The sequence below is a fragment of the Shinella sp. R2-11 genome (assembly GCF_055330205.1).
Genome location: NZ_JBVAPC010000002.1, coordinates 657,666 through 770,642 on the forward strand (window position 1 = coordinate 657,666; position 112,977 = coordinate 770,642).

General features: G+C 65.9%; 101 protein-coding genes and 2 other RNA genes (2 of these 103 running past the window's edge). 34 read left to right on the forward strand and 69 right to left on the reverse strand.

The genetic code is table 11. The features are described from left to right. Positions 1-104 carry the 3' portion of a cold-shock protein gene (locus tag ACZ1A1_RS07835; RefSeq protein WP_313192831.1) on the forward strand. It extends 106 nt beyond the left edge of the window, so the window shows 104 of its 210 coding nt (coding positions 107-210); its start codon lies off the left edge, out of view; it ends in the stop codon at positions 102-104. Between the two features lie 59 nt (positions 105-163). On the opposite strand, the gene ACZ1A1_RS07840 is transcribed toward ACZ1A1_RS07835, so the two are convergent. Both ACZ1A1_RS07840 and ACZ1A1_RS07845 read right to left on the reverse strand, forming a co-directional pair. Beyond that, positions 164-1,402: an FAD-dependent oxidoreductase gene (locus tag ACZ1A1_RS07840; protein WP_463619429.1), complete on the reverse strand. Its 1,239-nt coding sequence runs from the start codon at positions 1,400-1,402 to the stop codon at positions 164-166. A gap of 34 nt (positions 1,403-1,436) precedes the next feature. Then, complete coding sequence (locus ACZ1A1_RS07845; RefSeq protein WP_313192829.1) at positions 1,437-1,844, reverse strand: winged helix-turn-helix transcriptional regulator; 408 nt, start codon at positions 1,842-1,844, stop codon at positions 1,437-1,439. 146 nt (positions 1,845-1,990) lie between these two features. Between ACZ1A1_RS07845 and ACZ1A1_RS07850 the strand changes: the two genes are divergently transcribed. Then, positions 1,991-2,878 carry an SDR family oxidoreductase gene (locus ACZ1A1_RS07850; protein WP_463619430.1) on the forward strand — a complete coding sequence of 296 codons (888 nt, stop codon included), beginning with the start codon at positions 1,991-1,993 and terminating at the stop codon, positions 2,876-2,878. Positions 2,879-2,915: 37 nt separating this feature from the next. On the opposite strand, the gene ACZ1A1_RS07855 is transcribed toward ACZ1A1_RS07850, so the two are convergent. After that, positions 2,916-3,668: a pyridoxine 5'-phosphate synthase gene (locus tag ACZ1A1_RS07855; protein WP_415213534.1), complete on the reverse strand. Its 753-nt coding sequence runs from the start codon at positions 3,666-3,668 to the stop codon at positions 2,916-2,918. A 237-nt stretch (positions 3,669-3,905) separates the two neighbouring features. Between ACZ1A1_RS07855 and ACZ1A1_RS07860 the strand changes: the two genes are divergently transcribed. Both ACZ1A1_RS07860 and ACZ1A1_RS07865 read left to right on the forward strand, forming a co-directional pair. Beyond that, positions 3,906-4,976 carry a hypothetical protein gene (locus ACZ1A1_RS07860; protein WP_313192826.1) on the forward strand — a complete coding sequence of 357 codons (1,071 nt, stop codon included), beginning with the start codon at positions 3,906-3,908 and terminating at the stop codon, positions 4,974-4,976. Between the two features lie 327 nt (positions 4,977-5,303). Next, positions 5,304-5,981 (forward strand): MerR family transcriptional regulator, encoded by a 678-nt coding sequence (locus ACZ1A1_RS07865; RefSeq protein WP_409529989.1) that lies wholly within the window; start codon positions 5,304-5,306, stop codon positions 5,979-5,981. Between the two features lie 76 nt (positions 5,982-6,057). Here ACZ1A1_RS07865 and ACZ1A1_RS07870 read toward each other — a convergent pair whose 3' ends face one another. Then, positions 6,058-7,185 carry an ATP-dependent DNA helicase gene (locus ACZ1A1_RS07870; RefSeq protein WP_463619431.1) on the reverse strand — a complete coding sequence of 376 codons (1,128 nt, stop codon included), beginning with the start codon at positions 7,183-7,185 and terminating at the stop codon, positions 6,058-6,060. A gap of 143 nt (positions 7,186-7,328) precedes the next feature. Here ACZ1A1_RS07870 and ACZ1A1_RS07875 point away from each other — a divergent pair, with 143 nt between their 5' ends. Next, positions 7,329-8,420: an AbrB family transcriptional regulator gene (locus ACZ1A1_RS07875; RefSeq protein ID WP_463619432.1), complete on the forward strand. Its 1,092-nt coding sequence runs from the start codon at positions 7,329-7,331 to the stop codon at positions 8,418-8,420. On the opposite strand, the gene ACZ1A1_RS07880 is transcribed toward ACZ1A1_RS07875, so the two are convergent. The 4 genes from ACZ1A1_RS07880 to ACZ1A1_RS07895 all read right to left on the reverse strand — a co-directional run bounded on the left by ACZ1A1_RS07880 (position 8,417) and on the right by ACZ1A1_RS07895 (position 10,680). Next, positions 8,417-8,776 carry a nitrile hydratase accessory protein gene (locus ACZ1A1_RS07880; protein WP_463619433.1) on the reverse strand — a complete coding sequence of 120 codons (360 nt, stop codon included), beginning with the start codon at positions 8,774-8,776 and terminating at the stop codon, positions 8,417-8,419. The two genes, ACZ1A1_RS07875 and ACZ1A1_RS07880, sit on opposite strands and share 4 nt — an antisense overlap. Further along, positions 8,763-9,422 (reverse strand): nitrile hydratase subunit beta, encoded by a 660-nt coding sequence (gene nthB / locus ACZ1A1_RS07885; protein WP_463619434.1) that lies wholly within the window; start codon positions 9,420-9,422, stop codon positions 8,763-8,765. Before nthB ends, ACZ1A1_RS07880 begins: the two co-directional genes overlap by 14 nt. After that, positions 9,419-9,994 (reverse strand): nitrile hydratase subunit alpha, encoded by a 576-nt coding sequence (gene nthA / locus ACZ1A1_RS07890; protein WP_463619543.1) that lies wholly within the window; start codon positions 9,992-9,994, stop codon positions 9,419-9,421. Before nthA ends, nthB begins: the two co-directional genes overlap by 4 nt. Positions 9,995-10,086: 92 nt before the next feature. Further along, the gene (locus tag ACZ1A1_RS07895; RefSeq protein ID WP_313192820.1) at positions 10,087-10,680 is read right to left on the reverse strand and encodes a LysE family translocator; all 594 of its coding nucleotides are present in this window, start codon (positions 10,678-10,680) and stop codon (positions 10,087-10,089) included. 120 nt (positions 10,681-10,800) lie between these two features. Here ACZ1A1_RS07895 and ACZ1A1_RS07900 point away from each other — a divergent pair, with 120 nt between their 5' ends. Next, on the forward strand, positions 10,801-11,646 hold the full coding sequence (locus tag ACZ1A1_RS07900) for an aldo/keto reductase (RefSeq protein WP_463619435.1): 846 nt from the start codon (positions 10,801-10,803) through the stop codon (positions 11,644-11,646). A 74-nt stretch (positions 11,647-11,720) separates the two neighbouring features. Here ACZ1A1_RS07900 and ilvN read toward each other — a convergent pair whose 3' ends face one another. Both ilvN and ACZ1A1_RS07910 read right to left on the reverse strand, forming a co-directional pair. Next, complete coding sequence (gene ilvN, locus ACZ1A1_RS07905; protein WP_119256055.1) at positions 11,721-12,293, reverse strand: acetolactate synthase small subunit; 573 nt, start codon at positions 12,291-12,293, stop codon at positions 11,721-11,723. 17 nt (positions 12,294-12,310) lie between these two features. Further along, positions 12,311-14,089: an acetolactate synthase 3 large subunit gene (locus ACZ1A1_RS07910; protein WP_463619436.1), complete on the reverse strand. Its 1,779-nt coding sequence runs from the start codon at positions 14,087-14,089 to the stop codon at positions 12,311-12,313. A 343-nt stretch (positions 14,090-14,432) separates the two neighbouring features. Between ACZ1A1_RS07910 and ACZ1A1_RS07915 the strand changes: the two genes are divergently transcribed. Continuing rightward, positions 14,433-16,487: an ATP-binding protein gene (locus tag ACZ1A1_RS07915; RefSeq protein ID WP_463619437.1), complete on the forward strand. Its 2,055-nt coding sequence runs from the start codon at positions 14,433-14,435 to the stop codon at positions 16,485-16,487. Here the strand turns inward: ACZ1A1_RS07915 and miaA are convergent. After that, the gene (gene miaA / locus ACZ1A1_RS07920) at positions 16,465-17,379 is read right to left on the reverse strand and encodes a tRNA (adenosine(37)-N6)-dimethylallyltransferase MiaA (RefSeq protein ID WP_463619438.1); all 915 of its coding nucleotides are present in this window, start codon (positions 17,377-17,379) and stop codon (positions 16,465-16,467) included. The two genes, ACZ1A1_RS07915 and miaA, sit on opposite strands and share 23 nt — an antisense overlap. Here miaA and serB point away from each other — a divergent pair. After that, complete coding sequence (gene serB, locus ACZ1A1_RS07925; protein ID WP_463619439.1) at positions 17,378-18,271, forward strand: phosphoserine phosphatase SerB; 894 nt, start codon at positions 17,378-17,380, stop codon at positions 18,269-18,271. The genes miaA and serB overlap by 2 nt on opposite strands. A gap of 233 nt (positions 18,272-18,504) precedes the next feature. On the opposite strand, the gene ACZ1A1_RS07930 is transcribed toward serB, so the two are convergent. From ACZ1A1_RS07930 to ACZ1A1_RS07960, 7 genes are all read right to left on the reverse strand, one after another. Then, positions 18,505-20,025, reverse strand: coding sequence for a DegQ family serine endoprotease (locus ACZ1A1_RS07930; RefSeq protein ID WP_463619440.1), 1,521 nt, complete (start codon positions 20,023-20,025; stop codon positions 18,505-18,507). A gap of 127 nt (positions 20,026-20,152) precedes the next feature. Next, positions 20,153-20,341, reverse strand: coding sequence for a DUF2065 domain-containing protein (locus ACZ1A1_RS07935; protein WP_313192813.1), 189 nt, complete (start codon positions 20,339-20,341; stop codon positions 20,153-20,155). An 8-nt stretch (positions 20,342-20,349) separates the two neighbouring features. Continuing rightward, positions 20,350-21,291: a protease modulator HflC gene (gene hflC, locus ACZ1A1_RS07940; RefSeq protein WP_463619441.1), complete on the reverse strand. Its 942-nt coding sequence runs from the start codon at positions 21,289-21,291 to the stop codon at positions 20,350-20,352. Then, the gene (gene hflK, locus ACZ1A1_RS07945) at positions 21,291-22,412 is read right to left on the reverse strand and encodes an FtsH protease activity modulator HflK (RefSeq protein WP_463619442.1); all 1,122 of its coding nucleotides are present in this window, start codon (positions 22,410-22,412) and stop codon (positions 21,291-21,293) included. The genes hflC and hflK overlap by 1 nt, the downstream gene beginning before the upstream one ends. A gap of 222 nt (positions 22,413-22,634) precedes the next feature. Continuing rightward, entirely contained in the window at positions 22,635-23,297 is a 663-nt protein-coding gene (locus tag ACZ1A1_RS07950; RefSeq protein ID WP_463619443.1) for a dihydrofolate reductase, read from the reverse strand. 187 nt (positions 23,298-23,484) lie between these two features. Beyond that, positions 23,485-24,279 (reverse strand): thymidylate synthase, encoded by a 795-nt coding sequence (locus ACZ1A1_RS07955; RefSeq protein WP_463619444.1) that lies wholly within the window; start codon positions 24,277-24,279, stop codon positions 23,485-23,487. An 87-nt stretch (positions 24,280-24,366) separates the two neighbouring features. After that, positions 24,367-24,678: a DUF2853 family protein gene (locus ACZ1A1_RS07960; RefSeq protein WP_119256044.1), complete on the reverse strand. Its 312-nt coding sequence runs from the start codon at positions 24,676-24,678 to the stop codon at positions 24,367-24,369. A gap of 133 nt (positions 24,679-24,811) precedes the next feature. On the opposite strand from ACZ1A1_RS07960, the gene ssrA reads away from it, so the two are divergent. The 4 genes from ssrA to ACZ1A1_RS07980 all read left to right on the forward strand — a co-directional run bounded on the left by ssrA (position 24,812) and on the right by ACZ1A1_RS07980 (position 26,321). After that, positions 24,812-25,172, forward strand: a transfer-messenger RNA (tmRNA) gene (gene ssrA / locus ACZ1A1_RS07965). A 111-nt stretch (positions 25,173-25,283) separates the two neighbouring features. After that, positions 25,284-25,802 (forward strand): SspB family protein, encoded by a 519-nt coding sequence (locus tag ACZ1A1_RS07970; RefSeq protein ID WP_463619445.1) that lies wholly within the window; start codon positions 25,284-25,286, stop codon positions 25,800-25,802. 9 nt (positions 25,803-25,811) lie between these two features. Continuing rightward, on the forward strand, positions 25,812-26,021 hold the full coding sequence (locus ACZ1A1_RS07975; protein ID WP_463619446.1) for a DUF4169 family protein: 210 nt from the start codon (positions 25,812-25,814) through the stop codon (positions 26,019-26,021). A gap of 69 nt (positions 26,022-26,090) precedes the next feature. Further along, entirely contained in the window at positions 26,091-26,321 is a 231-nt protein-coding gene (locus ACZ1A1_RS07980) for a ribbon-helix-helix domain-containing protein (protein WP_463619447.1), read from the forward strand. On the opposite strand, the gene ACZ1A1_RS07985 is transcribed toward ACZ1A1_RS07980, so the two are convergent. The 4 genes from ACZ1A1_RS07985 to ACZ1A1_RS08000 form a co-directional block, all read right to left on the reverse strand. Continuing rightward, the gene (locus ACZ1A1_RS07985) at positions 26,314-30,102 is read right to left on the reverse strand and encodes an AsmA family protein (RefSeq protein ID WP_463619448.1); all 3,789 of its coding nucleotides are present in this window, start codon (positions 30,100-30,102) and stop codon (positions 26,314-26,316) included. The genes ACZ1A1_RS07980 and ACZ1A1_RS07985 overlap by 8 nt on opposite strands. A gap of 42 nt (positions 30,103-30,144) precedes the next feature. Then, positions 30,145-31,566, reverse strand: coding sequence for an FAD-binding oxidoreductase (locus tag ACZ1A1_RS07990; RefSeq protein ID WP_463619449.1), 1,422 nt, complete (start codon positions 31,564-31,566; stop codon positions 30,145-30,147). Between the two features lie 95 nt (positions 31,567-31,661). Beyond that, positions 31,662-34,820, reverse strand: coding sequence for an efflux RND transporter permease subunit (locus ACZ1A1_RS07995; protein ID WP_463619450.1), 3,159 nt, complete (start codon positions 34,818-34,820; stop codon positions 31,662-31,664). Further along, positions 34,820-35,980 carry an efflux RND transporter periplasmic adaptor subunit gene (locus tag ACZ1A1_RS08000; protein WP_463619451.1) on the reverse strand — a complete coding sequence of 387 codons (1,161 nt, stop codon included), beginning with the start codon at positions 35,978-35,980 and terminating at the stop codon, positions 34,820-34,822. The genes ACZ1A1_RS07995 and ACZ1A1_RS08000 overlap by 1 nt, the downstream gene beginning before the upstream one ends. A 332-nt stretch (positions 35,981-36,312) precedes the next feature. Here ACZ1A1_RS08000 and ACZ1A1_RS08005 point away from each other — a divergent pair, with 332 nt between their 5' ends. Next, the gene (locus ACZ1A1_RS08005; protein ID WP_463619452.1) at positions 36,313-38,775 is read left to right on the forward strand and encodes an ATP-dependent helicase; all 2,463 of its coding nucleotides are present in this window, start codon (positions 36,313-36,315) and stop codon (positions 38,773-38,775) included. 131 nt (positions 38,776-38,906) lie between these two features. On the opposite strand, the gene ACZ1A1_RS08010 is transcribed toward ACZ1A1_RS08005, so the two are convergent. The 3 genes from ACZ1A1_RS08010 to ACZ1A1_RS08020 all read right to left on the reverse strand — a co-directional run bounded on the left by ACZ1A1_RS08010 (position 38,907) and on the right by ACZ1A1_RS08020 (position 42,959). Next, positions 38,907-40,055, reverse strand: coding sequence for a DUF2778 domain-containing protein (locus tag ACZ1A1_RS08010; protein WP_463619453.1), 1,149 nt, complete (start codon positions 40,053-40,055; stop codon positions 38,907-38,909). A gap of 314 nt (positions 40,056-40,369) precedes the next feature. Continuing rightward, positions 40,370-41,788, reverse strand: a complete 1,419-nt coding sequence (locus ACZ1A1_RS08015; RefSeq protein ID WP_463619454.1) for an amidase — start codon at positions 41,786-41,788, stop codon at positions 40,370-40,372. Positions 41,789-41,855: 67 nt separating this feature from the next. Next, positions 41,856-42,959, reverse strand: coding sequence for a hypothetical protein (locus tag ACZ1A1_RS08020; RefSeq protein WP_463619455.1), 1,104 nt, complete (start codon positions 42,957-42,959; stop codon positions 41,856-41,858). Positions 42,960-43,235: 276 nt separating this feature from the next. On the opposite strand from ACZ1A1_RS08020, the gene ACZ1A1_RS08025 reads away from it, so the two are divergent. Then, the gene (locus ACZ1A1_RS08025; RefSeq protein ID WP_463619456.1) at positions 43,236-43,469 is read left to right on the forward strand and encodes a hypothetical protein; all 234 of its coding nucleotides are present in this window, start codon (positions 43,236-43,238) and stop codon (positions 43,467-43,469) included. A gap of 75 nt (positions 43,470-43,544) precedes the next feature. Here ACZ1A1_RS08025 and ACZ1A1_RS08030 read toward each other — a convergent pair whose 3' ends face one another. The 10 genes from ACZ1A1_RS08030 to ACZ1A1_RS08075 form a co-directional block, all read right to left on the reverse strand. Then, positions 43,545-44,210 (reverse strand): TetR family transcriptional regulator C-terminal domain-containing protein, encoded by a 666-nt coding sequence (locus ACZ1A1_RS08030; RefSeq protein WP_463619544.1) that lies wholly within the window; start codon positions 44,208-44,210, stop codon positions 43,545-43,547. A gap of 95 nt (positions 44,211-44,305) precedes the next feature. Then, complete coding sequence (locus tag ACZ1A1_RS08035; protein WP_313192796.1) at positions 44,306-44,929, reverse strand: TetR family transcriptional regulator; 624 nt, start codon at positions 44,927-44,929, stop codon at positions 44,306-44,308. Positions 44,930-44,935: 6 nt separating this feature from the next. Further along, the gene (locus ACZ1A1_RS08040) at positions 44,936-48,070 is read right to left on the reverse strand and encodes an efflux RND transporter permease subunit (RefSeq protein WP_313192795.1); all 3,135 of its coding nucleotides are present in this window, start codon (positions 48,068-48,070) and stop codon (positions 44,936-44,938) included. Positions 48,071-48,081: 11 nt separating this feature from the next. After that, positions 48,082-49,398: an efflux RND transporter periplasmic adaptor subunit gene (locus ACZ1A1_RS08045; protein WP_463619457.1), complete on the reverse strand. Its 1,317-nt coding sequence runs from the start codon at positions 49,396-49,398 to the stop codon at positions 48,082-48,084. Between the two features lie 189 nt (positions 49,399-49,587). Then, positions 49,588-50,589 carry an ABC transporter ATP-binding protein gene (locus tag ACZ1A1_RS08050; protein ID WP_463619458.1) on the reverse strand — a complete coding sequence of 334 codons (1,002 nt, stop codon included), beginning with the start codon at positions 50,587-50,589 and terminating at the stop codon, positions 49,588-49,590. A 12-nt stretch (positions 50,590-50,601) separates the two neighbouring features. Then, positions 50,602-51,654: a Gfo/Idh/MocA family protein gene (locus ACZ1A1_RS08055; protein WP_463619459.1), complete on the reverse strand. Its 1,053-nt coding sequence runs from the start codon at positions 51,652-51,654 to the stop codon at positions 50,602-50,604. Positions 51,655-51,662: 8 nt separating this feature from the next. Further along, positions 51,663-52,505, reverse strand: a complete 843-nt coding sequence (locus ACZ1A1_RS08060) for a carbohydrate ABC transporter permease (protein WP_463619460.1) — start codon at positions 52,503-52,505, stop codon at positions 51,663-51,665. A gap of 13 nt (positions 52,506-52,518) precedes the next feature. Next, on the reverse strand, positions 52,519-53,469 hold the full coding sequence (locus tag ACZ1A1_RS08065; protein WP_313192790.1) for a carbohydrate ABC transporter permease: 951 nt from the start codon (positions 53,467-53,469) through the stop codon (positions 52,519-52,521). Between the two features lie 288 nt (positions 53,470-53,757). Continuing rightward, the gene (locus tag ACZ1A1_RS08070; protein ID WP_415215875.1) at positions 53,758-55,017 is read right to left on the reverse strand and encodes an ABC transporter substrate-binding protein; all 1,260 of its coding nucleotides are present in this window, start codon (positions 55,015-55,017) and stop codon (positions 53,758-53,760) included. A gap of 44 nt (positions 55,018-55,061) precedes the next feature. Further along, positions 55,062-55,955 carry an N-acetylmuramic acid 6-phosphate etherase gene (locus ACZ1A1_RS08075; protein WP_463619461.1) on the reverse strand — a complete coding sequence of 298 codons (894 nt, stop codon included), beginning with the start codon at positions 55,953-55,955 and terminating at the stop codon, positions 55,062-55,064. Between the two features lie 196 nt (positions 55,956-56,151). On the opposite strand from ACZ1A1_RS08075, the gene ACZ1A1_RS08080 reads away from it, so the two are divergent. The 7 genes from ACZ1A1_RS08080 to ACZ1A1_RS08110 all read left to right on the forward strand — a co-directional run bounded on the left by ACZ1A1_RS08080 (position 56,152) and on the right by ACZ1A1_RS08110 (position 62,503). Continuing rightward, entirely contained in the window at positions 56,152-57,039 is an 888-nt protein-coding gene (locus ACZ1A1_RS08080) for a glucosamine kinase nucleotide-binding domain-containing protein (RefSeq protein ID WP_463619462.1), read from the forward strand. Then, positions 57,036-57,800, forward strand: coding sequence for a GntR family transcriptional regulator (locus tag ACZ1A1_RS08085; RefSeq protein ID WP_119256016.1), 765 nt, complete (start codon positions 57,036-57,038; stop codon positions 57,798-57,800). The genes ACZ1A1_RS08080 and ACZ1A1_RS08085 overlap by 4 nt, the downstream gene beginning before the upstream one ends. Before the next feature lie 24 nt (positions 57,801-57,824). Next, the gene (locus tag ACZ1A1_RS08090) at positions 57,825-58,847 is read left to right on the forward strand and encodes an SIS domain-containing protein (protein ID WP_463619463.1); all 1,023 of its coding nucleotides are present in this window, start codon (positions 57,825-57,827) and stop codon (positions 58,845-58,847) included. After that, a complete protein-coding gene (nagA, locus tag ACZ1A1_RS08095) occupies positions 58,844-60,004 on the forward strand; it encodes an N-acetylglucosamine-6-phosphate deacetylase (RefSeq protein WP_463619464.1) in 1,161 nt (386 codons plus the stop codon). Before ACZ1A1_RS08090 ends, nagA begins: the two co-directional genes overlap by 4 nt. A gap of 90 nt (positions 60,005-60,094) precedes the next feature. Beyond that, a complete protein-coding gene (locus ACZ1A1_RS08100) occupies positions 60,095-61,150 on the forward strand; it encodes a dipeptidase (RefSeq protein ID WP_463619465.1) in 1,056 nt (351 codons plus the stop codon). A 21-nt stretch (positions 61,151-61,171) separates the two neighbouring features. After that, the gene (locus tag ACZ1A1_RS08105) at positions 61,172-61,918 is read left to right on the forward strand and encodes a copper homeostasis protein CutC (protein ID WP_463619466.1); all 747 of its coding nucleotides are present in this window, start codon (positions 61,172-61,174) and stop codon (positions 61,916-61,918) included. A gap of 87 nt (positions 61,919-62,005) precedes the next feature. Then, a complete protein-coding gene (locus ACZ1A1_RS08110; RefSeq protein WP_463619545.1) occupies positions 62,006-62,503 on the forward strand; it encodes a CreA family protein in 498 nt (165 codons plus the stop codon). Between the two features lie 55 nt (positions 62,504-62,558). Here the strand turns inward: ACZ1A1_RS08110 and ACZ1A1_RS08115 are convergent, their stop codons facing one another. Together ACZ1A1_RS08115 and ACZ1A1_RS08120 are read right to left on the reverse strand one after the other, a co-directional pair. After that, positions 62,559-62,912 carry a hypothetical protein gene (locus ACZ1A1_RS08115; RefSeq protein ID WP_313192781.1) on the reverse strand — a complete coding sequence of 118 codons (354 nt, stop codon included), beginning with the start codon at positions 62,910-62,912 and terminating at the stop codon, positions 62,559-62,561. Between the two features lie 163 nt (positions 62,913-63,075). Then, entirely contained in the window at positions 63,076-63,540 is a 465-nt protein-coding gene (locus ACZ1A1_RS08120) for a chemotaxis protein CheW (RefSeq protein ID WP_117366518.1), read from the reverse strand. Positions 63,541-63,751: 211 nt separating this feature from the next. Here ACZ1A1_RS08120 and ACZ1A1_RS08125 point away from each other — a divergent pair, with 211 nt between their 5' ends. The 4 genes from ACZ1A1_RS08125 (at position 63,752) to ACZ1A1_RS08140 (ending at position 67,993) form a co-directional block, all read left to right on the forward strand. Next, positions 63,752-63,910 carry a hypothetical protein gene (locus tag ACZ1A1_RS08125; protein ID WP_313192780.1) on the forward strand — a complete coding sequence of 53 codons (159 nt, stop codon included), beginning with the start codon at positions 63,752-63,754 and terminating at the stop codon, positions 63,908-63,910. Positions 63,911-64,138: 228 nt separating this feature from the next. Next, positions 64,139-64,738 (forward strand): SCO family protein, encoded by a 600-nt coding sequence (locus tag ACZ1A1_RS08130; RefSeq protein ID WP_463619467.1) that lies wholly within the window; start codon positions 64,139-64,141, stop codon positions 64,736-64,738. A 78-nt stretch (positions 64,739-64,816) separates the two neighbouring features. Then, a complete protein-coding gene (locus ACZ1A1_RS08135) occupies positions 64,817-65,698 on the forward strand; it encodes a 50S ribosomal protein L11 methyltransferase (RefSeq protein ID WP_463619468.1) in 882 nt (293 codons plus the stop codon). Between the two features lie 459 nt (positions 65,699-66,157). Continuing rightward, a complete protein-coding gene (locus ACZ1A1_RS08140; protein ID WP_463619469.1) occupies positions 66,158-67,993 on the forward strand; it encodes an aminopeptidase P family protein in 1,836 nt (611 codons plus the stop codon). Here ACZ1A1_RS08140 and ACZ1A1_RS08145 read toward each other — a convergent pair. The 4 genes from ACZ1A1_RS08145 to panC form a co-directional block, all read right to left on the reverse strand. After that, a complete protein-coding gene (locus ACZ1A1_RS08145) occupies positions 67,983-68,294 on the reverse strand; it encodes an AzlD family protein (protein WP_162911347.1) in 312 nt (103 codons plus the stop codon). The genes ACZ1A1_RS08140 and ACZ1A1_RS08145 overlap by 11 nt on opposite strands. A 2-nt stretch (positions 68,295-68,296) precedes the next feature. Beyond that, a complete protein-coding gene (locus ACZ1A1_RS08150; protein ID WP_463619470.1) occupies positions 68,297-69,031 on the reverse strand; it encodes an AzlC family ABC transporter permease in 735 nt (244 codons plus the stop codon). A gap of 394 nt (positions 69,032-69,425) precedes the next feature. Further along, on the reverse strand, positions 69,426-70,250 hold the full coding sequence (gene panB, locus ACZ1A1_RS08155; protein ID WP_203319307.1) for a 3-methyl-2-oxobutanoate hydroxymethyltransferase: 825 nt from the start codon (positions 70,248-70,250) through the stop codon (positions 69,426-69,428). Position 70,251: 1 nt separating this feature from the next. After that, positions 70,252-71,121 (reverse strand): pantoate--beta-alanine ligase, encoded by an 870-nt coding sequence (gene panC / locus ACZ1A1_RS08160; RefSeq protein ID WP_463619472.1) that lies wholly within the window; start codon positions 71,119-71,121, stop codon positions 70,252-70,254. Positions 71,122-71,402: 281 nt separating this feature from the next. Here panC and ACZ1A1_RS08165 point away from each other — a divergent pair, with 281 nt between their 5' ends. The 4 genes from ACZ1A1_RS08165 to ACZ1A1_RS08180 all read left to right on the forward strand — a co-directional run bounded on the left by ACZ1A1_RS08165 (position 71,403) and on the right by ACZ1A1_RS08180 (position 75,819). Then, a complete protein-coding gene (locus tag ACZ1A1_RS08165; RefSeq protein WP_463619473.1) occupies positions 71,403-73,457 on the forward strand; it encodes a DEAD/DEAH box helicase in 2,055 nt (684 codons plus the stop codon). A 69-nt stretch (positions 73,458-73,526) separates the two neighbouring features. After that, positions 73,527-74,354: a TIGR02587 family membrane protein gene (locus tag ACZ1A1_RS08170; RefSeq protein WP_463619474.1), complete on the forward strand. Its 828-nt coding sequence runs from the start codon at positions 73,527-73,529 to the stop codon at positions 74,352-74,354. Between the two features lie 7 nt (positions 74,355-74,361). Then, positions 74,362-74,772 (forward strand): TIGR02588 family protein, encoded by a 411-nt coding sequence (locus tag ACZ1A1_RS08175; RefSeq protein ID WP_463619475.1) that lies wholly within the window; start codon positions 74,362-74,364, stop codon positions 74,770-74,772. Positions 74,773-74,901: 129 nt separating this feature from the next. Continuing rightward, entirely contained in the window at positions 74,902-75,819 is a 918-nt protein-coding gene (locus ACZ1A1_RS08180; RefSeq protein WP_463619476.1) for a M23 family metallopeptidase, read from the forward strand. On the opposite strand, the gene ligA is transcribed toward ACZ1A1_RS08180, so the two are convergent. The 8 genes from ligA to ACZ1A1_RS08220 all read right to left on the reverse strand — a co-directional run bounded on the left by ligA (position 75,806) and on the right by ACZ1A1_RS08220 (position 87,333). Continuing rightward, positions 75,806-77,968, reverse strand: a complete 2,163-nt coding sequence (ligA, locus tag ACZ1A1_RS08185) for an NAD-dependent DNA ligase LigA (RefSeq protein ID WP_463619477.1) — start codon at positions 77,966-77,968, stop codon at positions 75,806-75,808. The genes ACZ1A1_RS08180 and ligA overlap by 14 nt on opposite strands. 344 nt (positions 77,969-78,312) lie before the next feature. Then, on the reverse strand, positions 78,313-79,983 hold the full coding sequence (recN, locus tag ACZ1A1_RS08190) for a DNA repair protein RecN (RefSeq protein WP_463619478.1): 1,671 nt from the start codon (positions 79,981-79,983) through the stop codon (positions 78,313-78,315). Positions 79,984-80,002: 19 nt separating this feature from the next. Then, the gene (locus tag ACZ1A1_RS08195) at positions 80,003-80,869 is read right to left on the reverse strand and encodes an outer membrane protein assembly factor BamD (protein ID WP_313192768.1); all 867 of its coding nucleotides are present in this window, start codon (positions 80,867-80,869) and stop codon (positions 80,003-80,005) included. 154 nt (positions 80,870-81,023) lie between these two features. Further along, the gene (lpxC, locus tag ACZ1A1_RS08200) at positions 81,024-81,983 is read right to left on the reverse strand and encodes a UDP-3-O-acyl-N-acetylglucosamine deacetylase (protein ID WP_463619479.1); all 960 of its coding nucleotides are present in this window, start codon (positions 81,981-81,983) and stop codon (positions 81,024-81,026) included. Between the two features lie 333 nt (positions 81,984-82,316). After that, positions 82,317-84,074, reverse strand: a complete 1,758-nt coding sequence (gene ftsZ, locus ACZ1A1_RS08205; RefSeq protein ID WP_463619480.1) for a cell division protein FtsZ — start codon at positions 84,072-84,074, stop codon at positions 82,317-82,319. A gap of 96 nt (positions 84,075-84,170) precedes the next feature. Continuing rightward, the gene (ftsA, locus tag ACZ1A1_RS08210; RefSeq protein WP_463619481.1) at positions 84,171-85,502 is read right to left on the reverse strand and encodes a cell division protein FtsA; all 1,332 of its coding nucleotides are present in this window, start codon (positions 85,500-85,502) and stop codon (positions 84,171-84,173) included. Beyond that, a complete protein-coding gene (locus ACZ1A1_RS08215) occupies positions 85,499-86,419 on the reverse strand; it encodes a cell division protein FtsQ/DivIB (RefSeq protein ID WP_463619482.1) in 921 nt (306 codons plus the stop codon). The genes ftsA and ACZ1A1_RS08215 overlap by 4 nt, the downstream gene beginning before the upstream one ends. Beyond that, a complete protein-coding gene (locus ACZ1A1_RS08220) occupies positions 86,407-87,333 on the reverse strand; it encodes a D-alanine--D-alanine ligase (RefSeq protein ID WP_463619483.1) in 927 nt (308 codons plus the stop codon). The genes ACZ1A1_RS08215 and ACZ1A1_RS08220 overlap by 13 nt, the downstream gene beginning before the upstream one ends. Positions 87,334-87,762: 429 nt before the next feature. Between ACZ1A1_RS08220 and ACZ1A1_RS08225 the strand changes: the two genes are divergently transcribed. Next, on the forward strand, positions 87,763-89,067 hold the full coding sequence (locus tag ACZ1A1_RS08225; protein ID WP_463619484.1) for an MFS transporter: 1,305 nt from the start codon (positions 87,763-87,765) through the stop codon (positions 89,065-89,067). A 70-nt stretch (positions 89,068-89,137) separates the two neighbouring features. On the opposite strand, the gene aqpZ is transcribed toward ACZ1A1_RS08225, so the two are convergent. From aqpZ to ACZ1A1_RS08315, 18 genes are all read right to left on the reverse strand, one after another. Beyond that, positions 89,138-89,824, reverse strand: coding sequence for an aquaporin Z (aqpZ, locus tag ACZ1A1_RS08230; protein ID WP_463619485.1), 687 nt, complete (start codon positions 89,822-89,824; stop codon positions 89,138-89,140). Positions 89,825-89,981: 157 nt separating this feature from the next. Next, entirely contained in the window at positions 89,982-90,956 is a 975-nt protein-coding gene (gene murB, locus ACZ1A1_RS08235; protein ID WP_463619486.1) for a UDP-N-acetylmuramate dehydrogenase, read from the reverse strand. Next, the gene (gene murC / locus ACZ1A1_RS08240; protein WP_313192761.1) at positions 90,953-92,368 is read right to left on the reverse strand and encodes a UDP-N-acetylmuramate--L-alanine ligase; all 1,416 of its coding nucleotides are present in this window, start codon (positions 92,366-92,368) and stop codon (positions 90,953-90,955) included. The genes murB and murC overlap by 4 nt, the downstream gene beginning before the upstream one ends. Then, positions 92,365-93,486 (reverse strand): undecaprenyldiphospho-muramoylpentapeptide beta-N-acetylglucosaminyltransferase, encoded by a 1,122-nt coding sequence (gene murG, locus ACZ1A1_RS08245; RefSeq protein WP_463619487.1) that lies wholly within the window; start codon positions 93,484-93,486, stop codon positions 92,365-92,367. The genes murC and murG overlap by 4 nt, the downstream gene beginning before the upstream one ends. Positions 93,487-93,495: 9 nt before the next feature. Beyond that, a complete protein-coding gene (gene ftsW, locus ACZ1A1_RS08250; RefSeq protein ID WP_313192759.1) occupies positions 93,496-94,650 on the reverse strand; it encodes a putative lipid II flippase FtsW in 1,155 nt (384 codons plus the stop codon). A 57-nt stretch (positions 94,651-94,707) separates the two neighbouring features. Beyond that, positions 94,708-96,105 carry a UDP-N-acetylmuramoyl-L-alanine--D-glutamate ligase gene (gene murD, locus ACZ1A1_RS08255; RefSeq protein WP_463619488.1) on the reverse strand — a complete coding sequence of 466 codons (1,398 nt, stop codon included), beginning with the start codon at positions 96,103-96,105 and terminating at the stop codon, positions 94,708-94,710. Between the two features lie 6 nt (positions 96,106-96,111). Beyond that, positions 96,112-97,212, reverse strand: coding sequence for a phospho-N-acetylmuramoyl-pentapeptide-transferase (gene mraY / locus ACZ1A1_RS08260; RefSeq protein ID WP_119255985.1), 1,101 nt, complete (start codon positions 97,210-97,212; stop codon positions 96,112-96,114). Between the two features lie 120 nt (positions 97,213-97,332). Next, positions 97,333-98,760: a UDP-N-acetylmuramoylalanyl-D-glutamyl-2,6-diaminopimelate--D-alanyl-D-alanine ligase gene (locus ACZ1A1_RS08265; protein ID WP_463619489.1), complete on the reverse strand. Its 1,428-nt coding sequence runs from the start codon at positions 98,758-98,760 to the stop codon at positions 97,333-97,335. Then, positions 98,757-100,208 carry a UDP-N-acetylmuramoyl-L-alanyl-D-glutamate--2,6-diaminopimelate ligase gene (locus ACZ1A1_RS08270; RefSeq protein ID WP_463619490.1) on the reverse strand — a complete coding sequence of 484 codons (1,452 nt, stop codon included), beginning with the start codon at positions 100,206-100,208 and terminating at the stop codon, positions 98,757-98,759. The genes ACZ1A1_RS08265 and ACZ1A1_RS08270 overlap by 4 nt, the downstream gene beginning before the upstream one ends. A 65-nt stretch (positions 100,209-100,273) precedes the next feature. Next, positions 100,274-102,016 carry a peptidoglycan D,D-transpeptidase FtsI family protein gene (locus ACZ1A1_RS08275; RefSeq protein ID WP_313192755.1) on the reverse strand — a complete coding sequence of 581 codons (1,743 nt, stop codon included), beginning with the start codon at positions 102,014-102,016 and terminating at the stop codon, positions 100,274-100,276. Further along, entirely contained in the window at positions 102,016-102,396 is a 381-nt protein-coding gene (ftsL, locus tag ACZ1A1_RS08280) for a cell division protein FtsL (protein ID WP_415215906.1), read from the reverse strand. Before ftsL ends, ACZ1A1_RS08275 begins: the two co-directional genes overlap by 1 nt. A gap of 3 nt (positions 102,397-102,399) precedes the next feature. Next, entirely contained in the window at positions 102,400-103,425 is a 1,026-nt protein-coding gene (gene rsmH / locus ACZ1A1_RS08285) for a 16S rRNA (cytosine(1402)-N(4))-methyltransferase RsmH (protein WP_463619491.1), read from the reverse strand. Positions 103,426-103,439: 14 nt separating this feature from the next. Further along, positions 103,440-103,880, reverse strand: a complete 441-nt coding sequence (mraZ, locus tag ACZ1A1_RS08290; protein WP_415215908.1) for a division/cell wall cluster transcriptional repressor MraZ — start codon at positions 103,878-103,880, stop codon at positions 103,440-103,442. Positions 103,881-104,299: 419 nt separating this feature from the next. Beyond that, positions 104,300-104,695: RNase P RNA component class A (gene rnpB / locus ACZ1A1_RS08295), an RNA gene on the reverse strand. 41 nt (positions 104,696-104,736) lie between these two features. After that, entirely contained in the window at positions 104,737-105,918 is a 1,182-nt protein-coding gene (locus tag ACZ1A1_RS08300; RefSeq protein ID WP_463619492.1) for an NAD(P)/FAD-dependent oxidoreductase, read from the reverse strand. A 73-nt stretch (positions 105,919-105,991) separates the two neighbouring features. Beyond that, positions 105,992-106,642: a lytic transglycosylase domain-containing protein gene (locus tag ACZ1A1_RS08305; RefSeq protein WP_463619493.1), complete on the reverse strand. Its 651-nt coding sequence runs from the start codon at positions 106,640-106,642 to the stop codon at positions 105,992-105,994. 224 nt (positions 106,643-106,866) lie between these two features. Continuing rightward, on the reverse strand, positions 106,867-107,631 hold the full coding sequence (locus ACZ1A1_RS08310; protein WP_463619494.1) for an N-acetylmuramoyl-L-alanine amidase: 765 nt from the start codon (positions 107,629-107,631) through the stop codon (positions 106,867-106,869). Beyond that, entirely contained in the window at positions 107,628-108,368 is a 741-nt protein-coding gene (locus ACZ1A1_RS08315; protein WP_318909384.1) for a DnaJ family molecular chaperone, read from the reverse strand. Before ACZ1A1_RS08315 ends, ACZ1A1_RS08310 begins: the two co-directional genes overlap by 4 nt. A 239-nt stretch (positions 108,369-108,607) precedes the next feature. On the opposite strand from ACZ1A1_RS08315, the gene ACZ1A1_RS08320 reads away from it, so the two are divergent. The 3 genes from ACZ1A1_RS08320 to ACZ1A1_RS08330 all read left to right on the forward strand — a co-directional run bounded on the left by ACZ1A1_RS08320 (position 108,608) and on the right by ACZ1A1_RS08330 (position 111,607). After that, the gene (locus ACZ1A1_RS08320) at positions 108,608-109,822 is read left to right on the forward strand and encodes a pyrophosphate--fructose-6-phosphate 1-phosphotransferase (protein WP_119255975.1); all 1,215 of its coding nucleotides are present in this window, start codon (positions 108,608-108,610) and stop codon (positions 109,820-109,822) included. Between the two features lie 72 nt (positions 109,823-109,894). Then, positions 109,895-110,524 carry a LysE family translocator gene (locus tag ACZ1A1_RS08325; RefSeq protein ID WP_463619495.1) on the forward strand — a complete coding sequence of 210 codons (630 nt, stop codon included), beginning with the start codon at positions 109,895-109,897 and terminating at the stop codon, positions 110,522-110,524. Between the two features lie 132 nt (positions 110,525-110,656). Then, on the forward strand, positions 110,657-111,607 hold the full coding sequence (locus ACZ1A1_RS08330; protein ID WP_463619496.1) for a transglycosylase SLT domain-containing protein: 951 nt from the start codon (positions 110,657-110,659) through the stop codon (positions 111,605-111,607). A gap of 184 nt (positions 111,608-111,791) precedes the next feature. On the opposite strand, the gene ACZ1A1_RS08335 is transcribed toward ACZ1A1_RS08330, so the two are convergent. After that, entirely contained in the window at positions 111,792-112,379 is a 588-nt protein-coding gene (locus tag ACZ1A1_RS08335) for a GNAT family N-acetyltransferase (RefSeq protein WP_463619497.1), read from the reverse strand. 82 nt (positions 112,380-112,461) lie between these two features. Between ACZ1A1_RS08335 and ACZ1A1_RS08340 the strand changes: the two genes are divergently transcribed. Further along, positions 112,462-112,863 (forward strand): ketosteroid isomerase-related protein, encoded by a 402-nt coding sequence (locus ACZ1A1_RS08340; RefSeq protein WP_463619498.1) that lies wholly within the window; start codon positions 112,462-112,464, stop codon positions 112,861-112,863. Here ACZ1A1_RS08340 and ACZ1A1_RS08345 read toward each other — a convergent pair. Then, a protein-coding gene (locus ACZ1A1_RS08345) for a serine hydrolase domain-containing protein (protein ID WP_463619499.1) crosses the window boundary here: on the reverse strand, positions 112,848-112,977 show its 3' portion. 1,277 nt of this gene lie beyond the right edge of the window; 130 of the gene's 1,407 nt are visible here — the last part of the coding sequence; its start codon lies off the right edge, out of view; its stop codon occupies positions 112,848-112,850. The genes ACZ1A1_RS08340 and ACZ1A1_RS08345 overlap by 16 nt on opposite strands.

Sequence of the window (112,977 nt, forward strand, 5' to 3'; positions counted from 1 at the left end):
GCGCAGGCCTCGCAGGCCTCAACGAAGGTCAGAAGGTCAGCTTCGAGCTGGTTCGCGACCGCAAGTCCGGCAAGATGTCGGCCGATCAGCTGTCCGCAGCCTGATCTTCGCGAAATCCGCATTCGGAAAGGGCCGGTTTCACCGGCCCTTTTTGTTTTTGCCGTCAGGCGAGCCGAAGCTCGGGCCAGCGGCATTCCTGAAGGCCGGCCCGCGTGAACGGATCGGCCAGCGTGCCGGAAACGATGGCTGCCAGGATCTGCGGCGCCGGCGGCATCCGCGCGACCGTCGCCACCAGCCGGTCGCGCAGCCAGGCGATCGAACGCGAATCGGACTGGTAGAATGGCGTGAACACATAGGAGAGAAGCTGGAACAGCCGCACATGGCCGCGCCGCGCATCGGCATAGGCGGCAAGCGCCTCGTCCAGCGATGCCGCCGACGAGAGGGCATGAGCCAGCGTCGCCGCGTCGAGCAGCGCCATGTTCGCCCCCTGCCCGAGCTGCGGGCTGGTCGAATGGGCGCTGTCGCCGATGAAGACGATACCGTCCGCATGGGGCGGCAGCATCGTGCGGTGCGCGTAGCGCGCCAGCGTCAACTGGTCCCAGTCCGAGATCTGGTCGAGGAACGGCATGGCCTCGGGCCAGTAATCGGCGATCGCGGCCTTCCACCGGTCGAGCCCCGCCTGCTTCACCGCATCGGCATTCGCCGTCTTCAGGCTCCAGAAGAAGGCGACCTTGTCGCCCTCGCCCGGATGCGCCCGGCCGACGGGCAGGACGCCGATCATCACCTTCGCCGCATCGTAGCGCTGGCTGAGCGCCCGCGGATCGTGTGCGATCCCTCCGCAATCGAGCGTCGCCCAGAAGGCGCCCCAGGGCAGTTCCCTCACGCGCGGCGCGGCGATGGAATCCGCCGCAAGCTGCGAGCGCGCGCCGGTCGCATCGATCACCAGGTCGTAGTCGCCGACGATCTCGCCCTCGCCATCGTGCAGCGCCGTGCGGGCGTGCCGCGTCTCGGCCTTTGCCAGCGTTATGCCGGTGCGGATGGGAATGCCCTCGGCGGCGACGGCATCGTGCAATGTCGAGAAGAGAGCGGCGCGATGGACGGCAAGGCCATAGCGCCCGCCGGCCAGCGCATCGTAGCGGACGTCGAGCACGGTGCGGCCGCTGCGCGCATCCGCGCCGTGCAGCCGGTCGATCCTGTTGCCGAGGGCATGGATCGCCGGCGAAAGGCCGAGCGCATCCAGCACGGTGAGGCCCGTCGGCTGCATCAACAGGCCGGAACCGACCGGCGACGGCCGCTCGAACCGTTCGATAAGCTCCACCCGATGGCCGCCCCGGGCGAGAAACAGCGCGGCCGCAAGCCCCGCGGGCCCCGCGCCGGCAATGCCGATATCCAGTGGCTTCATGCCCTTCCCCGCCAGGCTCCGGCTTACCGGAGCGTCATGCCTGTTCCGCGTCGTAGGCCGCCCGCGCGGCCCTTATCGCGGCATGGTTCTCGGTAGACCACTGCACGAGGGAGCGCAGGAGCGCAAGGAAGGAGTGCCCGAGCGGCGTCAATTGATATTCGACGCTCGGCGGCTGCGTCGGATAGACGGTGCGCGTGAGATAGCCGTCGCGCTGCAGGTCGCGCAGCGTCTGGGTCAGCATGCGCTGCGAAATGTCGGGAATGAAGCGGCGAAGTTGCGAGAAGCGGCGCGGCCCGTCGGCAAGGCCGATGATCATCAGCGAGGTCCACTTGCCGCCGACGCTGGCCAGCACATCGCGGACGGGACAATCGTCCATCGACATGGCGACGCCATCGATGAGGATGACGCGCTCGCCCCCGGTGCTGTCGACGATCCTGTTCATAGCCGGTTCCCTCCAGGTAACCACCGCAGAAAAAACTGCCTTCTTTACACGCTCTATCAGATTACCAGATAAGAGCAAGTCTCAATAAGAGACCAACTTGCAGCAGGATGAGGCCCTTTCGCCAGCCCTGCCAGAAAGGGAAAGACATGACCGACACGCTTCTCGTTACCGGCGCCTCCGGCCAGCTCGGCCGCCTCGTCCTCGACGACCTCCTCGCCTCCGGCAAGGTCGCCCCCGCCGGCATCGTCGCCACGACGCGCGATCCGGCGAAACTCGCAGATTATGCCGCAAGGGGCGTGACCGTTCGCGCGGCGGATTTCGACGATCCGGCTTCGCTCGACGCGGCCTTCGCCGGGGCCGGCAAGGTGCTGATCATCTCCACCGACGCGCTGATGGAACCCGGCAAGCGCCTTGTCCAGCACAAGGCCGCCGTCGCCGCGGCCAAGAAGGCCGGCGTGAAGCACATTCTCTATACGTCGATGCCGCAGCCGGAGGATTCGCTCGTCACCTTCGCCCCCGACCATCTCGGCACCGAAGAGGCGATCAAGGCGACCGGCATCCCCTATACGATCCTGCGTGACGGCTGGTATGCGGAAAACCTCTTCCAGTCGCTGCCGCATGCGCTCGCGACCGGCGCTTGGTACACCTCGACCGGCACCGGCCGGATCGCCCATATCACCCGCGCCGACACCGCCGCCGCCCTTGCCGGCGCGCTTCTGAAGGCTGGGAACGAAAGCCGGACCTATACGCTGACCGGCACGAAGAGCCGCACGGCGGAAGAGATCGCCGCGCTGGTTTCCGCGGCGACCGGAAAGCCGCTGAAGGTCGTGCAGGTCAGCGATGCGCAGCTTGCCGAGGGCCTGAAGGCCGCCGGCCTGCCGGAAGGCTTCATCCCGACCGTGGTCTCCTTCGATGCCAATACGCGCGAAGGCAAGATCGCCACGGTCACCTTGGATGCCGAGACGCTCTCCGGCCGCAAGACGACGTCGCTGGAAGACTTCATCGCCGCCAGCAAGGCGGCCTTCCTCGGATGACAGGCAAGGCGGCGTCCCTCGGGGCGCCGCCGTACACTCAGATATCCTGGCCGCAGGCGCGGCAGAAGCGCCGCACCGTTTCCGCCATGCCGTATTCCAGCGCATCGGCCGTCAGGCCATGGCCGATGGAAACCTCCGCAAGACGGGGAATACGCGCGACGAGCGCCGGCAGGTTGGCGACCGTGAGGTCATGGCCGGCATTGACGCCGAGCCCGAGCTCGAAGGCGATGTCCGCCGTCTCGCCGAGTTCTTCAACGATCCGGGCCGCTTCGGCCGGATTGTCGTGGCAACCGCCATAGGGGCCGGTGTAGAGCTCGATCCGGTCGGCCCCGACCTCTTTCGCGATCGTCAGCGCCTCGCGGTCCGGCGTGCCGTCGGCGAAGACGGACACGCGCAGGCCCAGCCTCTTCAGCCGGCCGACGATATCGCCGAGCAGGACGCGGTTTTTCCGGAAATCCCAGCCGTGGTCCGAGGTCGCCTGCGACGGATCGTCCGGCACCAGCGTCACCTGCTCGGGGCGATGCTCCTCGACGAGGCGCATGAAATTGTCTTCCGGAAAGCCCTCGATGTTGAATTCCGCCTCCGGAAACGCGCTGTCGATGAGCGTGCGAATCGGCGCGAGGTCGCTGAAGCGGATATGGCGCTGGTCCGGCCGGGGATGCACGGTCAGACCGCTCGCCCCTGCCGCAAGCGCGATGCGGCCGAGATCGATGACGCTCGGCCAGGGCAGGTCCCGGCGGTTGCGCAGCATGGCGATGGCGTTGAGATTGACCGACAGCTTGGCAGGCATGGGACGCGGGCTCCTCATTGAAGGATCAACGTCTAGCTTGTTGTTTCCGCAAGGGCAATCGCCGCAACGGCCTCGCAAACCGGCATTGCGGAAGAATCGCTTCGCCAGCCTGCGCTTGACCCTTGCCGTCGATCGAGAATCATCGATAAACTCGCCCCATCTAAGGAAGGGCGCGCATTGCGGCGCGGGGACGGAAGGATATCAGGCAGCGACGATGGTCTCCTCTGTGGCAACACGATGAGCACGACCGACAGGCCGGCATGCGAGCGCGTGCGGTCCGCCCTTGATGCTGTCCTGACCAGCGAGACCTTCGCCCGCTCCGAGCGGCTGCGCTCCTTCCTCGCCTACATCGTCCAGAACGAGCTTTCCGGCAAGGCGGCCCAGTTGAAGGGCTACAGCATCGGCATCGACGTCTTCGGCCGGACCTCCGGCTTCGATGCCGGAAACGATCCGCTGGTGCGCGTGCAGGCCGGCAAGCTGCGCAAGCTGCTGGACCAGTATTACGAGACAGAGGGCGCCTCGGATTGCCTGCGCATCCGCGTGCCGCTCGGCAGCTACGTGCCGGAATATCTGCTCCGCGAGAAGCGGGAGGTTTCGACGGCCCGCGCCGCCAGCCAGCCGCCGAAGCCGCGCCGGCCGTGGATTCCCGCGCCCGTCTCCTCGCCGCTGGCGCTCCTCTCGCTGCTGCCGCTGGTCTTCCTGGCGCCCTTCGCCTATCCCGACCAGACCGATGCGGCGATCGCGAAAGCGCAGTTCACGCTCGTCATGCAGTCGAAGCTGGCCGGCAGGACGCAGGACCTGCCGCATCTGCATATCCTGCAATGCTGGCCCGCCGGGGGCGATTGCAACACCCTCGCCCGCGCCGTGGCCGATGCCGCCGCCTACCACAAGACCGTGCGCCTGATCGAAACGCATGCGCCCGACGAATCCCACGCGCTCTCCTACGCCATCCGGATCGAGAACGGCCCGGATGGCCGCGGCGTCTATGCGCGGCTCATCCACGAGCAGTCCGGCGCGACGGTCTTCGCCCGCCATTTTTCCAGCGAGCAGTTGCGCAGCGAGGCGGGCGTCGCCTTCGAAGCCGTCGGCTTCGTGGCGCGCGCCCTTTCGGCGAGCGGGCCGCTCTATCGCCATGCGCTGCGCAGCGGCACCGCCAGCGACATCATGGAATGCCTCGCGCGCGAGGCGAAGGCGCCGCCGCAGGGCGTGCCCTATCCCGGCGCAAGCCCCGCCTGCCCGCTGCTGCCGCCGGAAGCGCTGGCCGACGCGACGGAAACGCCCGGGTCAGGAACCGCGCTGACGCGATAGGATCGGCGCTCTACAACCGCGCGAAAAAACACATCCCTAGATATAGCGATATGCATATCGGCACCGCAGACGTATTTTAGAACAATGGGCGGAATGGTAGTGTTTACCGCCCGGTTCGACGGTCCCGAATCCATTCGCTGCACAAACAGGGATCGGGAACCGGAGCAGATCGCATATGCTTGCCGGAGCGCACAGGCCGGCAAGGCGTAAGCGGTGAAGGATACTATCCGCCGTCTCGACATCCAGCCTTCACAGGGAAGCTGGCCTCGTGCCGGCGACCGGGGGTAAATACATGACCGATCTTCTTTTTCGTGGGCCGCTTTCATGATGACGAGTGAGTCGAAGAAAGCCGGCGCCCGATCGGGCGGGCGCAAGCCCATCCGCTTCCTGCCCGTCGCGCCCCTGCCGGAGAACCTGCCGGAAGGCCGGCTTGCCATTGCCGACATGGCCAATGCCTTCGGCGTCACCCATCGCACGCTGCATTTCTACGAGGAAAAGGGCCTGCTGACGGCAGCCCGCGTCGGGCCGATGCGGGTCTACGGCCCCGAGGAGATCCAGCAGATGGCCGTGGTCAACACCTGCCGCGAGACGGGAATGCCCGTCGCCGTGATCCAGGAACTCCTGGAGCGGCTGGCCGCCGCCGCAAGCCAGGAGGAAGCCGACGGCATCTTCCGCACCGCCATGATGGCGCGCAAGCGCGAGCTCGCCGCCCAGCAATCGACGATCCGCCGCCAGATGCAGCAGATCAACGAACTGCTCGATTTCACCGGCGCGCTGGAAGTCGAGACCAACGACAACATCCCGCGGGCACACCTGACGCCGGTGGAGCTGCGCTGTCTTGCCCTGATGGCGGAAGGCTATCCCACCAGCCGTATCGCCCGCGCGCTCGAAATCGAGCCCGGCGAGGTGCAGGTGATGGAAAAGAACATTATCGCCAAGTTCGGCAGCAACAACCGTTTCCAGGCCGTCGCCAAGGCGGTCATGCTGGGGATCGTCGGCCACTGAGGCCGGCGTAAGCGGCCGGACATGACGACCGGCCCTTCATCCGCTTCCTGAAAAGCGGTCCGTCGTGGGGTTCTGGCTACCGCACGACGGTGAGCGTTTCCGCGGCGCGCGTAATGGCAGTGTAGAGCCAGCGTTCGCGCGTGTCGCGGAAGGCAAAACTCTCGTCGAACAGCACGACATTGTTCCACTGCGAGCCCTGCGCCTTGTGCACGGTCAGCGCATAGCCGAAATCGAACTCGTCGTAGCGCTTGCGCGTCGACCAAGGGATCTCCTCGTCGAGATTCTCGAAGGCCGCCTTGAGTAGCTTGATCTTCGCCGCGCCGCGATCCATGTCGTCGTCTTCCGGCCGGATCATCAGGTTGATGCCGGGCTTCACCGTCTCCTTGGACGAGCTCATGACCTGCCACAGCGAGCCGTTGAGAAGTCCCTTGGCCGGGTCGTTGCGCAGGCACACCAGCTTGTCGCCGGACTGCGGATAGTCGGTGGTGAAGCCCTTGAGCTCGCGGAGCCGCTGGTTGTAGCGCCGCCGCGTGCGGTTGGTGCCGACGAGCACCTGGTCGGCGTCGAGCACCAGCGCCTGGTCGACCTCGCCCCGCCCGATGACGCGCGCCGCGCCATAGTCGCCATAGGCGATGTCCCTGCCCTCGCGCACCTGCATGGCGAGCTGGATGATCGGGTTGTCGCGCGCCTGCCGGTGGATTTCCGTCAGCAGGTAATCCGGTTCCTGGTTGGTGAAATAGCCGCCGCCGGAGACGGGCGGCAGCTGGCCGGGATCGCCGAGCACGAGGATCGGCGTGCCGAAGCTCATCAGGTCGCGCCCGAGCGCCTCGTCCACCATGGAGCACTCGTCGACGACCACGAGCGCGGCCTTGGCGACCGGGCTCTGGCGGTTGATCGAGAACATCGGCGAGATCGACGTCTTGCCGGTCTCCTCGTCGGAGACCTCCTCCTCGCCGCGCGGGCGGTAGATCAGCGAATGGATGGTCTTGGCGTTCGTCGCGCCCTTGGAGCGCAGCACCTGCGCCGCCTTGCCGGTGAAGGCGGCGAACAGCACCTCGCCGTCGACATTCTCGGCGAAATGCCGGGCAAGCGTGGTCTTCCCGGTGCCGGCATAGCCGAACAGCCGGAACAGCGACTCGCGCCCTTCCTTCAGCCACCGCGCGACGGCCTTCAGCGCTTCATCCTGTTGAGGTGCGAATTCCATGCCGGGACTTGGCAGGATTCGCGGCGGCGAGGCAAGAGGCAACGCCCCTCCGGGGACCGCGGAGAAATCGCATCCCCCTTTATTTGGCCCTGTTCGCCGGCCCGCCGACGCGATATTCAGGGCGCAACTTCCGGAGCGATGATTTGCCCCCCGCCTCCCGCACCCCGAACGACAGTCCCACTCCGCATCCCGGCTTCGGCCGGCTTCCTGCGGCCCTGCAATGGGGCCTTGTCGCCATCCTTTCGGTGGCGGCCACCGTGCCGCTCGAGGCGGCGGGCTTCCCGGCAGCGCTGCTGATGGGGCCGATGCTCGCCGGCATCGTCGTTGCGCTTTGCGGCGGCACGACCCGCCTGCCCCGCATCTTCTTCTTCGTCGTGCAGGTCGTGCTCGCGCTGATGATCGCGACCATGGTGTCCGAGGATTTCGTCGGCACCTTTGCGCAGAACTGGCCGCTCATGCTGCTGGTCGTCCTCTCCGTCATCGGCGTCAGCACGCTGTCGGGCTGGCTGATCGCCCGCACCGGCATCCTGCCCGGCACGACGGCGATCTGGGGCTCCTCCGCCGGCGCCGCCTCGACCATGATGGTGATGGCGGAAGCCTATGGGGCGGATATCCGCCTCGTCGCCTTCATGCAGTATCTACGCGTGGTCTTCGTCGCGAGCTTCGCGACCCTCGTCGCCCATTTCGGCGGCCATGACGGCGCGGCGGGGCCGCCCCATGCCTGGTTCGAGCCCGTGCCCCTGCTGCCGCTCGCCGCCATGCTGGTCATCGGCGTTCTCGCGGGCGTCATCGGCCAGCGGCTGCGCATCCCGGCCGGCGCCTTCCTCGTTCCCTTCGCCCTCGCCTCGGTGCTGAATTCGGCGGGCACGGTGACGATCGTCCTGCCGCAATGGCTGCTCGTCGCCGCCTTCACGCTGCTCGGCTGGAACATCGGCCTCGGCTTCACCCGGGCGATCCTGCTGCACGCCCGCCGCGCGCTGCTGCCGACGGTCGTCTCGATCATCGCGCTGATCAGCTTTTCCGGCCTGCTTGCCGGCCTCCTGATCCTCGTCCTCGGCGTCGATCCGCTGACCGCCTATCTTGCGACCAGCCCGGGCGGCCTCGATTCCATCGCCGTCATCGCCGCTTCGAGCAAGGTCGACATAGCCTTCGTCATGACCTTGCAGACGGCGCGGCTGATCCTCGTGACGCTGATCGGCCCGTGGCTCGCCCGCTTCGTCGCGGATCGCGCTTAAGCTGGCGCGTTTTCGAGCAGGATGGGCTCGCCGTGCGACGTCGCCTCGGCCGCGCGGGCCCAGCGATCCGAAAGCGCGGCCTGTTCCCCCTCGCTCGCAACACCCCGCTCGGAAAGCAGCACGGACAGTGCCGCCACCCAGCAGTCGAAATAATCCGCGCCATCGGCGGCGCGGCCCGGGCGATGCACCTCGCGCGACAGCGCCTCCGCCCATTCCGCCCAAGTGAAGACACCCTGCTCGTGCAGGCGGACGGTCATCGCGAAGGCCTGCGCCTGCCACGGCTCGGCAAAGACCGGATCGCCCTCGGCCGAGCGCGGCAGGCCGGGCGAATCGATCGGCGTCTCACACCGGCTCAAGATAGCTCTCCCAGGCATCGATCGAGACCGTCAGGCCGGGCTCGGCCCCCTCGCCCCAGATTTCCGCGCCGTCGAAGACGACGGTATAGACCCACTGCGGATTCTCGCCCCTGCCGTGGGCGCTATCGTCCGGGAAGACGAAGGAGCCCTGCACGGCCTCCACCATGCCCACCTTGTCGCGGGCGTAGCGCGGCAGGCGGGTATGCGTCGGCGGATTGAGGTTGCGGGTGCGCACGCGCGCGCCGGCGGCAAAGCGCGGCATAGTGTCGAGCGGGCGGTCGCAGGGCCCGCCCCTCGCAAGCACCGCCGGCACCATCTCCGCCTTGAGAACGCGCTTCGGCTCCGCTCCCTTATCCAGCATCCGCCCTTCAGCAAGCTCGGCGGCGCTGACGAAGCCGTGCCGCTCAAGGAGCGTTTCCAGCGCGCGGATCCAGATCTCGTAATAGCTTGCCGAAAGGTAGGTGGCCGGCGGGATGCTTTCCCGCGCATGGCGGCTCTCGTCGATGCTCCAGGCGCCGAAGGCGCCGCAGGAGAGCGTCACGCCGAGCGCCCGCTTTTCCCATTCGGCATGGAAACAGGGCTCGCCCGGTTCCGGCGCGACGGGGCCGAAGCCGTGCAGGCCGCCGAGATCGTGCGGCCCGTTCATGGCCGCGCCTCCGGCGGCAGCGCCAGCCCTGTGCCGATCATCGAATCGCGCGTGACGAGATCGGCCAGCGCCTCCTGGTCGAGCCCTTCTGTTCCCACCGGCCGCTCGGGCACGACGAGGTAGCGCAGCTCCGCGGTGGAATCCCAGACGCGGATTTTCCTGCCAGCCGGCAGCGCCACGCCGAATTCCTCCAGCACGCCGCGCGGGTCCATGACCGCGCGCGACCGGTAGGCCGGCGCCTTGTACCAGACGGGCGGCAGGCCGAGCACGGACCACGGATAGCAGGAGCAGAGCGTGCAGACGACGAGATTGTGCGTCTCGGCATCGTTGAACACCGCCCGCATATGCTCGCCCTGCCGGCCGGTATAGCCGAGGCTGGCGATGGCCGCCGTGGCGTCCCGCCTCAGCCACTCGGCAAAGTCGGGCTCCGCCCAGGCCCTGGCGACGACACGCGCGCCGTTGCGCGGACCGATCTTCGTCTCGTAGGTCTCGACGATGACGTCAATGGCCTTGGGATCGATCAGCCCCTTTTGCGTCAGGATGGTCTCCAGCGCGCGCACGCGCGCTTCCATCGGCGAAAAATGGTTGTCGTGATGGTGATGGTCGTCGTGATCGTGGTCGTGCGACACGAAAGTCCCTCCGGCTTTGCCCCGACCTTATGCCGTCAGCGCAGCATCGGCCAGAGGCTTGCGACGAGCAGGAGCGCCATCGTGACATTGAACCATTTCAGCCGCACGGGATCGGACAGCCACTGGCGCAGCGCCGAGCCGAAGCCGGCCCAGGTGGAAACGCTCGGGAAATTGACGATGGCGAAGGCAAGGCCGACGACGAGCACGCTCATCGTGTAGTTCGCGGCATTCGTATAGGTCGCCATGGCGGAGACGGCCATGACCCAGGCCTTGGGATTGACCCACTGGAAGGCGGCGGCCTCGAGGAAGCTCATCGGCCGGGTTGCGCCCGCGCTTTCGCCGAGGCTGCGCGAGGTGCCGATCTTCCAGGCGATCCAGACGAGATAGGCCCCGCCGGCGAATTTCAGGACCGTATAGACGAGCGGCACCGTCTCCAGCAGCGCGCCGAGGCCGAAGCCGACGGCCAGCAGCAGCACGAGGAAGCCGACGCCGATGCCGCACATATGCGGGATCGTCCGGACGAAGCCGAAGTTCACGCCCGAGGCGAAGAGCATCATGTTGTTGGGGCCGGGGGTGATGGAGGTCGTGAAGGCGAAGACGAGCAGCGCCAGAAAGATTTCGATCTGCATGGCAGACTCTTGTGATCCGGATTGTTTTTTCCGATTGATAGTCCATCTCTTGGTGACGGCCAGCCAATTCTTGTCATTGAGACAATTCCGGCTGGCGGCCCATTGTTCGCGGAGCGCAAGATGAAAGCGGAACTACCGGCAGTTACCCTCCCCGGCGGTCGGCAGGTGCCGGCGCTCGGCCTCGGCACCTGGCACATGGGGGAAGGCGAAGCCTCTCGCGCCGAGGAGGCCGCAAGCCTCAGGGCCGGCCTCGACCTCGGCATGACGGTGATCGACACGGCGGAAATGTATGCCGACGGCGGGGCCGAAGAGGTGGTCGGCGACGCGATCGGCGGCCGGCGCGACGAGGTCTTCCTCGTCAGCAAGGTGCTGCCCTACAATGCCAGCCGCGCCGGCACCGTCGCGGCCTGCGAGGCGAGCCTGAAGCGGCTCGGCACAGACCATATCGACCTTTATCTCCTTCACTGGCGCGGCCGCCATCCGCTGGCGGAGACGGTCGAGGCCTTCGAGGGGCTGAAGGCCGCGGGCAAGATCGGCGCCTGGGGCGTTTCCAATTTCGACGAGCCGGACATGAGGGAACTGCTCGGCGCCGCCGAGCCGGCCCGGCCCGCCGCCAACCAGATCCTCTACAATCTCGCCCGCCGCGGCATCGAATACGATCTCCTGCGCTGGAGCCAGGTGCAGGGCATCCCGCTCATGGCCTATTCGCCGCTCGACGAGGGCCGGCTGATCGGCCATCCCGCACTGGAGGAGATCGGCCGCATCCACAATGCGACCAGCGCCCAGGTCGCCCTCGCCTTCCTGCTGACGCGGGCGAATGTCATCGCCATCCCGAAGTCCGGCTCGCCGGACCGGGTGCGCGAGAATTTCAAGGCCTCCGAGATCCGCCTGACCTCGGAAGACCTCCGCCTCCTCGACGAAGCCTTCCCGCCCCCGACGCGCAAGCGGCCGCTGGAGATGATCTGAACAGAAAAGGGCTTTCCGCCAAGACGGAAAGCCCTTCGTATTTTCCAGTCACTTCTTTGCTGTCTTTCGACAGCTCACATCCCCTGCGGGCCGCGGTTCATCGCGGCGATGCCGGTGCGGCAGACTTCCACGAGGCCGAGGGGCTTCATGATCGCCACGAACTGGTCGATCTTGGAGGACTTGCCGGTGATCTCCAGGATGAAATGCTCCGTCGTCGCATCGACGACCTTGGCGTGGAAGGCGTCGGCGAGGCGCAGCGTCTCCTGCCGCATCTCGCCGGAACCGACGACCTTCACCAGCGCCACCTCGCGCTCGATGGGCCGTTCCTGGCCGAGCACCTTGGCGCGGACGGTAAGGTCGACCACGCGATGGACCGGCACGATGCGCTCGAGCTGCGACTTGATCTGCTCCAGCACGCCCGGCGTGCCGCGCGTGACGATGGTGATGCGCGAAAGATGCGCCTCGTGCTCGGTCTCGGAAACCGTCAGGCTCTCGATATTGTAGCCACGGCCGGAGAACAGGCCGATGACGCGGGCAAGGACGCCCGGCTCGTTGTCGACGAGCACCGAGAGCGTATGGCTCTCGGCGACCTGCGTTTCCTTGGCGATGAAATAGGCGGAGCCCGTGGGCTGAAGGTGTGCGTTCATGGGTTCTCTACCTTATATCAAACGAGCTGGCGGCCCTTGGCGTCGATCGCATTGGCGACCGCTTCGTCCGTGGCCTCGTCGGGTAGCAGCATTTCGTTATGCGCCTTGCCCGAGGGGATCATCGGGAAGCAGTTCGCGAGATTCGCAACGCGGCAGTCGAAGATGACGGGACGCTTGACGTCGATCATCTCCTGGATGGCCGCATCAAGATCGGCCGGCTTGTCGCAGGCGATGCCGACGCCGCCATAGGCTTCCGCCAGCTTGACGAAGTCGGGCATGGCTTCCGTATAGGAATTCGACAGGCGGTTGCCGTGCAGCAGCTGCTGCCACTGGCGCACCATGCCCATATACTGGTTGTTCAGGATGAAGATCTTGACCGGCAGGTTATACTGCACGGCACAGCTCATTTCCTGGATGCACATCTGGATCGAGGCGTCGCCGGCAATGTCGATGACGAGGCTGTCGCGATGCGCGACCTGCACGCCGATGGCCGCCGGGAAGCCGTAGCCCATCGTGCCGAGGCCGCCCGAGGTCATCCAGCGGTTCGGCTGCTCGAAGCCGTAGAACTGCGCCGCCCACATCTGGTGCTGGCCGACTTCCGTCGTGATGTAGGTGTCTCGGTCCTTGGTCAGCTCGTAGAGCCGCTGGATCGCATATTGCGGCATGATGACGTCGGGGCTCGGCGTATAGGCGAAGGAATTGCGCGCCCGCCATTTGGCGATGGACGTCCACCAGTCGGCCTGGACCGCCTTGTCGTAGTCCTTCGCGCTCGCCCGCCACTGGCGGACCATGTCTTCCAGGATATTGCCGACATCGCCGACGATCGGAACGTCGACGCGGACGTTCTTGTTGATCGAGGATGGGTCGATGTCGATATGGATCTTCTTCGAGTTCGGCGAGAAGGCGTTGAGGCGGCCGGTGATGCGGTCGTCGAAGCGCGCGCCGATGCAGACCATGACGTCGCAATCGTGCATCGCCATGTTGGCTTCATAGGAACCGTGCATGCCCAGCATGCCGAGCCAGTTCTTGCCGGAAGCCGGATAGGCGCCGAGGCCCATCAGCGTGGACGTGATCGGGAAGCCCGTGATCTCGACCAGCTCGCGCAAGAGGCGCGAGGCTTCCGGGCCGGAATTCACGACGCCGCCGCCGGAATAGATGATCGGCCGGCGGGCGGATTTCATCAGGCTGACGGCGGCCGCGATCTGGTTGGCATCACCCTGGACCTTCGGCTGGTAGCTCTTCTGGATGGGCGCGTCGGACGGCGGCGTATAGGTGCCGGTCGCGAACTGGACGTCCTTCGGGATATCGACGACGACGGGACCCGGGCGGCCGGACTGCGCGACGCGGAACGCCTCATGGATGGTGCGGGCCAGCTCGTTGACGTCCTTGACCAGCCAGTTGTGCTTGGTGCAGGGGCGCGTGATGCCGACCGTGTCGCATTCCTGGAAGGCATCCGAACCGATGAGCGTGGTCGGAACCTGGCCGGTGAGGCAGACGAGCGGGATGGAATCCATCAGGGCGTCCTGCAGCGGCGTGACGGCATTGGTCGCGCCGGGGCCTGAGGTGACGAGCATGACGCCGACCTTGCCGGTGGAGCGGGCATAGCCTTCGGCCATGTGGCCGGCGCCCTGCTCGTGGCGCACGAGGATGTGCTCGATGTCTTCCTGCTGGAAGATCTCGTCATAGATCGGCAGGACGGCGCCGCCCGGATAGCCGAAGATATGTTCAACGCCATTGTCTTTCAGGGCCTGCAAGACAATTTCGGCGCCCGTCATCTGGTTTTCTGTTCCGCTCATCGGATTTCCGTCCGTCTCTTTTCGCATTTCGGGGTGATTATCGAATTTCTGGGCATAAAAAAAGGCCCCTGGAGGAGCCTGCTTACCGCGCATGGGTGCTTTCGCCGGGTGGTTACACCACCCTGCCCATGCGCCTTCCCACCACAAGAATGATAGCCGTCAGATTTTTCATGGGGCGGATTGTTAGACACAAAGCAAAGGCGCGTCAACGCCTTTCGGTCCGTTTCGCTACGGCACACCTTCCATCCCGGCTGCAAAAGCCCCTCAAACGGCTGGTTCAACCCGAAACGTCTTATTAAGCGGCATTCGATAGGCTTGCGGTTGGTGGCAAGGAGCGCCGGGCGTGCTGAACAATGATTTCCAGACCTCTCTGACGGCCGGCGAGCAGGATCGCCGCGACGGGCTGTCGCCGGGAAACCGCCTGCTCGGCCGCGTCGTCGCCTGCAACGGCTCGCGCGCGACGATCAGCGCCGTGGCCGAGAGTGGCGAGACGGCGCTGACGGAATTGTGGTCCGTCGGACGCCTCATCTCCATTTCCGTCGGACGCAATCGCGTCGTCGCCCTCGTCTATTCCATGGCCACCGACCAGCAGAGCTGGGTCGATGACCGCGACACGGTCTTCCGCATCGAGGTCGAGCTTCTGGGCGAGGTGAATGTCAGCGCGGACGGCCGCGAGGAATTCTCCGCCGGCATCAGCGACTATCCCTATCTCGGCGCCATCGCGCACCGCATCCGCGCCTCCGACCTCGCCAAGGTCTACGACACGGGCAAGAACGACGTGTGCGTCATCGGCAAGCTGACACAGGACGAGAGCCTCGACGCGACGATCCACGTGCCCTCCATGCTGGAGAAGCACTTCGCCATCGTCGGTACAACCGGCGTCGGCAAGTCCACCTCCGTGACGCTGCTCTTGCACAAGGCGATCCAGGCCGACCCGAGCCTGCGCGTGCTGATCCTCGATCCGCACAACGAATTCGCCTCCGCCTTCGGCGACCTTGCCGTCGTCATCGACACCGACACGCTGGACCTGCCCTTCTGGCTGTTCCGGCTCGAGGAGCTGGCCGAGGTCATCTTCCGCGGCCGCCCGCCGGTACCGGAGGAGATGGATATCCTGCGCGACCTCATTCCCGAGGCCAAGCGCGCCTTCCGCGGCTCGAACGAGAGCGGCGTGATGCGCCGCGCGAGCGAGAAGAGCTCGATCACCGCCGATACGCCGGTGCCCTTCCGCATCGCCGACCTGCTGGCGCTCGTCGACGAGCGCATCGGCCGTCTCGAAGGCCGGGCGGAGAAGCCGCACCTGCGCTCGCTCAAAGTCAAGATCATGTCGGCGATCAACGACCCGCGCTACCATTTCATGTTCTCCTCGAACACGATCACCGACACGATCCTCGACACCATCGCCCGCATCTTCCGCATTCCCGGCGAAGGCAAGCCGGTGACGACCTTCCAGCTTGCCGGCATCCCGTCGGAAGTCGTCAATTCCGTCGCCTCGGTGCTCTGCCGCATGGCCTTCGAGATCGGCCTGTGGAGCAATGGCGGCGTGCACATGCTGGTCGTCTGCGAGGAAGCGCACCGCTACGTGCCGGCCGACCCGAGGCTCGGCTTCGCCCCGACCCGCCAGGCCATCGCCCGCATCGCCAAGGAAGGCCGCAAATACGGCGTGTCGCTCGGCATCATCACCCAGCGCCCCGGCGAACTCGACCCGACCATCCTTTCCCAGTGCTCGACGATCTTCGCCATGCGCCTTGCCAACGAGCACGACCAGGAGATCATCCGCTCGGCGATTCCCAACACGTCGTCCTCGACGACGAGCTTCATTTCCTCCATCGGCAACGGCGAGGCCATCGCCTTCGGCGAGGCCGTGGCGGTGCCGATGCGCATGCGCTTTTCCCGCGTGGAATCGAACCGCCTGCCGAAGGCCGGCAGCTCCGGCGTGAAGACCAGCGAGGAGACCCCGCAAAGCGTCGACCTCCGGTCGATCGTCGCCCGCATGCGCGCGGTCTCCGGCCCGGACATATCCAACTTCCAGAATGCCTATCTCGCCTCGCAGGGCCAGGGCGCCACGCTGCCGACGGGCTACGAAGACGCACCCTACGAGGACGAGGAAGACTATATCGAGACGCTCCAGGCCGCGGCGCCCGCCCGCCCGGCCGCCGCGCCGCCGCCCGAGCCCTACCGGCCCGACATGCTCCCCGGCGCGGGCAGCGTCTACGAGCCCTCGCCGCAGGAGCGGTTCGACGCCATCCGCCGGGAACTGGCCGAGCCGCAGCGCCCCGCCGCCGATCCCTATCGCCAGCCGCAGCGCCCCGCCTTCGGCGAGCAGCAGGAGCCGCGCCGCGAGGGTTCCATCCGCGAACAGCTTCTCAAGAAGCCGCTCAGCAGCCTGATCCGGCGCTAGGATCGATCCGCCGCCAGCTCTCGTCGAGCTGGTTGCGGAACCAGGTCATCTGGCGCTTTGCATATTGCCGTGTCGCCGCCGCACCGCGCTCGATGACCTGCGCCTCGCTCATCCCGCCGGCCAGCATGGCCGCGATCTGCGGCACGCCGATCGCCTTCATCACCGGCATGGCGGGCGAAAGCTTAAGCGCCAGCAGCGCCTTCACCTCCTCCACCGCCCCCGTTTTCAGCATCTCGCCAAAACGCCGGTCGATGCGGGCGGCAAGCACCGCGCGGTCCGGCAGAACGACGATCTTCTCCGCCCGCGCGGCGTCGATCACCGCCGGCCCCGCCGCCGCCTGGAAATGGGCAATCGACCGGCCGGTCGTCTCCAGCACTTCGAGCGCCCGCAGGATGCGCTGTCCGTCCCCCGGCATGAGACGCCGGGCCGTTTCCCCGTCGCGCTCCGCCAATTCCTTGTGCAGCGCCTCGGCCCCTTCCGCCGCAAGCCGGGCGCGCAGGCGCTCGCGCACGTCATCGGAAATGACCGGCATGTCGGAAAGGCCGCCGGTCAGCGCGCGGAAATAAAGGCCCGTGCCGCCCACGAAGACGGGAAGCTTCCCCCGCTCCCGCAATTCGCCGACAAGGGCCGCCGCCTCGCGCAGCCAATCGCCGGTGGAATAGGCCGCGCCCGCCGGCACATGGCCGTAGAGCCGGTGCTCGATGCCGCCCATGTCGTCCGGCTGAGGGCGGGCCGTCAGCACATTCAGCGTGTCGTAGACCTGCATGCTGTCCGCATTGACCACGACGCCGCTGTGCTCGGCCGCAAGCCGCACGGCAAGCGCGGACTTGCCGCTCGCCGTCGGGCCCGTTATCAGGATCGCGTCCCGCATTCGATCAAGGTTTCTCATCATGGCTTTCGTTGCCACGCTTGTCGCCAATCCGTCAAATCCTGTTCTGACGCCCGCCATCGCCGAAAAGGCCGCCGACGCGGTCAAGGCGTCCGGCCTCTACTGGCTCGCCGACGGCATCGCCTGCGATATCGCGCTGCGCGACGGCAGCGACATCCACGCCGCCCGCGACACGATCCTCGCGGCCATCGCCGGCGCGCCCATCGACCTTGCCGTGCAGGAGGCCGAGACGCGGCGCAAGAAGCTGCTGATCGCCGACATGGATTCGACCATGATCGGCCAGGAATGCATCGACGAGCTGGCGGCGGAAGTCGGCCTGAAGGACAAGGTCGCCGCCATCACCGCCCGCGCCATGAACGGCGAGATCGCCTTCGAGCCCGCCCTTCGCGAGCGCGTCGCGCTGCTGAAGGGCCTGCCGGTCTCCGTCATCGGCGAGGTGATCGAGAAGCGCATCACGCTGACGCCCGGCGGGCGCGAGCTCATCGCGACCATGAAGGCGAAGGGCCATTACACCGCCCTCGTCTCCGGCGGCTTCACCGTCTTCACCAGCCGCATCGCCGAAACGCTCGGCTTCGACGAGAACCGCGCCAACATCCTGCTCGATGCCGACGGCAGGCTCACGGGCGAGGTCGCCGAGCCGATCCTCGGCAAGCAGGCCAAGGTGGATGCGCTGGTCGACATTTCCGAGCGCCTCGGCATTTCGCCCGAGGAGGCCATGGCCGTCGGCGACGGGGCCAACGACCTCGGCATGCTGCACCTTTCCGGCACCGGCGTCGCGCTGCACGCCAAGCCCGCCGTCGCGGCCGAAGCGAAGATCCGCATCGACCACGGCGACCTCACCGCGCTTCTCTATCTGCAGGGCTACCGCAAATCGGATTTCGTGACGGCGATCTAAAGGGAAAGCCCATCATCCCGCTGCCGCGACCTTCTCCCCGCAAGCGGGGAGAAGGAGAATGCCGCACCGTTTTCCAGAATGACGGACACCGATAGAGGCAAGGCCTCGCCACTATGCTCCTTCTCCCCGCTTGCGGGGAGAAGGTGGCCGGCAGGCCGGATGAGGGGCCGCCCCATACCTGAATCACACTCTTCACATCCACCGCCAAACCCCTGACGGGACTCGGCTTTCCGTCAGTCGATACGCACCGTGATATAGCGCAGCGCGCCGCTGCGGTTGGAGACCATCATCAGCACATTGCGGCGGTCTTCCGACTTCAGCTTGGCGACACGGCTCTTGACCTCTTCCGCCGTCGTGACGGTCTCCTGGCCGACCTCGACGATCACGTCGCCCGGCACGATGCCGCGCTCGGCGGCGGCCGAGCCCGGTGCGACCTCGGTGATCACCACGCCCTTGACGCTTTCGACGATGTTGAAGGTCTTGCGCGCATCCTCGTCGAGATCGCCGATGCCCATGCCGAGAACGGTCTCGATGTTCTTCGGCAGCGCCTGCTCCTCGGTATCGGGGGCCGTTCCCTCCTCGGTCGTGCCCTCGTCCGGCGTCGCCTCGTCGGCGGGATCCGCCTGCTTTTCCCCGTCTTCCAGGCGGCCGAGCGTGATCTTGACGGTCATCTCCTTGCCGCCGCGCAGAAGCACGACGTCGACCGCCTTGCCCACCGGGCTTTCGGCGACGACGCGCGGCAGGTCGCGCATCTCGTGCACGTCCTTGCCGTCGAAGCGGACGATGACGTCGCCCGTCATGATCGAGCCGTTGTCGACCGGCCCGCCCTTGATGACGCCGGCGACCAGCGCCCCCTTGGTCTCCGTCATGCCGAGGCTTCCGGCGATGTCGTCGGTGACCGGCTGGATGCGCACGCCGAGCCAGCCGCGGCGCGTCTCGCCATAGTCGCGAAGCTGCAGGAAGATGTTCTCGGCAAGTTCCGTCGGCACGGAGAAGCCGATGCCGATCGAGCCGCCCGACGGCGAGATGATCGCCGTGTTGATGCCGATGACCTCGCCCTTCATGTTGAACAGCGGACCGCCGGAATTGCCGCGGTTGATGGCGGCGTCCGTCTGGATGAAGTTGTCGTAGGGGCCGGCATTGATGTTGCGGCCGCGCGCGGAAATGATGCCGACGGTCACCGAGCCACCGAGGCCGAACGGATTGCCGATCGCCATCACCCAGTCACCGATGCGCATGGTGCGGGAATCGCCGAACGGCACGGCCTTCAGCGGCGCCTTCGGCTCCACCTTGAGGAGCGCAAGGTCGGTCTTCGGGTCCGTGCCGACCAGCTTGGCCTTCAGCTTGGAGCCGTTGGCGAAGTTCACCTCGATGTCGTCGGCGCCCTCGATGACGTGGTTGTTGGTGGCGATGAAGCCCTTGGGGTCGATCACGAAGCCGGACCCCAGCGAATTGACCGTCTGGGGCTGGTTCGAGCCGTCCTCGCCCTTGAAGAACTCGTCGAAGAAATCCTGGAAGGGCGAGCCTTCCGGCACCTGCGGCATGGGCGCCTTGTCGTCGCTCTTGACGTTCTGCGAGGTGGAGATGTTGACCACCGCGTCGAGCAGGCCCTCGGCGAGATCGGCGACGGATTCGGGGCCCGCGGGCTTTACCTCGGCCCTTGCCGGAACGGCGAGCGGCCCTGCGCCGAGCGAAAGGCTCACCGCGAGCGCGAGTGCCGCATGGGCTACGTTGGACCTGGTCTTCAAAGCCATGTTCGGCATCCTCTTTCGTCTGCTGGGTCGCGGCCAGTCTTTGCCCGCCATAAGGCGAAAATCAGTCGGCCGCGATGATTTGCCGTGAAGTCTTGCCTGCATTGGCCACGGGCCGCAAGGGCGGCTTTCACGCCCCGCGGATGAACCATACCATCACGACGCCGAGCGCGACGGCGACGAGCCCGGAGGTGCGAAGCTGGTTCTCCGGGATCTGCGGCAGCATTTGCGCCATGCGCCTCAAAACCGAAGGGGCCAGTGCGTACACCAGCCCCTCGATGATCAGGAAGAACGCGATCCCCGTCAGGAAATCGGACACGCGCGTTCTCAGTTCGCCGTCGACGGCGTCGTTGCCGTGCCGGTCGCAGCGCCGGTGCCCGAGGCAGGCTTGCTGCCGGCGGCATCCTCGAAGTAGCGGAAGAACTCCGACTGCGGCGACAGGACGAGCGTCGTGTCCGAAGAGCCCATCGAATCGCGGTAGGCGCTCATCGACCGGTAGAAGTCGAAGAAGACCGGATCCTGCGAGAAGGCCTGGCCGAAGACGCGGTTGCGCTCGCCTTCGCCCTCGCCTCGCAGGATTTCCGAATCGCGCTGTGCCGCGGCAACCAGTTCGACGACCTGGCGGTCGGCGATGGCGCGGCGGCGCTGGCCTTCCTCATTACCGCGGGCGCGGATGAGTTCGGCTTCCGCCAGGCGCTCGGCCTTCATGCGGTCGTAGGTCTGCTGCGAGACCTCCTGCGTGAGGTCGGTGCGGCGGATACGGACATCGGAGATGGTGAGGCCGAGGTTCGAAGCGTCGTTCGTCAGCTCGCCGCGGACTTCGCGCATCATCGAGGCGCGCTCTTCCGACAGCGCGGATTCGAAGCCGCGCAGACCGTAGACCCGGCGCAGGGCCGCGTCGAGACGGGTACGCAGGCGCGCTTCCGCTGATTCGCGATCACCCGAGACCGCTTCACGGAAGCGGCGGGCATCGGTGATCTTGTAGACCACGAAGGCATCGACCTCATAGAACTTGCCGCCCGAGACCTGGACGCGGATGTCGTCGAGGTCGAAGCGCAGCGCCTGGTCCTGGATGTACTGGACGCTGTCGGCATCCATGAAGCCGAAGGGCAGCTTGAAGTAGAGGCCGGGCTCTGTCTTGACGTCCTTGATCTGGCCGAAGCGCAGCACGATGGCCTGCTGGCGCTCGTTGACGACGAACACCGACGAATAGGCGATGAAGAGAAGAACGCCGATGGCGATCAGGATTGCCGGTACGCGGTTGCCCATCACTGCGTGCCTCCTACCTGCTGCTGGCCGGTCGCCCGGCCGAGTTCGTTGAGGGGAAGGAAGGGAACGACACCCTGTCCGCCCTGCTTCTCGTCGATGATGACCTTCTTGGAGTTCTTCATCACGCCTTCCATGGTTTCGAGGAAGAGACGCTTGCGCGTGACGTCGGGAGCGGCCTTGTACTGCTCGTAGACGGACAGGAAGCGTGCCGCCTCACCTTCCGCTTCCTTGACGACGCGGTCCTTGTAGGCGGCCGCCTCTTCGCGGATCTGCGCGGACTGACCGCGGGCAAGACCGAGCTTCTGGTTGGCGTACTGGTTGGCTTCCTCGACGAAACGGTCTTCGTCCTGCTCGGCGCGCTGCACCTCGTCGAACGCATCGGCCACTTCGCGCGGCGGAGCCGCATCCTCGATGGCAACGGTGTTGATCGAGATGCCGGCGCCATAGGCGTCCATGGTCGCCTGGATGGTGGACTTCACGCCCTCGGCGATCGCCTGGCGGTTGTCGCGGAAGATGTCCTGCGCCGGACGGCGGCCGACGACTTCACGCATGGCGCTTTCGGCGACCTGCTGCAGCGTCTCGGCCGGATATTCGAGGTTGAACAGATAGGCCTGCGGGTCGGTGACCGAATAGAGCACCGAGAACTGGACGTTGACGATGTTCTGGTCGCCCGTCAGCATCAGGCCGGACTTGTCGGAATTCGCCGAGGCCGCGCGGCGGCCGATATTCTGCTGCTGCTCGGTGATCTTGACGAGCTCGACGGTCTCGAAGGGCCAGAAATGGAAATGCAGACCCGGCATGGAGACTTCCTGCTTGGGCTTGCCGAAGCGCAGCTCGACGCCGCGCTCGTCCGGCTGGACGGTGTAGATGGCATTCATCAGCCAGAAGACGCCGACGAGCAGCAGCGCGATAACGACGATGCCGCCGTTGAAGCCGCCGGGCATGACGTTCTTAAGCTGGTCCTGGCCACGCCGGATGATCTCCTCGAGGTCCGGCGGGCCGCCATTACCGCCACCGCCGCCGCCGCGGGGGCGGTTCGGTCCCTGCCCCCATGGCCCCTGATTGTTTCCGCCGCCGCCGCCCCAAGGGCCGCCGCCGCCGTTCTGATTGCTCCAGGGCATCAATACCTCTTTCTTTGCATCCCCTTGGCGCGCTTCCGTGGATGCGAAAACGCGCCATCGCTTGTTCTGAGCATTTCGCGGATTGTTTCGCCGCGCAACGCTAGGTGAACCCGTTATAGGTATCCCTCGGGCACCTTTCAACAAATCCGCGGCGCGTTGCGCGCCCGTGCGGCAAAATAGTTCGTGATCGAGTGCTAATCGCGCCCTTACCGAGCGCACGGATTAGAGATTATCAATGAAACTGAGTTGCTCAGTTTCGAGCTCTCGCTCTCGTTCTGGGGACTGAAGGTATGGCAGCTTGTTCCAATTCCCCTCAAACAACGGATTACGAGCCATGAACTCAGTAATTACACGTTGGCGGTGCTCAGGCTTTCGCCGTACCAAGTACGATATACGAAATGAAAAATCGTCAACTGAAGATTTGGGAAACTCTCGTTCGTAGCGATAGTACCACTCTGACGCTCCGAAGTCGAAGTCAAATTTCGCATCTCCGTTAATTGGGCCGCTATTTACATCAGTAAGGAATATCTTATTGATATAAGTATCAAAAATTTGATAAATATTCTCGCCACCAATTATGAAAAACTGATTTTTTCCCATGCATATAGAATAAAAATCAGCAAGCAACAAAGCCGTTTCGGGGTCTCTAGCCCACTTAACCTTTTCGGTATCCTCTACCGGGGATCGCGACAGAACAATATTCACTCGATTCGGTAGAGGCCGCCCCAAAGACTCGAAAGTCTTGCGCCCCATGATAATGGCATGCCCTTGAGTGAGTGCTTTAAAATTCTTTAGGTCGGTACCAAGGTGCCAAGGCAACCTATTCTCGATGCCAATAATACGGTCGGGATAGCTGCGCGCCACAATTGAAACTGCGGATGGCATTTTAGCGCGATGCTTACTAGACACAAACTCGACCCATCAAGCTCTTGAGGCACATCAGGTGCAATGGGCGATCCTCATGACAGATAAGGCCCATTAGGACAACCTCTCCCCCAAATTCTGCCAGCCCCGCTAGACGTTCTCCACTATCGAACAAGTTTGGCGATGTCAGGCAAGGAGATGTGCTTAGTCAGACGGCGATGGGCGCCTTGATATTTGAATCGGCTTCGTAGCTGATCAGGGTGAAGTCCTCGAATTTGAAGGAGAAAAGGTCCTTCACATCGGGATTGATCTTCATGAAGGGCAAGGGCTTCGGCCGGCGCTTCATCTGCTCGCGCACCTGCTCGAAATGGTTGGAATAGATATGGGCGTCGCCCAGCGTGTGCACGAAGTCGCCCGGCTGCAGCCCGCTCACCTGCGCGACCATCATGGTCAGCAGCGCATAGGAGGCGATATTGAAGGGCACGCCGAGGAAAATGTCGGCGGAGCGCTGGTAGAGCTGGCAGGAGAGCTTGCCGTCCGCTACGTAGAACTGGAAGAGGCAATGGCAGGGCGGCAGCGCCATCTCGTCGACCAGCGCCGGGTTCCAGGCCGAGACGATGTGCCGTCGGGAATTCGGATTGTTGCGGATGCTGTCGAGGACGGCGACGATCTGGTCGAGATGCCGGCCGTCATGGGTCGGCCAGGAGCGCCACTGGTAGCCGTAGACCGGACCGAGGTCGCCGTTCCCGTCGGCCCATTCGTCCCAGATGGTGACGCCGTTCTCGCGCAGATAGGCGATGTTCGTGTCGCCCTTCAGGAACCACAGCAGCTCGTGGATGATGGAGCGCAGGTGCAGCTTCTTGGTGGTCAGCACCGGGAAACCTTCGGAAAGGTCGAAGCGCATCTGGTAGCCGAAGACGCCGCGCGTGCCGGTACCGGTCCGGTCACCCCGGTCGGTGCCGTTTTCCATCACATGGGCGAGAAGGTCGAGATACTGCTGCATGGTCGCCGCCGATTCGTTGTCCAGCGTTCGATACTAGAGCCGAAGCGGCGGCGGCCAAAGGGCGAAATGGGATTTTCCCGGCTTTCCTCAGGCGAGCGCGCCGAGCTTTCCGAGTTCCTTGGCGGTGAGATAGTAGAAGGTCACGCGCGACTTGGAGCGGTCGTCGGCCATCGCCTTGCAGACGGCCTCGACGGCCTTGTCGGCGGCGTCGCCCGTGATGCCGAGCTTCTTGCCGCACCACTTTTCCTTCACGCGGTTCAGTTCTTCCGGATCCGAGCAGGAGACGAGCGAGGAGTCGCGGTTGCGCAGGGCGATGCCCAGATGGCTCACGATCTTCTTGACGATGGCCTCGTCGGCACCGCTGTCATACTTGCGGACATCTGCGAGATAGTCGGTCATGGTGTCTCCTCTACGGTCGTTCGGCTGCCGCCGTCATGGGGTCCCGCCGCATGCCCATGTTTTTCAACGCATGGCGGCAAGTCAAGCGCTAATGAACGCCTGCCCGGCCCCGTGGCAAAATCCCATTCACAAAACCCTTTTCTTGCGCACCGGGAGCGCCTATATGTGAAGTGCTGCTTCGGCAGCTATGGCAATAAACGGGCGGTGTAATAAACCCATTGGACCCGGGGGCGGTACCCGGCGCCTCCACCAAAAACCGGTCGATTTCGACGGACCGGCTTTTGATGGGGGCGAAATAGGATCGACAAGGGCGTAAAGATCGACTTTTTGCTCGGCATTGTACCACCGTTATCGGGCTAAACTTGTAGTTGCAAACGACAACTATGCGGAAGCTCGTCTCGCTGCCTAATGGCGGTGTGACACTTCACTCAAAGTCCTGACGGGTCGCACCGGCAGGCGGGGTCCGAAGGCACCTGGCAACAGAAGCCTTCACCTTCTCCAATCCCTTGAAATGGTCTATAGCTGTCCCAGATGACTCGTGCCGCAGGGCATGAGATTGAACGAAGAATGCCTGAATACAAGGGCAGCAAGAAAGACAGGAACGGATGGCGCAAGACCACATTCGCTACGACATTCTCGCCCAGGACGCGCTGCGCAGCGTCATTCGCAAGGTTCTGTCCGAAGTTGCGGTCACGGGCCATTTGCCCGGTGAGCACCATTTCTTCATCACCTTCCTGACCAACGCCCCCGGCGTGCGCATCTCGCAGCACCTCAAGGCGAAATATGCCGAGCAGATGACCATCGTCATCCAGCACCAGTTCTGGGACCTCAAGGTCACCGAGAGCCTCTTCGAGATCGGCCTCTCCTTCTCCGATACGCCGGAAAAGCTCGTCATCCCCTTCAATGCCATCCGCGGCTTCTACGATCCGTCCGTCAGCTTCGAACTGGAATTCGACGTGCCGGCGGTCGAGGAGGAAGAGGATCATTCCGCCGAGGTGACGGCCTATCCCGCCGCGCCGGAAAAGGCCGAGGATGCCGCCGATGAGCCGGCGCCCCCGACCGGCGGCGGCGACAACAAGGGCGGCTCCGTCGTCTCGCTCGATTCCTTCCGCAAGAAGAACTGAGCCTTTCCGATGAGCGGCGACGTCGTCAATCTCCGCCGGTTCCGCAAGCAGAAGGCACGCTCCGACAAGGAGAAGCAGGCCGAGCAGAACCGCGTCGCCTTCGGCCGCACGAAGGCGGAGAAATCCCTGACGCGCGCGCTGAACGAAAAGGCGGAAAAGACGCTGGAGCAGGGCCGCATCGAGCGGCCCGGCGATGCTCAGGACGGCGAAAAAGGCTGATATCCCAGCACCTTGCCGGCATCCCCGGAATCGATCTGCCAACGGCCTGAATCATCCTGTGAGGACGGCATGATCCGCAAATATTCCACCACGCTGCATGGCCACCGCACGAGCTTCTCGCTCGAACCGGCATTCCATGACGAGCTGAAACGCATCGCGGACGCGCGCTCCATGCCGCTGGCCGCGCTTCTCAGGGAGATCGACGATGCGCGCGGCGTCGAGGGCAACCTGTCCTCGGCGCTGCGTCTCTTCGTCCTGCAATGGCTGAAGCAGCGGGCGGGCGACGCCCCGCTCAATTGACGCCGGGCAGCGCGTCGAAATTCAGGCTTTGCCCATTGCCGACGGGCGGCAACTCGCCGCCGCGCTCGACGCCTTCCTCCGGCGAGACCGGCAGGCGTCGGCGCGCGGCCTCCTCTTCGGCCTTGCGCGCTTCCTCGGCGGCCTTCTGTTCTGCAAGGCGTCTTGCCTGCTCCTGCGCTTCCGCCTCCCGGCGCGCATCCTCGGCAGCCTTGCGCTTTGCCTCTTCGGCAGCCTGCGCGGCGCGCTCCTGCTCGGCCCGCGCGCGCGCTTCGGCGCGCAGGCGCTCTTCCTCCTCCATCCGCAGCCGCGCCGCCTCGGCCTCCGCCGCGCGCGCCTCGGCGCGTGCGCGATAAAGCGCGGCCTCCCGGCGCAGGCGCTGCTTCTCCAGCACGTTGGCCTGCAGCGTCTCCACGCGCCGCCGCTCCGTCTCGAAACGGCGCAGCGACAGGTAATTGGCAAGCGGCTGGACATCGAGCTCGACGCCAGGCGCTTCCACAAGGCCGCGATAGCCGAGCGCCACTTCCGGCTCCGCCCCGGCGAGCGCCTCCTCGCCGGCCTTGTAGGTCACAGCGAGCCGGCCGGTCATGGTCTCGTCGGCAAGGTCGATATCCGCATCGCCGGAAAGCGCCGCCTTGCCGTCTTCCGCCGTCACGTTCTGGACGCGCAGCTTGCCGCTGGCGAGCGCGAAGGGAATGCGCACGGTCCCCAGCGCTGCCTCGCCTTTCAGCACGGCATCCGCGGCAAAGCCGGCGACCCGCTCGGGCGTGACATCGCCTTCGATCCGGTCCGCGGCCGAAAGCAGCGAGGGGAACGCCCCGGTATCGATGCCGCGCACCACGAAATCGGCCACCCGCGCCTCGCCCGAACCGCTCGCCCCTTCGGCCATGGCCCGCACGCTCTTGCCGGACGCGTCCACGGCAAGCGTCACATCCGCCTTGCCGCCCGCGACCGCGCTGTCGGGGCTCGCCCAGACGATCTTCGACAGATCGGCCCCGGAAAGCGCTGCCCGCGCCTCGAACAACCCGTTCTCCTCGGAATTCGCCACCTTGAGGCGGCCCGAAAGCTTGCCGCCCAGCCAGTCGCCGGCCATGTCCGTCAGCGTCAGCTCACCGCCCTTCCAGGCGAGATTGCCCTTGAAGCCCTCCACCGCGCCGTAGAGCCCCGGCCAGAACGCGCCGGCCTCGAGCGCCACGGCGAGGTCCGCATTCTCAAGCAGCGGCTGGCCGAGCGGCGCGGCATTGAGCCCGCCTTCCGCAGCATCGGTCACGGGCCCCGCCACGGCCTCGGCAAGGAAGGCGAAGTCGAGGGTATCGAATCGAAGGGCGCCGGTCCCGGCAAGCGTCGGCGCCGTCCGATCGAGCGTCAGCCCGCCGGAAAAGCCGTTGCGGTCGGCCTCGCCGGCGATATCCGTGATGGCGACGGCTTCAGCGCTGGTGTCGACCGATGCCTGCAAGGTCAGCGGCAGCCCCGCGCCGCCCTGCGGCAATGCGATGCCGTTCATCATCAGATAGGGCTCGATATCGTCGCTCTTCGCCGAAAGGGTGAGCGCCCCCGTCAGGAAATTCGCCGCAGAAAGCGCCGCCGTGCCCTTGGCCGAGATCGACGTCTTGCCGGCATTGAACGCCGCCGAGACCGTTGCCGCCCCCTCCTCCGGCTGGTCGACGCTGAAGGTGACGCTGCCGTCGGGATCGGCATCGAAGGGAAGCGGATCGAGGCCCATCTGCCCGGCCAGCACCACGGATTGCGGATTGAAGAGGCTGCCCTCCAGCTTGAAGCCGCGCCCTTCCAGAAGCTGCGCAAGACCGGACGCCGAGAGCTTGAGATCGACGCGCCCGTCATTGACCGGCCCCGCGAGCGTGAAGGTGGCGGGACCATCCTCCTCCCCGGAAACGGCGGCGCGCAGCGACAGGTTCGCATTGTCGTAGTAGCCGGCATTGGCGACGAAACGGGTGAGCAGCGGATGGGCCGGGAGGTGGCGCGCCAGGAGATCGGCGACGGGCTGCATGGCATCCGCCTTGAGCGTCACGTCGAGCCCGGCGCTCGGCTCGGTCAACGTGCCGCCGAGCGTGCCGTTCGCCGAAAGCGCAGCACCCGCGAGCGAGGCGACATCGAAGCGGCTGAGGGTGAAAATCCCGTCCTTGGCAGACAGCACGGCCTCGACCCCGTCGGCGCTCTCGCCGAAGGCGTGCAGACGATCCGCCTTGATGTCGAGTGCGATGGAATGGCCGAGCACGGCCGGCAGCGAGGCGTCGCCGGCAAAGAGCCCGGCAAGGGCCTGCAGCGAATCCAGCTCCACCTCGTCGCCGCGCAGTTGCAGCGAAAGCGTCGGGGCCGCGTCGGCGCGGGATTCGCGCTCCAGCCGGCCGGTGAGCGAGGCGCCGTCCACGGCGATTTCGAGGTTTTCGAAACGCTGCAAATCGTCGGTGAGGTTCACGTCGGCCGAAAAGCCCGCAGTCTTCAGCTTGCGGATTTCCGGATCGACGGAACCGGCCAGCCAGGCGGCAAGGCCGGACGGCTGGTTGGAGGCCACCAGCAGGTTGCCGACGAAGCCGCGATTGCTCCGGAGCGTCAGGCGGCCCTTGGCCTCCAGCGCGGTGCGGCCGGGCAATTGCGCATCCGCGCGGTCGATCCGCCAGCTGTTGCCGTCCGGCTTCACATCGAGGCGGATCTCGCGCACCGTCGTGTCCCCCACGACCACGGCGGGCAGGAACAGGCTTGCCCGCCCCGGCACCTGCGGAATGGGGATATCGGCGGCGATCGCCAGTAGCGCCTGGAGCCGCTGGCGGGCGGAGACCTGCGGGTTGCGGCCGGTCTTGCCGCCCTCTCCCTTGTTGCCGATGCGGCTGACATCGATCTGCTGGCCATCGGCGATCAGCAGGAATTCGGGCGCGCGGCCGGTATCGAGCGTCGCCTCGCCGGTCACCACATAGGGATCGTCCTGCGGCCCGGCCTCCAGCCGGTATTCGGGAACGCGGATGCGCTCGTTCGAAAGCTCGAACTTTCCGGCGACGCGGATCGGATCGGCCGTCGCCTCGCCCTTGGGACGCGGCTTTTCCGCGAGCGTGAAGCCGCCCTGGTATTGCGGGCGGAAGTCCACCACCTTCAGCACGCCGTCGAGATCGGCGCTGAAGGACAGCCGGTCCGGCACGATGCGGGCGCGCATCGAGAGCTCGCCGCTCTCCACCTGCCCGCTCGCGAGCTGGAATGCGCCGGTCTCGCCGTCGAGCGCCGCGCGCCCGTCGATGCGCCACGGCCCGCCGAGCGACTTGGCCGAAACCTGCGCATCGAGGCCGGTGACATGCCGCGTGCGACCGGTCTGCTCGTCGACGAATTCGATCTCGCCGCCGGTGATCGCGACGTTTTCGAGGATGACCGTCTTGGCGGGAATGTCGGATTTCAGGCCGCGCGCCCAGTCGAGCGTGCCGTCGGAAAACAGCTTGACGCGTGCCTTCGGCTCCTCGATGCGCATGTCGAAGATCAGCGCCTCGCCGGAAAGGAACGGCGCAAGCTCCGCATCCATGGAAAAGCGCGCCACCTCCACCAGCGGCTCGCCGTCCTCCGGCGCGCCGACGCGCACGTCGCTCAGCGTGACGGAGGGAAACGGCAGCAGCCGCGCATCGACGCTGCCATGCACGGTGACGGGACGGCCCATGATGCGGCTCGCCTCGCGCTCGAAATCCTGCCGGAAACTGGTCCAGTCGACGAAGAGCGGGGCAAGCAGCGCCGCGAACAGCGCCACGACCACCACGCCGCCGACAAAGAGCCCGATCCTAGAAAGCACGCCGCAAGCCTCGAATTCCGTTCAATCGCTTCACGATAGCGTCTAATTCTCCGGCAGGGTCGAAAAAATCTTGCCGGGGTTGAGAATGTTGTCGGGGTCGAGCGCCTGCTTGATCTGCCGCATCAGATGCACGGCGCCGCCGAGCTCGCCCGGCAGGAAGGCCTGCTTGCCCTGCCCGATGCCGTGTTCGCCCGTGCAGGTGCCGTCCATGGCGAGCGCGCGCGCATTGAGCCGGGTGACGAAGGCCTCGACCCCGGCGATCTGCGCCGCGTCCGTGTCGTCGAAGATCAGGCTGACATGGAAATTGCCGTCGCCGGCATGGCCGACGATGGGCGCCAGCAGGCCGTGCTCCTCGATGTCCCGTTCCGTCTCGGCCACGCAGTCGGCCAGCCGGGAGATCGGCACGCAGACATCCGTCGCGATGGCGGCATAGCCGGGATGCAGCGCCTTGGACGCCCAGTAGACATTGTGCCGTGCCTTCCAGAGCCTGGCGCGCTCCTCCGCGTCCGCCGTCCACTGGAACGTGCCGCCGCCGCATTCGGCCGCAATGGCGCCGAACTCCTCCGATTGCAGCCGGACATTTTCCTCATTGCCGTGGAATTCGAGGAAGAGCGTCGGCTGCTCCGGCAGGGTGAGACCCGAATAGGCGTTGCACGCCTTGATCTGCAGCGTGTTGAGCAGCTCGATGCGTGCGACGGGAATGCCGAGCTGAATCGTCATGATCACCGCATTGCAGGCGTCCTTCAGCGTCGGAAAACCACAGATGCCGCCGGCGATCACCGCGGGAATGCCCTGGAGGCGCAGCGTGACCGAGGTCAGGACACCGAGCGTGCCCTCCGCGCCGACGAAGAGGCGGGTGAGATCGTAGCCGGCCGAGGACTTCCTGGCACGGCGGGCGGTGCGGATCTCCTCGCCCGTCGCCGTCACGGCGGTCACGGCAAGCACGTTGTCCTTCATCGTGCCGTAGCGCACCGCATTGGTGCCGGAGGCACGCGTCGAGGCCATGCCGCCGATCGAGGCATTGGCGCCGGGATCGATGGGGAAGAAAAGGCCGGTGTCGCGCAGGTAGAGGTTCAGCTCCTCGCGGGTGATGCCGGGCTCGACCGTGCAATCGAGGTCCTCGGCATTGACCTCAAGCACGCGCTTCATGTTGCTGAAATCGATGGAAATGCCGCCCTCGGGCGCGTTCACCTGCCCCTCCAGCGAGGAGCCCGTGCCGAAGGGAACGACCGGCACCTTGAGTTCGGCGCAAAGGCCGACGACAGCCTTCACCTCCTCGGCATTCTCCACGAAGACGACCCCGTCGGGAAGCTGGGCGGGAATATAGGTGGTGGTATGCGCGTGCTGGGCACGCATCGCCTCGCCCGTCTGCAATCGCGGCCCGAAGCGCTCCGCAAGGCGCGCGAGCGCCTCGGCAATGCCAGCTTCGTTGCGCGCCCCGGTCCTGATATCCGCCAATGCCATCGTAACGTCCTCACATTCGTGGGGATTTACTCAGCAAATTGCCGCCCGGCTGTCCAGCCGCAATATCGGCTTGTCGCCACCTTTGCCGGCGACGATCACTCGGCCGCCAGCGGCAGGACCTCGGCCTCATCGCCCTTTGCGAGCATGCGCGCATGCTCCAGCTCGGCGGCAAGGCGCTTTTCCTCGTCGGCGTGGGGGCTGGTGAAGCGGGCGATCACGAGATAGGCGACCGGCGTCAGGTACAGCGTCACCACCGTCGCAAGGCCGAGGCCGCCGACGAGCACCCAGCCGAGCGAGATGCGGGCTTCCGCACCCGCCCCGCTTGCCAGCACCAGCGGCACCGCGCCGACGACGGTGGCGATCATCGTCATCAGCACGGGACGCAGGCGGATGTTCGAGGCGTTCTCGATGGCGCTGCGGATATCCTGCCCGCGGTCGCGGAGCTGGTTGGCGAATTCCACGATGAGGATGCCGTTCTTCGCCATGATGCCGACGAGCAGCACGAGGCCGATCTGGCTGTAGATGTTGAGCGTCGTCCCCGTCAGGATCATCGCGAACACGGCGCAGGCAAGGCCGAGCGGCACCGTCACCATGATGATGATGGAGCTGACGAAGCTTTCGAACTGCGCCGACAATACGAGGAAGATGATGGCGATGGCGAAGCCGAAGGTGACGATGAGGCCGCTCGAATTCTCCTGCAGCGTCGCCGCTTCCGCCATCGGCAGCAGGCGCGAGCCCTCCGGCAGCAGCGGCTCGGCCATGTCCTGCACCATCTTCAGCGCATCGCCGAGCGCCAGCCCGTCCTTGAGGCCGGCGGAAAGCGAGACAGCGCGAAGCTGCTGCTCGCGCGAGAGCTGCGGCGCCACGGCCTTTTCCTCGAGCGAGGCGATGGAGGACATCGGCACGATCTTGCCGTCGCCGGTCTTGAGGAAGATGTTCTCGAGGTCCATCGGATCGTTGATCGGCGTCGTCGTGGAGGAGAGCTTCACCGGATAGGCCTGCCCCTCGACATAGACGTCGACGACGCTGGTGCCCTCCAGCATCGCCTGCAGCGCGGCCGAAAGACCGGTGATGTCGATGCCGAGATCGGCGGCGCGCTCGCGGTCGATCGTCACCGAAAGCTGCGCCTGGTTGGCCTCGTAGTTGAGGCGCACGTTCTGGAAGCGGCCGCTGTCCTCGATCTTGCGCACGAGTTCGGCCGCCGCATTGCCGAGCTTGGTATAGTCGTTGCCGACGAGCGCCACCTGCAGGCCGTTGCCGGCGCCGCGGATGCCGAGGCTGTTCGGCTGCATGGTGAAGGCGCGCACGGAGGGCACCGTCGCCACGGCGGTATTGATGTCCTGCACGATCTGCTGCTGCGTGCGGTCGCGCTCGCTCCACGGCGCCAGCGTCAGCACCATGAAGCCGCTGTTCGTCGAGCCGCCCTGTCCCGAGATGGAGAAGATGTTGACGATCTCGCCGCCGTCGTAGAGCGGACGCAGCTTGTTCTCGATCAGCTTCATCTGGTCCTGCGCATAATCGAGCGACACACCCTGCGGCGCGTTCACGCGCAGCATGACCATCGACCGGTCCTCGCTCGGCGTCAGCTCTGACTTGATCGTGAAGAACGAGGTCGCCCCCGCCGCCGTGAAGAGCAGCGCCACGAGGAAGACGACGAAGGGCGCGCCGAGGCAGGCGCTCAGCGTCGAGCGGTAGAAGCGCGAGGCCGCCCCGCCGATGCGGGCGAGGATGCCGGTATGCTCGTGCTTGACCTCCTTGGTCAGCATGCGCGAGGCGAGCATCGGGCAGAGCGTCAGCGCCACGAAGGAGGAAAGCAGCACGGCGAAGGCCAGCACGAAACCGAATTCGCGGAAGAGACGCCCCGCCTGCCCCGGCAGGAACGAGAGCGGCACGAAGACGGCGGCGAGCGTCGCGGTCGTCGCGATGACGGCGAAGAACACTTCGAGCGTGCCATGGATCGCCGCCGCGCGCGGCTTCAACCCCTCGGCGCGCCGGCGCACGATGTTTTCCAGCACCACGATGGCGTCGTCCACCACGAGGCCCGTCGCCAGCACGATGGCGAGCAGCGTCAGGATGTTGACCGAGAAGCCGGCCATGTAGATGGCCGCGATCGTGCCGATCAGCGCGATGGGCATGCTGATCGTCGGAATGAGCGTCGCGCGCCAGTCGAGCAGGAAGAGATAGATGACGAGCGTCACGATCAGCACGGCGACGACGAGCGCGATCTCCACCTCGTGGATGGCGCCGTCGATGAAGACGGCGTCGTCGCTGGTGATCTTGAGCTGGGTGCCCTCGGGCAGAACGGTGCCGAGGCGCGACACCATCTGCTTCACGCCCTCGGAAATGTCGAGCGTGTTGGACTGCGCCTGGCGGATGATGCCGAGGCCGATGCCCTGGCGGCCGTTGGAACGCAGCGCCGTCGAGCCCTCGTCCGGCCCCAGCGTCACCATGGCGATGTCGCCGAGGCGAACGCGGTTCTTGAGGATCAGGTTCTCGAAGTCGGAGGGCTTGGCAAGGTCGGCCGTCGCACGCACCGTGATGTCCTGGCTGCGGCTCTTCAGCGAGCCGGCCGGCACGTCGAAGGCGGCGGTCGCCAGCGCATTGCGCAGGTCCGCCACCGTCAGGCCGCGCGCGGCAAGCTTCGACTGGTCGACGTCGACGCGGAAGATCTTCTCCTGGTCGCCATAGACGACGACATCCGCGACCCCTTCGACCGAGGCGAGACGGTCGGTGATCTCGTTCTCGGCGAGCAACGTCAGGTCTTCGAGCGACTGCGTGTCGGAGGTCAGCGCAAGCCGCATGATCGGCTGGCTGTCCGCGTCGGCCTTGACGACGCGCGGCTCCTCTGCGCCGTCGGGGAGCTGGTTCGTCACGCGGCCGAGCGCGTCGCGCACGTCGTTGGCGGCCTGGTTGACGTCCGTCGTATCCGAGAATTGCAGCGTCACGCGGCTGCGGGCGAAGGAGGAGACCGCGGAAATGTCCTTGATGCCCTGCACGCGGGAGACCGCGCCCTCGATGACGTCGGTCAGCTCGCGGTCCACCGTCTCGGGCGAAGCGCCGTCGAAGGTGGTCGACACGCTGATGACCGGCTGGTCGACGGAGGGAAGCTCGCGGATCTCCACGCCGTTGAAGGCGGCAAGGCCGGCGACGACGATCAGCGTGTTGAGGACGAGGGCGAAGATCGGCCGCCGGATGAAGAGAGCGGTAAAGCCAGCCTTGCCGGTATCGTTGAGCCCGCCTGCCTCCCCCGACATCACGAGCCCTCCGTCACGGCGGGGGTCTGCTCCTCGGCCGTGCGCACCGCGCCGCCCGGGCGCAGCGTCTGCACGCCTTCCGTGACGACGGCGTCGCCCTCGGCAAGCGCGGCCTTCACCAGCACCTTGTCGGGATTGCGCTGGACGATATGGACCGGCACGCGCTCGACCGTGTCGCCCTTGAGCTTCCAGATATAGGAGCCGTCGGCGCTCCACTGGATCGCGAGCGGATCGACGCTCGGATAGAAATCGCCCTCGAAACGCATGTTCACCTGGAAGGACATGCCGGCGCGCAGCACGTCCTCGGGATTGCTGATGCGCGCCCGCACCCGCAGCGTCCGGCTTTCCTGCTCGATGCGGTTGTCGACGGCCTGGATCTTGCCGGTGAAGGTCTCGCCCGGTCGCGCGACGGCCGTCGCCGTCAGGTCGCTGCCGACGCGCACGCTGGTGGCGAAGCGCTCCGGCACCCAGTAGTCGACGAGGATTTCCGAGCGGTCGTCGATGCGGGCGATCGCCGAGGCGGTGGTGACGTAATCGCCCGGATTGACCGAGATGATGCCGACCACGCCGCCATAGGGCGCGGTGATGTCGCGGCGGCGGAGCGTCAGTTCCGCATTCCTGAGGGCGAGCTCCGCCGCCTTCAGCGCGGTCTCGGCATCCTGCAGGTCGGCAAGGCTGGTGGAGGAGCGCAGGTTCTGGATGCGCTTGAGCTTCTGCTCCGCGCTGTCGCGCGCGACGCGCGCCTGATCGGCGGCGATCTTCTGCTCGTCGCTGTCGAGCCGGGCGATCACCTGCCCCTGCTCCACGCGCTCGCCGGATTCGACGAGGACTTCCGTCAGGTTTCCGGTCGAATAGGGCGTGACCGTCACGGTGCGGATCGCCTCGCCGTCGCCGATGGCGTTCAGCCGGTCGTTGACGACGGCCATGGCGACGGGCCTGGTGGCGACGAGCGTCGGGCCGCCGCCGAAACCGCGGCGTTCGCCGCCTTCCTTCTCGCCCTCGGCCTTGCCGTCACCGGCCGGCGCGATGGCGGCGACGAGCCCGCCGGGCAGGCCCGCGGCCTCCAGCATGCCGTTCGCTCCCGGAACGAAGCGCCCCCAAAGCAATACCCCGGCCGCGATCACGCCGAAGCTGATGAGGAGCTGTTTCCAAACCCGCATGCACACTCTCTCCGATGGAAGCGAAACGTCGCCTGTTGCGACGCGACATAGGGCAAGTATCCCGCTTTGGAAATGAACCGGCAATGAAAGAGTACGATCATTACGAAATTGTAAGATAGCCGGGCCGGTCTGTTACCGAAATGTAAGAAAAGGTGGAGAAATCCGCCATGCCCGACCTTCCCTCGCTCGATGGGGGCGACGTCTCCGCCGGCGGCCTCGCAAGGGCCCGGACGGCTACGGTTTCCACAATCTTTCGGCCCTCGTTCTTCCCCGCGGAATAAAAGCAGAACGGAAAACTGGCCTTTCGGAACCGAATCACTACATTGAGCCGCATGATCAGCGGTTACGACGACATTCCCTTCTTCGACGAGGACCCGCAGCCCGGCGGCAAGCCCGCGGCGCCGGCAAAGCCGGCCGGCGGCCTCGGCATCGCCGCACGCGCCATGGCGGCCCGCGATGCCAACCGGGCGCCGGATTATCTCTCCGGCCTCAATCCCGAGCAGCGCGAGGCGGTCGAGACGCTCGATGGCCCCGTTCTGGTGCTTGCCGGCGCCGGCACCGGCAAGACGCGGGTGCTCACCACCCGCATCGCCCATATCCTCGCCACCGGCCGCGCCTTCCCCAGCCAGCTCCTCGCCGTGACCTTCACCAACAAGGCGGCGCGCGAGATGAAGGAGCGCATCGGCCTCCTCGTCGGCGGCGCCGTCGAGGGCATGCCCTGGCTCGGTACCTTCCACTCCATCGGCGTCAAGCTGCTGCGCCGTCACGCCGAACTCGTCGGCCTCAGGTCGGATTTCTCGATCCTCGACACCGACGACGTGGTGCGCCTCATCAAGCAGATCCTCCAGGCCGAGGGCATCGACGACAAGCGGTGGCCGGCAAAGCAATTCGCCGGCATGATCGACACCTGGAAGAACAAGGGCCTCGACCCGGCGCAGATCCCGGAAGGCGACGCCCGCGCCTTCGCCAACGGCAAGGGCCGCGAACTCTACGTCGCCTACCAGAACCGCCTGAAGACGCTGAACGCCTGCGACTTCGGCGACCTGCTGTTGCACCCGATCCGCATGTTCCGCGCCAATCCCGACGTGCTGGCGGAATATCACCAGAAGTTCCGCTACATCCTCGTCGACGAGTACCAGGACACCAACACCGCGCAATATATGTGGCTGCGCCTCCTCGCCCAGCGCCCGAAGGGCACGCCGCAGAACGTCTGCTGCGTCGGCGACGACGACCAGTCGATCTACGGCTGGCGCGGCGCGGAGGTCGACAATATCCTGCGCTTCGAGAAGGATTTTCCGGGCGCCAGGGTCATCAAGCTGGAGCGCAACTACCGCTCCACCGCCCATATCCTCGGCGCCGCCGGCCACCTGATCGCGCACAACGAGGACCGGCTCGGCAAGACGCTCTTCACCGACCGGCACGATCCCGACGACGACAAGGTCGTGGTGCACGCCGCCTGGGATTCCGAGGAAGAAGCCCGCGCCGTCGGCGAGGAGATCGAGCAGCTCCAGCGCAGGGAGCACAAGCTGAACGACATGGCGATCCTCGTGCGCGCCTCCTTCCAGATGCGCGAGTTCGAAGACCGCTTCGTCACGCTCGGCCTCAACTACCGCGTCATCGGCGGCCCACGCTTCTACGAGCGGCTGGAAATTCGCGATGCGCTCGCCTATTTCCGCCTCGTCAGCCAGCCGGCCGACGACCTCGCCTTCGAACGCATCGTCAATACGCCCAAACGCGGCCTCGGCGACACGACGATCCGCAACCTGCACGACTATGCGCGGGCGCGCGACATCCCTATGCTCGCCGCCGCGGCCGACATCGTCGAGACGGACGAACTGAAGCCGAAGGCGCGCAAGGCGCTCTTCGACGTCGTCGCCGATTTCCGCCGCTGGCAATCCCTGCTGGAAACGATGCCGCATACCGAGCTTGCCGAGCAGATTCTCGACGAGAGCGGCTATACCGCCATGTGGCAGGCCGACAAGTCGGCCGAGGCGCCGGGGCGGCTGGAGAACCTGAAGGAACTCATCCGCTCGATGGAAGCCTTCGAGTCCATGCGCGGCTTCCTGGAGCACGTCTCGCTCGTCATGGACGCCGAGCAGAACGAGAACCTCGACGCCGTATCGATCATGACGCTGCATTCGGCCAAGGGCCTCGAATTCGAGACCGTCTTCCTGCCCGGCTGGGAGGAAGGCCTCTTCCCGCACCAGCGCGCGCTCGACGAGGGCGGCCGCTCGGGGCTGGAGGAGGAACGCCGCCTCGCCTATGTCGGCATTACGCGCGCCAAGCGCCGCTGCCACATCTGGTTCGTCTCGAACCGCCGGATCCATGGCCTCTGGCAATCCACCCTGCCCTCGCGCTTCCTCGACGAGTTGCCGGAAACGCATGTCGAAGTGGCCGAGGTGGAGCAATCCTATGGCGGTTACGGCCGCGGCGGCTACGGCCAGTCGCGCTTCGACAAGCAGGAGCCGTTCCAGAACGCCTATTCGACACCCGGCTGGCGGCGCGCGCAGGCGAACCGCACGGATGCGACGCGGGACAACTGGGGCTCACGCTCCGGCCACGCGGTCGAGCGCATCGGCTACGGCGAGAGTGGCCCGCGCGGCCGCACCATCGAGGGCGAGCTGGTCGCCAAGTCGACCACGAGCGAGCCGTCGAAATTTTCGATCGGCGACCGGGTCTTCCACCTGAAATTCGGCAATGGCAACGTGGCGGCGGTCGAGGGCAACAAGCTGACGATCGATTTCGACCGCGCCGGCCAGAAACGCGTGCTCGACGGCTTCGTCGAGCGGGTGTGACGCCGGTCACCCCTCTGCCTGCCGGCATTTCGCCCAGCGGGAGGCTTGCTCATCGTTCAAAATGGAATGCAGAGGGCGCGGCACGTTAAGTCCCTCCCCCTTGTGGGGAGGGATTTAGGGAGGGGTCTCCCTTACGCCCCCGCCTTGCGATAGAGCGCGGCGAGCTGCGTGCGGGAGGACGGCAGTTCCGGCACCACGACCATCATGGTGACATGGCCGCGCTTGAAGGCATTGAGGAACGGCTCGTAGTTCTGGAAGGCGACGCAGCCGTGCGAACCCTTCTGATTGCGGAGCAGGTTGGTATGCGTGAGCAGGCCCGTGCGGTTCTTCGGATCGCGCCCGTCGACGGACAGCATGCGGATCGCCTCGACGCCGTGGAAACGCTGCTCGCGCATCCTCAAGCGATAGATGCCCTTCGGCGTCGGGCCGCTCATCTTCACATGCTCGTAATTCGGGTTGTCGCGCATCTTGCCGATGCCGGAATGGGCGCGAAGCTTCGTGCCGTCGGGCATGTAGACGGTCGCGGCCGAGACGTCGTAGATCGCGACCCGCGTGCCCTTGCCCGGCCAGCCGGTGCTGCTCTTGCCCGAGAAGAGGCCGCCGAAGAGCGAGCGCTCCGGCTTGACGATGGCGGCGACATCCTTGTCGTCGTCCTTGTCCTTGCTTTCCTCGCGGGCGGTGCGGGTGGCGGGCTTTTCCTCCACCGGCTTGCGCTCGATGGTGACGGTCTCCAGCGCCGGGCGGGCTTCCGGCAGCGGGATTTCACCGAGGATCATGTCCTCCTCGGGCTTCTCCTCTTCCGGCTTCTTCATCACGAGGCCGAAGGGCTGGAGATCCTTGCGGGCGGAAACGTCACTGGGCAGCAGCGCCGTCACCAGCGCGGGCTGGCCGCTCACGGCCTTCTCCTGTTCCACCGAGCGCTCGGCGCGGGCGAAGGCGGCTTCCAGCATCAGGGCCTTGGCCTTCTCGCGCTTGACGGCGGAAGCCAGCTGCACGGAAATCTTGCGCTGGTGCGCGGCCTGGATCGCCTCGGCGGTAAGCTGCTTCTGGCGGATCTCGCTTTCGGAGGGCGGCGAAAGGCGCGAGAATTTCGCGACCTTGACCATGCGCGCCGCCTGGCCCTTCTCCATGCCGGCAGTGGCGGCGAGAAGGGAAGCGGCGACGGTCTTCTTTCCTTCCGAAACGGAGGAAGCGGCATCCCGCATCGCACCGAGCGTCGAAACGACGGCCCAGGCGGACCCGGCGATGACGCCGCAGGCAATCAATGCGCCGAGAAGCATACCCCCGGAGCGGCCCCCACGGGATTTCGACGCGGAACGCGCGGAATTGTACACAGACGCCATGATACTCGTTACCCGATACTCGTTACTCGACGCGGCCGCGGAAAAAACAGTCCGAAGGCCTTTACGCTGGCGGCAGTGGGGATCACGCGTCCCGGGTGTCTGCCGAACGAGCAAAGAATGACGAAATATGGTAAGCAATTCCTAAACGGCGCCTCATGTTTTTGAAGGAATGCGGCCGGGTGGTCCTCAACGCCCGGCAAGCGTGCCTTTCACGAAAATGCGGCGCTGGCGTGTCCGAAGGGCCGGACTCCCTAGAATTCGGGATATCGGGCCAGCCAGTCCGTCGCCCGCTCATAGGCGGCGGCTGCGGCGAGCACGTCCCGGTCGCCCCGCGCGCGGCCGATGATCTGGATACCGGCGGGCAGCCCGTTCGCGCCGAAGCCGGCCGGCATGGCCGCGACGGGAAGCCCGGCGAGCGTCGGACCGATCACCACCTCCATCCAGCGGTGATAGGTATCCATCGTCCGCCCGTCGATCGCCTTCGGCCAGTCCAGCTCCGCATCGAAGGGGAAGACCTGCGCGGCGGGCAGGATCAGGAAATCGTAGGTCTCGAAAAGCCCGGCGACATGGCGGTGCCAGTCGCTGCGGCCGAGCGAGGCGGCATAGATCTCCGCTCCCGTAAGGTCGTGGCCGTGCTCGATCTCCCAGATCATCTCCGGTTTCATGCGCGCCCGGCGCTCGGGGTCGGCATAGTCGGCGGCCTGCCCGCCGGAAACGAGGAAATGGCGAAGCGTGCGCCAGACCTGCCAGAGCCGCGCCATGTCGAAGCCCGGCGGAACATCCTCCACCGTGCAGCCGAGCCGGCGGAAGACGTCGAGCGAGGCACGGCAGAGCTCCAGCACGCCCGGCTCGAAGGGAAGGTACCCGCCGAAATCGCCGAGCCAGCCGATACGGGCGCCGGAAAGGTCGCGGCCTGCATCCAGCGACAGGTCCTCGTCGCGCAGCGAAAGCGGATCGCGCGGGTCGTGCCCGGCCTGGGTCGCAAGGAGCGCGGCCACATCGGCGACGCTGCGTCCCATCGGCCCGTTGACGGCAAGCTGGCCGAGGAAGAGCTCGCTGCCGAGCGAGGGAATCCGGCCGAAGGACGGACGGAAGCCGACGACATTGTTGAAGGCCGCAGGGTTGCGCAGCGATCCCATCATGTCGCTGCCGTCGGCGACCGAAAGGATCCGCGCCGCCAGCCCCGCCGCCGCACCGCCGGAAGAACCGCCCGCGCTCTTCGTCGTGTCATAGGGATTGCGGGTGACGCCGAAGACTGGATTGTAGCTGTGCGATCCGAGCCCCATCTCCGGCGCATTGGTCTTGCCGATGATGATGGCGCCGGCCGCGCGGATGCGCTCGACATGGATGTCGTCATAGTCCGGCACGAAATCCGCGTAGTTCGCAGAGCCGAAGGAGCAGAGGATGCCCCTTGCCTCGGAAAGGTCCTTCACCGCGAAGGGCATGCCGTGCAGCCAGCCGCGATAGTCCCCGGCCGCAAGCGCCCGGTCCGCCTCCTCCGCCTCGGCGAGCAGCGCCTCGGCCGGGCGAAGGCTGACGATGGCGTTGATGCGCGGATTGACCGCCTCGATGCGCGAAAGATAGGCGGCCATCACCGTGCGGCAATCGAGCCGGCGCTCGGCGATGGCGGCGGAAAGGGCAAGGGCTGAAAGATCGGTGATGTCCTGCAAGGTCGGCGCTCCGGCAATCGTCTGATGCTAGAGCTAGCAGGCAGAGGCAGGCAGCGCCAGCCCGTCCCTAGCGCCGCGCCGCGCGCCGTTCGTCCAGCACCTCGGCCGCCTCCAGCAAGGTGGCGAAAAGGTAGGAGATCTTGTCGCTGCGCGTCTCGCCGTACCAGATCTGCGGCACCATCACGCGGAAACGCGTTTCGAGGAGATCGGCCAGCGCCTCCGTGTCGCCCATCCATTCCAGCATGTCGGCATAGAGGTTCATCACGCTCGGCGCCGGAAAGCGCGCCAGAAGGTCCTCGAACCCCTGCCTGACGAGGGCGGGATCGCACAGCGTATCGGCAAGCTGGTGGTCGCCGACATCGGTATTCGTCTGGTGGATCAGCGCATAGAAGCCGAGGCCGAAGCGCTCGCCGGTCAGCTCCGCCGCGCGTCGGGCGAAATTCTCGAGGTCCTGCGCGTCGCGGCCCAGCCAGCGCGGCAGGATCATGCGGGCATGGGCGCGACAGAGGTCGATATTGTAGCGGTCGAGCAGCCATGCCCGCTCGAAGCGCGCCTTGAACGTCTCGAAACTGCCCGCGTTCGCCGAGCGGCGATAATCGCTCATGCACCAACTGAAATCCTTCGGATCGGCATGGCTGTCGAGAACCTCGTCCGCCTCCTTCAGCAGCGTTTCGAAGCCCTTCCACTGGTCGGCCGTCACCTCGTGCCCCCAGGCCGTGCCGCGCCGCATGAAGGCGGCGGTGCGCAGCGCATCGGCATAGGTCGCGGCGGAAAAGGCGGAGGGACTGCGCTCGAAGAACGCCCGGAAAGGCGCCAGCACGTCGCCCTGCGGCGGCGCGGTGTTCGCATCGTCCGGCAGGCCCGGAAAGGGCTCCAGGAACCAGTCCCTGACGAGCGCATAGAGCGGCTTGCCGTTCGCAGCGATGGTGCCGCTCGCCCGCGCCGTCTCGAATGCCTGACGATAGGCCTCGAAATCCCCCCGGCTCCATGCCGCGCGCATTGCATCGCGCTGCGGAACGAGGTCCGGCAGTTCATCGTGAAGCTCGACGAGATAGAGGTCGTAATCACGGACGAGGCTGCCTTCCAGCGACAGCGGCTCCAGCGCCCCGACGCCGGTCGGGCGGGAGGCATTCCGGTTGCGCCAAGCGCTGAAAATATCCTTGAAACCCATGTCGCACCGAGCCCTCGCCCCGGGAAACGATCCGCCAGTCCCGCAATCGGAGAGGCAGCAGGACAGACGTTCACAACCGGGCGGCTATTCGCTGCTATCACCGTTTTTTGAAGAACGCACGCTCTTTCCACGCATCATGCATGACACATTCCTTGTCCGACAGGGACGGACTGTGACGGCACGCGTGTTCCCGGCGGAACAACCCTGCGGCGTCCTGCCTGCGAGAATACCATCGGATGAATGGTTCATCCTTTGACTCGAAGAGAGGAGACTGAAATGCGCAAATTCATCCTGTCAGCCGTGGTCGCCGTCGCCGCAGCGCTGTCCTTCGCCGCCCCCTCGCAGGCCGCCGGTCCTTATGGCGGCGGCTATGGCCACGGCTGGGGCGGCCATCACCGCCATGCCTCGCATTATTACGGCCACCATCATCGCCACTGCCACTGGAAGAAGATCAAGCGCTACGACAAGTGGGGCCATGTCGTCATCAAGCGCGTGAGGGTCTGCCGCTAAGCGTCGGCCTCATCGAAGGAATCGCCCCGCCCCGGTTGCGCCGCGACCGGGGTTTTCGAAAGGCATGGACACGTCCTATTCCTGTCTCGGTCCCTGCGGGGCAATGTGGTTCGGAAAGGCAGTGGCGAGGAAGGCGACGGCCGCCTCCAGTGCCTTTTCCCGCGTAGTGCCGTCGCCCATCGTCAGGCGCAGCCACAGGCCTTCGAGCAGCGTGCAGAGGGCAAGCGCGACCGCTTCCGGCTGGAAGGCATAGCCGCCCTCCGCCTTGAGGCCGGCGCAGAGCGAAATCACCGTCTCCTGATACTTGACGTCGCGCGCCCCGCAGAGCGCCTGGTAGGTCGGCCGCGACTTCGCCTCGCCCCAGAAGGCGCACCAGGCCGCCAGCTTGCGCCGCGTGCAGATCCTTCGGTCGAAATCGGCATGGACGAGGGCCCAGAGGCGGGCCGCCGGGCTGGCCCCCGCCTTTTCCAGCGCCGCGTTCCAATGGTCCGAATATTCCTCGGACATGAACTGCAGCGTGGCGACGAGCAGGTTTTCCTTGCTCTCGAAATGGAAGTTCACGATGCCGCGGGAAAGGCCGGCGCCATCGGCGACGTCGGCAAGCGTCGTGTCGGAATAGCCGCGCTTGGCAAGCGAATCGATCGTCGCCTCGATGAGCTGTTGCCGGCGCGTCGCCTTTGGGGCCTTGCGTACCCGTTTCTCGCCTTCGCCCGAGCCCTGTTCAGCCCCGCCTGCCCGCATCTTCGCCGTCACCCTGCCTTGCTTGCGCGCAGAAGAGCGGGACAATGCTCCCCGCTGTCAAGAACCTTCTTCGCAAGCCGGGCGGCAGATACCGCTCAGCCGGACGGCGCGTGCGAGCCATAGGTGCGGAAAAGGCGGCGCAACGCCTCCGTCCCCTCGCCCGCGATATCGAACCGGCGGCCGAACAGCAGCCATTCCGAGCAGAGCCCCTTGATGACCCAGCGCAGCATGGACGCGGCCGAACGGGGCGTCCAGCAGGCGCAGAGCTGGCCCTGCCGCTCGGCCTTGGCGAAGGCCGCCTCCAGCGTCTGCATGTGCTCGTCGTCGATATCGTTCTGGCGCTCGGAGATGCGGGCGAATTCGCCGGTGGCGTCGCAGCGCAGGAGGATCGACAAGATGCGCTGGCGATGCTCGTCGGCGGCCAGCAGCTCCAGCCATTCCTTGCCGACCCGCTCCAGAACGGCGAGCACGTCGACATTCTCCGCCTCCAGCTCGCGGGCGATCAGGTCTTCCTGCGGCAGGGGAAGCGAATTGTAGAGTTCCAGCACGAGGTCCGCACGGTTGGCGAAGTGCCAGTAGATGGCGCCGCGGGTCACCCCCGCGGCGCGCGCCACATCCTCCATGGAGGCATGGGCGACGCCTTTCTCGTAGAAGACCCGTTCCGCCGCCAGCAGGATCTGCTGGCGGGTTTCATTGGCCTCTGCCTTGGTCCGGCGCATGGCGGTCTACTCCGCCGGGCTTGCGGCCGGAGCCGGCTCCTCCTTCTTCTTCCCGTAGCCGAACAGCTTCATCACGAAGACGAAGAAGACGGGCACGAAGAAGATGGCGAGCACCGTGGCGGTGATCATCCCGCCCATGACGCCGGTGCCGATGGCGCGCTGGCTGCCCGAGCTTGCGCCCGTCGCGATGGCGAGCGGCAGCACGCCGAGCGTGAAGGCGAGCGAGGTCATCAGGATCGGGCGGAAGCGCAGGTGGCAGGCCTCGATGGTCGCCTCGATCAGCGACCTGCCGTCCTGCATCAGCTCCTTGGCGAACTCGATGATCAGGATCGCGTTCTTGGCCGAAAGGCCGATGATCGCGATGAGGCCCACCTTGAAGTACACGTCATTCGACATGTCGCGGAGCGTCACCGCGATGACCGCGCCGATGACGCCGAGCGGCACGACGAGGATGACGGCGAGCGGGATCGACCAGCTTTCATAGAGCGCCGCAAGGCACAGGAACACCAGGAGGCACGACAGCGCGATGAGGATCGGCGCCTGCGAGCCGGACTGGATTTCCTGCAGCGACTGGCCCGTCCACTCGTAGCCGAAGCCCGGCGGCAGCTGGGCGGCAAGCCGCTCCATCTCGGTGATCGCATCGCCCGAGGAGAAGCCCGGCTTGGTGTCGCCGCTGATGCGGATCGACGGATAGCCGTTATAGCCCACGGTCTGCGTCGGCGCCTTCACCCATTCCGCGGTGGCAAAGGCCGAGATCGGCACCATGCCTCCCTTGGAGTTGCGGACGTTGAGGTTGAGGAGGTCCGCAACCTGCATGCGTTCGCTCTGGTCCGCCTGCACCGTCACGCGCTGCATGCGGCCGGCATTCGGGAAGTCGTTGACATAGGTCGAGCCGAGATTGGTCGAGATCGTCGAGTTGATGTCGGCGAAGGTGACACCGAAGGTGTTCGCCTTCTCGCGGTCGATCACGATATTGACCTGGGCCGCGTCCGGCATGCCGTCGAAGCGCACGCCCTGCACGACATTGCTCGTGGCGGAAAGGCCGATGAGCTGGTCGCGCGCGGCGGCGAGCGCAGCCGAGCCGAGACCTGCGCGGTCCTGCAGACGGAAGGAGAAGCCACCCGTCGTGCCGAGACCCTGGATCGGCGGCGGCGACAGCGCGAAGCTGATCGCATCCTTGATCTGGCTCATCGCCATGGTCGCGCGGCCGGCGATCGCCTGTGCCGCGTTATCCGGCCCGCGCTCGCTCCAGTCCTTCAGCGTCACGAAGGCAAGGCCGGCGTTCTGGCCCGCACCGAAGAACGAGAAGCCGTTGATGCCGACGATGGTGTCGACCGCCGGCTCCTGGCCGAAGATCTTCTCGGTCTGCGTCAGCACTTCGTCCGTGCGGTGGCCGGTCGCTTCCGAGGGAAGCTGCATCATGACGATCACGAAGCCCTGGTCCTCATCCGGCAGGAACGAGGACGGCAGCTTGGTGAACATGTAGCCGAGGCCCGCGAGGATCGCGAGATAGATGATCATGAAGCGTCCGGCGCGGCGCACGAGCCAGCCGACGGACCCGCTATAGCCCCGCGAGGTGCGGTCGAAGCCGCGGTTGAACCAGCCGAAGAAGCCGCGCTTTTCGTGATGGTGCCCCTTCGGAACCTGTTTCAGGAAGCTGCCGGCGAGCGCCGGGGTCAGCGACAAGGCGAGGAAGGCCGAGAACAGGATCGACACGACCATCGTCAGCGAGAACTGCTGGTAGATGACGCCGACCGCGCCGGGGAAGAAGCCCATCGGGATGAACACCGAGGCGAGCACCAGCGTGATGCCGATGACGGCGCCGGTGATCTGCTTCATCGCCTTGCGGGTCGCCTCCTTCGGCGGCAGCCCCTCCTCCGACATGATGCGCTCGACGTTCTCCACGACGATGATCGCATCGTCCACGAGGATGCCGATGGCGAGCACCATGGCGAACATGGTCAGGACGTTGATCGAGAAGCCCATGGCATACATGACGGCGCAGGTGCCGAGCAGCGCGACGGGCACGACGAGCGTCGGGATGATCGTGTAGCGGATGTTCTGCAGGAACAGGAACATCACGAGGAACACGAGGCCGACAGCTTCGAGCAGCGTGTGCAGGACCTTCTCGATCGAGACCTTTACGAAGGGCGAGGTGTCATAGGGGATCGAGTATTCGAGGCCCGGCGGGAAGAACTGCGCCAGCTCGTCCATGCGCGCCTTGATGGCTTCCGACGTCGCCATGGCGTTGCCGGTCGGCGAAAGCTGCACGCCGATGGCGGCGGACGGCTGGCCGTTGAGGCGCGTCGAGAACGAATAGGTCTCGCCGCCCACCTCGATGCGCGCGACGTCGCGCAGGCGTACGGCCGAGCCGTCCGCATTGGCGCGCAGCACGATGGCGCCGAATTCCTCCGGCGTCGTCAACTGGCCCTTGATGTTGACGGGGGCTGCGATCTGCTGGGTGATCGGGTTCGGCTGGGCGCCGATGCTGCCGGCGGCGATCTGCGCGTTCTGCGCCTGCACGGCGGCGGTCACGTCCGCGGCCGTCAGATTCAGGCCGAGCATCTTGGCCGGGTCGAGCCAGACGCGCATGGAGCGCTGGGTCGCGAAGAGCTGCGCACGGCCGACGCCGGGCACGCGCTGGATTTCCGACAGGATGTTGCGGTTGAGATAGTCGCCGAGGCTGATGGCGTCCATCGAGCCGTCGGTGGAGGTGAGCGAGACGATCAGCAGGAAGCCGGAACCGGCCTCCTCGACCTGCACGCCCTGGCGGCGGACCGAGTCGGGAAGACGCGGCTCGACGCGGCTGATGCGGTTCTGCACGTCGACCGAAGCCTGGCTCGGATCGGTGCCCGGCGCGAAGGTTATGTTGATTTCGGCCGAACCGGCGGCGCTCGAGGTCGACTCGAAATAAAGCATGCCGTCGACGCCGTTCAGCTCATCCTCGATGAGCTTGGTGACGCTCTGGTAGGTGTCCTGCGAGGACGCGCCGGCATAGGACGTCGAGACCGAGATCTGCGGCGGGGCGACGTCCGGATATTGCGCGATCGGCAAGAGCGGGATGGCGATGGCGCCGGCGATCATGATGAAGATCGCGACGACCCAGGCGAAAATCGGCCTGTCGATGAAGAAACTGGGCATCGTCCGGATCCTTACTTCGCCTGCTCGGTCTTGGCGGCATCGCCGCCTTCGGCCTTGTCAGCATCGCCGGTCTTGGCGGCGCCTTCGCCGCCCTCGGCCTTGCCGGCTTCCGCCGGGGCAGCGCCCTCGGCCTTGGTGTCCTTTTCCGCGGCCCCCTCTTCGGCGGGCTTCTTGGCGGCATTGGCGACGGCGTTCGGGTCCCATTCGGACGGCACGACCTCGGCGCCCGGCTGGACCTTCTGGAAGCCCTCGACGATGATCTTCTCGCCGTCCTTCAGGCCGTCGGTGATGACCCAGCGCGTGCCGGCGGCACGGCCGACGCGAACCGGACGGGGACCGGCCTTGTTGTCGGCGGAAACGACGTAGACGAGTGCGCTGCCCGAGGCGTCGCGCTGCACGGCCTGCTGCGGCACGAGAACAGCACCCTTCTCGATGCCCTGCTCGATCTGCACGCGCACATACATGCCCGGCAGGAGATCGCCGTCGGGATTCGGGAATTCGCCGCGCAGCGTCACCTGGCCGGTCGATTCGTCGACGGCGGCCTCGGAGAACAGCAGCTTGCCCGGCTGCGGATAGGCGGAGCCGTCGTCGAGCACGAGCTGGACGTCGGCCGAATTGTTGTCGGCCATCAGGTCGCCGTCCTGCAGCGCCTTGCGCAGGCGGATGAGGTCGGTCGCCGACTGGGTGAAGTCGGCATAGACCGGATCGAGCTGCTGGATGGTCGCAAGGTTCTCCGTGCCGTTGGCCGAAACCAGCGCGCCCTCGGTGATGAGCGCGCGGCCGATACGGCCGCTGATCGGCGCCTTCACCTCGGTATATTCGAGGTTGAGCCTGGCCGTCGCAAGGCCGGCCTCGGCGATCGCGACATCAGCGTCGGCCTGCGCCAGCTTGGCGATGGCGTCGTCATAGGCCTGCGCGGACGCGACGTTGGATTTCTTGAGCTGCTCCTGGCGGACGGTGTCGTTCTTCGCCTGGGCCTGCACGGCCTTGGCGCGGCGCAGCGTCGCCTCGGCGCTTTCGACCTGCACCTTGAAGGACGCCGGATCGATCCGGTAGAGAACGTCGCCTTCCTTGACCAGCGAACCCTGCTCGAACACGCGCTCGACGACGATGCCCGAGGCGCGCGGGCGCACTTCCGCCGTGCGCGTTGCCGCGATGCGGCCCGGCAGGTCGTTGGTGATCGGCACGTCCTCGGCCTTGACGGTGATGGTGGCCACCTGCGGCGGCGGGAAGCCGCCCGCTCCCTGCGGCGCCTGTTCGTCCTTGCAGCCGGCGAGAATCATGAGGGCGCCAAAGGTCGCAATCGAAATCGGTCTCGTAAAACGCATGGGTTCTTCCATAAGCGATATCGGCCGAAGGCCGGAAAGGAGCTGAAAACGTAAAGATGCGGTGATCGCTGGACCACCGCATCGCAACATACAAACAAGGCTGTATGTTAGTTTCTGTCTTTTGACAATCGAAGATAGCCGCGTGAAAGGCAGCAATCCACCCCGATCACAAACTTGTGATGAGGGGCCTCAACGTATCGCTCGGCCATCCGCGTCGAAACGATGCGTCTGGCCCGCCGCGGGTGTGGCGAAGACCACGTCGTCGACCGAATAATGATGTTCGCCGAACAGGCGGACCGTGAGGGCGCCCACCTTTTCCGATTCGAGATAGACGATCGTGTCGGCGCCGAGATGCTCGACATGCACCACCTTGCCCTGCCATTCGCCGCCCTCGCGCGACAGCGTGATGTGCTCCGGGCGCACCCCGACGGTCCTCGCGTCGGCGACGCCGAGGCGCGCCGCGTCGATGAAGTTCATGCCCGGCGAGCCGATGAAGCCGGCGACGAAGAGGTTGGCCGGACGGTTGTATAGCTCCATCGGCGAGCCGACCTGCTGGATGACGCCGGCATCGAGGACGACGATCCTGTCCGCCAGCGTCATCGCCTCGACCTGGTCGTGCGTGACGTAGATCATGGTGGCCTTCAGCTCGCGGTGCAGCCTTGCGATCTCCAGGCGCGTGTTGACGCGCAACGCCGCGTCGAGGTTCGACAGCGGCTCGTCGAAGAGGAAGAGCTTCGGCTCGCGCACGATGGCGCGGCCGATGGCGACGCGTTGGCGCTGGCCGCCGGAAAGCTCCGCCGGGCGCCGGGCGAGATACTTCTCCAGCGACAGCATGGCCGAGGCCTTGTCGACGCGCTTGTCGATCTCCGGCTTCGGCGTGCCGGCCTGCTTGAGGCCGAGGCCCATATTGTCCTTGACCGACAGGTGTGGATAGAGCGCGTAGGACTGGAACACCATGGCGATGCCGCGCTTGGCCGGCGGCACCGTCGCCACTTCCGCCCCGTCGATGGAGATCGAGCCGGACGTCGCGTCCTCGAGGCCGGCGATGATGCGCAGCAGCGTGGATTTGCCGCAGCCCGAGGGGCCGACAAAGATGACGAACTCGCCGTCCTTCACGTCGAGGTCGATGCCTTTGATCACATCGACATTGCCGAAGGACTTGCGTACGGATTTGAGTTGAAGAGAGCCCACCCGATATCCCCTTTAGAGCTTGACCGGCTGACCGGTTCTGACACTTTCGTCGGCGGCGAGGCAGATCCTGAGAGACTGCACCGCATCGTCCATGTGCCGTGAAAGATCGATGTCCTCACGGATCGCCTTCAGCACGAAGGCCTGCTCGCGGTCGCACAGTTCCTGGTGGCCGGGCTCGCCCGCCATCTTCAGGTCCTCGTCCGGCGACAGGAATCTGCCGTCCGGCCCGGTCGCCGCGTTGTGAAGGCGGATGACCGCCGTCTTGGTATGCGTGTCGATGTCGTCCGACTTGGCGTTCGGGTCCATGACGATGGAGACCGAGCCGTTCGGCGACATGACGTCCTTCACGAAGAAGGCCGTTTCCGAGATCATCGGGCCCCAGGCCGCCTCGTACCAGCCGAGCGAACCGTCGTCGAACAGCACCTGGAGATGGCCGTAATTGTACATGTCCGGCGCGATCTCGTCGGAGAGGCGCAGGCCCATGCCGCGCACCTCGACGGGCCTGGCGTCGGTGATCTGGCACATCACGTCGACATAGTGCACGCCGCAGTCGACGATGGGCGGCGTTGTCTGCAGCAGCGCCTTGTGGGTCGCCCAGGTCGGCCCGCTCGACTGCTGGTTCAGGTTCATGCGGAAGACGTAAGGCCCGCCGAGCTTGCGCGCCTCGTCGATGAGCCGCATCCACGAGGGATGATGGCGCAGGATATAGCCGACGATCAGCTTGCGGCCGTTGGCCCGCGCGCAGGCGACGACGCGCTCGGCATCGGCGACCGTTGTCGCCAGCGGCTTTTCCACGAAGACATGGGCGCCCGCTTCCATCGCCGCGATGGCGAATTCGGCATGGCTGTCCGAATAGGTATTGATCGAGCAGAGCTCCGGCTTCAGTTCCTTCAGCGCCTCCGGGAAGGACGGCAGGATCTCGTAGCCTTCGAGGCCTTCCGGAACGGCGACCTTCGAGCGGTTGACGAGGCCGACGATCGTAAAGCCCGGATTCTCGTGATAGGCGAGCGCATGGCTCCTGCCCATGTTGCCGAGGCCGGCGGAAAGGACACGGATGGGGGTCATGGCAGAACTCACTTTACAGCTCCCGAGGTGATGCCGCGGATCAGTTGCCGCGAGAAGACGAGGTAGAGGACGAGGACGGGGAAGATCGCCAGCGACAGCGCCGCGAGCACCGCGTTCCAGTTGGTGACGAACTGGCCGATGAAGATCTGCGAGCCCAGCGTCACCGTCTTGGTCGCCTCGCTCGGCGCCAGGATCAACGGGAACCACAGGTCGTTCCAGATCGGGATCATCGTGAAGACGGCGACCGTCGCCATGGCCGGCCGCACCAGCGGCAGCACGAGGCGGAAGAAGATCGCGTATTCCGAAAGCCCGTCGATGCGGCCGGCGTTCTTGAGATCGTCGGAGACGGTCCGCATGAATTCCGACAGGATGAAGACGGCGAGCGGGATGCCCTGCGCGGTATAGACCAGCACCAGCGCCGTCAGCGTGTTGACGAGGCCCGTCGCCACCATGCCCTGCAGGATCGCGACCGTGCCGAGGCGGATCGGGATCATGATGCCGATGGCCAGATAAAGGCCCATCATCGTGTTGCCGCGGAAGCGGTATTCCGAAAGGGCGAAGGCGGCCATGGCGCCGAACAGCAGCACCAGCGCGATGGCGACCACCGTGACGATGAAGCTGTTCTGGAAGTAGGTGGCGAAATCCCCCTGCCCCAGCACCGTATAATAACCGACGAGGTCGAAGGTCTTGGCGGTCGGAAGCTGCATCGGATTGCGGAAGATCGCGTTGCGATCCTTCATCGAATTGATGAGCGTCAGGAACACCGGGAAGACCGAGACCAGAGCATAGGCGATCAGAGCGAGGTGAACGAAGGACGAGCGGGCGAGCGAGGTGCGTGCCTTGTTGGACATGTCGGGCCTCCGGTCAGAACTGGTAGCGACGCATGCGCCGCTGGATCACGAAGAGATACAGCGAGACGCCGGCGAGGATGATGAGGAACATGACCGTCGCGATCGTCGCGCCCATCGAGCGGTCGCCGAGCTGGAGCTGGAAACCGAAGAAGGTGCGGTAGAGCAGCGTGCCGAGAATGTCGGTGGACTTATCCGGCCCGGCCAGCGCGCCCTGCACGGTGTAGATCAGGTCGAAGGCGTTGAAGTTGCCGACGAATGTGAGGATCGAGATGATGCCGATGGCCGGCAGGATCAGCGGCAGCTTGATCTTCCAGAACTGGCTCCAGCCCGTCACGCCGTCGCATTCGGCGGCCTCGATCACCTCTTCCGGGATGTTCAGCAGCGCCGCATAGATCAGCATCATCGGAATGCCGACATATTGCCAGACGGAGATCAGCGACACGGCGATGAGCGCCGAGCCGGGCTTGCCGAGCCAGGGCGAGAACAGCGACTTCAGGCCGACGAGGTCCATGAGATAGGGCGAGACGCCCCAGATCGGCGAGAGGATCAGCTTCCAGATGAAGCCGACGATCACGAAGGAGAGCAGCGTCGGCAGGAAGATCGCCGTGCGGTAGAAGGCGGCGAAGCGCAGCTTGGGCAGCGACAGCATGGCCGCGAGCGCCACCCCGATCGGGTTCTGCACCAGCATGTGGATGACGAAGAAGACGAAGTTGTTCCTGAGCGCGTTCCAGAAGTCCGCCGCCCAGCGCTCGTCGCCGAACAGCACCATGAAGTTGCCGAGGCCGACGAAGGTCGACTGGCCGTCCACGACGTTGAACAGGGACAGGCGCAGCGTCTCGATCAGCGGCAGGATCATGACCGCCGAATAGACGATGAAGGCGGGCAGCAGGAAAACGCCGATATGCCAGCGCATGGGGCGCTTGATCGGCTCTGCTGCATCACGGGAAGAAGGTATGTCGCTCATGGCCCAGCTGCCCCTCCGGTTGTTGTTCGTTCGGTTTTGCATGCGCGAATGCCGTGCGCGGCAGCCCGGCCGCACATGACGAATTCAGCATACACGATAGTGACGGGGTCGCTGCCCCAATCTGCCCTTCGGCAGCCTCTGTCCACCGGGACGAAGAGGCGATGCGGCAGGCGCGTCCGCAATGTCCGGCCGCGCCGCCCGGGGTCCCTCCCCCCGCGCATGAGCGGGGAGAGGACCGGAGCGGGAAAGCCCGCTCCTCAAGCAGAATCCGGTAGCCGGAGCGAAGGCTTACTTCGCCGGCTTGTACCAGCTGTCGAGGCCCTTCTGGAGCTTTTCGGCGGCCACTTCCGGCGTGTCGGTGCCGTTGATGACGTTGGCCGATTCCGTCCAGGTCTCGTTTTCGAGGTTCGGCGTGCCGCGCGACAGGATCTGGTAGGTCGAGCGGATCGTCGGCTGGCACTTCTCGCGCCAGGAGACGAATTCCTGCGCCAGCGGGTCGTTCATCTTCACGGCCGTCGAGTTCAGGCTGAAGAAGCCCGGCAGCGAGTTGGCGTAGATGTCGGCGAATTCCGGCGATGCGACGAAGCTCAGGAATTTCTTGGCCGCGTCCGCATTCGGGCTCTTGGCGTTGAGGCCGACGCCGATGTCGTTGTGGTCCGAGATGTAGCAGGTGTCGCCGGCATTCTTCACCGGCGGCGGGAAGGCGCCCATCTTGAACTGCGCCTGCGTGTTGAACAGGCCGATTTCCCACGAGCCGGCCGGATAGATGGCGGCCCTGCCGAGCGTGAAGAGGTTCTGGCTGTCCGGATAGGTCTGCGCCTCGAAGCCGTCGCCGAGATAGTCCTTCCACTTGGCCAGGACGCGGTAGGGCTCGACCCAGCCTTCGTCGGTCAGCTTCTGCTCGCCCTTGATCAGCGCCTTGCGGCCTTCCTCGCCCTTCCAGTAGGTCGGGCCGATGTTCTGGTAGCCCATGGTCGCGGCTTCCCAGAGGTCCTTCGTGCCCATGGCCATCGGGATGTAGTTGCCGTCCGCCTTGATCTTGTCGAGCATGGCGAAGAATTCGGCTTCCGTCGCCGGCGGCGTGATGCCGAGCTGCTCGAAGGCGTCCTTGTTGTAGATGAAGCCGTGAATGACCGAGGCCATCGGCACGCAGAAGGTCTTGGAGCCGTCGTCCGTCGTCCAGGCCGACTTGGCGACGTCGGAGAAGTTCTCCATGCCCGGCAGGTCGTTGAGAGCGGCCAGATGACCCTTGTTAAAGAGTTCGAGCGAGGCGTCGAACGGACGGCAGGTGATGAGGTCGCCCGCCGAGCCGGCGTCCAGCTTGGCGTTGAGCGCGGCATTGTACTCGGTCGGCGCGGTCGGTGCGAAGACGACCTTGATGCCCGGGTTCTTCGCCTCGAAGGCCGGGATGATCTTTTCCTGCCAGATGGCGAGGTCGTCGTTGCGCCAGCTTTCGACCGTCAGCGTGACGTCCGCCGCCTGAGCGATCCCGGCCGTGCCGAGGATGCTCGTGGCAAGAAGCAGACCTTTGATAGCGTTGCGTGTCATTGCATTCTCCCCTTTTATGCGCCGCAGCGCGTTTTGAGACCAGATTATCCGATGGAATTGAGGGCGCGGCGAAGGCTCTGCCCCGACCGCTCCAGTGCCGCCTGCGCGGCGCCGGGATCCTCCGCCCCCGCGGCCAGAAGCACGGCCGCCTTGACCGAGCCCCCGGAGCGCGCAAGAAGGCGCTCCGCCTCGTCGAGCCCGACACCCGAAATGTCGGAAACGATGCGGCAGGCGCGTCCTTTCAATTTGATGTTGTCGGCCTTGAGATTGACCATGTGCCCGTCATGGACATGGCCGAGATGGATGCCGACGAGCGTCGAGAACAGGTTGAAGGCGATCTTCTGCGCCGTGCCGGCACCCATGCGCGTCGAGCCGGAAATCACCTCCGGCGGGGTCTGCAGAAGAATGGAGACATCGGCGCCCTTAAAGAGCGGCGCGCCCGGATTGTTGACCATCGCGACGACGCGGGCACCCTTCTCCTTCGCATGGGCGGCCATCGCCAGCGCATAGGGCGTGCTGCCGCTCGCGGAAACGCAGATCACGCAGTCCCTCGGCCCGACGCCCGCGGAAACGGCATCGCTCACGGCGAGATCGCGGTCGTCTTCATAGCCGCCGGCAAGGTCGACGAGGCTCGCGGCACCGCCGGCGAGCAGGATGACGATGCGGTCATGCGCGATGCCGTAGGTGCCGGGAAGCTCCAGCGCATCCGCCATGGCCATGAGGCCGGAACTGCCGGCGCCCGCATAGACGAGGCGGCCGCCGGCAAGAAGCGCATCGGCGGCAAGGCGGGCGGCGGCGGCGATATCGGAAAGCGCGGCATCGACCACGGCGGCCGCGGCCTTCTGCCCATCCGCAAGCACTTTCAGCGCGTCCACGGGCTGACGTTCGTCCAGCCCGCTCGCCTGATCATGCCTGCCCTCGGTCCTGCCTGCGGCCATGTCGTTTCTCCTCTGGCCGAAATTAATGCCAAAAAAATACCAATTGTCCATAGGAAATTAATTTATGAGACCACTTTTTTGGCCTCAAATATTTTAACATATAAAAATCAGCTATTTACGCAAAAGCTGATTTTCGATACCACCATACCCCTTGGTTAATGGTATTTTTTTGGTATCGTTGTGCTCGGAGGTGCCCATGACTGACTATATTCTCGGTATCGACGGTGGGGGAACGAGCTGCCGCGCGGCGGTGGCGCGGCCGGACGGCATCATCCTGGGTCGCGGCAAGAGCGGGGCGGCCAATATCCTGACCGATCCCAACAACGCGATCATCTCCATCACGGAAGCGGCAAAAGCCGCCTATCGCGACGCCGGGCTCGACGAAGCCGGCGTCAACGGCGCCTCGGCCTTTCTCGGCCTTGCCGGCACCAATGTCGGCGACCTTACCCGCTACGTGCACGACCGCCTGCCCTTCCGCCACACCGACATCGACAGCGACGGCCTGATCGCCCTGCAGGGCGCGATCGGCGACGGCGACGGCGCCGTGGCGATCCTCGGCACCGGCTCCATCTACATGGCGCGCCGGAAAAATACCGTCCGCTATATCGGCGGCTGGGGCTTCACCGTCGGCGATCTCGGCGGCGGCGCACGGCTCGGCCATGCGCTTCTCCAGGAGGCGCTGCTCGCCCATGACGGCGTGCATCCGCGCTCGGGCGTCACGGACGCCATCCTGGAGGAATTCAAGGGCGACCCGCGCGGCATCGTCGAATTCGCACGCCTCTCCAAGCCCGGCGATTTCGGACGCTTCGCCCCCGTCCTCTTCGACCATGCCCGCCGGGGCGACGCCCAGGCGATCGCCATCGTGAAGGCGGGCGCGGCGACGGTGAACGAATCCCTCGACGCCATCATGGCGCTTGCCGGCGAACAGCGCCTCTGCCTGCTCGGCGGCCTTGCGCCGATCTATCCGGAATGGCTATGCGTACGGCACCGCTCGATCCTCGTCGAGGCCGAGGCCGATGCGCTGACCGGCGCCGTGGCGCTCGCCGCCAAGGGCTACCGGCAAAGAACGGGAGCGGCCGCATGAGCACGCCCCTTTCCGCCATCCTGACGCCGGAAAGCCTGCAATCGGGCGTGCCCGGCCCGCTCTACCTGAAGCTCCGCCAGACGCTGGAGGACGCCATCACCTCCGGCAAGCTGAATTACGGCGACGCGCTGCCGGCGGAACGCGACCTTGCCGACCATGCCAATGTCAGCCGCGTTACCGTGCGCAAGGCCGTCGACGACCTCGTCAAGGACGGCCTTCTGGTCCGCCGCCACGGCTCCGGCACCTTCGTCGCAAAGCCGGTCTCCAAGGTGCAGCAGTCGCTCTCGCGTCTCACCTCCTTTACCGAGGACATGGCGCGGCGCGGCCTGACGACGCGCGCCGAGTGGATCGACCGCGGCCTCTTCCACCCCTCGCCCGACGAGATGATGATGCTCGGCCTGCCCGCCGACGCGCTCGTCGCCCGCCTCGGGCGCCTGCGCGTTGCCGACGACATGCCGCTCGCCATCGAGCGCGCCTGCATCTCCGCCGAGTTCCTGCCCGATCCCATGCAGGTGCAGGGCTCGCTCTACGCCGCGCTCGAAAAGCGCGGCTGCCGCCCGGTGCGCGCCGTGCAGCGCATCTCCGCCTACAACATGAAGGACCCGGACGCCTCGATGCTCGGCGTGCCGCCGGGCGCGGCGGGCCTTTCCATCGAGCGCATCTCCTATCTGCGCACCGGCCGGGTCGTCGAGTTCACCCGCTCCATCTACCGCGGCGACGCCTACGATTTCGTCGCCGAACTGACGCTGTCCGACACGTGAGCGTCCAATCGCAAAGGGAATTCCATGCAGACCAACATGCGAAAAGAGATCAATGAAATCCCCGAAGCGGCGGCCCGCCTGCTCGCCGGTTCCGCCGGCGCCATCGCCGCCGCCGGCAAGGCGCTGCGCGAGCGCGATCCGCAGTTCTTCGTCACGATCGCCCGCGGTTCCTCCGATCACGCGGCCCTCTTCCTGAAATATGCGATCGAGCTCACCGCCGGCCGCCCGGTCGCCTCCCTCGGCCCGTCGCTCGCCTCGATCTACGGCGCGAAGCTGAAGCTCGGCGGCGGCGCGGCCATCGCCATCTCCCAGTCCGGCAAGAGCCCGGACATCGTCGCCATGGCCGACGGCGCCACGAAGGGCGGCGCGATCTCCATCGCGCTCACCAACACGCTGCCCTCGCCGCTCGCCGATGCCTGCACCCATTCGCTCGATCTTTCGGCCGGTCCGGAAATCAGCGTCGCGGCGACGAAGTCCTATGTGAACTCCATCGTCGCCGGTCTTGCCGTGCTCGCCGAATGGACGGGCGACGCCGATCTCGACCGCGCCGTGAAGAACCTGCCGGAACAGTTCGCCAAGGCCGTCGCGCTCGACTGGTCCGAGCTTGCCGGCGACCTCAAGGACGCGCAGTCGCTCTATGTCCTCGGCCGCGGCCCGGGCCTTGCCATCGCGAGCGAGGCGGCGCTGAAGTTCAAGGAGACCTCCGGCATGCATGCCGAGGCCTATTCCTCGGCGGAAGTGCTGCACGGCCCGGTCGCCCTCGTCGGCCCCTCCTTCCCGGTGATCGCCCTTGCCGCCCGCGATGCAGCCGAAGCCTCCGTCACCGGCATGGCCGATAGCCTCGCCGAGCGCGGCGCCTATGTCGGCATCACCGCGGCCGGCGCCAAGAGCGCGCGAAAACTGCCCTTCGTCGCCACGGGCCATCCGATCACCGACGCGCTGGCGCTGATCGTTCCCTTCTACGGCTTCGTCGAAGCCTGGTCGCGCGGGCGCGGCCTCGACCCCGACAAGCCGGTCAACCTCAAGAAAGTGACGGAAACCCGATGACAGCCCTCACCGCCATTACCGGAGCCCGGATCTTCGACGGCAATCTGTGGCATGACGACAGCGCGCTCCTCGTCGAGGGCGGCAAGGTCGCCGCCATCGCCGCGCTGCGCGACGTGCCGGCCGACGCCCGGATCGTGCCGATGGACGGGCTTTCGCTCGTTCCCGGCTTCATCGATCTCCAGGTCAATGGCGGCGGCGGTGTGCTGCTCAACGAGCAGCACGATGTCGAGGGCATCCGCACCATGTGCGCCGCCCATGCCCGTTTCGGCACCACCGGCCTCTTGCCGACGCTGATCACCGACAACCGCGAGGTGACCGCGAAGACCATCGTGGCCGGCCTTGCGGCGCGCGAAGCGGGCGTGCCCGGCTTCCTTGGCCTGCATCTCGAAGGCCCGCATCTTTCCATCGCCCGCAAGGGCGCGCACGACCCGTCCCTCATCCGGCCGATGGAACAGGCGGACCTCGAACGAACCATCGCCGCCCGCAAGGGCCTCGATACCCTGCTGATGACGCTCGCGCCGGAAAACGCGACCAACGAGCAGATCGCCGCGCTCCATGCGGCCGGCGTCACCGTCAGCCTCGGCCATTCCGACAGCAGCTATGCCACGGCGGCGGCGGCCGTCGAGGCGGGCGCGCACATGATGACCCATCTCTTCAACGCCATGAGCCAGCTCGGCAACCGCGAGCCCGGCATGGTCGGCGCGGCGCTCGATCTCGGCCATGTCAATGCCGGCCTGATCGCCGACGGCTACCATGTCCACCCCGTCGCCATCCGCGCGGCGCTCCGGGCAAAGCGCGGGCCCGGCCGCATCTTCCTCGTCACCGACGCCATGTCGCCCATCGGCACGGACATGACGAGCTTCTTCCTGAACGGCCGGGAGATCTTCCGCGAGGGCGGACGCCTGACGCTGGCCGACGGCACGCTCGCCGGCGCGGACATCGATATGGCCTCCTGCGTGCGCTACATGCGCGATACCGTGGGCATCGACCTTGCGGAAGCGCTGCGCATGGCCTCGCTCTACCCGGCCGAGGCCGTCGGCCTGACCGGCCGCAAGGGCCGCCTCACCCATGGCCACGACGCCGATTTCGCGGTCATCGACGACGGCGTGAACGTCCTGTCGACCTGGATCGGCGGCATCCCGGTCTTCAACGCCTGATGCATGACGGCCCCGCCGCGCTCCTTGCGGACCGCGGCGGAATCGGCTCTACCCGAGCCCAGCAGGATAGGATTTGTCCGGGAGCGGCACATGCAATTGATCTTCGACGGCCACAACGATGTTCTCCTTCGGCTCTGGGAGCATGCGCGGGAGGGGATCGACCCCGTCGCCGAATTCGTCCACGGAACCGACAAGGGCCATATCGACGCCCCGCGCGCCCTGAAGGGCGGCCTTGCCGGCGGCTTCTGCGCCATCTTCATCCCGCCGAACGGGGACTATCCGGCCCGCGAGGTCGATGCGAACGGCCATTACAGCATTCCGATGGTCGGCCCGCTGGAACAGCCCGCCGCGCTCGCCACCGCGCTCGAAATGGCCGCCATCGCCTTCCGGCTGGAGCGCGCGGGCGCGCTTTCGATCTGCCGCTCCACCGCCGATATCCGCGCTTCCATGGAGGCCCGCCGCTTCGCCACCGTGCTGCATATCGAGGGTTGCGAGCCGATCGCCGGGGACCTCTCGACGCTGGAGACGCTCTACGCCGCGGGCCTGCGTTCGCTCGGCCCGGTCTGGAGCCGGCACAACCGCTTCGGCCATGGCGTGCCCTTCGCCTTCCCCTCCTCGCCCGATACCGGCCCCGGCCTCACGCCGGCCGGCGTCGAACTGGTGAAGGAATGCGACCGGCTCGGCATCATGATCGACCTTGCCCACATCACGGAAAAGGGCTTCTGGGACGTGGCGCGCGAAAGTACCCAGCCGCTCGTCGCCACCCATTCCAACGCCCATGCGCTGACGCCGATCTCGCGCAACCTCACCGACCGCCAGCTCGACGCGATCCGCGAGCGCAAGGGCATTGCCGGCCTCAACTACGCGACCACGATGCTGCGCGCCGACGGCATGGAGGATGCCGACACGCCGCTCTCCGACATGGTGCGCCATATCGACCATATGGTGGAGCGCATGGGCATCGACTGCGTGGCGATCGGCTCGGACTTCGACGGCGCGACGATCCCCGCCGCCATCGGCGACGCGGCCGGCAACCAGGCGCTGGTCGAAGCGCTGCGCGCCGCCGGCTACGGTGAGGACGACCTTGCGAAACTCTGCCGCGAGAACTGGCTGCGGCTTCTGAAAACCGTCTGGCGCGAAGCCTGACGAACGACACGGACCGAACACATGACCAAGCCCCTCATCGAACTCTGCGTCGAAGGCATCGACGGTTTCCTCGCGGCCCAGGAGGCCGGCGCCGACCGGGTGGAGCTCTGCGCGAGCCTGATGGAGGGCGGCCTGACCCCGAGTCTTGCGACGATCCGCGGCGCCGTGAAGGCCGCGCGCATTCCCGTCCACGTCATCATCCGCCCGCGCGGCGGCGACTTCCTCTATTCGGATACCGAATTCGAGACCATGGTGGAGGACATCAGGGCGCTGAAAAGCGAAGGCGTCTCCGGCGTCGTGATCGGTTGCCTCACGCCGGACGGCCGGATCGATGAGGAACGCACCCGCGCGCTGGTCGAGGCCGCACGGCCCATGTCCGTCACCTGCCACCGCGCCTTCGACATGACGGCGGATGCCGGCGAGGCGTTGGAGGCCCTGATCCGCTGCGGCATCGACCGCGTGCTGACCTCCGGCCAGCGCGACACCGCCGTCGAAGGGATCGCCATCCTGAGAAGCGCGGTCGAGCAGGCCGCCGGCCGCATCGTCATCATGGGCTGCGGCGCGCTCGATGCCGGCAACATCCGCAAGGTCCGCGACGAGGCCGGCCTTGCCGAGATGCATTTCGCGGCGCTGACGACCGTGCCGAGCGGCATGGTGTTCCGCAATCCGCATGTCGGCATGGGCGGCACCGAGAAGGACCGCGAATACGAACTGACGCTGACCGACAGGGACGCCGTCCGGGCGACCATCGCCGCCGCAAAATCCTGACGCGCCATCTTGCGGGCGGCGGTCGGTTATCCCTACCTTTCGCGGGAACCCCTACCTTTCACGGGAACAAGGAGACCTGCCATGCACATGCCTTCCGCCCCTGCCCGCCTGCGCACCGCGCTTGCCGCCGGCCTGCTGGCCCTCGCCGCCCTTCCCGCCGCCGCCGATACGGTCGGCAAGGTCGGCGTCGACTGGATCGGCAACGATATCTATGTCGATGCGGTGAGCGACCCCAAGGTCTCCGGCGTGACCTGCCACGTCACCTATTTCGACCGCTCCGTCATCGACCGCCTGCAGAAGGGCAACTGGTTCGAGGACCCGTCGAACAACGCCATCTCCTGCCAGCAGACCGGCCCGATCGCTATCGGCGACATTGATCTTTCCCGCGGCGGCGAGGAGGTCTTCAAGGCCGGCCTGTCGCTGATCTGGAAATCGCTGATCGTCACGCGCGTCTACGACAGGAAGAACGACACGCTGATCTACCTCGCCCATTCGCGCGAGGTGGTGAACGGCTCGGCGAAGATGTCGATCTCGACCGTCCCGCTCTATGGCGAGACCGTCACCTGGACCAAGGGCAAGCCATGAAAAAAACGCCCCGGCCATGACTGGCTCGGGGCGTTTCTTTTAGAGGACGCGGCGCTTACTTGACGTAAACGATCTTGCCGCCATCCGCCGCCGTCCTGACCTCGACGACATTGTTGAGCTGGACGTTCTTGGACGCCAGCACTTCCGTCAGGCCCGGGTCGGACTGAAGCTCGGCCTGAGCCTTTTCCATTTCGGCCGGGTCGTTCATCTTGTGCGACAGACGGTCGAACTCGGGGCGCTGGTCCTGGTCGGCCTCCAGCGTCGAAATCTGGACGACATTGACCTTGTCCGCGCTGATCGAGCTGGTTGCCATCGTGTCCGCATCCATGCTCTGCTGGGCATAGGCGACGCCTGCCATCGGCGAGACGGCGAGAAGAGAGGCAAGTGCGATCGTAACTGTCTTGTTCATCGTCATTCTCCACTGTTTCGTTTGCAAGTAGCGTGGAGAAAACGGCAACCCCCTCGTTTGGTTCCTCATGAATTCCCGGAAAGGGCGTTGAGGCCGAAGGACGGCCGAAAGCGCCCGGCGGAGACCGACGGGCGCTTTCGCTGAAATTCCGCTGCCTTCGGCCTCAGGCGGCCTGGGCGAGCTCGTCGGCGATGACGGTGTCGAGGTTGAGGAAGCAGACCATCGACTTTTCCAGCGCCACGATGCCGCGGCAGAAGGCGCGCTGGGCTTCCGGGATGATTTCCGGCGCCGGCTGCAGGGCCTCGCTCTTGATGGTCATCATGTCGGAGACCTGCTCGACGAGGAGGCCGACCAGCTTGCCGGCGATGTCCGTGACGATGATGGCGGAGCGCTCGGACGGCTCGGTCATCTTCATGCCGAGGCGGCAGGCCATGTCGATGACCGGGATCACCGCGCCGCGCAGGTTGATGAGGCCGAGCACATAGGGCGGCGTGTGCGGCATCGGCGTCACCGGCGCCCAGCCGCGGATTTCGCGGATGGCCATGATGTCGATGCAGAATTCCTGCTCGCCGAGATGGAAGGAAACGATTTCGAGATAGGCGCCGGACTGCTTGATGGCGTTGGACATGGACAAGACCTCTTCCCGACGAGGGAGCGAACTGTGAGAGATGCGCGGCGCGCCGTTCGGCGTGCGGCGGACGTCATGTCCCGGAGCCCGAGGGCCTGATGCGCGTCACGGCAAGGTGACAAAGAGAGATTAAACATTGCCTAATGAAACATTGCCGAATGGGATATTCCGGCCGGTTTCGAATATGGCCGTTCCGTGCTATGGTCCGGCCATGGACAAGACAGCCCGCCGATATACCGTCGTTCCCGCCGCGCTGGTCGCGCTCGGGCTCGCGGCCATGGCCGCGACAGCCGCCTTTGCCGGCTGGCTGGAGCATGGAACGGCGATCTTCCTCAGCCTTGCCGAATCCGGCATGTCCTGGTGCTTCTGATCACAATCGCGCGAGTCCTTCCGCTTTGCCGGCATTGCGGCAATTGGCGCGTTTGCGCGCCCTGCGCCGAAGGACTATGACACCGGGCGAGCGGCGTTGCCGTCATGAGCATTTCCAGCAAAAGTGCGAAGCGGTTTTGCGTTCGGAAATGCGGCGAAACAAAGCGTTAGAACGTTTTCGCGATTCGAAGAAAAGCGGAAATGCTCTAGAGCCCACCGAAGGACTGCCATGAAGACCCTGCGCCTCGTACTCTGGATCGCCGTCGCGCTCGTTGCCGGCCTGCTCGGCTGGTTCACGCTGGAAATGACCCGCACGAAGGACCAGGTGGCAAACGGCCCCTTCGGCGTGCCCTTCGAACTCGTCGCGCAGGACGGCAAGCCGATCACCGAAAAGGCCTTCACCGGCAAGCCGACGGCGCTGTTCTTCGGCTTCACCCATTGCCCGGAAGTCTGCCCGACGACGCTCTTCGAGCTCAACGGCTGGCTCGACAAGGTCGACCCGGACGGCAGCAAGCTGCAAGCCTATTTCGTCACCGTCGACCCGGAGCGCGACACGCCCGAGCTGATGGGCCAGTATGTCGGTAACGTCTCCAAGCGCATCACCGGCATTTCCGGCCCGCCGGCCAAGGTGCTGGACATGGTCAAGGGCTTCCGCGTCTACTATCGCAAGGTGCCTCTCGACGAGGAAAAGCCGGACGGCGACTACACGATGGACCACACGGCCTCCGTCTTCCTGCTCGACGCGACCGGCCGCTTCACCGGCACGATCTCCTATGGCGAGAACCCGGACGTCGCCGAAAAGAAGCTCGCCAACCTGATCAAGGGATAAGCGCGCTTACCGGCGATCCACCTTTGCCCTCGGCTTTCGGACATGCTAGGCGGACCTGAAACAACAGGAACCCGGCCCGTGAGCGAAATCCGCCTCTACATCAGCACCACCGAGCAAAAGGCGGAAGCGGCGCTTTCGCTGATGAGCGACGCCTTCGAGGACGAGGGCTACGCCATCGCCACGATGGAGATCGACGAGAAGAACGACGTCTGGGAAGCCTCCGTCTACATGTTCCGGCCGGAAGAGGCGGAGATCCACGAGCGTTTCGCCGCCCTGCTCGCCGCCGATTTCCCGGGCGTCGAGATCCAGCGCGAGGTTCTTCCCGATATCGACTGGATCGCCAAGTCGCTCGAAGGCCTGAAGCCCGTGCGCGCCGGGCGCTTCGTTGTGCACGGCTCGCATGACCGCGGCACGGCGCGCGCCGGCGAGATATCCATCGAGATCGACGCCGGGCAGGCCTTCGGCACCGGCCATCACGGCACGACGGCGGGCTGCCTGGAAGTCATCTTCGACGTGATGCGCAAGCGCAGGGTCAAGCGCGCGCTCGACCTTGGAACGGGCAGCGGCGTGCTGGCGATCGCCGCGCGAAAGCTCGCCCCCGTCCGGGTTCTTGCGACCGACATCGACCCCATCGCCACCCGCGTCGCGCGCGAGAACGTGCGCCTCAACGGCATCGCCTCCGGCATCGCGCTGGAAACCGCGCCGGGCTTCCACTCCACCGCCTTCGGCCGCCACGGCCCGTTCGACCTGATCATCGCCAACATCCTCGCCCGCCCGCTGATGCGCATGGCGCCCCAGCTCGCGGCGCAGCTCGCGCCGAACGGCGACGTCATCCTCTCCGGCATCCTCGCCTCGCAGCGCTGGAAGGTGCTCGCCGCCTATAACGGCGCGGGCCTGCGCCACGTGAAGACCATCTGGCGAGAAGGCTGGGTGACGATCCACCTCGACAACCGGCGCTGAGCGGCGGCGAAGGCGGTTCGCCTCGGCGTTTCCGTCATGCAGGCAAAATAAAAGGCGGTGCCAGAGGCACCGCCTATGGACCGGCGAACCGGCCTGCCCGCGAGCTTGAGGAGGAGGAGTGCTCGAGCGGACCTATGTGTTCCGAGCGCCTTCCCGGAGGAGGGAGGAGGAGTGACCGGCAAGACGCCTGATCGGAACACCTAGCTATGTGCGATCCGAAGGACTGGAGGAACTTTCACTTCGTTTCGCTTGAAGCGCGTTTAAGTTCGCTTCGTTGGCGCTGCTTATAATCGATAGAAAAAATAGAGATAGTCCCTTTTGCGGCATGGGTGCCATGCGCTGGGCGCATAAGTCCAATGTAAGACCTCTCGGTGCACCCGCATGCTTCACACGCGTTTCCCTCCCTGCCGGGATCGGCTAGATTGCCGGCACGATTCATCGCCTCACCGGAAGTCACCCATGTTCCAGAGTTTCGACGTCACCTCCACGCCCCAGTTCGGCCGCGAGCGCGCGGACGCGTTGCGCGCTTCCTTCGATACGCTCGGCATCGACGGCTTCCTCGTGCCGCGCGCCGACGAATACCAGGGCGAATATGTGCCGGCCGCCGCCGAGCGCCTGTCCTGGCTGACCGGCTTTACCGGCTCGGCGGGCGTCGCGCTCGTCATGCGCGGCAAGGCCGTCGTCTTCGTCGACGGGCGCTATGTCACGCAGCTCGCCGAGCAGGTGGACGGCACGGTCTTCACCGGCGGCGATCTCGTCGGCGAACCGCCGCATCTCTGGCTGCAGAACCATGCGCCGAAGGGTTTCCGCCTCGGCATCGATCCCTGGCTGCACACCGGCGCGGAAGTGCGCCGGCTGGAAAAGGCGCTTTCCGGCCTCGGCGGCAAGCTCGTCCTCCTGCCGCACAATCCGCTCGACCGCATCTGGAGCGGCCGCCCGAGCGAACCGCTCGGCCGCGTCGCGATCCAGACCATCGACCATGCCGGGGAACTCGCCAGGGACAAGCTCTTGAAGATGGCCGAGGCGACCACAAAGGCCGGCGCCGATGCCCTCGCCGTCACCGATCCCTCCTCCATCGCGTGGATCTTCAACATCCGCGGCAGCGACGTGCCGCACACGCCCCATCCGCTCGCCCGCGCCATCATCCCGGCGAACGGCCGCCCGCAGCTCTTCCTCGACAAGCGCAAGACCGGCATCGAGCAGGAAGCCTATCTCACGCAGCTCGCCGACCTCGTGCCGCCCTCGCAGTTCGACGAGCGGATCGCGGCGCTGGCGGCGGAAGGCAAGCGCATCCTCGTCGACCCGGACCATGCCCCCTTCGCGCTGGCCGAGATCGCCCGCGGCAAGGGCGGCACGCTCGTCGAGGCCGCCGATCCGGCCCGCCTGCCCCGCGCCTGCAAGAACGAGGTCGAGCTTCAGGGCTCCGCCCGCGCCCATCTCCAGGACGGCGCGGCCATGGTGGAATTCCTCGCCTGGCTCGACGGCACGACGCCGGGAACCGAGACCGAGATCGCCGTCACGAAGAAGCTGGAAGAGGTGCGCCGCCGCGTCGGCGAGCGCCAGCAGAACCCGCTGAAGGACATTTCCTTCGACACCATCTCGGGCGCCGGCGCCCATGCCGCCATCATGCACTACCGCGTGACGACGGCGAGCGATGCGACGCTCGAGCCGGGCACGCTCTTCCTCATCGATTCCGGCGCGCAATATATCAACGGCACGACGGACATCACCCGCACGGTCGCCATCGGCGCGGTGCCGGAGGAGCAGAAGCGCTTCTTCACACTGGTCCTGAAGGGCATGATCGCCATCAGCACCGCCCGCTTCCCCAAGGGCACGCGCGGCTGCGACCTCGATCCCCTCGCCCGCATCGCCCTGTGGAAGGCCGGCGCCGACTTCGCGCACGGCACCGGCCACGGCGTCGGCTCGTATCTCTCGGTGCATGAGGGTCCGCAGCGCATCTCACGGCTTTCGACGCAGGAACTGCTGCCCGGCATGATCCTCTCGAACGAACCGGGCTACTACCGCCCCGGCAGCTTCGGCATCCGTATCGAGAACCTCATCCACACCCTGCCGGCTGCACCTGTCGAGGGCGGCGATATCGACATGCTCGGCTTCGGGACGCTGACCTTCTGCCCCATCGACCGCCGCCTCGTCGTGCCGGCCCTGATGGCGGACGAGGAGCTCGCCTGGCTCAACGCCTATCACGCTGAAACGCGCGAAAAGATCGCGCCGCTCCTTTCGGACGACGCGACGAGGGCATGGCTGGAAAAGGCGGCGGCCCCGATCAGCCGATGACGTGACGCAGGATCATCACGACGATCCAACCCACGCCCAGCATCGGCAGCAGCGAGATGCGCAGGCCGACGAGGAAGGCGACCGCCATGGTGAGGGTCACGTCGAGGCCGCCGGTCACGGCGGCCGGCGCCACCAGCGTCGTCAGGACCGCGGCCGGAACGGCGTTCAGCGCCGCTTCGGCCCGCGGCGGAATGCGCTTCATGCGCGTGATGAAGACATAGCCGCCGATGCGCGTGAGATAGGTGGCGATCGCCCCCGCCGCGATGATCAGCAGCGTCTGGGTGTGGAACATCGTGTCCATGCTCATGCCTCCCCTTCGATGGCATCGCCGATGGGCGCCGCGCTCTCTTCTCCGTCGATGGGCATGAGGGCGGCGACCGCGATGCCGGCCAAGGCGCCGAGGCTGACATGCCAGGGCGAGCCGACGAAGTGCAGCGCCAGGATCGAGCCGACGGACGAGGCGAGCACCACCGGCAGCCAGTTCGCCCGGCTGCGGAAGCCGAGCACCAGCCCCATGAAGTAGATCGGCAGCAGCACGTCGATGCCGATGGCGCGCGGATCGCCGATGAGGTTGCCGAGGAAGCCGCCGAGCAGCGTCAGGAAGAACCAGGGAGTATAGACGCTGAGGCCGAGCACCAGGAACCAGACATAGCCGACGCGGATGCCGGCATCGGCCCGCCGCTCCGTCTCGGCGAATTGCGGGTCGACCAGCAGGAAGAGCCCGGTCGCCTTCTGCCAGAAGGTGAAATGCCGGATATGGGCGGCAATCGCCGCCGAATAGAGCACGTGGCGGAAATTCACCGCGAAGATCGACAGCACCACCAGCCACGGCGCGACATGGTGGTTGAACAGCTCGACGCCGACGAGCTGGCTCGCGCCGGCATAGAGCGTGGCGCTCATCAGCGCGGCTTCGGCGATGCTGAGGCCATTGTCGACGGCGACGGCGCCGAACAGCACGCCGAACGGCGCGGCGGCAAGCGCGATGGCCAGCCCGCGCCGGGCGGCGTCGCGGATTTCTTCTTTCGTGTCGGGCGTCATGGGTTCTGCTCTCTTGCGTTGGCTGAAGCCATAGAGCAGGCACGATCCACCGGCAAACCAATATGGCTGATGGACCGTTAGCGGGATTGATCGATCGGCACCTTGAGACGACCGGCGCTGATGGTTGATCAGGACGATGCACTCCCTTTCCTTCGTCCTCCTCGGGCTTTTGCGGAGGCTTCTCCCACCTCTACCGTGGTAGATTCTCGGGTCGAGCCCGAGGATGACAACAGGAGAGAGGAGCGGCAGCTAAAAGCAACGCCACCTATGCCGCGCCTTGATGGGAAAGCCTCGCCTCCCCACCGTCACCCTCGGCCTTGAGCCGAGGGTCCATTGCCGCATATTCCCGATCACGACGACCAGGAGGCCGACGCCGACGCCGTCGCCGTCCAGCTCAGCTCTTCTTGAGCTGGAACGTATGCTCCGGGCCCGGGAAGCTGCGAGCCTTCACCTCCTCGGCATAGGTGGCGAAGGCTTCGCTCATCACCGGCGCCAGATTGGCGAAATGCTTGACGAAGCGCGGCTTGAAGTCGGTGAAGATGCCGAGCACGTCGTCGACGACGAGGACCTGGCCGTCGCAGGCCGGTGACGCGCCGATGCCGATGGTCGGCGCCTTGATCTCGCCGGTCACCTCGCGCGCCACAGGCTCGACCGTGCCTTCCACCACGATGGCGAAGGCGCCGGCATCGTCGATGGCCGCGGCGTCCTTGCGGATCTTGTCGACTTCCTTGTCGTTGCGGCCGAGCGTGCGATAGCCGCCGGTCGTGTTGATGAGCTGCGGCATCAGCCCGACATGGCCGAGCACCGGAATGCCGCGCTGCGTGAGGAAATGCACCGTCTCGGCCATTTCCGCGCCGCCTTCGAGCTTGATGGCCGAACAGCCGGTTTCCTTGAGCACGCGGGCGGCCGTGGCGAAGGCCTGCTCCTTGGACTGCTGGTAGGAGCCGAACGGCAGGTCGACCACGACGCAGGCATTGGACGAGCCGCGCATGACGGCCTGTCCATGGGCGATCATCATCTCGATGGTCACGCCGACGGTCGAATCGAGGCCGTAAAGCACCATGCCGAGGCTGTCGCCGACCAGCATGAAATCGACATGCGGATCCATCAGCTTGGCAACCGGCGTCGTATAGGCGGTAAGGCTGACGATCGGACGCTGGCCCTTCAAGGCCTTGATGTCGGCGGGCGCCAGCCGGCGCTTGGCGGTGTGTACACTCATGTCACGCTACCTTTTTCGCGTTTTTCGGGCCGATGACCCGGTTATCGAGGAGTTTCGTGCTCCCAAAGCGCACGAAAAGCAACAAAAGAACCGGCCTGTCGCCGACGCTGGCGATCTCGCCCAGCGTATCGGGATCGCGAAGCGCGACCACCTCGGGATGGGCCAGCGGCGCGGTACGGATGAAGGCGGTGACGCCCTCCTCCAGCTTCCTGGCATCCGTTTCGCCCGCCGCGATCAACCGCTCCGCCTCTTCCAGCGCCCGCGGCACGATGGCGGCGGCGGCACGCTCTTCCGCAGACAGATAGACATTGCGCGAGGAGCAGGCGAGCCCGTCCGCCTCGCGTACCGTCGGCACGCCGATCACCTCGACGGGCTGCGCGAGATCGGCAACCATGCGGCGGATGATGGCGAGCTGCTGGTAATCCTTCTCGCCGAAATAGGCGCGGTCGGGCCCGGCGATGTTGAAGAGCTTGGTGACGACGGTCGCGACACCCGCGAAATGGCCGGGGCGCACGGAGCCTTCCAGCTCCGCGCCGAGCGTCGGCACGTCGACCACGGTTTCCATCGGCCGCGGATACATGTCCGCGACGCCGGGCGCGAAGAGATAGTGGACACCCGCCGCCTCCAGCATCGCCTGGTCGCGGGCAAGGTCGCGCGGATAGCGCGCGAGGTCCTCGTTCGCGCCGAACTGCAGCGGATTGACGAAAATGGTGGCGACGACGATGTCGTTGTCGGCGAGCGCCCGGCGGGCAAGCTCCATATGGCCGACATGAAGATAGCCCATGGTGGGAACGAGACCGATCGTCCGGCCGCCCGGGCGGTGCGGCGCCAGCGCCGCGCGCAGGTCCGCGATGGTGGTGAAGGTCTGCATCGGCGGTTCCTCCTTGCTCTCGCCCTCTCCCGCGGGCGGTCCCGTCCGCATGCTTTCTCGGGAGCATTTCGGGGGGCGCCGTTTTCTATCTTGTGCAGCGCAAAAAGACAATCGGGAAAGACTTTTGCCCGCCATCGCTTAACCCGCTGGGCAGCTTTGCGTTTTGCGCACTGTACATTTGCGGCAATGACCAGTAGAGAGCGCCCACACACGCCCGTTACGCGCGGGCTTGAGAGTGCGGCGCAAGATCGCCGCTGAACCCGAATTCCGAAAGACCCCCTATGACGAGTTTCGAAGGCCTCGCTCCGGCGATGGCAAAGGCGTTGGAAAAACGCGGCTATACCACATTGACGCCGGTGCAGGTCGCCGTCTCCGACCCGAAGATCGGCGATGCCGACGCGCTGGTCTCCGCGCAGACCGGCTCCGGCAAGACCGTCGCCTTCGGCCTCGCCCTCGCCCCGACGCTGCTTGAGGGCGAGGAGCGCTTCGGCCGCGCCGCAAGCCCGCTCGCCCTCGTCATCGCCCCGACGCGCGAACTTGCCATGCAGGTCAAGCGCGAGCTGGAATGGCTCTACGAGATGACCGGCGCCGTCATCGCCTCCTGCGTCGGCGGCATGGACGTGCGCACGGAACGGCGCGCGCTGGAGCGCGGCGCGCATATCATCGTCGGCACGCCCGGCCGCCTGCGCGACCACATCACCCGCAACAACCTCGATCTCTCCGACATCCGCGCCGTCGTGCTCGACGAGGCCGACGAGATGCTCGACCTCGGCTTCCGCGAAGACCTCGAATTCATCCTGGAAGCCGCGCCGGAAGACCGCCGCACGCTGATGTTCTCGGCCACCGTGCCGAAGGAGATCGCCGCGCTCGCGAAAAACTACCAGCGCAATGCGATGCGTATCTCGACGGCCGCCGAGAAGGAGCAGCATGTCGATATCGACTATCGCGCCCTGCTGACCGCGCCTGCCGACCGCGAGAACGCCATAATCAACACGCTGCGCTTCTACGATGCGCAGAACGCCATCGTCTTCTGCTCGACGCGCGCGGCGGTGAATCACCTGACGGCCCGCTTCAACAATCGCGGCTTCTCGGTCGTCGCCCTTTCCGGCGAACTCAGCCAGAACGAGCGCACCCACGCCCTTCAGGCCATGCGCGACGGCCGCGCCCGCGTCTGCATCGCCACCGACGTCGCCGCCCGCGGTATCGACCTGCCGAACCTCGAACTGGTCGTCCATGCCGACCTGCCGACCAATCCCGATACCCTGCTGCACCGTTCGGGCCGCACCGGCCGCGCCGGTCGAAAAGGGGTGAGCGCCCTGATCGTGCCGCTCAACGCCCGCCGCAAGGCCGAACGCCTACTCCAGATAGCGAACCTCAAGGCCAACTGGGCGACCCCGCCCTCGGCCGAGGAGATCCTGCGCCGCGACGACGAGCGCCTGCTCGCCGATCCCCTGCTTTCCGACAAGGTCACCGAGGACGAGGAAGCGACCGTCGAGGCGCTGGTCGAAAAGTTCGACGCCCGCCAGCTCGCCGCCGCCGTCGCGCGCTTCTTCAAGGCCGGCCGCTCTGCACCGGAAGACCTGATCGAGGTCTCGCTCGAACAGCGCAAGCCGCGCGAGCGCGGCAACGACGTCATTCCCGCCGAAACCAAGCGCCCGCGCGACAGCTTTGCCGCCAGCGTCTGGATCTCCATCTCGGTCGGCCGCAAGCAGCGCGCCGAGCCGCGCTGGCTGATCCCGATGCTCTGCCGCAACGGCAACATCACCAAGAACGAGATCGGCGCCATCAAGATGCAGCCGGAAGAGACTTATGTGGAACTCTCCGCCGATGCCTCCGACGGCTTCCTCGGCGCACTCGGCCCGAACAGCATGCTGGAGCGCGGCATCCGCGTGACCGTGCTGGAAGGCATGCCCGACCTCACACCGCAACCCTACGAGCGCACGCCGGGCGAGAAGACCCAGCGCTACGACCGGCCGGAACGCCGCGCCGACTGGAAGCCGAAGGGCGAATTCGAGAAGAAGGGCGGCTACGACAAGAAGCCGCGCTTCGACAAGCCGGAAGGCGCGGCCGCAAAGCCGCACTGGAAGGAGCGCGGCGACAAGCCAGATTTCAACAAGGGCGACGTCGACAAGAAGCCCCGTTTCGAGAAGAAGCGCGACTTCGACAAGCCGGAGGGCGCGAGCGCCAAGCCGCACTGGAAGGATCGCGAGGACGGCGGCAAGAAGCCCGCGAAGTCCTTTGCCGGCGCAAAGCCCTTCAAGGGCAAGCGCGACGAGAAATTCGCCAAGCCCGACGACACCCGCAAGCCGAAGGGCAAGAAGCCGGATCGGCATTGAATTGCACGCGGTGCGGAACTTGCAGGTCCGCACCGCGTTCTCCCCGCGCTTTTGCGAGGGGATTCATGAATGGCCGCTGCCGATGACGAGACAAGCGAGTTCAGCCGGTTCGTGACCGGTCTGGGGCGCGGCGTCGCGGGCGCGCTGTTCCTCGCCCTTCCCATGCTGATGACCATGGAGATGTGGCATCTCGGCTATTACATGGCGCGCGAGCGCCTTCTCCTGCTCCTGCTTCTCAACATCCCGCTCCTTGTCCTTCTCGCCCACCGCATCGGCTTCGAGAACATCTCGACCTGGCGCGAGGCGGTGCGCGACGCCATCATCGCCTATGGCATCGGCATCGTGACGAGCCTCGTCGTGCTGGCGGCGCTCGGCCTCCTGCGCGGCGGAATGTCTGCGGCCGAAATCGTGGGAAAGACGGCGCTGCAATCGGTGCCCGCCAGCATCGGCGCCATGCTCGGCCGCAGCCAGCTCGGCCATGAGGAGACGGACGACGGGAAGAAGGACACCTATCCCGGCGAGCTCCTGCTGATGGCGACGGGCGCCCTCTTCCTCTCGCTCAACATCGCGCCGACCGACGAGATCGTGGTTCTCGCCTACAAGATGACGGCATGGCACGCGCTCGTCGTCGCCCTGTTGTCGATCGCCCTCATGCACGGCTTCGTCTACGCGGTCTCGTTCACCGGCGGCCACGAGCTTTCGCCCGAGACGCCCTGGTGGCACGCCTTCGTGCGCTTCACCCTGCCCGGCTATGTGGTCGCGCTCGCAATCTGCGTCTTCACCCTGTGGATATTCGAGCGGCTCGGCGACAGTTCGGCCGTCGAGATCATGCTTTCCGTCATCGTGCTCGGCTTTCCCGCCGCGCTCGGCGCCGCCGCCGCGCGGCTGATCCTGTGAGGCTGCCATGACGCGATCCGGCACAAGCCGCCACCGCGAACGCCACGACCCGCACTGGATCGAATGGCTGACGGGGCTCGTCTCCGCCGTCCTGATCGCCGGGATGCTCTCATGGATCGGTTGGGAAGCCGTCACCCGCAAGGCGACCCCGCCCGATCTTTCCATCACGGTGCTGGCAACGCAAGCGACCTCCGCCGGCCACCGCGTCGCCTTCGACATCTACAATTCGGCGACCACCACCGCCGCCTCCGTCACCGTGATCGGCCGGCTGAGGGAGGGCGACAGGATCGTCGAGGAAAACCAGGTCACCTTCGACTATGTCGCCGCCGAATCGAAATCGGCCGGCGCCATCCTCTTCCGCAACGACCCCGCGGGCCGCGGCCTGGATATCCGGGCGGCCGGCTATACCGATCCTTAGGAAAGGCCGATAAGTCGCGGAAAGGATTCTGAAAAGCGGAACCAAATCCATCCACACGGATTTTGCAGCAACGATAACGTCCGTGTCCGGCGTGAGGGAGGGCATGGCTGATCCAGCAAGGTCGGAACCATGGAACTGCCTCTTCTCATCCTGTTGACGACCCAGGCCCTTCTTCCGCTCTTCTTCCTGATGTGGCTCTGGCTGCCGCGCCCCGCCGACCGGCTGGGCTGGGCGATGCGCGTGTTCTATGGAGCGAGCTATTTCGCCTTCATCATTGTGATCGGTCGCTGGGATTTCCTGAGCACGGAACTGGCGCTCGTGCTGCCCATCCTCTTCGTCGCCGCTGCCGCCCTCTCCTACCTGCGCGTGCGCGACCGACCCTGGAACGAGGCGCGCGCCGCCATACGCAAGCATGGCCTGACGGCGGCCATGGCGGTCTTCTTCCTTGCCCTGACGGCCCGCGCGCTTTCCGGCTACGGCTACCAGGATAGTGCGGTGGAGCTTGCCTTCCCCTTCGGCCCGGGCACCTACTATATCGGCCAGGGCGGCGGCGCGACAGCGATCAATTACCACCATTCGGACCAGAGCCAGCGCTACGCGCTCGACATCGTCGCGCTCAACCGTTTCGGCGCGCGGGCAAGCGGCCTGATGCCCGAGAACCTTGCCGACTACGTCATCTTCGACCGCGAGGTGAAGAGCCCCTGCACGGGCGTCGCCATCTCCGCCCATGACGGCATCGCGGACAATCCCATTTCGCAGACCAATACGAGCGAGCCCGCCGGCAACCACGTCATCCTCGCCTGCGGGACGGCGCGCATCCTGCTCGCCCATTTCAGGAAGGGCTCGATCGCCGTTTCGGGCGGCGCGATCGTCACGCAGGGCGAGACGCTCGGCCGGGTAGGCAATTCGGGCAACTCCTCGGAGCCGCACCTGCATATCCACGCCTATCTCGGCGGCACGCTCGATTCCGATACCGGCATCGGCGTGCCGATGACCTTCGACGGCGGCCGCTTCCTGGTGCGCGGATCGACCGTCACGATCCCTTGATGCGGTCGAACCAGCCGTCCTCGTCGATCACCTCGACATCGAACTCACGCGCCTTGCCGAGCTTGGAGCCCGCACCGGGGCCGGCGACCACGAGGTCGGTCTTCTTGGAGACCGAACCCGCCACCTTGGCCCCCAGCCGCTCGGCCATGGCCTTGGCCTCGTCGCGCGTCATCTTCTCCAGCGAGCCGGTGAAGACGACCGTCTTTCCGGCAACCGGGCTCGACGTCGCCACCACCGCCTCGGCGGCCTCCGGCGCCACCTCTTCGAGAAGCCGGCCGAGCACGTCGAGATTGCGCGGCTCCTTGTAGAATTCCACGATGGCCCGGGCGACGACCTCGCCGATGCCGTCGATGCTGTTGAGCTCGTTCCACCCCTCGCCCGAAAGCGGCGCCGCCGCCTTCATCGCCTCCTCGAAGGCGGCATAGGTGCCGTAGGCGCGCGCAAGTAGCTTGGCATTCGTCTCGCCGACATGGCGGATGCCGAGCGCATAGATGAAGCGGTTGAGCGCGATCGAACGCCGGGCGTCGATGGCGTCGAAGAGCTTGCGGACGCTGACCTTGCCGAAGCCGTCGATATTCTCCAGCTTGAGAAGCGGCGAGGCTTCCTGCCGCCGCTTGAGCGTGAAGATATCGGGTGCCGTGCGGATCGACAGCGACGGGTCCTCCGCCTCGAAGAAGAAGTCGATCTGCTTGGAGCCGAGCCCCTCGATATCGAAGGCGTTGCGCGAGACGAAGTGCTTCAGGTGCTCCACCGCCTGCGCGCGGCAGACGAAGCCGCCGGTGCAGCGCGTGACGGAATCGAGCCGGCCCGTCTTCTCGTGGCGCTCGCGCACCGCATGACTGCCGCAGACCGGGCAGGTCTTCGGGAATTCGTAGGGTTGCGCTTCGGCCGGCCGCTTCTCCATCACGACGTCGAGCACCTGCGGGATGACGTCGCCGGCCCGCTGGACAATGACGGTATCGCCGATGCGGATATCGTGCCCCTCCTCGCGGATGCGCTCGCCGCTGTTGCCGATGCCCTCGATATAATCCGCATTGTGCAGCGTGGCATTGGTGACGACCACGCCGCCGACGGTGACGGGTACAAGGCGCGCGACGGGCGTCAGCGCGCCGGTGCGGCCCACCTGGATATCGATCTTCTCGACGGTGGTGAACGCCTGCTCGGCCGGGAACTTGTGCGCCGTCGCCCAGCGCGGCGAGCGCGAGCGGAAGCCGAGGCGCTCCTGCAACGCCAGCTCGTCCACCTTGTAGACAACGCCGTCGATATCGTAGTCGAGGTCCGGCCGGGCAAGGCCGATCTCGCGGTAATGCGCGATGATGTCGTCGACGCGGGTCAGCCGCTCGGTCATCGGATTGACGGGGAAGCCCCAGGATTTCAGCACGCCGATCATGCCGAACTGCGTGTCCGCCGGCATGTCCGACATCTCGCCCCAGGCATAGGCGAAGAAGCGCAGCTTGCGGCTCGCCGTCACCGAGGCGTCGAGCTGGCGGAGCGATCCGGCGGCCGTGTTGCGCGGATTGACATAGGTTTGCTTGCCTTCCGCCGCCATCTTCTCGTTGAGCGCGAGGAAGTCGCTCTTGGCCATGTAGACCTCGCCGCGCACCTCCACGACGGCCGGCGCGCCGGCCGGCAGGCGGTTGGGGATCTCGGCGATGGTCAGCACATTGGCCGTGACATTCTCGCCCGTCGTGCCGTCGCCGCGCGTCGCGGCACTCGCAAGGCGGCCGTTCTCGTAGCGGATCGACATGGACAGCCCGTCGATCTTCGGCTCGGCGGTGAAGGCGATCGAATCGTCCGGCAGGCGGCCGAGGAATCGGTAGACCGAGGCGACGAAATCCCGCACGTCTTCATCGGAAAACGTGTTGTCGAGGGAGAGCATCGGGCGGGAATGGGTGATCGGCGCGAAGGTCGCAAGCGGCGCGGAGCCGACGCGGCGCGACGGGCTGTCGTCGCGGACGAGCGCGGGGAAGCGCGCCTCAATCGCCTCGTTGCGGCGCTTCAGCGCGTCGTAATCGGCATCCGAAATCTCCGGCGCGTCCTGCCCGTGGTAGAGCTCGTCATGCCGCGCGATCTCCGCCGCCAGATAGGCAAGCTCCGCTGCGGCTTCTTCTTCGGTCAGGGTCTCGACGGGGGTCTTCGCGTTCGCCATGGCATGCTCCGGATTTGGGAGTCGTTTTAGAGCAAAGCTGACGAAAGGAAAGATGCGAGGTGCCGGATCGCCCCTCATCCCGCTGCCGCGACCTTCTCCCCGTAAACGGGGAGAAGGAGGGTGCCGCGAGGGTTTCCTTCCACCATTTGCCGCATGTGGCAAGTCCCTCTCCCCACTGGCAGCAAAGCCATGGCCTATAGGGTCGGCGTCTCCGCCTCGTCCTCTCCCCAAGGGAAGAAGGAGAGCGCGGCGATGCCTTGCCCTGCATGAAAGAAAACAGCGCCACATCCTCCTTTTCCCCGCCTGCGGGAGAAGGAGGATGTGGCGGATGAAGGGCAGGCGAACTACACCCCGCCCGACAGCAACCGCGCCGCCGCCGCCCGTGCCTCGTCGGTCACGGAAGCACCGGCCAGCATGCGGGCGATCTCCTCGGTGCGGGCGCCGTCGTCCATGCGGGCGACGCGGGTGGCGACGGTCTCGCTGCCCTCGACCGGTCCCTTGGAGATGAGGAGGTGCGTCGCCGCACGCGCTGCGACCTGCGGCGCGTGTGTGACGGAAAGCACCTGCACCGTGGAGGAGAGGCGTTTCAGCCGCTGGCCGATGGCATCGGCCACCGCGCCGCCGACGCCGGTGTCGATTTCGTCGAAGACGAGCGTCGGGGCCGAGCCGCGGTCGGCGAGCGCCACCTTCAGCGCCAGCAGGAAGCGCGAGAGCTCGCCCCCGGACGCCACCTTCATGATCGGGCCGGGACGCGTGCCGGGATTGGTCTGGACGTGGAACTCGACCGTGTCGATCCCCTCCTCCGCACCACCCTCGGGATCGGTGGCGATCTCGACGGTAAAGCGCGCGCGCTCCAGCTTGAGCGCCGGCAGCTCCGCCATCACGGCGGCGGCGAGCGCATCGGCGGCATGGTGCCGCCGTTCGGAAAGCGAGCGGGCGGCGATCGCATAGGCCGCGCGCGCCTCGTTGAGGCGCGCTTCGAGCTGCACCAGCTTCTCCTCGCCGGCATCGAGATCGGCAAGGTCGGCGATCATCTTCGCCGCAAGCGCCGGAAGGCCGGTGACGGGCACGGAATATTTGCGGGCGGCGGCGCGCAGCGCGAACAGCCGCTCTTCCGTGCGCTCCAGCTCCTTGGGGTCGTATTCCGTCTTGCGCAGCGCCGACTCGACAGCCATCTGCGCGTCGGAAAGCTGGTTCAGCGCCTGGTCGAGGAATTCGACCGTCTCCTCCAGCAGGCCCGGCGCCTCATGGCTCTTGCGCTCCAGCCGGCGCACGAGCGCGGCGATCAGCGGAACGGGCGAGGCATTGCCGTTCAGGAACTCGCTCGCCTCGTTGATGTCGCCGGCGATGCGCTCGGCCTTCATCATGCGGGCGCGCACCTCGGCCAACGCATCCTCCTCGCCGTCCTGCGGTGAAAGGGCCTCCAGCTCCTCGACGGAGGAGCGCAGGTAATCGGCCTCGCGGGCCGCGGCCTCCACCTTCTCGCGGTGGCGGCGCAGCGTGCGCTCGGCATCTTTCCAATGGTGATAGAGCGCGCCGACATCGCCCGCGGCCTCGGCAAGGCCGCCGAAGGCGTCGAGCAGCAGGCGGTGGGCGTCCGTATCGACCAACGCGCGGTCGTCGTGCTGGCCGTGGATCTCGACGAGAAGCTGGCCGGCCTGCCGCATGAGCTGCACGGAGACCGGCTGATCGTTGACATAGGCCTTGGTGCGGCCGTCGGCCGATTGCTGGCGGCGGAAGATGAGGTCGCCGTCGTCGTCGATGCCGTTGTCGCGCAGGAGCGCGCGCGCCGCATGGCCCGTCGGCACGTCGAAGACGGCCGTCACCTGGCCGCGCTCGATGCCGTGGCGCACCAGCGAACCGTCGCCGCGCCCGCCGAGCGCCAGCGAGAGACTGTCGAGAAGGATGGACTTGCCGGCGCCCGTCTCGCCCGTCAGCACGGAGAGACCCGGCTCGAATGCAAGGTCGAGCCGTTCGATCAGGACGATATCGCGGATCGATAGCTGAGCCAGCATATCGTATCTATCTCTTGCGTCAGGCGCCGATCAGCTTCTTGCCGGCGCGCGCGATCCAGGAACCGGAATTCTCACGCGGCTCCAGACCCTTGGTCTGGAGAAGCTTGTAGCTGTCGGAATACCACTGGCTGTCCGGGTAGTTGTGGCCGAGAACGGCGGCCGCCGTCTGCGCTTCGCTGTCGATGCCCATCGCGTAATAGGTCTCGACGAGACGCGCCAGCGCCTCCTCAATCTGGTTGGTCATCGGATATTTCTCGACGACGACGCGGAAACGGGTCGCCGCGGCGATATATTCCTTGCGCTCGAGATAATAGCGGCCGATCTGCATTTCCTTGCCGGCGAGCTGGTCGCGGGCAAAGCGGATCTTCGCCTGCGCATCCTCGACATATTCCGAGTCGGGATAGTTGTCGACGACGGCCTGCATGGCCTCGATGGTCTGCTGCGAGGCGCGCTGGTCCTGCGTCACGCTCGGGATCTGCTTCCAGTAGGCAAGACCGATGATATACTGCGCATAGGCCGCGTCTTCCGATCCCGGATAGAGCGAGAGATAACGCTTGCCGGCAGTGATGGCCTCTTCGTTGCGGCCCTGGCGATAATTCGTGAAGGCCAGCATGACGAGCGACTTGCGCGCCTGGTTGGAGAACGGGCTCTGGCGGTCGACCGCCTCGAACTTGCGGCCTGCCTCGCTGACCTTGCCGGCATTGAGGTTGGCCAGGCCCTGGTTGTAGAGCGTGTCCGGGGATTCGGCTTCGCCGGTCAGTTTCGTGATGTCGATGTCCGGGTCCGACTGGCAAGCCGAAAGACCAATCGAAGACGCCGTAGCGAAAAGCGTAAGATAGACAATGCGCGCCGTCTTCTTCACACCAACAGACCCTGCAACAACCATGTGACAATCCCAGTTAACGGCACTTGAAGCGGACAGGCCGCACACGCGCCCCGCGTTGTATCTCCAAATGCAGGAAGATCGCAACGCCATGCCGACGCATTAACGCATTTTTATGGCAATCGTACCGGGAGGATGATACCGGGCCGACCCTGGTTCACAAAGACCAGGGGGCGAATTCCGGGGCGTTGACGGCGATCAGCTCGCGCTGGCCGGCGCGCGAACGCGGTGCGGACGCCTCCACCACCTCATAGGCGGTGCGGTCGCTGAGCAGCGCCTTCAGCGCATGGGCGTTCATCTTGTGGCCGCCGCGATAGGAGCGATAGCAGCCGATGAACTGCGCGCCGGCAAGCGCGAGGTCACCGACAGCGTCGAGCGTCTTGTGGCGGACGAACTCGTCCCTGGCGTAGCGCAGGCCCTCGACATTGATCACGGTGTTGTCGTCGGAGATGACGACGGAGTTTTCCAGCGACGAACCGAGCGCATGGCCGGAAGCCCACAGCCGCTCGACATCGCGCATGAAGCCGAAGGTGCGGGCGCGGGAAAGCTCGTTGCGGAAGGTGGCGGAGGTCAGGTCGCCCTTCCAGGACTGGCGGCCGATCAGCGGGCAGTCGAAATCGATCTCGACCTCGAATCGCGTGCCGCCGTCATAGGGCAGGAACTCGGCCCAGGAGGCGCCGGCTTCGATTCGCACCGGCTTGACGATGCGGATATAGCGGCGCTTCACGGAGAGCGCGACGAGGCCGACCTGGTCGATGGCGTCGATGAAGGGTGCGGAGCTGCCGTCCATGATCGGCATTTCGGCGCCGTGCACTTCGATCAGCACATTATCGAGGCCGAGCGCGTAGACCGCGGCCATGACGTGCTCGACCGTGGCGATCGACGTTGCCGGGGAGAAGCCGAGGACGGTGCAGAGGTCGGTGTTGCCGACCTGCGAGGAGACCGCACGGTATTCGCTGACCGTGCCGTCGTTATGCAGGCGCTGGAAGACGACGCCGCTGTCGGCCTCGGAGGGGTTGAAGGTGATCGACACGGCCGCGCCGGAATGGACGCCGGTCCCGGAAATCGTCACCGGGCTGGAAATCGTCGTCTGGAAACCGAGCATACCGATCGTCATCTGCATTCGCCTTATCTTACTATCGGCTCATTCTTCGCCGACATTGTCTGTCTCAGGCCTCAGGAAGCCATTCGCCGGACGCACTGCGCCCGCCGACTTTCATGCCGGACCGTCTGGAGTGTGGTATGCGCTCCGGCAAGGCCTTACGCGCGAATCCTGACTATCCCCTTTGCCCAGCCTGAATGTAGTAGGCCCCTCACCTTCAGACAAATCACTGTTTCTTTCGCTTTGTTACGCATGTTTCAGCCAACAAGCCCTTGAAAGGAAACGGAAATAAAAATGCCCGGATCGACGATCCGGGCATCTTGTTTCAGGGCGCTTTCCCGAAGGGCCTCAGTTGGACTGCCGGCGGAGGAACGCCGGGATTTCCAGCTGGTCGTCTTCCTGCAGCGCGCGCGGCTGCGGATTGGCGCGGCCGTGGTCGTCGAGCTGGCCGCGACGCGGTGCATAGAGGCTGGCTTCGGCCGAGAGCGGGCGGCGCTGCTGCTGGGCGGCAGGGGCGGCCTGCTCCTGTGCATGCGCCTCCTCATGACGGCCGAGCGACGAGGTCAGGCGCTTGAGGAGGCCCATCGGGCCGCGCTCTTCCTGGTGCCCCATGGCCGGCTGCTGGGCGGTGCGGTGGTCGATTTCGGCCTGCACGACCGGCGGGAAGTCCTCGATCTTCGGCATGCGCATGGCCTGCGGCTCCTGACGGATGATCGGAGCGGCGGGCTCGACGCGCTGCTGCATGACCGGGGCCTGCTGCACGGGCTGCTGGACCGGGATCGAACGCTGGACGACCGGCATTTCGGCGGGCGCTGCGAAGATGCGGTTCTGCAGGCGCGGCTCTTCGTGATGCGCGGCGACCTGCTGGACCGGTGCCGGGCGGCTTGCCGGAATGGCGAGTTCCCGTTCGAGGTTTTCCTCGGAAGCGCGGATCGCTTCGGCAATCGGGTCGATGACCGGCTGCTGGGCGACCGGCTGCTGCATGACCGGCTGGTGCTGCATCACGGGCTGCTGCGCGACGGGCTGCGGGGCAGCGGCGACGGGCTGAACCTGCGGCTGGACCGGAACGGCGGCCGACGGACGGACTACTGGCTTGCTATGGCCGCGAAAGTCAGCAGAACGACCGGCCACCTCCGAGGCCGAACGGTCGATGCCGGTGGCGACGACGGAAACGCGGATGAGGCCTTCGAGTTCTTCGTCGAAGGTAGCGCCGAGGATGATGTTCGCATCCGGATCGACTTCCTCGCGGATACGGGTCGCAGCCTCGTCGACTTCGAAGAGGGTGAGGTCGCGGCCGCCGGTGATGGAGATCAGCAGGCCCTGGGCGCCCTTCATCGAGGTCTCGTCGAGCAGCGGGTTGGCGATGGCGGCTTCGGCTGCGGCCATTGCGCGGCCTTCGCCCGAGGCTTCGCCCGTGCCCATCATGGCGCGGCCCATCTCGCGCATCACCGAGCGGACGTCGGCGAAGTCGAGGTTGATGAGGCCTTCCTTGACCATGAGGTCGGTGATGCAGGCGACGCCCGAATAGAGCACCTGGTCGGCCATCGCGAAGGCGTCGGCGAAGGTGGTCTTGTCGTTGGCGATGCGGAAGAGGTTCTGGTTCGGGATGACGATCAGCGTGTCGACCGACTTCTGGAGTTCCAGTATACCTTCTTCGGCAAGGCGCATGCGGCGGCCGCCTTCGAAGTGGAACGGCTTGGTGACGACGCCGACGGTCAGGATGCCCTTGTTGCGGGCGGCCTGCGCGACGATGGGAGCCGCGCCCGTGCCGGTGCCGCCGCCCATGCCGGCGGTGACGAAGCACATGTGGGTGCCGTTGAGGTGATCGATGATCTCGTCGATGCACTCTTCGGCGGCCGCGCGGCCGACTTCCGGCTGCGAGCCGGCGCCGAGGCCTTCGGTGACCTGGACACCCATCTGGATGATCCGCGAAGCCTTGGTCATGGACAGCGCCTGGGCGTCGGTGTTGGCGACGACGAAGTCGACGCCTTCGAGGCCCGCGGTGATCATGTTGTTGACGGCATTGCCGCCGCCGCCGCCGACACCGAAGACGGTGATGCGGGGCTTCAGCTCAGTGATGTCCGGCTTCTGCAGCTTGATAGTCATTGCATTGTTCCTTTCGTTTCCGGCCGCTTCGCCCAGCCGGTCTATTCACGATACTCGTTGTCGGTCTTTCCCGGCGGCACGCCGCCGGGAAACCCGTCAGAAACTTTCCTTCAGCCACTGGCCCATGCGGGCTATGCGGCCGTTGCCACCCGTGAGCTGCGAGAGCATGCCGCCCTGCACAGCGTGTTCTTCCAGTTCCGCGACCTGCGGATAGATCATGAGGCCCACCGCGGTCGAAAAGGCCGGGCCCTTGGCCGCCGTCGGCAGGCCGGACACGCCGAGCGGCCGGCCGATGCGGACGTTGCGGGCGAGGACGCGGCGGGCCGCTTCCGGCAGGCCGGTGAGCTGGCTCGCGCCGCCCGTCAGCACGATCCGTTTCCCGACGATGGGCGAGAAGCCGGAACGCTGGATACGGTCGCGAATGAGTTCGAGCGTCTCCTCGATCCTTGCCCGCACGATGCGCGAGATGAGCGTGCGCGGCACGTGGGTCGGCTGGTCGCGGTCGTCCTCGCCGATGGGCGGGACGGTGATGATGTCGCGCTCGTCGCCGGCATTCGGCAGCGCCGAGCCGTGCACGACCTTGAGGCGTTCGGCATCCTCGATGCGGGTCGAGAGGCCGCGCGCGAGGTCCGTGGTGACGTGGTGGCCGCCGAGCGAGACGGCGTCGGAATGCACCAGCTTGCCTTCGGCGAAGACGGAAATCGTCGTCGTGCCGCCGCCCATGTCGATGCAGGCGCAGCCGAGCTCGACCTCGTCGTCGACAAGGGCCGAAAGGCCGCTCGCATAGGGCGTCGCCACCATGCCCTCGACGGAGAGGTGCGCGCGGTTGATGCAGAGTTCCAGGTTCTTCAGCGCGGTGCGCTCGGCCGTCAGCACATGCATGTCGACGCCGAGGACGTCGCCGAACATGGAGAGCGGATCGCGGATGCTGCGCTCTCCGTCCAGCGAGAAGCCGGTCGGCAGCGAATGGAGGATGGCGCGGTCCTGGCGCAGCGACTGCTGGCCGGCGACGGCGAGCACCTTGCGCAGGTCGTTGGCGTCGACTTCCTGGCCGCCGAGATCGATGGTGGCGGTGTAGACGTCGCTCTGCAGGCGGCCTGCGGAAACGTTGACGATCAGGCTCTCGATGGTGAGGCCGGCCATGCGCTCGGCCGCGTCGACGGCAAGGCGCACGACGCTCTCGACGGCGTCGAGATCGGTGATCACGCCGTTCTTCACGCCGCGGGATTTCTGGTGGCCGATGCCGATCACTTCGACATTGTGCGTGCGGCCCGGCAGGATCTCGCTCTCGGCGCGCGGCGTCAGCCGGCCGATCATGCAGACGATCTTGGTGGAACCGATGTCGAGGACCGAAACGACGTGAGCACGCTTGGAGGAAAGCGGCTTCAAGCGCGGCAGGCCGAAGTGGGACGAACCGAAAATGCTCATGTGCGCTTCGCTGCCTTCTTCAGGTCCTTTGCCCTCTGCTCGACCGCCGCATTGCGGCGTTCCAGCGCCCCTTCCGTGAGCCGCACCGTGGTGCGGTCCTCGAGCCGCAGGTCGACCGCGGCGATGTCCCGTTCCAGCAGCCCCTCCTCGCCTTCCAGCGTCGCCAGCATGTCCATGGCGCGCGGCACGTTGTGCTCCGGCAGCTTCACGACGATGCCGTTGTCGAGGCGCAGGTCCCAGCGGCGGCCGGCGACCCGGATATAGGCCTTCACCCGCGCCTTGAGCTCCGGCCAGTTGTCGAACTCGTCGGCAAAGCCGGCGGCGGCCGTCTCGGCGTCACGGCCGACGAAGAGCGGCAGCGAGGAGAACTTGTTGTCGCGCAGCGGGGCGATGACCGAACCGTTCTTCTCGATCAGCGACAGGTCGTTGCCGTGCTGCCAGATCGCGAAGGCCTCGCGCTCCTTGAGCGCGATCTCGATGGTGCCCGGATAGACCTTGCGGACGGAGACGTCCTGCACCCAGGGCAGATCGGCGAGCTTGGCCCGCGCATCCTTGACGTCGAGCGCGACCAGCGAGGTCGTGCCGTCGAGGCCGAGGCGTTCGAGAATGTCGATCTCGGAGGTCTCGCGGTTGCCGGAGACCTTCACGTCCTCGATGGCAAAGCCCATCGCGGTGGTCGAGGCCTGGGCGAAATCCTGCGAATGGCCGCCCAGCGACATGCCGTAAAGGCCGGTCGAGCCGAGGAACAGCACCGTCGCGACGCTGCCGGTATGGCGCGGAATGTTGATGCGGCCGGCCGCGAGGCTGACGAGGAAACGCACGACCCGGCGCAGCGGACGCGGCAGCACGCGACCGACCTCCGGCTCGGAAAACCCGGCGGGACGCACCCTGCTCTTCCTGAGGCTCAACGCAAGCACGACGCGTCCTCCACCATCCACTTCAAGAACTCACCAAAGGAATGGCCGGCATGATCGGCCATTTCGGGCACCAGGGAGGTAGGGGTCATGCCGGGCTGGGTGTTGACCTCCAGCCAGATGAGCTCGCCATTCTCGGAAAAACGGTCGTCGTAGCGGAAGTCGGAACGGCTGACGCCACGGCACCCGATCGCTTGATGCGCCTTGAGTGCGAGTGTTTGTACTTTTTGGTAAATATTCGGTGAAATTTGCGCCGGGATGACGTGTTTCGAACCGCCTTTTACATATTTGGAATCGTAGTCGTAGAAGGAATGGCCCTGCGGAATGACTTCCGTGACACCGAGCGCGACATCGCCCATGACGCCGCAGGTCAGCTCGCGGCCATAGACGTAGCGCTCCACCATGACGCTGTCGCCGTAGCGCCATTCGGAGGAAGTGATGATCTGCGGGGGATGCGACTGGTCCTCCTTGACCATGACCACGCCGAAGGATGAGCCCTCACGGACGGGCTTGACCACATAGGGCGGCTTCATCGGATGGCTGGAGGTGAAGTCGAAGCGGCTCATCAGGCGCTGCTCCGCAACGGGAATGCCGGCCGCCTTGGCGACGATCTTCGCCTGCGCCTTGTCCATGGCGAGCGCGGAGGCGAGCACGCCGGAATGGGTATAGGGGATTTCCAGATATTCGAGGATGCCCTGGATGGTGCCGTCCTCGCCGAAAGGGCCGTGCAGCGCATTGAAGGCGACGTCCGGCTTGAGATCGGCAAGGACGCTGGCGACGTCATGGCCGACATCGACGCGCGTGACCCTGTAGCCGACAGCCTCGAGCGTATCAGCGCAAGCGTTCCCCGACGAAAGGCTCACCGGCCGTTCCGACGAAAAACCACCCATCAGCACCGCGACATGCTTCACGCTCATAGAACCCCCGACTGTATTCCGCACACTGCCTCTCGTCCCTTGCGCGGACCTGATTTGCCTCACGGTCCGACTCGGCGAGCGAGATGGGACCACTAGAGCGCCATTAAGGTTAATGAAGCGTTTACTTTCGTTAACCTGACGCATCGCGGGACAAATTTTCCTCGCGCCGAATCAGGCAACGCTTCGATTCTCTCTCTGGAATCAGAGAGTTGCGCGCGGCGCAAGAAAAACCGGCAAATCGGGCGTCATCACGCCCATGCGCGCGCCGACAATGCGTTTCGTAAATGCTCGGGTCTCAGGGAAGAACGAAAAGTACGATTTTTCGCCCGTTCGGGTACTTTTATTGTTTCATCGACCGGATGCTTGGCGTAAAAGCCCCCCGCTGCCTCCCAAGACGGCAAACAAGAAACATCAAAAAAGGCACCCCCGATGAGTGAGACACTCTCCTCCGGGTCGCCGACCGCAGCGCATTCCAACCGCGCCGGGCTCAACTCCCCGGCGCGCGTTCTTTTTGCAAGCCTGGTCGGAACGACCATCGAATTCTTCGATTTCTACGTTTACGCCACCGCCGCCGTGCTGGTCTTCCCGACGCTGTTCTTCCCGAACAGCGATCCGACGACGGCGCTGCTCGCCTCCTTCGCGACCTTCTCCATCGCGTTCTTCGCCCGCCCGCTCGGCGCCATCGTCTTCGGGCATTACGGCGACCGCATCGGCCGCAAGACGACGCTCGTCGCCGCGCTCCTGACCATGGGCGTCTCGACCGTGATCATCGGCCTCCTGCCGTCCTACGATTCGATCGGCGTGGTCGCGCCGCTGCTGCTGGCGCTGTGCCGATTCGGCCAGGGCTTCGGCCTCGGCGGCGAATGGGGCGGCGCGGTGCTGCTCGCGACGGAAAACGCCCCTCCGGGCAAGCGGAGCTGGTACGGCATGTTCCCGCAGCTCGGCGCGCCCGTCGGCCTCTTCCTCTCCTCCGGCATCTTCTGGCTGCTGCTGCATGTTATGTCGCAGGACGCGCTGCTCGCCTGGGGCTGGCGCATTCCCTTCGTGGCGTCCATCGTGCTCATCGCCGTCGGCCTCTGGGTGCGCCTGTCGATCACCGAGACGCCCGCCTTCCAGAAGGCCATCGAGAAGCAGGAGCGCGTGGAAGTCCCGGTCGTCGAGCTCTTCCGCAACCACAAGCGCAGCCTCGTGCTCGGCACCTTCGTGGCGCTCGCCACCTTCGTGCTGTTCTATATCGGCTCGGCCTATCTGCTGTCCTATAACGTCAAGGTGCTGAACCTGCCCTTCGTCGAGGCGCTCAAGATCCAGCTCGTCGGCTCGGTGCTGTTCGGCCTGTTCATTCCCTTCGCCGGCAAGCTCGCCGAAAGGTTCGGCCGCCGCGAGGTGCTGATCGCCACGACCGTGCTGATCGGCGTCTTCTCGTTCTTCCTGCCGGACTTGATGACCGGCGGCGAAACCGGCATCTTCATCTTCGTGATCTTCGCGATGGCGCTGATGGGCATGACCTACGGCCTGATCGGTACGGCGCTCGCCGCCCCCTTCCCCACGAAGGTGCGCTATACGGGCTCGTCGATCACCTTCAACTTCGCCGGCATCTTCGGCGCCTCGCTCGCGCCCTATATCGCGACCTGGCTGCAGGCGAATTACGGCATGGCCTATGTCGGCTACTATCTCGGCCTCTCGGCCGTCATCACGCTGGCCTGCATCCTGCTTTCGGGCAAGGAAGAGGTCTGAGCCTTTACGGAAAAGGTCCCGAATCGAAAAACCCGCCGCGTCGCCACGGCGGGTTTTCTTTTGCCGGCGATCAGTCGTTCTCGCCGACGATCTTCCAGACGATGCCGCCGATGACGGCCCCGAGGATCGGCGCCACCCAGAACAGCCAGAGCTGCGAGAGCGCCGCCGTATCGGCGAAGAGCGCCACGCCCGTCGAGCGCGCCGGGTTCACCGAGGTATTGGTGATCGGGATCGACACGAGATGGATGAGCGTCAGGCCGAGGCCGATGGCGATCGGCGCGAAGCCCGCCGGCGCGCGGCCGTGGGTCGAGCCGAGGATGATGATGACGAAGAACGCCGTCAGCACCGCCTCGGCAACCAGCGCCGCCGTCAGCGAATAGCCGCCCGGCGAAAGCTCGCCGTAGCCGTTCGAGGCAAAGCCGCCTGCCTGGAAGCCGTCCTTGCCGGAGGCGATGAAGTAGAGCACGGCTGCCGCGACGACGGCGCCCACGACCTGCGCCACGATATAGGGAACGAGGCGGGAAGCCGGGAACTTGCCGGCGACCGTCAGGCCGACGGAGACCGCCGGATTGAAGTGGCCGCCGGAAATGCCGCCGACCGCATAGGCCATGGTCAGCACCGTGAGGCCGAACGCCAGGGCGACCCCGAGGAAGCCGATGCCGAGCGCCGGAAAGGCGGCGGCGAAGATGGCGCTGCCGCAGCCGCCGAAGACGAGCCAGAACGTGCCGAGGAACTCGGCGGAAAGTTTCTTGAACATGAATGCCCCCTGGTCCAGGCCCCGCTGGAGCGGAGCCGCGCCGCGCAACCGTCGCGCGACCGACATAGCATTCGCTAAACTTTTCTGAACGGAGGATGAACGAAGGGGACCGGCGCGGTTCGCATGCGCGCCGGTCCCCTCGCGAAGGCGGAAAATGTCAGGCCGTGGCGCGGCCGAGGAATTCCTTGACCTCGTAGCCCGGAATGAAATTGCCGAGGCGCTTGATCTCCCATTGCAGCACGATGCCGGAATGCTCCAGCACGCGGCTGCGCACGGTCTCGCCGAGATATTCCAGCTCGTAGCCGGTCGCCTGCCCCGTATTGATCATGAAGTTGCAATGCATCGGCGACATCTGCGCGCCGCCGATCATCATGCCGCGGCAACCCGCCTCGTCGATCAGCTTCCAGGCGGAATGGCCTTCCGGATTCTTGAAGGTCGAGCCGCCGGTCTTCTCGCGGATCGGCTGCACGGTCTCGCGATGCTGGCGCACGGCGTCCATCTTCGCGCGGATCTCGTCCTTGTCGCCCGCCTGTCCCTGGAAGACGGCATGGGTGAAGATGAGGTCGGCGGGCGCGGCGGAATGGCGATAGGTATAGCCCATGTCCGCATTGCTCAGCACATGCTTGTTACCCTTGCGGTCGACGGCATGGACCTCGACGACGAGGTCCTTCGTCTCCCCGCCATTTGCGCCGGCATTCATGCGCAGCGCCCCGCCGATGGAGCCGGGAATGCCGTAGTAGAACTCGAAGCCGGCAATGCCGTGGTCGAGCGCCATGGCGGCGATGTTCTTGTCCGGGCAGATGCCGCCCGCCTTGATGCGGTTCTCGCCGATGAGCTCGACATCGCCGAAGCCCTTGGCCGAAAGGCGGATCACGACGCCGGGAATGCCGCCATCACGCACGAGAAGGTTCGAGCCGACGCCCGTCACCGTCAGCGGCACCTCTTCCGGCAGCAGCTTGAGGAAGGTCGTGAGATCGTCGACGTCATGCGGGTGGAACATCAGCTCGGCAAGGCCGCCGGCGCGGAACCACGTCACGCGATCCATCGGCGCATCCGGCGTCAGGCGGCCGCGGACCTCCTTGATGCCCTCGCCCAGCGACGCCAGAAGTTTTGCCCCGTCAACCGTCTTCATGCCACCTCACCCGAAATGCCTGCCAGTTCCTTCGGCAGCGCCTGCGCCCAATACGTGATGCTGCCAGCCCCCAAGAGAACCACAAAGTCGCCGGGCTTTGCAATGCCGGCCACGATGGGCGCCAGGGCTTCCGGCGCGGTCAGGAACCGCGCGTCGCGATGGCCGGCGGACTTGATGCGCGAAACCAGTTCCTCCGCGCTCACGCCGTCGATGGGGTCCTCGCCCGCCGCGTAGACCGGCGCGATCATGATCGTGTCGGCATCGTTGAAGCAGCCGGCGAACTCCTCGAAGAGGCTCGCCACGCGGCTGTAGCGGTGCGGCTGGTGCACGGCGATGATGCGGCCCGAGCAGGCTTCGCGCGCGGCGCGCAGCACGGCCTTGATCTCCACCGGATGGTGGCCGTAGTCGTCGTAGACGTTCACGCCGTTCCAGCTTCCGGTGAAGGTGAAGCGGCGCTTGACGCCGCCGAAGCTCGCCAGCCCCTTGGCGATCGCCTCCGGCGTAATGCCGAGGCGCTGGGCGACGGCGATGGCGGCGGTCGCGTTGGAAACGTTATGGCGGCCGGGCATCGGCAGGCGCAGGTCCTTCATGGAGATCACCTGCCCGGTACGGCGGCGGCGGATCTCCACGTCGAAGACGGAGGTCGCGCCGTCCATGCGGATATTGGAAAAGCGCACGTCCGCCTGCGGGTTCTCGCCATAGGTGATGACCTTGCGGTCCTCGATGCGACTGACCATCGACTGCACTTCGGGATGATCGAGGCACATGACACCGAAGCCGTAGAACGGCACGTTCTCGACGAACTGGCGGAAGGCTGCGCGCACGGCATCGAAATTGCCGTAATGGTCGAGGTGCTCGGGATCGATATTGGTGACGACGGCGATGTCCGCCGGCAGCTTGAGGAAGGTGCCGTCCGATTCGTCGGCCTCCACCACCATCCACTCGCCCTCGCCCATGCGGGCATTGGTGCCGTAGGCGTTGATGATGCCGCCATTGATGACGGTCGGATCGAGCCCGCCGGCTTCGAGAAGCGTCGCGACCATCGAGGTCGTCGTCGTCTTGCCGTGCGTGCCGCCGATGGCGATGGCGTTGCGGAAGCGCATCAGCTCGGCGAGCATTTCCGCCCGGCGCACGACCGGCAGCAGCTTTTCGCGCGCCGCGACGAGTTCCGGATTGCTCTTCCTGATGGCGGTTGACACGACGACGACCTCGGCATCGCCGAGATTTTCCGCCCTGTGGCCGACGAAGACCTCGATGCCCTTGTCGCGCAGGCGCTGCACATTGGCGCTGTCCGACTGGTCGGAGCCCTGCACGCGATGGCCGAGATTGTGCAGCACCTCGGCGATGCCGCTCATGCCGATGCCGCCAATGCCGATGAAATGAACGAGCCCTATGCTCTGCGGCATCTTCATGGCCGTTCTCCCTTGAATTGTGCGATCATCTTGCCGCCCGCAATAGCCTCAACCATCAGGGCGAGCAAGCGCGCGGCGTCCGGTTTGCCCGCCTTTCTGGCATTCGCGGCCATCGCGGCCATGCGCGCGGGATCGTGCATGGCTTTGGAGACGATGCCGGCAAGCCGCTCCGTCGAAAGCTCGGACTGGGCGATCACCTTCGCCCCGCCGCCGGCGGCAAGCGCCGCGGCATTGGCCGCCTGGTCGTGGTCGAGCGCGTAAGGGTAAGGCACGAGGATGGAGGGCCGGCCGATGACCGAAACTTCCGAGACCGTCGAGGCGCCCGAGCGGCTGATGACGAGATGGGCATGGCCGATGCGCGCGGCCATGTCGGTGAAGAAGGGCGAGACGTCGGCGGGAATGCCGAGGTCGGCATAGGAGCGCACCACCTCGTCGCGGTCTTCCGGCCGCGCCTGCTGGGTGATCCTCAGCCGCGCCCGGTCTTCAGGCTCAAGGGCCGCGATCGCCGATGGAATGGCCTTGGAGAAGAACTGCGCGCCCTGGCTGCCGCCGAAGACGACGAGGCGGAACTCGCCATCCGCCGAGGGCTCATAGGGAATGGCCGATGCGTCCAGCACGGCCGGACGCACGGGATTGCCCGTCGTCACCGTCTTTTCCGAATATTGGCCGCCCGTCTCGGGCAGGAAGCCGCCGGCAATGGCCTTCACGCGATTGGCGAGCGCCTTGTTGGCGCGGCCCATCACGGCGTTCTGCTCGTGGATCATCGAGGGGATGCCCATGCCCGTGGCGGCAAGCAGCGGCGGCAGGGTCGGATAGCCGCCGAAGCCGACGACGACCTTCGGCCGCAGCCGCGCCATCAGCCTGCGCGCGGTGCGAATGCCTTTCCAGAGGGTCAGAAGCGAGCGGACGACGCTGACCGGGTTCTTCGAGCCGATGGTGGCGGAGGGAACGACATGGATCTCGTCCGCCGGGAACTTGCCGGCAAATCGCTCGGCCCTGCTGTCGGTGACGAGATGGACCGACCAGCCGCCAGCCTTCAGCTCATGCGCCAGCGCCTCTGCCGGAAAGAGATGGCCGCCGGTGCCACCGGCGGCGAGAAGAACGATGCCCTTGTCCATTCAAAACCCTTATTCAGCGGGCGCCACGATGCCGCCGCGGAAGAGGCTGCGCTCGGAGGCGCGCTTTTCCGGCCGGTGACGGGTCAGCGCCAGGATGAAGCCGGCCGTCACGCAGATCGCGATCATCGACGAGCCGCCATAGGAGATCAGCGGCAGCGTCATGCCCTTGGCCGGCAGCAGCTCCAGATTCACGCCGATATTGATCATCGACTGGATGCCGATCTGCAGCACGAGGCCGGCAACGGCAAAGCGCGTGAAATCGTTGCGCTCCTTGAAGGCATGATTGAGGCCGCGCATCACCACGAAGGCGAAGACCAGCACGATTGCCATGCAGAAGACGATGCCGAACTCCTCGGCCGCGACCGAGAAGATGAAGTCGGTATGGCTGTCCGGGATGATGCGCTTGACGATGCCCTCGCCCGGTCCCTGCCCGAACCAGTCGCCGCGGATGATGGCTTCCCGCGCCGTGTCCATCTGGAAGGTGTCGCCCTCGCCGGTCATGAACTTGTCGATACGCGCCGCCACGTGCGGCAGGAACGTATAGGCCGTAAGCAGCCCGCCGACGCCCGCCCCGCCGAGGATGATGATCCACAGCCACGGCATGCCCGCCATGAAGAACATGCCGCCCCAGACGGAGGCGGTCAGGATCGTCTGGCCGAGGTCGGGCTGGGCGACGAGCAGCGCCGCAACGATGCCGAAGAGGATGATGGCGAAGAGGTTGCCGGGGATTTCCGGCTGGCGCGCATGCTCGGCGAAGAGCCAGGCGCAGATCACCACGAAGGCCGGCTTCATGAATTCGGAAGGCTGGATGGAAAGGCTGCCGATGGAGATCCAGCGCCGCGAGCCCTTGACCTCGACGCCGAAGAACAGCGCCAGCACCATGGCCGCGAGCGACACGATGAGAAGGATCATCGCCGCGCGCCGCACCTGCCGGGGCGACATGAAGGAAATGCCGAGCATGACACCGATGGCCGGCACGAGGAAGAAGGCGTGGCGCCGCACGAAGTGGAAGCTGTCGAGGCCGATGCGCTCGGCGACCGCGGGGCTCGCCGCGAAGGACAGCATGAAGCCGAGGCCCATCAGGAGGATGAAGGCCGCGAGGAAGAACCGGTCTATCGTCCAGAACCAGTCCGCCAATGCACCACGTTCGGCACGACTAACCATTTTTCCGTTCCTTCGCTATAGGGCTCCGGGCCTGCTGCTCCGCTCCCGATACCATCGCTAAACCTCGACCAGCATGGATATGCCGGGCAGCGCCGCCACGTGTTTCACGAAGGCGTCGCCCCTGACCTCGAAGTTCTTGTACTGGTCGAAGCTTGCGCAAGCCGGGGATAGAAGAACGGCGACCGGGCCGCCGCCGTCTCTTTCGGCATCCGCCGCCGCATCGGCCACCGCCCGTTCCAGGGTGCCGGCGATCTCGAAGGGCACCGCCTCGCCAAGCGTCGCGGCGAAAGCCGGCGCCGCCTCGCCGATGAGATAGGCCTTGGCGATCCTCGGGAAGAAGCCGCCGAGGGTGGAAATGCCCCCCTCCTTCGGCACGCCGCCGGCGATCCAGTAGATGCGTTCGAAGCTCGACAGCGCGGGCGCCGCCGCATCGGCATTCGTCGCCTTGGAATCATTGACGAAGAGCGCATCGCCCTTGCGGCCAACCGGCTGCATGCGATGCTTGAGGCCGGGGAACGAGGCAAGGCCAGCGCGGATTTCCGTTTCCCCGAGCCCGACGGCAAGGCAGGCCGCGACGGCAGCCGCCGCGTTCTGCGCATTGTGGCTGCCGCGCAGTGTCTGGATGGCGGAGAGATCGGCGATCTCGCGCGAGGTGCCGCCCTGCGCCAGGAGGAGCCGCGAACCGTCGGCATGGATGCCGTCGGCGACGACGTTGCGCCGGGAGATGCGCACGACCTTTGTGCCGGCCCGCTCGACACGGTCGGCGATCATCGCGCAGAACGTATCGTCGACGCCGACGATGGCCGTGCGGCTGCCGGCGACGAGCCGTTCCTTGACATCGGCATAGTGCTGCATCGTACCGTGACGGTCGAGATGGTCGGGCGTAAGGTTCAGCAGGATGCCGGCGGAGGGGTTCAGCGTCGGCGCGAGGTCGATCTGGTAGGACGAGCACTCGACCACGTAGAAGCGGCCCGCCTTCGGCGGATCGAGCGTCAGCACGGCCGTGCCGATATTGCCGCCGAGCTGTGTGTCGCGGCCGCTCACCCGAAGGATATGGGCGATCAGCGCCGTGGTGGTCGACTTGCCGTTGGTGCCGGTAATGGCGATGAAGGGGCAATCGGGCGCCTGCGCCCGGCGTTCACGCACGAAGAGCTCGACGTCACCGATAATCTCCACGCCCGCGGCACGCGCAAGGTCCGCGCTCCAGTGGGGCTTGGGATGGGTCAGCGGCACGCCGGGCGACAGCACCAGCGCGTCGATCCTCGTCCAGTCGAGCGTGCGCAAATCCGCGGTCCGGATGCCGGCGGTGGACGCGTTCTCGACGCTCGCGGGATTGTCGTCCCAGGCGGTCACGTTCGCGCCGCCCGCGGCCAGCGCCATTGCCGTCGCAAGGCCCGAGCCGCCGAGCCCGAAGAGCGCGACCGACTTTCCCTTGAAGGTGGTGACCGGGATCATGGCGCCTTACCGCAGCTTCAGCGTCGACAGGCCGACCAGCGCCAGCACGACGGAGATGATCCAGAAGCGGATCACCACCTGGCTTTCCGTCCAGCCCTTCTTCTCGAAATGGTGGTGGATCGGCGCCATGAGGAACACGCGCTTGCCCGTGAGCTTGAACGAGGCGACCTGGATGATGACCGACAGCGTCTCCATGACGAAGAGGCCGCCGATGATGGCCATAACGATCTCGTGCTTGGTGGCGACGGCGACGGTGCCGATGAGACCCCCGAGTGCCAGGGAACCGGTATCGCCCATGAAGATGGCGGCCGGCGGCGCGTTGAACCACAGGAAGCCGAGGCCGGCGCCGATGACCGCGCCGAGCACCACGGCAAGCTCGCCCGTGCCGGGCACGAAATGGATCTGCAGGTAGTTCGCGAAGACCGCGTTACCGGCAAGATAGGCGATGAGGCCGAAGGCGGCCGCCGAGATCATCACCGGCACGGTGGCAAGGCCGTCGAGGCCGTCCGTCAGGTTCACCGCATTGCCGGCCGCCACGATGACGAAGCCGCCGAACAGCACGAAGAAGATGCCGAGATTGACCAGCATGTCCTTGAAGAACGGGAAGGTGATCGAGGAGCCGAAGGTGGAACCCGCCGCGCCGGCCGACAGCGTCGCATGCATCATGAAATAGGTGGCGATGCCGGCAATGACGAATTCGAGGCCGAGGCGCGCCTTGCCGGAAAAGCCCTTTTCCGTCTGCTTGGTGACCTTGAGGTAATCGTCGTAGAAGCCGATGGCGCCGAAGCCGAGCGTGACGAGCAGCGTCGCCACCACATAGACGTTGGAGAGGTCGGCCCAGAGCAGCGCGCTGCCGACGATGCCGGCAAGGATCATCAGGCCGCCCATTGTGGGCGTTCCGGCCTTCTTGAAATGCGTCTGCGGCCCGTCGGCGCGGATCGGCTGGCCCTTGCCCTGGCGGATGCGCAGCGACGAGATGATCATCGGGCCGAACAGGAAGACGATGGTGGCCGAGGTGAACAGCGCAGCGCCGGTCCGGAAGGTAATGTAGCGGAACAGGTTGAACACCTGGATGGTGTTCGCCAGCTCGACGAGCCAAAGCAGCATTGTCACCCTTTCCCCAAAAGGTTCTGTGAAGCATCCCGGCGTGACCGGCCGGCGATGAAAGCAGATCGCATAAAAGACGAGGTCCGGCGGGCATAAGCCCGGCCGAACCTCCCCATGTTCCTAGCGCTCCCTCTCCGGGAACGCCTCGTATTTGTCAAGCAGGGCCGCCACGATGCGGCTGAAGCCCGTGCCTTTCGATGATTTGACGACCAGCACGTCGCCCGGCTGCACGCCTTGCAGCGCATGGGCGGCCAGTTCGTCGGCTGTTTCGCGGTAGTCGATCTCGATGCCCTCGGGCAGCGCATCGCGCAGCGCCGCCATGTCCGGGCCGGCAAGCCAGACGGTACCGATGGCGGCCTCGAGCAGGGGCTCGGCAAGGCCGGCATGCACGGCGGGCGAATGCTCGCCCATCTCCAGCATGTCGCCGAGCACGGCGATGCGCCGGCCCCGGCCATGCGGCTCCGCATCACGCAGCAGCGCGATCGCCGCGCGCATCGAGGCGGGATTGGCATTGTAGCTATCGTCGATCAGCGTGAACCAGCCGCCGTCCTTGGCCAGCCTGTAGCGCCGTCCCCGGCCCTTCTCGGCCTGCATGGCGGCGAGCCCCGCCATCGCTTTCTCTATATCCCCGCCGGCAAGATGCACCGCGCCGAGCACGGCGACAGCGTTTTCGGCGATGTGGCGGCCCGGCGCACCCATCGGCACTTCGAGCGTCTGCCGGCCGACCGCCGCGCGCAGCAGGCTGCCATCCGGCCCGCTCGTGAAATCGAGCAGGCGGAACTCCGCCTGCGGATCGGCGCCGAAGCTGTGAATGTGCGAGACGCCGGCCTTGCGCGCCGCCGCTTCGAGGAAGGCATATTGCGCATTGTCACGGTTGAGGATGGCGTGGCCGCCCGGCACGACGCCCTCGAAAATCTCCGCCTTGGCGGCGGCGATCTCTTCGAGGTCCCGGAAATTGCCGAGATGGGCCGGCGCGATGGTCGTGACCATCGCGATATGCGGGCGCACCATGGAGACCAGCGGACGGATCTCGCCCGCATGGTTCATGCCGATCTCGAAGATGCCGTAGTCGGTGGTCTCGGGCATGCGCGCCAGCGTCAGCGGCACGCCCCAATGGTTATTGAACGAGGCGACGGAGGCATGCACGTTGCCCGAGGGCGAAAGCGCCTGGCGCAGCATCTCCTTGCTCGTCGTCTTGCCGACCGAGCCGGTGACGGCGATGATCCGCGCCGCCGTGCGGTCGCGCGCCGCGCAGCCGAGGTCGACGAGCGCCTGCAAGACGTCGGGCACCACGATCATCGGCGTGACGAGACGCCCGAGCGCCGGCAGCTTGCCCTCGCTGACGACGAGCAGCGCCGCGCCGTTGGCGACGGCGAAGCTTGCGAAGTCATGACCGTCGACGCGGTCGCCCTTGATGGCGAAGAAGGCTTCGCCCGGCGCGATGGCGCGGCTGTCGATGGAAATGCCGGTCACGCCCTGCGGCATGTTGCCGATGGGACGGCCATGCACGGCTGCGAGCAGGTCAGCGGTGGTCCAGAGCCATGTCACCTGTCGAGTTCCTCCAGTGCCTTGCCGAGCTCGGCATGGTCGGAGAAGGGCAGCGTCACGGAGCCGACGGTCTGCCCCTCCTCATGCCCCTTGCCGGCGACGATCAGCGTATCGCCCGATTGCAGCATGCCGACGGCGTTGCGGATCGCCTTGGCGCGGTCGCCGATCTCGGTCGCGCCCTTGGCGGCGGCCATGATCTCGGAGCGGATGACCTCGGGCACTTCCGAGCGGGGATTGTCGTCGGTGACGATGACCACGTCGGCAAGCCGTGTCGCGATCTCGCCCATGATCGGCCGCTTGCCCTTGTCGCGGTCGCCGCCGCAGCCGAAGACCACGATGACGCGGCCGGTCGTGAAGGGACGCACGGAGGTCAGCACGTTCTCCAGCGCATCCGGCTTGTGCGCATAGTCGACATAGGCGAGCGCGCCGTTCCTGGCATGGCCGACGAGTTCGAGACGGCCGGACGCGCCGATCAGCTTTTCGAGTGCCGCCATGGCGACGGAAGCGGAAACGCCGGTCGACATGGCAAGGCCCGCCGCGACCAGCGCATTGGCCACCTGGAAATCGCCCGCCAGCGGAATGTGCACTTCATGGATGTCGCCGCCGGCATGGATCTCGGCGGTCTGCTTGTGGCGGAAATGCTCGACGCGCTTCAAGGTGAGATAGTCGCCCTTGCGGCCGACCGTGCGCACGTCGAGGCCAGCCTTGCGCGCGGCCTCGATCGCCGCGCCCGACCATTCGTCGTCGGCATAGATGACGGCGGGCGCGCCCTTCGGCAGCAGCGTATCGAAAAGCCGCATCTTGGAGGCCATGTAGTGCTCGACCGTCGGATGGTAATCCATGTGGTCGCGGCCAAGATTGGTGAAGGCGCCGGCGGAAAGCCGCACGCCGTCGAGGCGCGACTGGTCGAGGCCGTGGCTGGAGGCCTCCATGGCGGCATGGGTGACGCCGGCATCGGCAAGCTCGGCGAGCAGCGCATGCAGCGAGACCGGATCGGGCGTCGTCAGCGAGCCGTAGTCGTTGCGGCCGGGCGCGATGACGCCGGTCGTGCCGATCATCGCGGCCGGATGGCCGGCCTGCTCCCAGATCTGCCGCGTGAAGGAGGCGACGGAGGTCTTGCCGGCGGTGCCGGTGACGGCGACCATGGTTTCCGGCTGGCGGCCGTAGAAACGCGCGGCGGCCAGCGCCAGGAAGCGGCGCGGTTCCTTGACCGGAATGACGGGAACGGAAGCCTCTACCGCGGTGCCCTCGGCGACGACGACGGCGGCTGCGCCCCGGGCCACGGCATCGGCGATGAAGGCGCTGCCGTCAGCCTTGGTGCCGGACAGGGCAACGAACAGATCACCGGGCTTGACCTTGCGGCTGTCGCTGGCGATGCCGGTCGCGTCTATCGCGGCTGCGGCGCCCAGGTCGTTGGTTTCGGGTCCGGCAAGGTCACTGATCTTCATTGTCCGCTCTGCTGCTTTCCGTTGGTAGCCGCTCCGCTCACGAATCGGCGTCCCGTCTTCTCCATTCAATAAGACACAAGCAAGGCAGACCCGTCCTCACCAAATTTCGGCTTTACACCGAGAAGCGCGGCGGATCGGCGGATGATCTCGCCCACCATCGGCGCGGCGTTGAGGCCGGCGGTGCGCCCGCCGCCTTCGCCCGTCTGCGGCGCGTCGATGAAGGTGAGGACCACATATTGCGGATCGTCGATCGGGAAGCCCGAAAGGAAGGCGTTGAAGTTCTGCGTGTTGGAATAGCGCCCGCCGACGACCTTGTTGGCCGTGCCTGTCTTGCCGCCGACATTGAAGCCGGGAACGAGAGAGCGGCGACCGGAACCGTCGTTCGCGTTGAGCTTGAAGAGGTAGCGCATGCTCTCGACCGTCGAGGGCTTGATGACCACCTTGGCGATCTCGTCGGCCTCCTCCCGCGTGCGCGGCAGGAAGGTGGGGTTGAGGAGCTTGCCGCCGTTGATGAGCGCGGCACCGGCGACCGCCGTCTGCAGCGGCGTCGTGGAAACGCCGTGGCCGAAGGAGATGGTGATCGAGTTGATCTTCTTCCACACATGCGGCTGGCTGGGGGTCTTCACCTCCGGCAGCTCGGTGTCCATGCGGGTCAGGAGTCCCATGCGGGTGAGGAATTCCTTGTGCGCGTCGATGCCGACGACGTCGGCCATCTTGGCCGTGCCGATATTGGAGGAGTACTGGAAGATCTCCGGAACGGAGAGCACGCGATGCTTGCCGTGGAAGTCCTTGATGGTGAAGCCGCCGATGCGGATCGGCGCGCGGGCGTCGAAGCTGTCGGTGATCTTCACCTTGCCGGAATCGAGCGCCATGGCGGTCGTGAAGCTCTTGAAGGTCGAGCCCATCTCGAACGTACCGTTCGACATGCGGTTCATCCAGCCTTCCTTCGCGCCCTCCGCCGGATTGTTCGGGTCGTAGTCCGGGTAGGAGGCCATGGCGAGCACTTCGCCGGTGTGCACGTCGAGCACGACGGCGCCGGCGGCGAGCGCCTTGTATTTCTCCATGCCCTCCTTGACGACCTCGCGCACGATCGCCTGCACGCGCAGGTCGATGGACAGGCGCACCGGCTCCATCTTGACATCGCTCGTCATGCCGATGGCGGCAAGGTCGGCAAGGCCCTGGTTGTCGATATAGCGCTCCATGCCGGCAATGCCGCGGTTGTCGATATTGACGTGGCCGACGATGTGCGAGGCGGTAGCGCCGCCCGGATAGAAGCGACGCTTTTCCGGCCGGAAGCCGATGCCGGGAATGCCGAGCGCGAGGATGCGGCTCTGCTGCTTGGGCGTGAGCTGGCGCTTCAGCCACTGGAAGCGGGACTTGGAGGTGAGCTTGCGGTAGATGCCGCGGCGGTCGAGGTCCGGCAGCACGGTGGCGAGCATTTCGACCGCCTCGTCCGCGTCGACGATCTTGTGCGGCTCGGCATAGAGCGAGACGGTGCGGATGTCGGTGGCGAGGATTTCGCCGTTGCGGTCGACGATATCGGGGCGCGAGGCCATCAGGTGGTCGGCCGGGCCGATGCTGGAGACGGTCTCGGTGGAGGCCATGCCGTACTGGACGAGCCGGCCGCCGATCACCGCATAGGCCATGCCGAAGCAGCAGATCATCACCGCGACGCGGCTGCGGGCCTGCGAGCCCGAGCGCTTGCGCGTGCCCTCGAAGGCCTGGCCGCCGGTCCTGGCGTTGTTGTTGCCGCCGGCGTTGAAATGCGCCTTGCTCTTGACGTCCATGATGCGGGAGAGAAACGACATCAGCGTGCCACCGATCCGGTTTGGATTGCGTCCGTGCCCGAGGCAGGTTTCTTGGCCTTGGCGACCTTGTCTTCCGGCAGCGCCGGCAGTTCGGCGGTCGGCATCGGCAGCTCGCTCGGCCGGGCGAGCTGGGTCGATTCCGTCGGCACGAGCTTCAGGTCGTTTTCGAAGATCTTGACGAGGCGGTTGAGGCGGTTGGGCTGCGTCAGCAGCGCCCAGTCGGCCTTGAGGAGGTCGATGGTGTCCTCCTCCAGCTTGATCTCGGCATCGAGCTTGCGCACCTCCTCGAGCTTGTTCTCGGCCTGGTGCTTGATCGAGTAGGTGACGGTGGCTGCGGCGGTCATGACGGCGATCATCACGACATCAAGGGTACGGAACATCACTCAGCTTCCCATCTTCTCGAGGCCGGCAAGGTTGGGCAGGTTGAAAATGGACAGATCATCCGTCCCGGCGGGCGCGCTGGTGCGCTCGCCTGCTCTCAGCTTCGCGGATCTGGCGCGCGGGTTGACCGCACTCTCCTCGTCGCTGGCGGCCACCATAGGGCGTCCGACTGGTGCGAAGGTTGCCGCCCTGTCGTGAACCTCCGGCAGATGGCGCGAACCCGCCGCCTTGCCGGAGCGATCCTGGAAGAATTTCTTGACGATGCGATCTTCCAGCGAATGGAAGCTGACGACGACGAGCCGGCCGCCCGGCTTCAGGGCGCGTTCCGCTGCGATCAGCGCGCGGGCAAGCTCGCCGAGCTCGTCGTTGACGAAGACGCGCAGCGCCTGGAAGACGCGCGTCGCCGGATGGATCTTGTCCTTGGCCTTGCGCGGCGTCGTCAGCTCGATGAGGTTGGCGAGCTGGCGCGTCGTGGTGAAGGGCTCCTTCTCGCGCGCCTTCTCGATGGCGCGGGCGATGCGGCCGGCCTGCTTCTCCTCGCCGAGGAAGCCGAAGATGCGGATGAGGTCGGAGACCTTGGCGCGGTTCACCACGTCGGCCGCCGAAACGCCGGAGGCGGACATGCGCATGTCGAGCGGCCCATTCTTCTGGAAGGAGAAGCCGCGCTCTGCCTCGTCGATCTGCATGGAGGAAACGCCGATATCGAGCACGACGCCGTCGAGCCCGCTCGCGGGCGCGTGGCGCGCGAGATCGGAAAAGCGCGAATGGATGAGCGTGAGCCGGCCGCCGGAAGCCTCCACCAGCGCCTGCCCGCCGGCAATGGCCGTCGGATCGCGGTCGAGGCCGATGACACTCGCGCCTTCTGTAAGGATCGCGGAGGTGTAGCCGCCTGCGCCGAAGGTGCCGTCGAGGAAGACCTGTCCGGGCTTGGGCTGGAGCGCCTCGATGACCTCGGAGAGAAGAACCGGAATGTGACGGACCGATCCGCCATCGGCATCAGAAGAACCTCCGCCAAGATCCGCCGCCATTCCGATTCTCCGTCTTACCCCGAGCCCAGACCTCGCGTCCTGAACTCTTCCCGGGCCGCCGCCTGCGTGGCTTGAAATGTCTGCGGCGCCCAGAGCTGAAAATGATCCGCCCGACCGACAAAGGTCACCTCCGCGGTGATGCCCGTATAGTCCCGGATGAAATCCGTGACCGGCAGGCGCCCCTCCGAATCGAGCTTCATGAAGACGCCGCCCCCGTGAATGAGGAGCGACATCCGGTTGGCCCTCGGCGAAAAAGCATCCTCGCTGGCGATCTGGCGCTCGAAACGATCGAGCAAATCCAGTCCGCCGACGCTGATCGCCGGAAACATGAAATCCTGGAAGCAGTAAAGTTCCCGGATGTCGCGCTGCGACAGGACGGAACGGAATGCCGAAGGAACGGAAACCCTCCCCTTGGCATCGATCCTGTTTGTCGCATTCGACAGGAACCGGTTCATGACGCGATACAGCCGCTTCCAAAGCCGGAGCACTGTGCATCCACCCCGGCATCACCAACACAACACAACGCGCACGAACCAGCCCTGATGCAACGCATGCGCGCCGCACCGTCCCCAGCCGGTTTGCCTCAAAGCTTTGCGATGATCGGACGCTCATGCGTCCTCGTGCAGTATGGTTCTGGGATAACATGGGACCACATGGGCGTCAATGGGAAGAGACCTCTTACCCGCTGTTCAGACCGTCAAATGTTTATAAGGCGTTAAGTTTAACAAAAGGTTAGGAACCACCTGCCAACGCCTTGAATCTGCACGCGCAAAAACGCCGCGGGCGCGCATTCCGGCGCGCCGCACGCATGACGCGAACGCCCGGGATTCCAGCGCGTCGGCGGGCTTGAAAAATTCATGCCCGAGAGGGAGATTTTGCCAGTTGGCCTGTAAGCCGGGTTCTGTATGGCTCCGGCTTTCACCGGAACGTGGCAGCCATTCATCTGGGACCGGACTTGCGCCCGGCCTCTTGCAACCCACCCGGATGACCGGCCCGGAAACAGGCTGAACCGCTTGCGCGGTTCGCGTCATCCCTATTCGGTTTTGCTCCCGGTGGGGTTTACCTTGCCGTCCATGTCGCCATGGCCGCGGTGGGCTCTTACCCCACCCTTTCACCCTTACCTTCCGAGGAAGGCGGTTTGCTTTCTGTGGCACTTTCCCTGGGGTCGCCCCCGCCGGACGTTATCCGGCACCGTGTTTCCGTGGAGCCCGGACTTTCCTCACCCTGCGGCCTTTCGACCCTTGCAAGGCGCGGCTGCCCGGCCAACTGGCAGGGGCTGACTAGCCCATGGCGCGACGAAACGCCAGAGCCTCAGCGGAAATGAACGGCAAAATCGGTAGCATAGTCCGGCTCGTCCAGCCGGCCGCGAATCAAGAGGTCCGCGCCGATGCGGCCGATCTCGTCGGAACTCTTGGCCCCCGCCCCGTTTCCGCCGGTCAGGAGCGCGACGCGCTCGCCGCCGACGAAGCCGGCATAGGGATAGCCGTGCACCGTATAGGTCGTGACGCACGGCGCGGCGACGAGACGGACAGGATCGAGGTCGGGAATGGAGCGGGCCAGCAGCCGCTTGAGATGGGCGATGGCGTTCGGATTGCCCTCCCCGCGGAACCATTCGGCGATCGCCGGCTCCTCGGCGATCTCGATATCCGTCGGGTCGCCGCCGATCTTGAGATAGGCATGCCCGTCCGGATAGACGATGGGCGGCAGCAGGTAGAAATGCTCGGACGGATCGGCGCTTTCGTCGATCCATGACGGCATGGCCGCGAAGGCTTCCGCCTGCCGCGGCGAAAGCTGGGCCAGAACGACGGTCCGCGCCTTGACGATCAGCGCCGGCACCCGGGGCAGCAGCCCCGGCGCCCGCGAAAAGCTGCCGGTCGCGACCAGCACGCGCCCGCCGGTGACGGCTTCGCCCGACCGCAGCGTCACCGATGCACGGTCGCCCGCGTCGGTCACGGAGACCGCATCGTCGGAAATGCAAACGCCGCCCGCCTTTTCCATGCAGGCGACCTGCGCGGCGACCAGTTTGCGCGGGTCGATATAGCCGGCGCCCTTCGCCTCGAAGACGCCCGCCGAACGCTCCGGCAGCGAGAACCATGGAAAATGCGCGCGCAGTCCCGCCCGGTCCAAGAGGGGCGCGTCGAGGCCGTATCGCGCGGCGACCGCCGCTACGGACGAGACGAAGTTCCCGTCCGCATGGCCGCTTATCAGGCAGCCCGTCTCGCCGTAGAAGGCGATGCCGCTCTCTTCCTCGATTTCGCGGTAACGGGCGATGGAGCGGTTGGCGAGCAGCGCCCAGTCGCGGTCCTGGTCGATCGTGCGGGTGATGCGGCCGCTGTCGTAATGGCTGGCGAAGACCCCGTCATGCGCCTTCCAGTCCGTCGGCTCGCCCCGGCCGACGAGCGCCACCGAGGCGCCCGTTCGGGAAAGGTGCCGCGCCGCCGCCGCACCCATCATACCCCTGCCCACGACGACGAAATCGAAATGCCGAACCATGCTCACCCTCGTTCTTCAGCGATGGCATAGCACGGCGGCGCGCCGAATCCAGCCCGGCGGACCGGACCAAACCTCAATCGATATAGCTCTGCACCTTGCCGCAATAGCGCTTGGAAACCGGGTTCATGCGCGTCGCGCCATGGCCGGCATTGTATTTCAGGATGGTGCCGCAGGTCGTGCCGCCGCCGAGGTCATGCGCCATGGCGAGGTACTTCATGCCGAACTTGATGTTGGTCTCGGGATCGAAGAGGCCCCTGGCGCTGCCGCGATAGCCCATCATGCGCGCCGTCGCCGGCTTGATCTGCATGAGGCCGATTTCGCCGGCGCTGCCGCGGGCCCGCGGATTGAAGTTGCTCTCGACGCGGACGACGGCATGGGCGAGATCGACCGGCACGCCATAGGTCTTCGCATAGGTCTGGATGAGGCTGGAATAGCTGGCCGCCTGGACGCCGGCCTTCAGCGGGTTCTCCGCCTTCGGATAGCCGGTCGTGCTCTTGAAGGTCTTCAACTGGCCGACGACGACGCCGTCCCTGTCGACGACTGTCGTGCGCTTGCCGCGCCTGGCCGACGCCTTCCGGGTCTTCTGCTTGCTCCCGGCCTTTTCCGCCTTGGACGATTTCACCAGCGGGCCGCGATAGTCGCCGGAGGCGGCATGCGCCATGCCGGCGGAAAAAACGGACACGCAAAGGCAGGCCGCGCTGATGGCAGCAAGTAGTCTTCTCATCTAGTTTCAGTCTCCAAAAGGCGCAAAGGCAGAGCCCTGGCCCGCGGCAATCCAAGCCGCGCACCCTGCGCAAACGTCTCGATCCTCATTGATCGCGGTCAGGCCCTGACCGCATGCTGCGCTGCAAGAACGCAGCCGGAAAGAACATGCCCAATCGGGTCAGGATGTGGCGAAGCGGTAAACTTCTGTTACAAACCGTAATATTCGAATATAAGAATGGGCTGTCAGACACCCAGCCGCGGCAGCGTGGAAAGCAGCCTGTGCAGCGTGTCGATGGTCGAGAAATCGGCGATGCCGTCGACCTGCGCGGGCCGGAAATGACGCTGGAAAGCGGCGACGGCGCCCTCCGTCTTTTCCGAGTAAATCCCATCGATTTCAATGCCGTAGCCGTAGAGCGACAGCATGGTCTGCAGCGCCTCGACGGGCTGGCCCGCATCCCCGCGCTGGAAGAAGCGCCCGCCGGCGATCGGCGTGGGCTCGACCCAGTGCCCGACGCCTCCGGCATGAAGGCGCCCCCAGGGGAATTTTTCACCCGGATCGACCTTGCGAACGGGGGCCACATCGCTGTGTGCCAGCACCCTTTCGGGGGCGATACCCCACCTTTCGCCACAATCGAGACAAAGTTCGACGACCGCACGGATTTGCGCGTCCGGGAAATCCGGCAGTCCGCCGGGATGGCCGGCATTGACGATCTCGATGCCGATGGAGGCTGAGTTGACGTCGGTCTCGCCCTTCCAGACGCTCTTGCCCGCATGCCAGGCGCGATCCGCCTCCCGCACGAGCTGCTCGACGCGGCCGTCCTCGTGAACGAGATAATGACAGGAAACCTCGCTTTCCGGCGCGCAAAGCCATTTCAGCGCGCCTTCGGCCGTTTCCATGCCGGTATAATGCAGGAGGATGATATCGGGAGAGCGCCCGCCCGCCCGTTCGCCGAAATTCGGCGACGGCGCGGCGGAGGCACCGGAATAGTCACATGTGAATGCGCTCATGCAGCGCAGCGTTCCTTCTCGATCGCCTCATAGGCAGCGTTGAGCGCGGCCATGCGGTCGTTCGCGATCTGATGGAACTCGGCCGGCACGCCACGCGCCACCAGCCTATCAGGATGGTTCTCGGAGGCAAGCACCCGGTAGCGCTTGCGGATCTCGGAAAAATCGTCGCTGGGCTTGACGCCGAGCACCTTGTAGGGATCGCGCCCGCTGATATGGACGTGGCGCGCCGTGATCTGCTCGAAGCGCTCCTCGGCCATGCCGAAGATCTCCGCGACGCGGACGAGAAAGGCCATCTCGTTCTCGTGGATCAGCCCGTCCGCCTTGGCGATGTGGAACAGGCCGTCGACGATGTCCTCGAGGATCGGGCAGTTCTTCTCGCAGGAGACGCACAGCGCCTTCATCTTCTCCGCATAGGCCTCGTAGCCGGAAACGTCCTGCCGCGCGAGGTTGTAGAGCCGGGCGACATTGGCCGCCTGGTTGTCCGGATACTTGAAGATGTCCTTGAAGGCATCGACCTCGGCGGTCGTGACGACGCCGTCGGCCTTCGCCATCTTGGCCGAAAGCGCGATCATCGCGACGGAAAAGGCGACCTGCCTGCGCGTCTCCGGATCGCCCTCGAAGAGCGTCCGCACGGCTTCCACCACGCCGGACAGCACATTGCTGGCGGCATCGGAGACGATGCCGACGAGACGGTCCCATACGGCACTGACGAAGCAACTGGGGGAGTTCTGGAACATAAGGTGATCTTGAGCAGACAATTGCAGGGAAAGCAAGGCAGGAAATACCCGGATGACAAAATTTTGATGCCCCTCAATAAGTGGATGCATCCGATTTTCCGGCACCGTGATTTTCGCCTGTGGAGCACAAAAGACAATCCGTCACAGAACGCGGATAAGTTCGCCGCGCCGTTTCCCTTCCGGGGATTCTGCGCTAGACAACCCGCACCATCGAGACGAGCTGAAGCCGAGGAGGAAACATGGCCAAGCAGAAAGTCGCAATGCTGACCGCAGGCGGACTGGCGCCCTGTCTGTCGTCCGCCGTCGGGGGCCTCATCGAACGCTATAGCGACGTCGCACCGGAGATCGAGCTCGTCGCCTACCGCTCGGGCTACCAGGGCTTGCTGCTTGCCGACCGCATCGAGATCACCCGCGAGATGCGCGAGAAGGCGCCCCTCCTCCACCGCTATGGCGGCTCGCCCATCGGCAACAGCCGCGTGAAGCTGACGAACGCCGCCGACTGCGTGAAGCGCGGCCTCGTCAAGGAAGGCGAGAACCCGCTGCGCGTCGCCGCCGAGCGCCTCGCCAAGGACGGCATCACCATCCTCCACACCATCGGCGGCGACGACACCAACACGACGGCGGCAGACCTTGCCGCCTATCTCGGCGCCAACGGCTACAACCTCACCGTCGTCGGCCTGCCGAAGACGGTCGACAACGACGTCGTGCCGATCCGCCAGTCGCTCGGCGCCTGGACGGCGGCCGAGGTCGGCGCCGGCTTCTTCGACCATGTCAGCAACGAGCAGAGCGCCGCCCCGCGCACCCTCGTGGTGCATGAGGTGATGGGCCGCCATTGCGGCTGGCTCACCGCCGCGACCGCCCGCGCCTATATCCAGAAGACCAGCGGCAACGAATATGTCGAAGGCTTCATGATGAACACGCAGCTGAAGAACATCGACGGCCTCTACCTGCCGGAGATGGACTTCAACCTCCAGGCCGAGGCCGAGCGCCTGCGGGCGGTCATGGACCGCACTGGCTTCGTCACGCTCTTCGTCTCGGAAGGCGCCTGCCTCGACGCCATCGTCGCCGAGCGGGAAGCGGCCGGCGAGACCGTCAAGCGCGACGCCTTCGGCCATGTGAAGATCGACACGATCAATGTCGGCAACTGGTTTTCCAAGCAGTTCGCCGCCCTGCTCGGCGCCGAGCGCTCCATGGTGCAGAAGTCGGGCTATTACGCCCGCTCCGCCCCCGCCAACCGCGACGACCTGCGCCTCATCCAGAGCATGACCGACCTTGCCGTCGAAAGCGCGCTCAACAAGGTCTCGGGCGTCACCGGCCACGACGAGGGCCAGGGCGGCAAGCTGCGCACCATCGAGTTCCCGCGCATCAAGGGCGGCAAGCACTTCGACACCTCGGCGAAATGGTTCGGCGAGGTGATGGACGTCATCGGCCAGAAGTGGAAGCCGGCGGCCTGAGCGCAGCGGGCTTGACGCCCGAAATTTGCAATGGCTTGCTCCCCGGATCGACCATCGATCCGGGGAGTTTTCATGTCCTTCGACCACTGGCTTGCCTTCGCCGCCGCCTCCGCCGTCATGCTCGCCATTCCGGGGCCGACGATCCTCCTCGTGATCTCCTACGCGCTCGGCCACGGAAGGCGGACCGCGGGCGCGACCGTCGCGGGCGTGGCGCTCGGCGATTTCACCGCCATGACCGCCTCCATGCTCGGCCTCGGCGCGCTGCTCGCCGCATCCGCCGCCGTCTTCACCGTCCTGAAATGGGTGGGCGCGGCCTATCTCGTCTGGCTCGGCCTCAAGCTCTGGCGCGCGCCCGTCGCGGCTAGCGCGGAGGGCGAGGCCCCGGCGGAGGAAAAGCCCTTCCGCATCTTCGCACACGCCTATGTCGTCACGGCGTTGAATCCGAAGAGCATCGTCTTCTTCGTCGCCTTCCTGCCGCAGTTCCTCGACCTCTCGCGGCCCGTCCTGCCGCAGATGGCGATCTTCGAGGCGACCTTCCTCGTGCTCGCGACGCTGAACGCCTTTTCCTATGCGCTGCTCGCCTCCGCGGCCCGCAAGACGATCCGCAAGCCCTCGGTCCAGAAGGTCGTCAACCGCACCGGCGGAACGCTTCTGATAAGTGCCGGACTGCTGACCGTGGGCCTCAAGCGGGCGGCGGCATGACGCATCGCGGGCGCTGCGGGTTGCCGCTTGGCGCCTGATCGGTTATGAGCGGGGCACGGCCACGGCCGATTGATTTGCAAAAGCATGGGCGTTCCGGCGCCCGCGCACCCCGGCAAACCGAGAGCGACGACCATGGCTGATACCCCCGTTTCCCGTCCGGCACGCATTGCCGCGCTTGCCTGCGCAGGCCTTCTTGCAACGCTTGCCGGCTGCGCCAGCGTGGCCGAGGACGCAACGACCGCCAGGACCGTGACGCCCGCTTCGGCAACGCCTGCCACGACGGATATCGCCGACGCCGACGGCGCGACCACCGAAGTCGCCTATGCCGCCATGCCCGCGGCAAAGCCCGGCACCGAGAACACGCCGGAAGCCCTGCCGACCCCGGTCGCCGTCGCGGCCGTCGAGGATGCCGGCGGCGCGGCCATGCCGGTTTCCGCGCTCGCAGAGGCGAGGCCCGTGACGGGCGCGGCCGCGGCCACCGCCGCCCTCGCCGGCAATACCGCCGCTGCCGGCGTGGTCCCGGTCAGCGAAATGCCGCAGGCGACCGAGATGGCCATCGGCGTCTCCGTCATGGAGCCGGGCTTCGACACGGGCGAGCCGGAAGGCCTCGAACAGCTCGTCGCCACCCACAAGATCGTGCCCATCGCAAAGCCCGCCCTGCTCAGCAACGCCGTGCTGACCACCGAGACCCGCCTCGTCGTGCCGCAGGCCGAGCAGCCGATACAGAAATCCGGCACGCCGATCGACGGCCTGATCACCAAATATGCCAGCCTCTACGGCATCCCGGAAACGCTGCTCCACCGCGTCGTCAAGCGCGAGAGCCGCTATAATCCGAAAGCCTTCAACCGCGGCCACTACGGCCTGATGCAGATCAAGTACGCGACGGCCAAGAGCATGGGCTACGAAGGCCCGGCCGAGGGCCTGTTCGACGCCGAGACCAATATCAAATATGCCGGCAAGTACCTGCGCGGCGCCTGGCTCGTGGCCGACGACAAGAACGACGGCGCCGTGCGCCTCTATGCGGCTGGCTATTATTATCACGCCAAGCGCAAGGGCCTGCTCGACGAGACCGGGCTGAGATAAACCGGCACGGTAGCGGCGGCCCCTCATCCCGCTGCCGCGACCTTCTCCCCGCAAGCGGGGAGAAGGGACATGTGGCGATGCCTCGCATCACGCGAACGTTGATATTCTCGGAAAACCGGATCGGCATTCCCCTTCGCCCCGCTTGCGGGGAGAAGGTGCCGGCAGGTGGATGAGGGGCCACTCTTTACCCCGCCGCCTTCAGCCAGAACGACATAGGCTTCCCGCTCTCCTCCGCCTCGCCGATATCCTGCCATGCCAGCGTCGTCGCAAGATCGGCGCGGTGCACGTAGCCCCGCCTGCCCCAGAACTTATCGAGCGGCACGTAATCGGCCGGACGCAGCGGATGATCCTTCGGCCGCTCCACCGCACAGAAGGCGCACCAGTCGAAACGGCCGAGGCGGCGCGCATAGGCCTCGCGCTCCTCGAAGAAGCGGACGCCCAGCCCCCTGCCCCGGTAGCTGGAGAGCAGGACGGATTCCCCGAAATAGAACACCCTCGCCGGATCGATCCCGGCCGCGACGAACGGCGCCCTGAATTCCTCCGCGGCATCCATCATCGGCACGCCCGTCGAGGCGCCGACGATCCGTGCGCCATCGAGCGCCAGCACGAAGAGGCTTTCGGGCGAGCGCGCATAGGTCGCAAGATAGGAGGCCTCGTAATCCTCGCTTCCCTCGTAGAGATAGGGAAAGGCGCGGAAGACCTCGATGCGCAGGCGCGCGAGATCGGCGATATGCGGCGTAACGGCCTCGCCGTGGACGATCTTGATCTGCATGATCCGTAAATGTTCCCAAGGGCTTGAACAATGCTATAAGGCGATCGGGTTTCGGCCTTGCGACAACGATATGAGGGATGACATGCCAGCAAAAGAGACGATCCGCGCCTATTACGACGCTTTCAACAGGCAGGACATGGAGGCCTTCCTCGATCTCTTGCATGACGACGTCGTCCACGACATCAACCAGGGCGGACGTCAGGTCGGCAAGGACGCCTTCCGCGATTTCATGGCGCATATGAACCGCTGCTACCGCGAGACGCTGACGGACATGGTCATCATGTCGAGCGACGACGGCGCGCGCGGGGCGGCCGAATTCGTCGTCAACGGCCAGTATCTCGTCACCGACGAGGGCCTGCCGGAGGCGAACGGCCAGACCTATATCCTGCCCGCCGGCGCCTTCTTCGAGATCCGCGACGGCAAGGTCGCGCGCATCTCCAACACCTACAATCTCAACGACTGGATCGCTCAGGTCGGCGTCTGACCGGCCTGAAGCTTCGACGCATCCAGCGCGTCGAGGATGCTTCTGACCAGCGGCTGGGGCCGATAGCCGAGTTTCGACGGCGTCAGCCCCAGCCGGATCACCGCCAGCCCGCGC

Bases quoted from the DNA above. Each gene is read 5' to 3' on its own strand.
- ACZ1A1_RS08085 (WP_119256016.1), top strand. From the start codon at position 57,036: ATGAGCACGCCCCTTTCCGCCATCCTGACGCCGGAAAGCCTGCAATCG.
- ACZ1A1_RS08300 (WP_463619492.1), bottom strand. From the start codon at position 105,918: ATGGTTCGGCATTTCGATTTCGTCGTCGTGGGCAGGGGTATGATGGGT.
- murC (WP_313192761.1), bottom strand. From the start codon at position 92,368: ATGAAGATGCCGCAGAGCATAGGGCTCGTTCATTTCATCGGCATTGGC.
- ACZ1A1_RS08315 (WP_318909384.1), bottom strand. From the start codon at position 108,368: ATGTTCCAGAACTCCCCCAGTTGCTTCGTCAGTGCCGTATGGGACCGT.
- ACZ1A1_RS08140 (WP_463619469.1), top strand. From the start codon at position 66,158: ATGTTCCAGAGTTTCGACGTCACCTCCACGCCCCAGTTCGGCCGCGAG.
- miaA (WP_463619438.1), bottom strand. From the start codon at position 17,379: ATGATGAGAAACCTTGATCGAATGCGGGACGCGATCCTGATAACGGGC.
- ACZ1A1_RS08130 (WP_463619467.1), top strand. From the start codon at position 64,139: ATGAAGACCCTGCGCCTCGTACTCTGGATCGCCGTCGCGCTCGTTGCC.
- ACZ1A1_RS08330 (WP_463619496.1), top strand. From the start codon at position 110,657: ATGGCTGATACCCCCGTTTCCCGTCCGGCACGCATTGCCGCGCTTGCC.
- lpxC (WP_463619479.1), bottom strand. From the start codon at position 81,983: ATGACGATCGGTATGCTCGGTTTCCAGACGACGATTTCCAGCCCGGTG.
- rsmH (WP_463619491.1), bottom strand. From the start codon at position 103,425: ATGGCGGCGGATCTTGGCGGAGGTTCTTCTGATGCCGATGGCGGATCG.
- ACZ1A1_RS07900 (WP_463619435.1), top strand. From the start codon at position 10,801: ATGAAAGCGGAACTACCGGCAGTTACCCTCCCCGGCGGTCGGCAGGTG.
- ACZ1A1_RS07870 (WP_463619431.1), bottom strand. From the start codon at position 7,185: ATGGAATTCGCACCTCAACAGGATGAAGCGCTGAAGGCCGTCGCGCGG.
- ACZ1A1_RS08100 (WP_463619465.1), top strand. From the start codon at position 60,095: ATGCAATTGATCTTCGACGGCCACAACGATGTTCTCCTTCGGCTCTGG.
- ACZ1A1_RS08310 (WP_463619494.1), bottom strand. From the start codon at position 107,631: ATGAGCGCATTCACATGTGACTATTCCGGTGCCTCCGCCGCGCCGTCG.
- nagA (WP_463619464.1), top strand. From the start codon at position 58,844: ATGACAGCCCTCACCGCCATTACCGGAGCCCGGATCTTCGACGGCAAT.
- hflK (WP_463619442.1), bottom strand. From the start codon at position 22,412: ATGCCCTGGAGCAATCAGAACGGCGGCGGCGGCCCTTGGGGCGGCGGC.
- ACZ1A1_RS08270 (WP_463619490.1), bottom strand. From the start codon at position 100,208: ATGAAGATCAGTGACCTTGCCGGACCCGAAACCAACGACCTGGGCGCC.
- aqpZ (WP_463619485.1), bottom strand. From the start codon at position 89,824: ATGTTCAAGAAACTTTCCGCCGAGTTCCTCGGCACGTTCTGGCTCGTC.
- ACZ1A1_RS08105 (WP_463619466.1), top strand. From the start codon at position 61,172: ATGACCAAGCCCCTCATCGAACTCTGCGTCGAAGGCATCGACGGTTTC.
- ftsW (WP_313192759.1), bottom strand. From the start codon at position 94,650: ATGGTTAGTCGTGCCGAACGTGGTGCATTGGCGGACTGGTTCTGGACG.
- ACZ1A1_RS08040 (WP_313192795.1), bottom strand. From the start codon at position 48,070: ATGCCCAGTTTCTTCATCGACAGGCCGATTTTCGCCTGGGTCGTCGCG.
- ACZ1A1_RS08170 (WP_463619474.1), top strand. From the start codon at position 73,527: ATGGCCGCTGCCGATGACGAGACAAGCGAGTTCAGCCGGTTCGTGACC.
- ftsZ (WP_463619480.1), bottom strand. From the start codon at position 84,074: ATGACTATCAAGCTGCAGAAGCCGGACATCACTGAGCTGAAGCCCCGC.
- panB (WP_203319307.1), bottom strand. From the start codon at position 70,250: ATGAGTGTACACACCGCCAAGCGCCGGCTGGCGCCCGCCGACATCAAG.
- ACZ1A1_RS08065 (WP_313192790.1), bottom strand. From the start codon at position 53,469: ATGAGCGACATACCTTCTTCCCGTGATGCAGCAGAGCCGATCAAGCGC.
- ACZ1A1_RS08340 (WP_463619498.1), top strand. From the start codon at position 112,462: ATGCCAGCAAAAGAGACGATCCGCGCCTATTACGACGCTTTCAACAGG.
- ACZ1A1_RS07850 (WP_463619430.1), top strand. From the start codon at position 1,991: ATGACCGACACGCTTCTCGTTACCGGCGCCTCCGGCCAGCTCGGCCGC.
- ACZ1A1_RS08195 (WP_313192768.1), bottom strand. From the start codon at position 80,869: ATGGTTGTTGCAGGGTCTGTTGGTGTGAAGAAGACGGCGCGCATTGTC.
- ACZ1A1_RS08070 (WP_415215875.1), bottom strand. From the start codon at position 55,017: ATGACACGCAACGCTATCAAAGGTCTGCTTCTTGCCACGAGCATCCTC.
- ACZ1A1_RS08060 (WP_463619460.1), bottom strand. From the start codon at position 52,505: ATGTCCAACAAGGCACGCACCTCGCTCGCCCGCTCGTCCTTCGTTCAC.
- ACZ1A1_RS08325 (WP_463619495.1), top strand. From the start codon at position 109,895: ATGTCCTTCGACCACTGGCTTGCCTTCGCCGCCGCCTCCGCCGTCATG.
- ACZ1A1_RS07860 (WP_313192826.1), top strand. From the start codon at position 3,906: ATGAGCACGACCGACAGGCCGGCATGCGAGCGCGTGCGGTCCGCCCTT.
- ACZ1A1_RS08220 (WP_463619483.1), bottom strand. From the start codon at position 87,333: ATGAGCGTGAAGCATGTCGCGGTGCTGATGGGTGGTTTTTCGTCGGAA.
- ligA (WP_463619477.1), bottom strand. From the start codon at position 77,968: ATGGCGAACGCGAAGACCCCCGTCGAGACCCTGACCGAAGAAGAAGCC.
- ftsL (WP_415215906.1), bottom strand. From the start codon at position 102,396: ATGTTCCGTACCCTTGATGTCGTGATGATCGCCGTCATGACCGCCGCA.
- nthA (WP_463619543.1), bottom strand. From the start codon at position 9,994: ATGGAAGCGCGCGTGCGCGCGCTGGAGACCATCCTGACGCAAAAGGGG.
- recN (WP_463619478.1), bottom strand. From the start codon at position 79,983: ATGCTGGCTCAGCTATCGATCCGCGATATCGTCCTGATCGAACGGCTC.
- ACZ1A1_RS08305 (WP_463619493.1), bottom strand. From the start codon at position 106,642: ATGAGAAGACTACTTGCTGCCATCAGCGCGGCCTGCCTTTGCGTGTCC.
- ACZ1A1_RS08010 (WP_463619453.1), bottom strand. From the start codon at position 40,055: ATGCTTCTCGGCGCATTGATTGCCTGCGGCGTCATCGCCGGGTCCGCC.
- ACZ1A1_RS08025 (WP_463619456.1), top strand. From the start codon at position 43,236: ATGCGCAAATTCATCCTGTCAGCCGTGGTCGCCGTCGCCGCAGCGCTG.
- ACZ1A1_RS08030 (WP_463619544.1), bottom strand. From the start codon at position 44,210: ATGCGGGCAGGCGGGGCTGAACAGGGCTCGGGCGAAGGCGAGAAACGG.
- ACZ1A1_RS07955 (WP_463619444.1), bottom strand. From the start codon at position 24,279: ATGCAGCAGTATCTCGACCTTCTCGCCCATGTGATGGAAAACGGCACC.
- ACZ1A1_RS08090 (WP_463619463.1), top strand. From the start codon at position 57,825: ATGCAGACCAACATGCGAAAAGAGATCAATGAAATCCCCGAAGCGGCG.
- serB (WP_463619439.1), top strand. From the start codon at position 17,378: ATGGCTTTCGTTGCCACGCTTGTCGCCAATCCGTCAAATCCTGTTCTG.
- ACZ1A1_RS07845 (WP_313192829.1), bottom strand. From the start codon at position 1,844: ATGAACAGGATCGTCGACAGCACCGGGGGCGAGCGCGTCATCCTCATC.
- ACZ1A1_RS08150 (WP_463619470.1), bottom strand. From the start codon at position 69,031: ATGACGCCCGACACGAAAGAAGAAATCCGCGACGCCGCCCGGCGCGGG.
- hflC (WP_463619441.1), bottom strand. From the start codon at position 21,291: ATGGGCAACCGCGTACCGGCAATCCTGATCGCCATCGGCGTTCTTCTC.
- ACZ1A1_RS08275 (WP_313192755.1), bottom strand. From the start codon at position 102,016: ATGTCGTTTCTCTCCCGCATCATGGACGTCAAGAGCAAGGCGCATTTC.
- ACZ1A1_RS08005 (WP_463619452.1), top strand. From the start codon at position 36,313: ATGATCAGCGGTTACGACGACATTCCCTTCTTCGACGAGGACCCGCAG.
- ACZ1A1_RS08165 (WP_463619473.1), top strand. From the start codon at position 71,403: ATGACGAGTTTCGAAGGCCTCGCTCCGGCGATGGCAAAGGCGTTGGAA.
- murB (WP_463619486.1), bottom strand. From the start codon at position 90,956: ATGAAGACGGTTGACGGGGCAAAACTTCTGGCGTCGCTGGGCGAGGGC.
- ACZ1A1_RS08075 (WP_463619461.1), bottom strand. From the start codon at position 55,955: ATGGCCGCAGGCAGGACCGAGGGCAGGCATGATCAGGCGAGCGGGCTG.
- ACZ1A1_RS08035 (WP_313192796.1), bottom strand. From the start codon at position 44,929: ATGCGCCGGACCAAGGCAGAGGCCAATGAAACCCGCCAGCAGATCCTG.
- ACZ1A1_RS08145 (WP_162911347.1), bottom strand. From the start codon at position 68,294: ATGGACACGATGTTCCACACCCAGACGCTGCTGATCATCGCGGCGGGG.
- ACZ1A1_RS08320 (WP_119255975.1), top strand. From the start codon at position 108,608: ATGGCCAAGCAGAAAGTCGCAATGCTGACCGCAGGCGGACTGGCGCCC.
- ACZ1A1_RS07895 (WP_313192820.1), bottom strand. From the start codon at position 10,680: ATGCAGATCGAAATCTTTCTGGCGCTGCTCGTCTTCGCCTTCACGACC.
- ACZ1A1_RS07995 (WP_463619450.1), bottom strand. From the start codon at position 34,820: ATGTCGGGGGAGGCAGGCGGGCTCAACGATACCGGCAAGGCTGGCTTT.
- ACZ1A1_RS07970 (WP_463619445.1), top strand. From the start codon at position 25,284: ATGGCGCAAGACCACATTCGCTACGACATTCTCGCCCAGGACGCGCTG.
- ACZ1A1_RS07990 (WP_463619449.1), bottom strand. From the start codon at position 31,566: ATGGCATTGGCGGATATCAGGACCGGGGCGCGCAACGAAGCTGGCATT.
- panC (WP_463619472.1), bottom strand. From the start codon at position 71,121: ATGCAGACCTTCACCACCATCGCGGACCTGCGCGCGGCGCTGGCGCCG.
- ACZ1A1_RS07865 (WP_409529989.1), top strand. From the start codon at position 5,304: ATGACGAGTGAGTCGAAGAAAGCCGGCGCCCGATCGGGCGGGCGCAAG.
- ACZ1A1_RS07960 (WP_119256044.1), bottom strand. From the start codon at position 24,678: ATGACCGACTATCTCGCAGATGTCCGCAAGTATGACAGCGGTGCCGAC.
- murG (WP_463619487.1), bottom strand. From the start codon at position 93,486: ATGGACAAGGGCATCGTTCTTCTCGCCGCCGGTGGCACCGGCGGCCAT.
- ACZ1A1_RS08000 (WP_463619451.1), bottom strand. From the start codon at position 35,980: ATGCGGGTTTGGAAACAGCTCCTCATCAGCTTCGGCGTGATCGCGGCC.
- ACZ1A1_RS08225 (WP_463619484.1), top strand. From the start codon at position 87,763: ATGAGTGAGACACTCTCCTCCGGGTCGCCGACCGCAGCGCATTCCAAC.
- ACZ1A1_RS07855 (WP_415213534.1), bottom strand. From the start codon at position 3,668: ATGCCTGCCAAGCTGTCGGTCAATCTCAACGCCATCGCCATGCTGCGC.
- ACZ1A1_RS08335 (WP_463619497.1), bottom strand. From the start codon at position 112,379: ATGCAGATCAAGATCGTCCACGGCGAGGCCGTTACGCCGCATATCGCC.
- ACZ1A1_RS07930 (WP_463619440.1), bottom strand. From the start codon at position 20,025: ATGGCTTTGAAGACCAGGTCCAACGTAGCCCATGCGGCACTCGCGCTC.
- ilvN (WP_119256055.1), bottom strand. From the start codon at position 12,293: ATGAACGCACACCTTCAGCCCACGGGCTCCGCCTATTTCATCGCCAAG.
- ACZ1A1_RS08020 (WP_463619455.1), bottom strand. From the start codon at position 42,959: ATGGGTTTCAAGGATATTTTCAGCGCTTGGCGCAACCGGAATGCCTCC.
- ACZ1A1_RS07950 (WP_463619443.1), bottom strand. From the start codon at position 23,297: ATGCCATCCGCAGTTTCAATTGTGGCGCGCAGCTATCCCGACCGTATT.
- ACZ1A1_RS08045 (WP_463619457.1), bottom strand. From the start codon at position 49,398: ATGCGTTTTACGAGACCGATTTCGATTGCGACCTTTGGCGCCCTCATG.
- murD (WP_463619488.1), bottom strand. From the start codon at position 96,105: ATGATCCCGGTCACCACCTTCAAGGGAAAGTCGGTCGCGCTCTTCGGG.
- ACZ1A1_RS08175 (WP_463619475.1), top strand. From the start codon at position 74,362: ATGACGCGATCCGGCACAAGCCGCCACCGCGAACGCCACGACCCGCAC.
- ACZ1A1_RS07975 (WP_463619446.1), top strand. From the start codon at position 25,812: ATGAGCGGCGACGTCGTCAATCTCCGCCGGTTCCGCAAGCAGAAGGCA.
- ACZ1A1_RS08080 (WP_463619462.1), top strand. From the start codon at position 56,152: ATGACTGACTATATTCTCGGTATCGACGGTGGGGGAACGAGCTGCCGC.
- ACZ1A1_RS08180 (WP_463619476.1), top strand. From the start codon at position 74,902: ATGGAACTGCCTCTTCTCATCCTGTTGACGACCCAGGCCCTTCTTCCG.
- ACZ1A1_RS08115 (WP_313192781.1), bottom strand. From the start codon at position 62,912: ATGAACAAGACAGTTACGATCGCACTTGCCTCTCTTCTCGCCGTCTCG.
- nthB (WP_463619434.1), bottom strand. From the start codon at position 9,422: ATGAACGGGCCGCACGATCTCGGCGGCCTGCACGGCTTCGGCCCCGTC.
- mraY (WP_119255985.1), bottom strand. From the start codon at position 97,212: ATGCTGCTTTGGCTCGTCGAGCTGGCGAACACCATCCAGGTGTTCAAC.
- ACZ1A1_RS08110 (WP_463619545.1), top strand. From the start codon at position 62,006: ATGCCTTCCGCCCCTGCCCGCCTGCGCACCGCGCTTGCCGCCGGCCTG.
- ACZ1A1_RS07840 (WP_463619429.1), bottom strand. From the start codon at position 1,402: ATGAAGCCACTGGATATCGGCATTGCCGGCGCGGGGCCCGCGGGGCTT.
- ACZ1A1_RS07910 (WP_463619436.1), bottom strand. From the start codon at position 14,089: ATGAGCGGAACAGAAAACCAGATGACGGGCGCCGAAATTGTCTTGCAG.
- mraZ (WP_415215908.1), bottom strand. From the start codon at position 103,880: ATGAACCGGTTCCTGTCGAATGCGACAAACAGGATCGATGCCAAGGGG.
- ftsA (WP_463619481.1), bottom strand. From the start codon at position 85,502: ATGAGCATTTTCGGTTCGTCCCACTTCGGCCTGCCGCGCTTGAAGCCG.
- ACZ1A1_RS08055 (WP_463619459.1), bottom strand. From the start codon at position 51,654: ATGACCCCCATCCGTGTCCTTTCCGCCGGCCTCGGCAACATGGGCAGG.
- ACZ1A1_RS07980 (WP_463619447.1), top strand. From the start codon at position 26,091: ATGATCCGCAAATATTCCACCACGCTGCATGGCCACCGCACGAGCTTC.
- ACZ1A1_RS08120 (WP_117366518.1), bottom strand. From the start codon at position 63,540: ATGTCCAACGCCATCAAGCAGTCCGGCGCCTATCTCGAAATCGTTTCC.
- ACZ1A1_RS08125 (WP_313192780.1), top strand. From the start codon at position 63,752: ATGGACAAGACAGCCCGCCGATATACCGTCGTTCCCGCCGCGCTGGTC.